The organism is Lysinibacillus sp. VIII_CA (assembly GCF_049943995.1).
GTDB classification, from domain to species: Bacteria; Bacillota; Bacilli; order Bacillales_A; family Planococcaceae; genus Lysinibacillus; species Lysinibacillus pinottii.
Window position 1 is genome coordinate 57,385 of record NZ_JBNFXM010000008.1, and the last position, 115,343, is coordinate 172,727.

Annotated in this window: 107 protein-coding genes and 1 pseudogene (2 of these 108 only partly in view); 37 read left to right on the top strand and 71 right to left on the bottom strand. The window is 36.9% G+C overall.

The window, feature by feature from the left end:
• From ACP3VS_RS12740 to ACP3VS_RS12770, 7 genes are all read right to left on the bottom strand, one after another.
• On the bottom strand, positions 1-883 hold the 5' portion of the coding sequence (locus tag ACP3VS_RS12740) for a PIN/TRAM domain-containing protein (RefSeq protein WP_012296092.1). It extends 203 nt beyond the left edge of the window; the window shows 883 of its 1,086 coding nt (coding positions 1-883); its start codon is at positions 881-883; its stop codon lies beyond the left edge, outside the window.
• A gap of 216 nt (positions 884-1,099) precedes the next feature.
• A complete protein-coding gene (gene radA, locus ACP3VS_RS12745) occupies positions 1,100-2,476 on the bottom strand; it encodes a DNA repair protein RadA (protein WP_012296093.1) in 1,377 nt (458 codons plus the stop codon).
• Between the two features lie 91 nt (positions 2,477-2,567).
• Positions 2,568-5,012, bottom strand: coding sequence for an ATP-dependent Clp protease ATP-binding subunit (locus tag ACP3VS_RS12750; protein WP_031416732.1), 2,445 nt, complete (start codon positions 5,010-5,012; stop codon positions 2,568-2,570).
• Entirely contained in the window at positions 5,002-6,111 is a 1,110-nt protein-coding gene (locus ACP3VS_RS12755; RefSeq protein WP_012296095.1) for a protein arginine kinase, read from the bottom strand. The genes ACP3VS_RS12750 and ACP3VS_RS12755 overlap by 11 nt, the downstream gene beginning before the upstream one ends.
• Positions 6,108-6,650: a UvrB/UvrC motif-containing protein gene (locus ACP3VS_RS12760; RefSeq protein WP_031416733.1), complete on the bottom strand. Its 543-nt coding sequence runs from the start codon at positions 6,648-6,650 to the stop codon at positions 6,108-6,110. The genes ACP3VS_RS12755 and ACP3VS_RS12760 overlap by 4 nt, the downstream gene beginning before the upstream one ends.
• 13 nt (positions 6,651-6,663) lie before the next feature.
• A complete protein-coding gene (locus tag ACP3VS_RS12765; protein WP_031416734.1) occupies positions 6,664-7,134 on the bottom strand; it encodes a CtsR family transcriptional regulator in 471 nt (156 codons plus the stop codon).
• A gap of 267 nt (positions 7,135-7,401) precedes the next feature.
• Complete coding sequence (locus ACP3VS_RS12770; RefSeq protein WP_031416735.1) at positions 7,402-7,707, bottom strand: DUF4870 domain-containing protein; 306 nt, start codon at positions 7,705-7,707, stop codon at positions 7,402-7,404.
• A 126-nt stretch (positions 7,708-7,833) separates the two neighbouring features.
• Here ACP3VS_RS12770 and ACP3VS_RS12775 point away from each other — a divergent pair, with 126 nt between their 5' ends.
• Both ACP3VS_RS12775 and corA read left to right on the top strand, forming a co-directional pair.
• Entirely contained in the window at positions 7,834-8,520 is a 687-nt protein-coding gene (locus ACP3VS_RS12775) for a class I SAM-dependent methyltransferase (RefSeq protein WP_036165066.1), read from the top strand.
• A 37-nt stretch (positions 8,521-8,557) separates the two neighbouring features.
• Entirely contained in the window at positions 8,558-9,520 is a 963-nt protein-coding gene (gene corA, locus ACP3VS_RS12780; RefSeq protein ID WP_036165068.1) for a magnesium/cobalt transporter CorA, read from the top strand.
• 53 nt (positions 9,521-9,573) lie between these two features.
• On the opposite strand, the gene ACP3VS_RS12785 is transcribed toward corA, so the two are convergent.
• On the bottom strand, positions 9,574-9,783 hold the full coding sequence (locus ACP3VS_RS12785) for a hypothetical protein (protein WP_031416738.1): 210 nt from the start codon (positions 9,781-9,783) through the stop codon (positions 9,574-9,576).
• A gap of 279 nt (positions 9,784-10,062) precedes the next feature.
• Between ACP3VS_RS12785 and ACP3VS_RS12790 the strand changes: the two are divergent.
• Both ACP3VS_RS12790 and ACP3VS_RS12795 read left to right on the top strand, forming a co-directional pair.
• A pseudogene (locus ACP3VS_RS12790) lies at positions 10,063-10,608 on the top strand (protoglobin domain-containing protein); the annotation flags it as partial.
• 276 nt (positions 10,609-10,884) lie between these two features.
• Positions 10,885-11,373 (top strand): methyl-accepting chemotaxis protein, encoded by a 489-nt coding sequence (locus tag ACP3VS_RS12795; RefSeq protein ID WP_373561627.1) that lies wholly within the window; start codon positions 10,885-10,887, stop codon positions 11,371-11,373.
• Between the two features lie 46 nt (positions 11,374-11,419).
• On the opposite strand, the gene ACP3VS_RS12800 is transcribed toward ACP3VS_RS12795, so the two are convergent.
• From ACP3VS_RS12800 to adh, 5 genes are all read right to left on the bottom strand, one after another.
• Positions 11,420-11,899: an acyl-CoA thioesterase gene (locus tag ACP3VS_RS12800; protein ID WP_025116473.1), complete on the bottom strand. Its 480-nt coding sequence runs from the start codon at positions 11,897-11,899 to the stop codon at positions 11,420-11,422.
• A gap of 68 nt (positions 11,900-11,967) precedes the next feature.
• On the bottom strand, positions 11,968-13,395 hold the full coding sequence (locus ACP3VS_RS12805; RefSeq protein ID WP_012296104.1) for an aldehyde dehydrogenase family protein: 1,428 nt from the start codon (positions 13,393-13,395) through the stop codon (positions 11,968-11,970).
• 41 nt (positions 13,396-13,436) lie between these two features.
• Positions 13,437-14,405 carry a DUF4003 family protein gene (locus ACP3VS_RS12810; protein ID WP_197148757.1) on the bottom strand — a complete coding sequence of 323 codons (969 nt, stop codon included), beginning with the start codon at positions 14,403-14,405 and terminating at the stop codon, positions 13,437-13,439.
• Between the two features lie 332 nt (positions 14,406-14,737).
• A complete protein-coding gene (locus tag ACP3VS_RS12815) occupies positions 14,738-15,097 on the bottom strand; it encodes a DUF779 domain-containing protein (protein ID WP_031416741.1) in 360 nt (119 codons plus the stop codon).
• A gap of 21 nt (positions 15,098-15,118) precedes the next feature.
• A complete protein-coding gene (gene adh / locus ACP3VS_RS12820) occupies positions 15,119-16,639 on the bottom strand; it encodes an aldehyde dehydrogenase (RefSeq protein WP_426388855.1) in 1,521 nt (506 codons plus the stop codon).
• Positions 16,640-16,878: 239 nt separating this feature from the next.
• Here adh and rluF point away from each other — a divergent pair, with 239 nt between their 5' ends.
• Together rluF and ACP3VS_RS12830 are read left to right on the top strand one after the other, a co-directional pair.
• Positions 16,879-17,580, top strand: coding sequence for a 23S rRNA pseudouridine(2604) synthase RluF (rluF, locus tag ACP3VS_RS12825; protein ID WP_012296108.1), 702 nt, complete (start codon positions 16,879-16,881; stop codon positions 17,578-17,580).
• A 22-nt stretch (positions 17,581-17,602) separates the two neighbouring features.
• Complete coding sequence (locus ACP3VS_RS12830; RefSeq protein WP_426388856.1) at positions 17,603-18,322, top strand: DUF6904 family protein; 720 nt, start codon at positions 17,603-17,605, stop codon at positions 18,320-18,322.
• Between the two features lie 43 nt (positions 18,323-18,365).
• Here the strand turns inward: ACP3VS_RS12830 and ACP3VS_RS12835 are convergent, their stop codons facing one another.
• From ACP3VS_RS12835 to ACP3VS_RS12870, 8 genes are all read right to left on the bottom strand, one after another.
• A complete protein-coding gene (locus tag ACP3VS_RS12835; RefSeq protein ID WP_031416742.1) occupies positions 18,366-18,863 on the bottom strand; it encodes a cupin domain-containing protein in 498 nt (165 codons plus the stop codon).
• A gap of 114 nt (positions 18,864-18,977) precedes the next feature.
• On the bottom strand, positions 18,978-19,685 hold the full coding sequence (locus ACP3VS_RS12840; RefSeq protein WP_012296111.1) for an ABC transporter ATP-binding protein: 708 nt from the start codon (positions 19,683-19,685) through the stop codon (positions 18,978-18,980).
• The gene (locus ACP3VS_RS12845) at positions 19,685-20,464 is read right to left on the bottom strand and encodes an ABC transporter ATP-binding protein (protein ID WP_426388859.1); all 780 of its coding nucleotides are present in this window, start codon (positions 20,462-20,464) and stop codon (positions 19,685-19,687) included. The genes ACP3VS_RS12840 and ACP3VS_RS12845 overlap by 1 nt, the downstream gene beginning before the upstream one ends.
• A complete protein-coding gene (locus tag ACP3VS_RS12850) occupies positions 20,464-21,399 on the bottom strand; it encodes a branched-chain amino acid ABC transporter permease (RefSeq protein WP_031416743.1) in 936 nt (311 codons plus the stop codon). Before ACP3VS_RS12850 ends, ACP3VS_RS12845 begins: the two co-directional genes overlap by 1 nt.
• Before the next feature lie 12 nt (positions 21,400-21,411).
• A complete protein-coding gene (locus ACP3VS_RS12855; protein WP_012296114.1) occupies positions 21,412-22,287 on the bottom strand; it encodes a branched-chain amino acid ABC transporter permease in 876 nt (291 codons plus the stop codon).
• 150 nt (positions 22,288-22,437) lie between these two features.
• Positions 22,438-23,658 (bottom strand): ABC transporter substrate-binding protein, encoded by a 1,221-nt coding sequence (locus ACP3VS_RS12860; RefSeq protein ID WP_012296115.1) that lies wholly within the window; start codon positions 23,656-23,658, stop codon positions 22,438-22,440.
• A 374-nt stretch (positions 23,659-24,032) separates the two neighbouring features.
• On the bottom strand, positions 24,033-24,635 hold the full coding sequence (locus tag ACP3VS_RS12865; protein WP_012296116.1) for an SAM-dependent methyltransferase: 603 nt from the start codon (positions 24,633-24,635) through the stop codon (positions 24,033-24,035).
• Between the two features lie 159 nt (positions 24,636-24,794).
• Positions 24,795-24,926, bottom strand: coding sequence for a hypothetical protein (locus ACP3VS_RS12870; RefSeq protein ID WP_279382348.1), 132 nt, complete (start codon positions 24,924-24,926; stop codon positions 24,795-24,797).
• A 215-nt stretch (positions 24,927-25,141) separates the two neighbouring features.
• Here ACP3VS_RS12870 and ACP3VS_RS12875 point away from each other — a divergent pair, with 215 nt between their 5' ends.
• Positions 25,142-25,477: a heme oxygenase gene (locus tag ACP3VS_RS12875; protein ID WP_012296118.1), complete on the top strand. Its 336-nt coding sequence runs from the start codon at positions 25,142-25,144 to the stop codon at positions 25,475-25,477.
• Between the two features lie 148 nt (positions 25,478-25,625).
• Here the strand turns inward: ACP3VS_RS12875 and ACP3VS_RS12880 are convergent, their stop codons facing one another.
• Positions 25,626-26,645, bottom strand: a complete 1,020-nt coding sequence (locus tag ACP3VS_RS12880; RefSeq protein WP_036217772.1) for a YeiH family protein — start codon at positions 26,643-26,645, stop codon at positions 25,626-25,628.
• Between the two features lie 113 nt (positions 26,646-26,758).
• Here ACP3VS_RS12880 and ACP3VS_RS12885 point away from each other — a divergent pair, with 113 nt between their 5' ends.
• Positions 26,759-27,640 (top strand): LysR family transcriptional regulator, encoded by an 882-nt coding sequence (locus ACP3VS_RS12885; RefSeq protein WP_031416752.1) that lies wholly within the window; start codon positions 26,759-26,761, stop codon positions 27,638-27,640.
• Between the two features lie 15 nt (positions 27,641-27,655).
• Here the strand turns inward: ACP3VS_RS12885 and ACP3VS_RS12890 are convergent, their stop codons facing one another.
• On the bottom strand, positions 27,656-28,573 hold the full coding sequence (locus ACP3VS_RS12890; protein WP_012296121.1) for a LysR family transcriptional regulator: 918 nt from the start codon (positions 28,571-28,573) through the stop codon (positions 27,656-27,658).
• 113 nt (positions 28,574-28,686) lie between these two features.
• Between ACP3VS_RS12890 and ACP3VS_RS12895 the strand changes: the two genes are divergently transcribed.
• Positions 28,687-29,877 carry a coenzyme F420-0:L-glutamate ligase gene (locus ACP3VS_RS12895; protein WP_012296122.1) on the top strand — a complete coding sequence of 397 codons (1,191 nt, stop codon included), beginning with the start codon at positions 28,687-28,689 and terminating at the stop codon, positions 29,875-29,877.
• Positions 29,878-30,064: 187 nt separating this feature from the next.
• On the opposite strand, the gene ACP3VS_RS12900 is transcribed toward ACP3VS_RS12895, so the two are convergent.
• The 4 genes from ACP3VS_RS12900 to ACP3VS_RS12915 all read right to left on the bottom strand — a co-directional run bounded on the left by ACP3VS_RS12900 (position 30,065) and on the right by ACP3VS_RS12915 (position 34,449).
• On the bottom strand, positions 30,065-30,700 hold the full coding sequence (locus ACP3VS_RS12900; protein ID WP_012296123.1) for an RNA ligase family protein: 636 nt from the start codon (positions 30,698-30,700) through the stop codon (positions 30,065-30,067).
• Between the two features lie 23 nt (positions 30,701-30,723).
• On the bottom strand, positions 30,724-31,680 hold the full coding sequence (locus ACP3VS_RS12905) for an AAA family ATPase (RefSeq protein WP_207889545.1): 957 nt from the start codon (positions 31,678-31,680) through the stop codon (positions 30,724-30,726).
• A gap of 155 nt (positions 31,681-31,835) precedes the next feature.
• Positions 31,836-33,005 carry a M20 metallopeptidase family protein gene (locus ACP3VS_RS12910; RefSeq protein ID WP_236249583.1) on the bottom strand — a complete coding sequence of 390 codons (1,170 nt, stop codon included), beginning with the start codon at positions 33,003-33,005 and terminating at the stop codon, positions 31,836-31,838.
• Between the two features lie 31 nt (positions 33,006-33,036).
• Positions 33,037-34,449: a YfcC family protein gene (locus ACP3VS_RS12915; protein ID WP_012296126.1), complete on the bottom strand. Its 1,413-nt coding sequence runs from the start codon at positions 34,447-34,449 to the stop codon at positions 33,037-33,039.
• A gap of 579 nt (positions 34,450-35,028) precedes the next feature.
• On the opposite strand from ACP3VS_RS12915, the gene helD reads away from it, so the two are divergent.
• On the top strand, positions 35,029-37,335 hold the full coding sequence (gene helD / locus ACP3VS_RS12920) for an RNA polymerase recycling motor HelD (protein WP_012296128.1): 2,307 nt from the start codon (positions 35,029-35,031) through the stop codon (positions 37,333-37,335).
• Positions 37,336-37,453: 118 nt separating this feature from the next.
• Here the strand turns inward: helD and ACP3VS_RS12925 are convergent, their stop codons facing one another.
• From ACP3VS_RS12925 to ACP3VS_RS12945, 5 genes are all read right to left on the bottom strand, one after another.
• A complete protein-coding gene (locus ACP3VS_RS12925) occupies positions 37,454-38,209 on the bottom strand; it encodes an amino acid ABC transporter ATP-binding protein (RefSeq protein WP_012296129.1) in 756 nt (251 codons plus the stop codon).
• A 13-nt stretch (positions 38,210-38,222) separates the two neighbouring features.
• Entirely contained in the window at positions 38,223-38,924 is a 702-nt protein-coding gene (locus ACP3VS_RS12930) for an amino acid ABC transporter permease (protein WP_012296130.1), read from the bottom strand.
• Positions 38,925-38,936: 12 nt separating this feature from the next.
• Positions 38,937-39,644, bottom strand: coding sequence for an amino acid ABC transporter permease (locus ACP3VS_RS12935; protein WP_426388865.1), 708 nt, complete (start codon positions 39,642-39,644; stop codon positions 38,937-38,939).
• A gap of 84 nt (positions 39,645-39,728) precedes the next feature.
• Positions 39,729-40,592 (bottom strand): transporter substrate-binding domain-containing protein, encoded by an 864-nt coding sequence (locus tag ACP3VS_RS12940; protein WP_012296132.1) that lies wholly within the window; start codon positions 40,590-40,592, stop codon positions 39,729-39,731.
• A 31-nt stretch (positions 40,593-40,623) separates the two neighbouring features.
• Positions 40,624-41,790, bottom strand: a complete 1,167-nt coding sequence (locus tag ACP3VS_RS12945) for an acyl-CoA dehydrogenase family protein (RefSeq protein WP_207889547.1) — start codon at positions 41,788-41,790, stop codon at positions 40,624-40,626.
• A 269-nt stretch (positions 41,791-42,059) separates the two neighbouring features.
• On the opposite strand from ACP3VS_RS12945, the gene ACP3VS_RS12950 reads away from it, so the two are divergent.
• Positions 42,060-42,806, top strand: a complete 747-nt coding sequence (locus ACP3VS_RS12950; RefSeq protein WP_099805444.1) for a hypothetical protein — start codon at positions 42,060-42,062, stop codon at positions 42,804-42,806.
• Between the two features lie 96 nt (positions 42,807-42,902).
• On the opposite strand, the gene ACP3VS_RS12955 is transcribed toward ACP3VS_RS12950, so the two are convergent.
• Positions 42,903-43,277 (bottom strand): VOC family protein, encoded by a 375-nt coding sequence (locus tag ACP3VS_RS12955; RefSeq protein ID WP_012296135.1) that lies wholly within the window; start codon positions 43,275-43,277, stop codon positions 42,903-42,905.
• 204 nt (positions 43,278-43,481) lie between these two features.
• Here ACP3VS_RS12955 and ACP3VS_RS12960 point away from each other — a divergent pair, with 204 nt between their 5' ends.
• Entirely contained in the window at positions 43,482-45,431 is a 1,950-nt protein-coding gene (locus ACP3VS_RS12960) for a methyl-accepting chemotaxis protein (protein ID WP_099805445.1), read from the top strand.
• Positions 45,432-45,686: 255 nt separating this feature from the next.
• Entirely contained in the window at positions 45,687-47,636 is a 1,950-nt protein-coding gene (locus ACP3VS_RS12965; protein ID WP_426388868.1) for a methyl-accepting chemotaxis protein, read from the top strand.
• Positions 47,637-47,680: 44 nt separating this feature from the next.
• Here ACP3VS_RS12965 and ACP3VS_RS12970 read toward each other — a convergent pair whose 3' ends face one another.
• The gene (locus ACP3VS_RS12970; RefSeq protein ID WP_031416763.1) at positions 47,681-48,100 is read right to left on the bottom strand and encodes a VOC family protein; all 420 of its coding nucleotides are present in this window, start codon (positions 48,098-48,100) and stop codon (positions 47,681-47,683) included.
• 236 nt (positions 48,101-48,336) lie between these two features.
• On the opposite strand from ACP3VS_RS12970, the gene guaC reads away from it, so the two are divergent.
• Positions 48,337-49,320: a GMP reductase gene (gene guaC, locus ACP3VS_RS12975; protein ID WP_012296139.1), complete on the top strand. Its 984-nt coding sequence runs from the start codon at positions 48,337-48,339 to the stop codon at positions 49,318-49,320.
• Between the two features lie 192 nt (positions 49,321-49,512).
• Positions 49,513-51,246, top strand: a complete 1,734-nt coding sequence (locus ACP3VS_RS12980; protein WP_012296140.1) for a methyl-accepting chemotaxis protein — start codon at positions 49,513-49,515, stop codon at positions 51,244-51,246.
• A 57-nt stretch (positions 51,247-51,303) separates the two neighbouring features.
• Here the strand turns inward: ACP3VS_RS12980 and ACP3VS_RS12985 are convergent, their stop codons facing one another.
• Positions 51,304-51,528 (bottom strand): hypothetical protein, encoded by a 225-nt coding sequence (locus ACP3VS_RS12985; protein ID WP_008177853.1) that lies wholly within the window; start codon positions 51,526-51,528, stop codon positions 51,304-51,306.
• Positions 51,529-51,745: 217 nt separating this feature from the next.
• Here ACP3VS_RS12985 and psiE point away from each other — a divergent pair, with 217 nt between their 5' ends.
• Entirely contained in the window at positions 51,746-52,201 is a 456-nt protein-coding gene (psiE, locus tag ACP3VS_RS12990) for a phosphate-starvation-inducible protein PsiE (protein WP_036162460.1), read from the top strand.
• Positions 52,202-52,216: 15 nt separating this feature from the next.
• On the opposite strand, the gene ACP3VS_RS12995 is transcribed toward psiE, so the two are convergent.
• Positions 52,217-53,512, bottom strand: a complete 1,296-nt coding sequence (locus tag ACP3VS_RS12995) for a GNAT family N-acetyltransferase (RefSeq protein ID WP_227256947.1) — start codon at positions 53,510-53,512, stop codon at positions 52,217-52,219.
• A 78-nt stretch (positions 53,513-53,590) separates the two neighbouring features.
• Here ACP3VS_RS12995 and ACP3VS_RS13000 point away from each other — a divergent pair, with 78 nt between their 5' ends.
• Together ACP3VS_RS13000 and ACP3VS_RS13005 are read left to right on the top strand one after the other, a co-directional pair.
• Positions 53,591-54,622: an HAAS signaling domain-containing protein gene (locus tag ACP3VS_RS13000; RefSeq protein ID WP_012296143.1), complete on the top strand. Its 1,032-nt coding sequence runs from the start codon at positions 53,591-53,593 to the stop codon at positions 54,620-54,622.
• A gap of 136 nt (positions 54,623-54,758) precedes the next feature.
• Entirely contained in the window at positions 54,759-55,904 is a 1,146-nt protein-coding gene (locus tag ACP3VS_RS13005) for a SpoIIE family protein phosphatase (protein WP_012296144.1), read from the top strand.
• Positions 55,905-55,949: 45 nt separating this feature from the next.
• Here the strand turns inward: ACP3VS_RS13005 and ACP3VS_RS13010 are convergent, their stop codons facing one another.
• A complete protein-coding gene (locus ACP3VS_RS13010) occupies positions 55,950-56,804 on the bottom strand; it encodes a CheR family methyltransferase (protein ID WP_012296145.1) in 855 nt (284 codons plus the stop codon).
• A gap of 2 nt (positions 56,805-56,806) precedes the next feature.
• Entirely contained in the window at positions 56,807-59,557 is a 2,751-nt protein-coding gene (locus ACP3VS_RS13015) for an ATP-binding protein (protein WP_012296146.1), read from the bottom strand.
• Between the two features lie 170 nt (positions 59,558-59,727).
• Between ACP3VS_RS13015 and ACP3VS_RS13020 the strand changes: the two genes are divergently transcribed.
• From ACP3VS_RS13020 to ACP3VS_RS13050, 7 genes are all read left to right on the top strand, one after another.
• The gene (locus ACP3VS_RS13020) at positions 59,728-60,918 is read left to right on the top strand and encodes a M14 family metallopeptidase (protein ID WP_031416771.1); all 1,191 of its coding nucleotides are present in this window, start codon (positions 59,728-59,730) and stop codon (positions 60,916-60,918) included.
• A 174-nt stretch (positions 60,919-61,092) separates the two neighbouring features.
• Positions 61,093-61,422: a PadR family transcriptional regulator gene (locus ACP3VS_RS13025; protein ID WP_012296148.1), complete on the top strand. Its 330-nt coding sequence runs from the start codon at positions 61,093-61,095 to the stop codon at positions 61,420-61,422.
• Positions 61,419-61,826: a permease prefix domain 1-containing protein gene (locus ACP3VS_RS13030; protein ID WP_012296149.1), complete on the top strand. Its 408-nt coding sequence runs from the start codon at positions 61,419-61,421 to the stop codon at positions 61,824-61,826. The genes ACP3VS_RS13025 and ACP3VS_RS13030 overlap by 4 nt, the downstream gene beginning before the upstream one ends.
• Before the next feature lie 2 nt (positions 61,827-61,828).
• Positions 61,829-62,485, top strand: a complete 657-nt coding sequence (locus ACP3VS_RS13035; protein WP_031416772.1) for a hypothetical protein — start codon at positions 61,829-61,831, stop codon at positions 62,483-62,485.
• Between the two features lie 12 nt (positions 62,486-62,497).
• Positions 62,498-63,529, top strand: coding sequence for an alpha/beta hydrolase (locus tag ACP3VS_RS13040; protein ID WP_036165128.1), 1,032 nt, complete (start codon positions 62,498-62,500; stop codon positions 63,527-63,529).
• A 92-nt stretch (positions 63,530-63,621) separates the two neighbouring features.
• Positions 63,622-64,029 (top strand): MarR family transcriptional regulator, encoded by a 408-nt coding sequence (locus tag ACP3VS_RS13045; RefSeq protein WP_012296152.1) that lies wholly within the window; start codon positions 63,622-63,624, stop codon positions 64,027-64,029.
• Between the two features lie 129 nt (positions 64,030-64,158).
• Positions 64,159-64,818: a hypothetical protein gene (locus ACP3VS_RS13050; RefSeq protein ID WP_031416775.1), complete on the top strand. Its 660-nt coding sequence runs from the start codon at positions 64,159-64,161 to the stop codon at positions 64,816-64,818.
• A gap of 387 nt (positions 64,819-65,205) precedes the next feature.
• On the opposite strand, the gene ACP3VS_RS13055 is transcribed toward ACP3VS_RS13050, so the two are convergent.
• The 4 genes from ACP3VS_RS13055 to ACP3VS_RS13070 all read right to left on the bottom strand — a co-directional run bounded on the left by ACP3VS_RS13055 (position 65,206) and on the right by ACP3VS_RS13070 (position 69,465).
• On the bottom strand, positions 65,206-66,282 hold the full coding sequence (locus ACP3VS_RS13055; protein WP_426388875.1) for an ankyrin repeat domain-containing protein: 1,077 nt from the start codon (positions 66,280-66,282) through the stop codon (positions 65,206-65,208).
• Between the two features lie 224 nt (positions 66,283-66,506).
• On the bottom strand, positions 66,507-67,988 hold the full coding sequence (locus ACP3VS_RS13060; RefSeq protein WP_426388877.1) for a malate:quinone oxidoreductase: 1,482 nt from the start codon (positions 67,986-67,988) through the stop codon (positions 66,507-66,509).
• A gap of 378 nt (positions 67,989-68,366) precedes the next feature.
• Positions 68,367-69,140 carry a nucleotidyltransferase domain-containing protein gene (locus ACP3VS_RS13065; protein ID WP_426388878.1) on the bottom strand — a complete coding sequence of 258 codons (774 nt, stop codon included), beginning with the start codon at positions 69,138-69,140 and terminating at the stop codon, positions 68,367-68,369.
• 175 nt (positions 69,141-69,315) lie between these two features.
• Positions 69,316-69,465 (bottom strand): hypothetical protein, encoded by a 150-nt coding sequence (locus ACP3VS_RS13070; RefSeq protein WP_227256946.1) that lies wholly within the window; start codon positions 69,463-69,465, stop codon positions 69,316-69,318.
• A gap of 152 nt (positions 69,466-69,617) precedes the next feature.
• Between ACP3VS_RS13070 and ACP3VS_RS13075 the strand changes: the two genes are divergently transcribed.
• Complete coding sequence (locus ACP3VS_RS13075) at positions 69,618-70,109, top strand: hypothetical protein (protein WP_031416779.1); 492 nt, start codon at positions 69,618-69,620, stop codon at positions 70,107-70,109.
• 54 nt (positions 70,110-70,163) lie between these two features.
• On the opposite strand, the gene ACP3VS_RS13080 is transcribed toward ACP3VS_RS13075, so the two are convergent.
• Together ACP3VS_RS13080 and ACP3VS_RS13085 are read right to left on the bottom strand one after the other, a co-directional pair.
• Positions 70,164-70,442, bottom strand: coding sequence for a hypothetical protein (locus ACP3VS_RS13080; protein ID WP_031416780.1), 279 nt, complete (start codon positions 70,440-70,442; stop codon positions 70,164-70,166).
• A 176-nt stretch (positions 70,443-70,618) separates the two neighbouring features.
• A complete protein-coding gene (locus ACP3VS_RS13085) occupies positions 70,619-70,828 on the bottom strand; it encodes a hypothetical protein (protein ID WP_036162467.1) in 210 nt (69 codons plus the stop codon).
• 235 nt (positions 70,829-71,063) lie between these two features.
• Between ACP3VS_RS13085 and ACP3VS_RS13090 the strand changes: the two genes are divergently transcribed.
• The 4 genes from ACP3VS_RS13090 to gnd are packed head-to-tail and all read left to right on the top strand — an operon-like array spanning position 71,064 to position 76,119.
• Complete coding sequence (locus tag ACP3VS_RS13090) at positions 71,064-71,795, top strand: GntR family transcriptional regulator (RefSeq protein ID WP_012296161.1); 732 nt, start codon at positions 71,064-71,066, stop codon at positions 71,793-71,795.
• Positions 71,788-73,329: a gluconokinase gene (gntK, locus tag ACP3VS_RS13095; RefSeq protein WP_031416781.1), complete on the top strand. Its 1,542-nt coding sequence runs from the start codon at positions 71,788-71,790 to the stop codon at positions 73,327-73,329. Before ACP3VS_RS13090 ends, gntK begins: the two co-directional genes overlap by 8 nt.
• A 15-nt stretch (positions 73,330-73,344) precedes the next feature.
• Positions 73,345-74,691, top strand: a complete 1,347-nt coding sequence (locus tag ACP3VS_RS13100) for a GntP family permease (protein ID WP_036217787.1) — start codon at positions 73,345-73,347, stop codon at positions 74,689-74,691.
• A 27-nt stretch (positions 74,692-74,718) separates the two neighbouring features.
• Positions 74,719-76,119 (top strand): decarboxylating NADP(+)-dependent phosphogluconate dehydrogenase, encoded by a 1,401-nt coding sequence (gene gnd, locus ACP3VS_RS13105; protein WP_012296164.1) that lies wholly within the window; start codon positions 74,719-74,721, stop codon positions 76,117-76,119.
• Here gnd and ACP3VS_RS13110 read toward each other — a convergent pair.
• Together ACP3VS_RS13110 and ACP3VS_RS13115 are read right to left on the bottom strand one after the other, a co-directional pair.
• Positions 76,090-76,422, bottom strand: a complete 333-nt coding sequence (locus ACP3VS_RS13110; protein WP_230584506.1) for a hypothetical protein — start codon at positions 76,420-76,422, stop codon at positions 76,090-76,092. The two genes, gnd and ACP3VS_RS13110, sit on opposite strands and share 30 nt — an antisense overlap.
• 101 nt (positions 76,423-76,523) lie before the next feature.
• On the bottom strand, positions 76,524-76,685 hold the full coding sequence (locus ACP3VS_RS13115) for a hypothetical protein (protein ID WP_012296166.1): 162 nt from the start codon (positions 76,683-76,685) through the stop codon (positions 76,524-76,526).
• A gap of 398 nt (positions 76,686-77,083) precedes the next feature.
• Here ACP3VS_RS13115 and ACP3VS_RS13120 point away from each other — a divergent pair, with 398 nt between their 5' ends.
• Positions 77,084-77,413: a BRCT domain-containing protein gene (locus ACP3VS_RS13120; RefSeq protein WP_375827867.1), complete on the top strand. Its 330-nt coding sequence runs from the start codon at positions 77,084-77,086 to the stop codon at positions 77,411-77,413.
• Between the two features lie 76 nt (positions 77,414-77,489).
• On the opposite strand, the gene ACP3VS_RS13125 is transcribed toward ACP3VS_RS13120, so the two are convergent.
• On the bottom strand, positions 77,490-78,137 hold the full coding sequence (locus ACP3VS_RS13125) for a peptidylprolyl isomerase (protein WP_012296168.1): 648 nt from the start codon (positions 78,135-78,137) through the stop codon (positions 77,490-77,492).
• A gap of 702 nt (positions 78,138-78,839) precedes the next feature.
• Between ACP3VS_RS13125 and ACP3VS_RS13130 the strand changes: the two genes are divergently transcribed.
• Both ACP3VS_RS13130 and ACP3VS_RS13135 read left to right on the top strand, forming a co-directional pair.
• Positions 78,840-81,617 (top strand): bifunctional diguanylate cyclase/phosphodiesterase, encoded by a 2,778-nt coding sequence (locus tag ACP3VS_RS13130; RefSeq protein WP_031416784.1) that lies wholly within the window; start codon positions 78,840-78,842, stop codon positions 81,615-81,617.
• Positions 81,618-81,650: 33 nt separating this feature from the next.
• Positions 81,651-83,291 carry a thiamine pyrophosphate-binding protein gene (locus ACP3VS_RS13135; RefSeq protein WP_180276580.1) on the top strand — a complete coding sequence of 547 codons (1,641 nt, stop codon included), beginning with the start codon at positions 81,651-81,653 and terminating at the stop codon, positions 83,289-83,291.
• Between the two features lie 66 nt (positions 83,292-83,357).
• Here ACP3VS_RS13135 and ACP3VS_RS13140 read toward each other — a convergent pair whose 3' ends face one another.
• Together ACP3VS_RS13140 and ACP3VS_RS13145 are read right to left on the bottom strand one after the other, a co-directional pair.
• The gene (locus ACP3VS_RS13140) at positions 83,358-83,948 is read right to left on the bottom strand and encodes a hypothetical protein (protein WP_012296171.1); all 591 of its coding nucleotides are present in this window, start codon (positions 83,946-83,948) and stop codon (positions 83,358-83,360) included.
• A 105-nt stretch (positions 83,949-84,053) separates the two neighbouring features.
• Positions 84,054-85,928, bottom strand: a complete 1,875-nt coding sequence (locus ACP3VS_RS13145) for a leucine-rich repeat domain-containing protein (RefSeq protein WP_426388883.1) — start codon at positions 85,926-85,928, stop codon at positions 84,054-84,056.
• Between the two features lie 263 nt (positions 85,929-86,191).
• Between ACP3VS_RS13145 and ACP3VS_RS13150 the strand changes: the two genes are divergently transcribed.
• Positions 86,192-87,169 (top strand): tRNA dihydrouridine synthase, encoded by a 978-nt coding sequence (locus ACP3VS_RS13150; RefSeq protein WP_197223654.1) that lies wholly within the window; start codon positions 86,192-86,194, stop codon positions 87,167-87,169.
• 68 nt (positions 87,170-87,237) lie between these two features.
• On the opposite strand, the gene ACP3VS_RS13155 is transcribed toward ACP3VS_RS13150, so the two are convergent.
• Positions 87,238-88,065, bottom strand: a complete 828-nt coding sequence (locus tag ACP3VS_RS13155; RefSeq protein ID WP_426388885.1) for an MBL fold metallo-hydrolase — start codon at positions 88,063-88,065, stop codon at positions 87,238-87,240.
• A gap of 294 nt (positions 88,066-88,359) precedes the next feature.
• Here ACP3VS_RS13155 and ACP3VS_RS13160 point away from each other — a divergent pair, with 294 nt between their 5' ends.
• Together ACP3VS_RS13160 and ACP3VS_RS13165 are read left to right on the top strand one after the other, a co-directional pair.
• Entirely contained in the window at positions 88,360-89,538 is a 1,179-nt protein-coding gene (locus tag ACP3VS_RS13160) for an MFS transporter (RefSeq protein ID WP_036162474.1), read from the top strand.
• Between the two features lie 378 nt (positions 89,539-89,916).
• Positions 89,917-94,005, top strand: coding sequence for a S8 family serine peptidase (locus ACP3VS_RS13165; RefSeq protein ID WP_426388887.1), 4,089 nt, complete (start codon positions 89,917-89,919; stop codon positions 94,003-94,005).
• Between the two features lie 239 nt (positions 94,006-94,244).
• On the opposite strand, the gene ACP3VS_RS13170 is transcribed toward ACP3VS_RS13165, so the two are convergent.
• The 8 genes from ACP3VS_RS13170 to ACP3VS_RS13205 all read right to left on the bottom strand — a co-directional run bounded on the left by ACP3VS_RS13170 (position 94,245) and on the right by ACP3VS_RS13205 (position 101,335).
• Complete coding sequence (locus tag ACP3VS_RS13170; protein ID WP_426388889.1) at positions 94,245-95,081, bottom strand: DUF6414 family protein; 837 nt, start codon at positions 95,079-95,081, stop codon at positions 94,245-94,247.
• 57 nt (positions 95,082-95,138) lie between these two features.
• Positions 95,139-95,462: a hypothetical protein gene (locus tag ACP3VS_RS13175; protein ID WP_426388891.1), complete on the bottom strand. Its 324-nt coding sequence runs from the start codon at positions 95,460-95,462 to the stop codon at positions 95,139-95,141.
• Between the two features lie 309 nt (positions 95,463-95,771).
• Entirely contained in the window at positions 95,772-96,032 is a 261-nt protein-coding gene (locus ACP3VS_RS13180; RefSeq protein WP_426388892.1) for a hypothetical protein, read from the bottom strand.
• 47 nt (positions 96,033-96,079) lie between these two features.
• Positions 96,080-97,768, bottom strand: a complete 1,689-nt coding sequence (locus ACP3VS_RS13185; protein ID WP_426388893.1) for a recombinase family protein — start codon at positions 97,766-97,768, stop codon at positions 96,080-96,082.
• Positions 97,731-98,282, bottom strand: a complete 552-nt coding sequence (locus tag ACP3VS_RS13190) for a recombinase family protein (protein ID WP_426388895.1) — start codon at positions 98,280-98,282, stop codon at positions 97,731-97,733. The genes ACP3VS_RS13185 and ACP3VS_RS13190 overlap by 38 nt, the downstream gene beginning before the upstream one ends.
• 256 nt (positions 98,283-98,538) lie before the next feature.
• Complete coding sequence (locus tag ACP3VS_RS13195) at positions 98,539-100,221, bottom strand: DNA primase family protein (RefSeq protein ID WP_426388896.1); 1,683 nt, start codon at positions 100,219-100,221, stop codon at positions 98,539-98,541.
• Between the two features lie 47 nt (positions 100,222-100,268).
• Positions 100,269-100,880 carry a hypothetical protein gene (locus tag ACP3VS_RS13200; protein WP_426388898.1) on the bottom strand — a complete coding sequence of 204 codons (612 nt, stop codon included), beginning with the start codon at positions 100,878-100,880 and terminating at the stop codon, positions 100,269-100,271.
• 23 nt (positions 100,881-100,903) lie between these two features.
• Entirely contained in the window at positions 100,904-101,335 is a 432-nt protein-coding gene (locus ACP3VS_RS13205) for a hypothetical protein (RefSeq protein ID WP_426388900.1), read from the bottom strand.
• Between the two features lie 314 nt (positions 101,336-101,649).
• Between ACP3VS_RS13205 and ACP3VS_RS13210 the strand changes: the two genes are divergently transcribed.
• Positions 101,650-102,132, top strand: a complete 483-nt coding sequence (locus ACP3VS_RS13210) for a hypothetical protein (RefSeq protein WP_426388902.1) — start codon at positions 101,650-101,652, stop codon at positions 102,130-102,132.
• Positions 102,133-102,182: 50 nt separating this feature from the next.
• Here ACP3VS_RS13210 and ACP3VS_RS13215 read toward each other — a convergent pair whose 3' ends face one another.
• The 13 genes from ACP3VS_RS13215 to ACP3VS_RS13275 form a co-directional block, all read right to left on the bottom strand.
• Positions 102,183-102,488, bottom strand: a complete 306-nt coding sequence (locus tag ACP3VS_RS13215) for a hypothetical protein (RefSeq protein ID WP_426388904.1) — start codon at positions 102,486-102,488, stop codon at positions 102,183-102,185.
• 14 nt (positions 102,489-102,502) lie between these two features.
• Entirely contained in the window at positions 102,503-102,955 is a 453-nt protein-coding gene (gene radC, locus ACP3VS_RS13220) for a RadC family protein (protein ID WP_426388906.1), read from the bottom strand.
• An 85-nt stretch (positions 102,956-103,040) separates the two neighbouring features.
• Positions 103,041-106,319, bottom strand: a complete 3,279-nt coding sequence (locus ACP3VS_RS13225; RefSeq protein WP_426388908.1) for an Eco57I restriction-modification methylase domain-containing protein — start codon at positions 106,317-106,319, stop codon at positions 103,041-103,043.
• A gap of 94 nt (positions 106,320-106,413) precedes the next feature.
• Positions 106,414-106,893 carry a hypothetical protein gene (locus ACP3VS_RS13230; protein WP_426388910.1) on the bottom strand — a complete coding sequence of 160 codons (480 nt, stop codon included), beginning with the start codon at positions 106,891-106,893 and terminating at the stop codon, positions 106,414-106,416.
• A 23-nt stretch (positions 106,894-106,916) separates the two neighbouring features.
• Positions 106,917-107,396: a 23S rRNA (pseudouridine(1915)-N(3))-methyltransferase RlmH gene (rlmH, locus tag ACP3VS_RS13235; RefSeq protein ID WP_012296196.1), complete on the bottom strand. Its 480-nt coding sequence runs from the start codon at positions 107,394-107,396 to the stop codon at positions 106,917-106,919.
• A 90-nt stretch (positions 107,397-107,486) separates the two neighbouring features.
• On the bottom strand, positions 107,487-107,651 hold the full coding sequence (locus ACP3VS_RS13240) for a CxxH/CxxC protein (protein ID WP_036162488.1): 165 nt from the start codon (positions 107,649-107,651) through the stop codon (positions 107,487-107,489).
• A 245-nt stretch (positions 107,652-107,896) separates the two neighbouring features.
• A complete protein-coding gene (locus ACP3VS_RS13245; protein ID WP_036163673.1) occupies positions 107,897-109,195 on the bottom strand; it encodes a S1C family serine protease in 1,299 nt (432 codons plus the stop codon).
• A 165-nt stretch (positions 109,196-109,360) separates the two neighbouring features.
• Positions 109,361-110,149, bottom strand: a complete 789-nt coding sequence (locus ACP3VS_RS13250) for an MBL fold metallo-hydrolase (RefSeq protein WP_031415812.1) — start codon at positions 110,147-110,149, stop codon at positions 109,361-109,363.
• Positions 110,149-110,970, bottom strand: a complete 822-nt coding sequence (locus ACP3VS_RS13255; RefSeq protein ID WP_012296200.1) for a two-component system regulatory protein YycI — start codon at positions 110,968-110,970, stop codon at positions 110,149-110,151. Before ACP3VS_RS13255 ends, ACP3VS_RS13250 begins: the two co-directional genes overlap by 1 nt.
• Positions 110,957-112,282 carry a YycH family regulatory protein gene (locus tag ACP3VS_RS13260; RefSeq protein ID WP_031415815.1) on the bottom strand — a complete coding sequence of 442 codons (1,326 nt, stop codon included), beginning with the start codon at positions 112,280-112,282 and terminating at the stop codon, positions 110,957-110,959. Before ACP3VS_RS13260 ends, ACP3VS_RS13255 begins: the two co-directional genes overlap by 14 nt.
• Entirely contained in the window at positions 112,279-114,144 is a 1,866-nt protein-coding gene (gene walK, locus ACP3VS_RS13265; protein ID WP_036162489.1) for a cell wall metabolism sensor histidine kinase WalK, read from the bottom strand. Before walK ends, ACP3VS_RS13260 begins: the two co-directional genes overlap by 4 nt.
• 5 nt (positions 114,145-114,149) lie before the next feature.
• On the bottom strand, positions 114,150-114,863 hold the full coding sequence (gene yycF / locus ACP3VS_RS13270; protein WP_031415820.1) for a response regulator YycF: 714 nt from the start codon (positions 114,861-114,863) through the stop codon (positions 114,150-114,152).
• A gap of 213 nt (positions 114,864-115,076) precedes the next feature.
• Positions 115,077-115,343, bottom strand: the 3' portion of a protein-coding gene (locus ACP3VS_RS13275) for a peptidoglycan DD-metalloendopeptidase family protein (protein ID WP_036162490.1). 1,197 nt of this gene lie beyond the right edge of the window; 267 of the gene's 1,464 nt are visible here — the last part of the coding sequence; its start codon lies off the right edge, out of view; it ends in the stop codon at positions 115,077-115,079.

Sequence of the window (115,343 nt, forward strand, 5' to 3'; positions counted from 1 at the left end):
CGACAGGCTTTACGGCATTCGCTAAATCATTTATATTTAATACTTTTACATGATGTAGCTCGCATACTTTATTAAGGTTAAAATCATTTGTGACAATTTGTGTATCAGTCCCCATTTTTTTTGCCAGTCGTACAAGTTTTAAATCTACCTCTTGCACATCCTCAAAATCCTCATCTGTAATCTCTACGTTCGTATTACGTTCATCCTGTAATTTCCTTAAAATATCTAAGCCTCGACGACCTCTTGTGCGCTTTAATGTATCTGAGGAATCAGCAATATGCTGAAGCTCTGTTAGGACAAATTGAGGCACAATTAAGATTCCTTCAATGAATCCTGTTTCAGAAATATCTGCGATGCGGCCATCAATAATGACACTTGTATCTAACAATTTGTAACTTCCTCGCACCTCTTGAATTTCATTACCCTCAGCAACTTTTTTCTTTGTCTGATTACTACGTAAGGTAAAAAGCTGGATTAATTCATCCCTTTTTCTAAAACCTAAACGGAAGCCTAGATATCCTAATACGAATGACAGGATAATAGGGACTACCTCTGTAATAACAGGGAACTTCACACTATTAATAGCAAAGCCTAAAAAATACGCTACAATTAGCCCTATTATTAGGCCAAGCGTACCAAATAACAAATCTCCGACCGGAACCTTAAACAGGACCTCTTCCATCCAGCTAATGAGCTTCACAAAATAATCGGAAAACGCGAATGACAATGTAAACAGTAAAAGCGCTCCTAATGCTACTGATACGTAAGGATTATCAAGCCAAGGATTAGATGATAAATGAAGCAATTCGTATAATGGCGGTAAGAAAACAAGGCCCAATGCTCCTCCAATCAGTAAAAAAGCTATCTGAACAAATTTTTTCACAAGCTGTCACCTCCTATTGTTAGTTAAGATTATACATAGTTTATTATAGAAAATCCTTCTTCAGCCCATCAGATTATCATTATTTAACTCTCTCTTTCCAACCACACTTTCACCCTGCATTAACTAGGACGCCTATTCCTTTACTTGAGTTTCCCACTTTTTACGTCAAAATGAAGGAAATGCATGTCAGAATAGTATCTAACATGCATGGTTTTCCTATAACTCTCTAAAACAGGCATTTAATGCATCCTTTATTGTTTCTACACCGACAATTTCAATCCCTTGCGGAAAATCCCAACCACCTATATTTGATGCAGGAATGAAGACTTTTTTAAAACCAAGCTTCGCCGCTTCAATGACACGCTGCTCGATACGGGATACTCGACGTACCTCTCCTGTCAGACCCACTTCACCAATAAAGCAATCGGTTGCCCTTACAGCCTGATCCTTAAAGCTAGACACGATGCTTGTCAGAACAGCTAAATCTATAGCAGGTTCGTCCAATTTCACACCACCAGCAACTTTAATATATGCATCCTGTGCTTGTAGCATGAGACCCATACGCTTTTCAAGCACAGCCATCAGCAATTGCACTCTATTTTGATCTACCCCGGTTGCCATCCGTTTAGGGTAATTAAAGCTTGTAGGCGTCACTAGCGACTGAATTTCAACGAGTATTGGCCTTGTTCCCTCCATCGAGGCAACAATCGTGGAACCCGCAGCCCCTTGTGAACGCTCCTGCAAAAATAGCTCAGATGGGTTCAGCACCTCTTTTAAACCACCCTGTAGCATTTCAAATATAGCAATTTCATTGGTAGAGCCAAAGCGGTTTTTTTGACTTCGTAAAATACGATGATTATGATGTCTTTCGCCTTCAAAATATAGGACTGTATCCACCATATGTTCTAAAATTCGAGGCCCTGCGATTTGCCCCTCTTTCGTAACATGCCCAACTAAGAATATAGCAATCCCTTTTGTTTTAGCTATTCGCATAAGCTCAGCTGTACACTCACGTACCTGAGATACACTACCTGGCGCACTTGTTACCTCTGGATGAAAGACCGTTTGTATGGAATCGACAATGACAAATTTCGGCTGTACTTCCTCAATCGTTTGATTCAAAAACTCAAGATTCGTTTCGGAATAAATGTACAGCTCTTGAGAGATTACCCCTAAACGCTCTGCTCGTAGCTTCGTTTGACGAATAGACTCCTCACCTGAAATATACAGCACGCGATGGCCTTTATTTGAGAGCAAAGCTGAAACTTGTAGTAATAATGTTGATTTCCCAATCCCAGGATCGCCACCTATTAATACTAGAGAGCCAGGCACAATACCACCGCCTAATACACGATTCAGCTCGCCCATTTCTGTCGCCACTCGAGACTCTTCACTAGCTTCGACCTGAATAATGGGGATTGCCTTTTGAGTAACTGTAGCAGAATGCTGGAATGCCCCTCTTGGTCCTTTCGCTATAACTTCTACTTCCTCCACCATTTTATTCCATTCTCCACAGCCTGGACATCTTCCCATCCATTTTGCCGATTCATAGCCACAGCCTGAACATACAAATTTCGTTTTTTTCTTTGCCAACTTTCTTTCACCTCGAATATTTGTTCTTATATTAATTGTACAAAAAAAAAGACAGCTTGGCACTTAATGCCTTACTGTCTTTAGTTTGAAATTATTTAGAGATAGAAACTCCCTCTTTTTTCTTCACAATAAACTCGTCATTTACATAATCAATGATAACATGATTACCCTTCTCCACATTACCCTTTAATAATTCTTCTGATAATCGGTCTTCCACTTGTTTTTGTAATGCTCGACGTAGTGGACGTGCACCGTATTGAGGGTCGTAGCCCTCCTGAGCAATTTTTTCAAGCGCTGCATCTGTTAATTCTAATGAAATATCCTGTTCTTTCAACCGCTTTGTTAGAGCGTTCCCCATCATCGCAATGATTTCTTTTAAATGCTCTTTTTCTAATGAATGGAACACAATCATTTCATCAATACGGTTTAAGAATTCTGGACGGAATGCTTTTTTCAATTCTTCGAGCATCGTACTCTTCATATCTTTATGTTTAGAATCTGCACCACCTACGTTAAAACCAAGGCTTTTTTGATATTTAAGAGCATCCGCGCCGACGTTAGAAGTCATTATCACTACTGTGTTGCGGAAGTCTACTACACGCCCCTTAGAGTCCGTTAATCGACCATCTTCAAGAACTTGCAGGAGAATATTGAAAACATCAGGGTGTGCTTTTTCAATTTCATCTAGTAATACAACAGAATATGGTTTACGACGAACCTTTTCAGTCAATTGACCACCATCATCAAAGCCTACGTAGCCTGGAGGTGAACCTACTAAACGAGAAGTTGAATGTTTCTCCATGTACTCAGACATATCGACACGAATCATAGCATCTTCGTCACCAAACATCACTTCAGCAAGTGCTCTTGCAAGCTCCGTTTTACCAACACCAGTAGGACCTAAGAAAATAAATGAACCGATTGGTCGTTTTGGATCTTTGAGGCCCGCTCTTGCACGACGGATCGCACGGGAAATGGCTTCTACTGCTTCCCCTTGCCCAACCACACGTTTGTGTAGCTCTTCTTCAAGTTGTAATAATTTTGAAGATTCTTCAGAAGCAATTTTAGCTACAGGAATTCCTGTCCACATTGATACAACTGCTGCAACATCATCTACTGTTACTTTGGACTCGGCTTTACCTTGCTCTTCTTTCCAATTTTTTCTTGTAGCTTCAATCTCATCTTTAAGCTTTTGCTCCGTATCTCTTAACGCAGCAGCCTTTTCAAACTCTTGACCTGATACAGCAGCATTCTTTTCAGAGCGAACATTTTCAAGCTTATCTTCAAGTGCCTTTAAGTTTGGTGGCACTGCGAATGAACGTAAGCGAACCTTTGATCCTGCTTCATCAATCAGGTCAATTGCTTTATCTGGTAAGAAGCGGTCAGAAATATATCGATCACCCATTTTTGCCGCTGCTTCAATTGCTTCATCTGTAATTTTCACTCGGTGATGTGCTTCATAGCGATCTCGTAAGCCTTGAATAATGAGAATTGCTTCTTCCACCGTTGGTTCATCCACTTGGATCGGTTGGAAACGACGCTCTAATGCTGCATCTTTTTCAATATATTTACGATATTCATCAAGCGTTGTCGCACCGATACATTGCAGCTCACCACGCGCTAAGGATGGTTTTAAAATATTTGATGCGTCAATTGCACCTTCTGCACCACCTGCACCGATTAAAGTGTGTAATTCATCAATAAATAAAATGATATTTCCGGCTTGGCGGATTTCATCCATTACTTTTTTCAAACGGTCCTCAAATTCCCCACGATATTTTGTGCCTGCAACGACAGTTCCCATATCTAGTGTCATCACACGTTTGTCTCGAAGAATTTCTGGTACTTCATTATTAATAATTTGCTGTGCTAACCCTTCAGCAATTGCTGTTTTACCAACACCTGGCTCACCAATTAAAACAGGGTTATTTTTTGTACGACGCGATAACACTTCGATAACACGTGTAATTTCCTTGCTTCGACCAATCACAGGATCTAACGTGCCTTCACGGGCAATTTGAGTTAAATCACGGGCTAAACTATCTAATGTAGGGGTATTCGCAGCTTGTGCCGCTTGTTGACCTGATTGCGCATTATCATTATTCCCTAATAACAATAATACTTGCTGACGTGCTTTATTTAAGCCCACACCTGCATTGTTTAAGACGCGAGCTGCTACACCTTCACCTTCACGTATAAGGGCTAACAGCAAATGCTCTGTACCGATATACGAATGGCCTAATTTACGAGATTCATCAACCGATAGTTCAATTACTTTTTTCGCTCGTGGCGTATAGTGAACGATTGGACCAACATCTTCTTTACCTTTACCAACTAATTCTTCAATACCAGCTTCAATCATTTGAGGACTAATATCAATAGCTTCTAACGCTTTTGCAGCAATACCGCCGCCTTCACGTATAAGCCCTAATAAAATGTGCTCTGTGCCAATGGATTCGTGCTTCCAACGAATAGCCTCTTCCTGAGCAAGCTGTAATACTTTTTGCGCGCGTTGTGTAAAACGATTAAACATCATATAAATCCTCTCCTTTTTCCCCATTATTAGGCTTATTCGTGTGTGTTTGAATTAATGCCTCACGAAGCATTTCTGCTCGTACACGATCACGTTCAGCAGGCGGTAATGCCTCACCTGCATAATGCTGTAAAAAACCTGGTTGCATACTGACGACGCACTCATTTAAAGTTGTTGCGAGTATACCGTCAATCAACTGTAGGTCGACTCCTAAACGAACATTCGAAAGACAGGTAGCCGCTTCCTCACTTGTTAAAATTCTTGCATAAGTAAGGGTACCTAAAGCTCGATAAACTCGATCTTCTAAAGCAAGCTCAGCTTTTTCCATCAGCCTACCTCTCGCATGCCGTTCCTTTTGTATAATTTTTTCAGCAACACTTTGTATATCTGCTAAAATATCTTCTTCTGTCTTTCCAAGTGTAATTTGGTTAGACACTTGATAAACGTTCCCTAAATTTTCGCTTCCTTCACCATATATACCTCTTACCGTCATGCCTAAGCGTGTCATCGCATTTATAATTTGATTCATCTGTCCGGTTAACGTAAGAGCAGGTAGATGCATCATCACAGATGCCCGAAGCCCAGTACCAATATTCGTAGGACAGCTTGTTAAATAGCCAAAGGTATCTCGAAATGCATAAGGTAAGACCTTCTCTAGAATACGGTCAATCTTATTCGCTTGTTCATAGGCATTTTGAAGCTGAAAACTCGCGGTCATACATTGAATGCGCAAGTGATCCTCTTCATTCACCATAATACTCACCGATTCATCTTGTGACAGAAGCACAGAGCCCACCTGCTCTTTTTTTGCAAGCTGCGGACTAATCAAATGCTTTTCTACAAGAATTTGACGTTGTAAAGGTGTTAAATCATTGATAGAAAAATAAGCATAATCATTTTGAAGCGTTGGACTATCGCTTACTGCATGTGTAACTGCCTGTTCCACCTGTAAAGCCTCGTTCTCTGAAAACGATAATGGAAAACGATATCCATCTAAATTTCGAGCAAGGCGAATACGTGTACTAATGACAATGTCAGAATAATCGTCTTCAATACGCATCCAAGTAGGTGTAGCACGCTCTAAAAACGATTCAATCATCATGACACATCACCACCTTCAAATTGTAGCTGCTTCTCAAGCTCTTTGACTTCATCACGAAGCTTTGCTGCCTCTTCGAATTGTTCTTCATCTACAGCGAACTTCATGCGTTTACGGATTTCCTCAATTTGCTTTTTAATGACATACACATTGCTATGGGCACCTGGCATTTTACCAATATGTTGGGGACCAGCCTGTATCCGATTAAAGAGCTTAGGTAAATGTTCGCTAAAAGTGTCATAACAGCTTGGGCAACCAAACTTACCTTCTTTCAAAAATTGCTTATACGTAAATTCACATTGTGGACACGTTTGCTGTTGTGGCTGTGTTTGTTGTTTTTCCCCCACCTTTTGCCATGTAGGTGAGCCAAACCAGTTAGATAATAACTGTTGTATAGAAACTGGCTCTTGTTTAAACTCTGCATGAAATGGATGGAACTGTGAGGCGCAGACGTCACAATAATGGTGCTCCACCTTTTGCCCATTTTGAACTTGTGTTACAGTAACTGTCGCATTACGTTGTTTACAATGTTCACATATCATTTCCATCACCTCACTATTTCTGCTGCTCGTATTTTATAGTTGTCAGCATCGCCCGCAATATTTTTGCTCGAATTATATCTCTTAAAGGAAGATGTAAGTCGATTGTTGAGCGATCAATTGCTGCTAACATTAACTTCGCTTCTCGCTTTGAAATTACCTGCTCGTCGATGAGTCGATACACTAAATCTTCTGCCATCGTTTGCGATGCTCCACCTTCAATATGCCGGAGAACATCGTCAATTAAATCAATCTGTGAATTCGCGCGGACACGTAAAATTCGAATGTATCCACCACCACCACGCTTGCTCTCTACAAGGTAACCTCGCTCGGCAGTAAATCTTGTATTAATGACATAATTTATTTGTGACGGAACACATTGAAATTTATCTGCAATTTCACTACGTTTTATTTCAATATGCCCTTCCCCACCTAATTCAAGTACTTGCTTTAAGTAACCTTCTATGATGTCTGATATATTACGCATTTTAGGAATACACCTCGCTTGCTTCACTGACTTTGACTATCTTTGACTTTCTTTGAGTATATTATACAAAACGCTTGAAAATAATTGCAATGATTTCGCCCAGAGAAAAATGAAATGCCTTAAAAAGTATATTCAAGCGTAGAAAATAGCACTTATTAATTAATGGCTATCGAGCACACTTATTTGCTTCCTACACCTAATGTACCCTTTTTATCCATAGAAAAAACGCAAGCATATGCAACTAGCATATACTTGCGTCTATAAAAATTATACCCAACGACCTACAATTGGATAACGCCAAGGCTCATCAGTTAATGCTTTGACGATACCGATAATTGGTACTACAAATAGCATAATACCGAAAACGATTAAAAATGGAATGCCAATGATGAAAAAGCTTAAGACTCCAGAGACAGCAAGTAAAACCGCCATGACAAGTTGGAAAAGTATTGCTTGGATAGAAATTGCCTTCACTTCCTCATCCGTACTAATTAAAAAGAAGATTATGGGAACTAACCATGGCGCAAAAAACGAACTTGCGTGTATGATTACTTTAGACCATTTACTCTCCATATATATCAACCCTTTCTTTATGCGTTGTCTATCGTTTTATGTACTACTATTTACGGAACTATACCCGTAATAGTTTCAATTTAAAGTGAGTTTTTTAAAATTTTTTTTGAAAGGTCGTGATGAGAAATGGAATTTAACCACACATTAGCAAATGAATATGAAAAGGGGATTCGCCGTACTCTACCAAGCTATGATGCAATGCTTCGTTTAATACAAACTTTTTATCGTTCTACATTACAGGAGCAAGCTGATATGTTGATTGTTGGTGCAGGCAGTGGCAATGAAATATTACAGCTAGCAGATGGAAGACCGCATTGGTCATTTACGGGTATTGATCCGTCAGAATCTATGCTCGATATAGCAAGGGAGCGTCTCCAATCGTTACCCAATGATCTGTCATTCTACCGTGGGACATTGCTGGATACACAGCTACCAGCCACCACATTCGATGCAGCTAGTTGTGTACTCGTCCTTCATTTTATTCAAGGTTATGAAGAAAAGCTGTCAACTTTGAAAGAAATTTACAACCATTTAAAGCCAGGGGCACCTTTTACTCTTGTTTCAAAATACGGTCAACCTGGTACGATTGAAACGGAACTACAATTCGATTTATGGCGTTCCTACTGGCTTCAACATACAAAACTTTCTACATCCGATGTTGCAGAAATGGAAAATTCCATCCGTGCTCTGTCATTTATGCCTGAGAAAGAAATATTAACATTATTACAAGAAGCAGGTTTTATAAAACCTTCTAGATTTTTTGCCACTACTTTGTTTGGTGGATGGGTATGCTTTAAAAAGGAAGAACATTAAATATATATATTGTAGTAAATACTTTGAGGTGAAAGCTGTGATAAGCACCATTGGCATTACAAAAAAACAAAAATTACTAAAGGATTTCCCTTTGGAATCCATACATCAACAAGAATTCGAGTGGTACTGGATTGATTTTAATTGTCCAACTGCTGAGGAAGAATCTTTGCTAGATTCATTTTTTCATTTCCACCCACTAGCTATTGAAGATTGCTTGATGCGATTACAACGTCCAAAACTCGATTTTTATGACGATTTTCATTTTTTCGTCATTCATCGATTAAACGAGCTGTCATTAGCTGCAGAGGAGGTAAATATTTTTACCTCTAATAAGTATATAGTGACATTTCATAAGAACCCAGTTCCTGAAATAGAAAAGGTACAAAAGTTGTTAGAAAGCCAGCCAAAAAACTGGGAGCGTGGCACGGTTTACTTAACCTACCAAACCATTGATAAAATTGTTGATAGCTATTTCCCACTTGTTTATAAAATTGAAGATCATTTAAATGCACTTGAAGGCGAACTTACATACCAAAGCAACGTAAATGCCATGAAGATTGTCTTCGAGTTTCGTAGTGATTTGCTCGATTTAAGGCGTGCCATTTTACCGATGAGAGACCTTTTATATCGAGTACTTAATTCTTACCGTTTTTCATTGAACAAATCTGAAAGAGCTTATTTTGGAGATATTTACGACCATCTTCTAAAACTAACTGAAATGGTTGAATCAAATCGAGAGCTGACGGCAGATATGCGAGATAGTTATATGGCTATGAGCTCAAGCCGAATGAATGGCATTATGATGACTTTAACAATCGTCTCAACCATCTTCATTCCACTGACCTTTATTGCTGGAGTTTATGGGATGAACTTTGACAATATGCCTGAGCTACATGGACAATACAGCTATTTTATTGTCCTCGGCATTATGATTATTGTTGTCATCGCTATGCTTACCATCTTTAAACATAAAGGCTGGTTTAAATTATTTAAGCCCTAATCCATAAAAGCTGCTCGTTTAACAATCAAAACGAGCAGCTTCAGTTATTACTATTAATAAGGACCGCGGTCGTCAATTTTATTTTCACCCTGCTGTGGGAATAAAAAGTATGCTAAAACCCCTGATCCTAAAGCAGCGCAAATTGTAATTAACAGCTGTTCAACAGCTGGTACTTCCGCATAATAGTTTCGTAGCATATAAACGGAACCTATTGCAACAATGACCATGACTGGAATAACGAATTTAAAGCGTTTTTTCTCCATATTAGTACCTCCTATTTATTTTCACGTTCAGTTTTATTCTCCTTAAACAGTTCGTATTTTACAGGTTTCCCACTTTAAATTCAAATTTACTCTGCTGCACTAACAGAACTGCCAAGAAAGTAAAAAAATAAAGAAATAACCAAATTTTTAACCAAATATTCAGCAAATAATAGTAAAATAGATTTAATACCAATTGTTTATCAAATTTACAGACCTAACAAATTCAGAAGTTCATTTTACTCACAATTATTATGGATATTAAGAATGGAGCAAACAATAATGAGTTGGTTTTCAAAAAACAGCAGTTCTAGCTACTCAATTACATTAACACCTGAAAATTTTAAGGGCCATGTACAATTAGATGTTTTAAATCATCCAAATCTTCAAAAGCAATTACAGCTTTTAAATTTAACAATTGAGGATTTAGCCATAATTAAGCAACTACAACCGTTAGCTAAGGATTTAATACCTGCAATGGTGGAGCAATTTTATGCAGCCATTAGTTTGAGCCAAGATTTAATAGATATTATTAATAGAACCTCGCATATAGATCGTTTAAAAATTACGTTACATAAGCATTTAAGCGATATTTTTGAAAGTCATATTAATGACGCCTATATCGCTGAAAGAAAAGCAATTGCTGAAGCCCATGTACGAATTGGCTTACAATCAAAATGGTATATAGCATCCTTTCAATCACTTACCTCAACGTTCACAAATTTTGTGAATGAAGTGGACATCTCAAAAAATGATGCCATTCGAGCCATTAATGCATTTTGCAAAATCATTAATTTTGAGCAACAGCTTGTGATCGAGGCTTACGAAAAAGAGGAAGACCGTATCCGAACAGCCGCTGACCAAACGAAAAACGCTCTTGTTACGACAATTCAAAGTACAGCAGAGGAACTTAACGCTATTAGTGAAGAGACAGCTGCATCATTGTTAGTAATTTCCTCACAAACGGATGATATCGCAGAGGCAACAAAGCAGGGATTAAGCTTCGTTGCAGATACGCAGGAAAAATCAAGACGTGGGCAACATCAACTGCAAGAGCAAAATGATTTAATCCAAGTTATTTTACAAAGTGTCAACAGCCTTGAGGTGACTATGAATCAATTACGTACCTCCTCTCAAAAAATTTCCGAGATTGTAGGACTTGTCACGGGCATAGCTGACCAAACAAATTTATTAGCTTTAAATGCGTCTATTGAGGCAGCTCGAGCTGGGGAACACGGGAAAGGCTTCGCGGTAGTGGCAGAGGAAGTGCGAAAGCTTGCTGAAGAAACAAAAAATGCTGTCCAAAATGTGTCGCATCTCATTAAAGAAACTGAAAGTAATATTTCAACGATGGCAAATTCAGTTATTAATGTTGACCAAAAAATTCAACATAGCGTCAATACGCAAGAAAACTTATCTAAATCATTTAATGATATTGCTGATGCCGTATCTGGCATTCAACAGCAGTATGTTCATACATCTAGAGATATTTCAGCCATTTCTAATTTAATTACTGAATTATCACAAGGGGCTACACTTGTTTCCTCTTCTTCTGACTCACTCATTAATGTAGTCAATGAACTAAATAGGTAATATAACAAAGGGAGCCGCACCGCTTTAGGTGAAGCTCCCTTTTTCCTCAATGTGGCAATGCACGTTTTTGTTTACGATGCTCACGTCTTGCGGGCCCTGTTTCAAATAAACGTTTTTCCTCATCTGTTTCAGGATAAATTGCAGGTACGGGTACTGGTTTTCCTTCTTCATTTACCGCCACCATTGTTACAAATGATTCTGTCGTTAATTTTTCCTCACCAGTTTCAATATTGCGAGAAACAACACGAACATAAACCTCCATTGAAGAACGTCCTGTAGAGGAAACTATACTTTCAATTTCAAGAATATCTCCTACATGGGCAGCCGATAAAAAATCAACTGAGTCTATTGAAGCTGTGACTACAAGTCCCTTCGCATGTTTCATTGCTGTAATAGCAGCAATTTCATCAATATAAGCTAACACTCTTCCACCGAAAATAGAATTGTGATTGTTTGTGTCTGGAGGTAATACGAGACGCGATTGAACCGTACGTGATTGGCTCATGGGTACAGCATTGTTTGTCATATTCCTTGTAACTTCCCTTCATGTATGTTCTTTCGTCATCGTATCGTAGAAAAAGAGCTTATGCAAATCTAGAACGATTTTTTCATCGTAATAAATTTCATATCTGTCATTTCCTCAATGGCCCATTTAATTCCTTCTCTTCCATACCCACTCATCTTCACACCGCCATATGGCATATTATCTACTCGGAATGTCGGAACATCATTAATAATGACAGCACCCGCCTGTAATTCGTCGGCTGCATATAAGGCATCTGGCAATACATTCGTGTAAATACCTGCATTTAAGCCAAGGTCCGACTCATTTACAAGTCGAATTGCGTCATCTAATGTTTCATATGAAACAATTGAGACGATTGGCGCGAATGTTTCCTGACAAACGATTTTCATATCAGCTGTCACATTGGTCATAACAGTGGGCGTTAACGTTCGTTCTGTAAATACTCCTCCAGTTGCAATGACTGCTCCTTGTGCCTGTGCTTCTTCAATCCACTCTTTAATTCGTCCAACCTCATTCGGATTGATCATAGCACCTACATCTGTATTTTTATCTAAAGGATCTCCTACTACTAGCTTCTCAGTTTCCGCAACAAATGCCTCTGTGAATTCATCAATAATAGAAGAATGTACATAAATGCGTTGTAACGAAATACATACTTGTCCAGCAAAGTTAAAAGCACCGCTCACACAGCGACTTATAATTTTATTAAAAGGTGTCGATGGTTCGACGATAACTGCTGCATTAGAACCAAGCTCTAACGTTACTTTACGTAAGCCAATCTTTTCTTTAATACCTAATCCAACTTTTCCACTACCCGTAAACGTCACCTTTTTGACGTGAGGATGTGTAACCAAAGTATCGCTAAGCTCACCACCACTTCCTGTCACAATTTGCAACGCACCATCTGGCAAACCCGCTTCACGGAAAATCTCTGCCATAACAAGGGAACTTAATGGTGTTTGGGTTGCTGGTTTTAAAACAACTGTATTACCTACTGCAAATGCTGGGCCTAATTTATGGGCCACTAAATTAAACGGGAAATTAAACGGCGTAATAGCGGAAATTACCCCCAACGGTTCCCTTTTTGTCCAACCTATACGATCTCCTGCTCCAGGTGCCGCATCCATCGGTACCGTTTCACCTTTAGGCTGTTTGGCACCCTCTGCTGCAAATTGATAGGTGGCAATTGTACGATCAATCTCCGCTAACCCTGCTGTCAAAGGCTTTCCTGCCTCTAATGCTAAAATCTCTGCAAACTCTTCTTTTCGTTGTCGCATTAAATCGACGACTTTATATAAAATTTCGGCACGCTCGTAGGCTGTCGTCTTTTTAAACGAATGGAATGCTTGCTGTGCACCATCGATTGCTCTCTCCACATCTTGTATAGATGCTTTTGCCACTCGGGCAATCGCCTCACCACTATATGGTGATTTTAGCTCATAGCTTTCCTTCGCATCTTGCCATTGGCCGTTAATCCACAGTTTTGTTTCCTTCATCCTTCAAATGCACCTCCAAATAATTGTTCTCCCCCATTCTATCACGAAGAGCTTGAACTAGATGCAATGGCGGCTGCACTAACTGCTGCTATCATTGCAGCATGCTGAGCTTGAATTAATAATTCAATAGATGACATAATCGTCATAGACAGTGATTTTTGTACTTTCGCCATATGATAAATAATGATTTGCACAGCCATAAAGAGAACAAATTCACGATGCCATTTTAATAATTTTAAATCCTTTAATTCATGATATAAATGTATAACTTCTTGCAATTGATGATGAGTAAGATCTAGCAAGGCTAAAAACCCAAGTAAAGGATAATGCATGGCCTGTACTTTGACATCTTGTTTTTTTAGTGCATCTCGAATGGTCACGACATTGGGCACTAGTTGACGATCAAATTGTGGAGATAGGAAGGTTAATACTTGCGACAGCCATTGAAGCTCATTTCCTGCATGAAAATTATATGTTCGTAATTCTTTATAATAGCGATTCATTGTTTCTGCACGTATTTCCACATCATCAGATGGATTACTTAGTAACACAGCGTATGGAATATCTTCATAGGATGTTAAAAATGGGTGATGTTTACGAATGGCTTCAAATAAAGCTCTAGCTGCATGTGCATGCGCGATTTTATCCTTTTCATTCTCTGTCAAAAACTGAGCCGCAATATAACTAAAGTTACCGCTTCTAAATTTCGCTTCCTTTAGTGCATTCACATTCGTTAATAGATTTTTTACTGCGTTTTCAGGATCCTCCTGCTTCATTAAATTAGCAGCTATGCTATAGCCTACCGTAGTTCTTAAAGGAGACATCCAGGAAGATTGCTTCTTCATTTCCTGTAAAATATTCTTGTATTGGACAGCATCAAAAGTTTTTCCCGAGGCCACGAATGTACTAGCTATTGCTAAAACAATCTTACGATCCACTGTCCACCCCGCAGCCTTCGATACATCCTCTACCGTATTTGTAAATTTATTTTCTATCATCACATAATCCATATTTAGCACGCTCCTTTACCCATTTTACGTTACATGATGCGAGAAAGATTCATCCCGCTTGTAACAATTAACATAAAAAGTAAACTTAATTTAATATATGTTACTCTATTTTTTTGTTTTAATAGGAAATATTAAACATATAAGAAAGGAGGAAAAACTGTTGATAGCAAAAACCACTCGGAAATTAATATTTACAGTAACCTTAAAAGAACGTTTACAGCTATTTTTATTTTTACGAAATTCATCTAATAATATAGCTTTACATACCCTTTTTTCTAAAAATTAATACGAAAAAACAGCGGCAAAATTTTTTGCCGCTGTACAATGACTCGTCAAATTAATCCAAGCATCTGTAATTCCTCTGGTGTGAAGGCTCTCGATCTTGTTAAGAAACGCTTTCCTTCAACACCCTCTAATGAGAACATCCCACCTCTACCTTCAACTACATCCAGGATGATTTGAGTATGCTTCCAATAATCATATTGATTTTTATGCATATAGAATGGAGCTCCACCTATCTCGCCCAGACATATATCCTGATCACCTAATAGCAAGTCCCCCTCTGGATAACACATAGGTGAAGAACCATCACAGCATCCGCCTGATTGATGAAACATAACAGGCCCATGTTTCTCTTTTAATAGCTCGATGAGTGCCAGCGCTTCCGCCGTGGCTAATACACGTTCGATCACGCCCATGCACCTCCCTATGGTTTAGAAGAAACCAAGTTTATTTTCGCTATAGCTCACTAATAAATTTTTCGTTTGTTGGTAATGAGATAGCATCATTTTATGATTTTCACGACCAACGCCTGACATTTTGTAGCCACCGAAGGCTGCATGTGCAGGATAAGCATGGTAGCAGTTTGTCCAAACACGACCTGCTTCTATTTCACGACCAAAGCGATATGCTGTATTAATATCTCTTGTCCAAACACCTGAACCTAGACCATATAGTGTGTCATTCGCAATTTCTAATGCCTCTTCTTTCGTTTTGAACGTAGTAACAGCTACAACAGGACCAAAAATTTCTTCTTGGAAAATACGCATTTTATTATGTCCTTTAAAGACAGTTGGTTTAACATAGTAGCCATTTTCAAAGCCTTCTCCTACATTATTTTTCTCCCCACCGATTAGACACTCTGCACCTTCTTGTTTACCGATATCTAAATAAGAAAGGATTTTTTCCATTTGCTCGCTTGAAGCCTGAGCACCCATCATTGTGTTTGGATCCAGTGGATTACCAACTTTAATAGCTTCTACTCGTTGTAGTACACGTTCCATAAATTCATCATAAATAGATTCCTGTATAATTGCACGTGAAGGACATGTACATACTTCCCCTTGGTTCAGAGCAAATAATACGAAGCCTTCGACTGCTTTATCTAAAAATGCATCGTCTTTATCCATAATATCCTCAAAGAAGATATTAGGTGACTTACCACCTAGCTCTAATGTAACTGGGATTAGGTTTTGAGACGCGTATTGCATAATCAAACGGCCCGTTGTCGTCTCACCAGTGAAGGCAATCTTACCGATACGTGGGTTAGATGCTAGCGGTTTCCCCGCCTCTAAACCAAAACCATTCACAATATTAATGACACCTGGTGGTAATAAATCTTCTATTAATTCCACAAGCACCATAATGGATGCTGGTGTTTGTTCTGCAGGTTTTAATACGACACAGTTTCCAGCAGCTAGTGCTGGTGCAAGCTTCCATACAGCCATTAATAACGGGAAGTTCCAAGGTATGATTTGACCCACTACCCCAATTGGCTCATGAAAATGATAAGCAACGGTATCGTTATCGATTTGGCTTACAGAGCCTTCTTGAGCACGTAAAGCTCCAGCAAAATAACGGAAATGATCAATGGCAAGAGGGATATCTGCATTTAAAGTTTCACGTACCGCCTTACCGTTATCCCATGTTTCGGCAACGGCTAGCTTTTCTAAATTTTGCTCGATACGGTCCGCAATTTTAAGTAAAATGTTTGCACGTTCTGTTGGTGAAGTTTTCCCCCACGCATCTTTAGCAGCATGTGCTGCATCAAGTGCCAGTTCAATATCCTCAGCTGTGGAACGCGCTATTTGTGTAAAAACTTGTCCAGTAACAGGAGTGACATTATCAAAGTATTGACCCTTCACTGGGGGTGTCCATTCGCCACCAATATAATTATCATATTTCTGCTTGAATTGAACTACCGATCCTTCAGTGTTTGGAAATGCATAAACCATTTTACTTCTCCCCTTTACACAATTTAATGAGACTACCTACAAAAAACATCATTTTATAGCGAAATAACAATATTTTCATAGAAATCCTCTCACTTAATATATTGTCAGAAACGAATAATAATTTCAACTTTTCCAAAAAAATTCAAGGTAATTTATTTTTACTAGAAAAGTATATAGAATTCACGATTTGTATAACGTTAAGGTATACTTAAAAATAATATTAGATTTAGGAGAACAATATGCGTATTAATAAATATTTAAGTGAAACAGGCATTATATCTCGTCGCGGCGCTGATAAGTGGATAGCCGAAGGAAAAGTAACAATTAATGGAGAACCTGCGACAGTTGGAAGTCAGGTGCAGGATGGTGACATTGTTTGCATTGACGGAAAAGAGGTAAAAAAAGAACAACAGCTAGTCTATATAGCTCTAAATAAGCCGGTCGGCATTACAAGTACAACCGAACGTCATATAAAAGGGAATGTCGTTGATTTTGTAAATCATCCTTTACGTATTTTTCATATTGGACGTCTTGATAAGGAATCAGAGGGACTATTGTTATTAACCAATGATGGCGACATCGTCAATAAAATTCTACGCGCTGAAAACCACCATGAAAAAGAATATATTGTTCAAGTTGATAAACCTATAACTGAGCAATTTATTAACAAGATGAGCGCGGGCGTAGATATTCTAGATACAACCACATTACCTTGTTATGTTGAAAAGATATCAGACAAAGTTTTTAAAATCATTTTGGAGCAAGGCTTAAATCGTCAAATACGCCGAATGTGTTCAGCTCTTGGCTACTCTGTAAAGCGTCTACAGCGTATTCGTATTATGAATATTAAGCTTGGAAATTTAAAAGTAGGCCAATGGCGTGATTTAACGGATAAAGAACAGACGGAGCTCTTCAAGCTACTGAATTACACACCAAAATAAATATTAGAGGAGGGCGAGGACTATGATTTCCATTCAAAGCACAGAGCAGTTAACAGGAGTACAAATTTGTGGAGACTTCTGGGATTTAGATGAGCTTACTAAAGCTATTTACAAAGTAACTGGTGATGCCAATAAATACTATGATTATCAAGGTCCTCGACTCCGTATTTTAAGCGTTTGCTATAAACTGAGACATGCCATACTTGGGGAACACCAGATAGAGTTAGTAAGTAACGGCCTTAACAAGAACACCCTTATACAACATGAACTGATTTTCCCGACTAAAAACATCTATTTTGCCACAGACATTCTTTGGCCCGAAATTATTTTTAGTGCCATCGCTTTAAACGATTTCATTCATCTACACTTGAAATTAAACAAAGCATCTATTTGGAATCATGAGATAGCGACAATTCGTAAATTTCAAGCAGCTATTGCAGATTGTTTAGAACAGGAAGTTAAAGAAGAGGACTATGTAGTATTTTTAACTATGCTGCAGGCAAAAGGCCCATTAACCTTCCTTTTCGCCACACAGTATGTAGATGTTCTGAATCTAAAATACATCCAATTAAATAAAGAGGAACGTAAAGCTCAGCTTGCTGCATTTGCATTACGCCTACTTGTAGAGGATCATGAATATGTAGCACTCAAATCACATCTAATGCAAGCAGCCATTGCCACTAAACAACCTTTACACGCCATACAAATGCAGCTCAGCTATCCGGAAGAAATCTTATGGTAAATATACACAAAGCCGTCTCACAATGAATGAGACGGCTTATTTTCTATTTAATGGTTGGATAAGCCATTTTTCGAATTACTGCCTCGTGCTGAGGGTAATCTGCTAATAGCTCTTCCTGTGTAAACAATTCGAAATCCTCAAAGTCAAAGCCTGGGGCAACCATACATCCTACTAAACTAAACGTATCTACTTCCTCCACAGATGATCCAAAAATTGTATTTTTAGGCACCGCAATTTGTGGGATCTCTCCTGCTTCTACGTTCAAGCCAAGCTTCTTCGCTTCATATGTTCCATCTGGAAAAATCATATGGACTGTGAGTGGACTACCGGCATGGTAATACCATAGCTCATCTGACTGCAAGCGATGTAGATGTGAAATGTCTTGTGAGCGAAGTAAGAAATAAATACTCGTATAAATAGGTCTCTGAACATCTCTTACTGCAATATTCTCCTCAGCCCGAAATGAAGAAATATAATAGCCCCCTTCAGGATGTTCGGCTAAATTTAATTGTTTAATAAAATATGGTGCTGAATAATTCAAAAAGCATCACTCCTTTTTTCCACCTTACCAAAAATGAATAGTAAAATGCTACCTTCGATTATTTAATAGGGAGAACATTGAAAAGGGCCCCTCATTGTTGAGACGCCCTCCCCATTATAAACCACCCAAATAAGCAGCCTTTACTTGTTCACTTTCTTGAAGCTCTTTGGCTGAACCAGATAAAACAATGCGTCCTGTTTCGAGCACATACGCACGGTTAGCGACAGACAGTGCCATATTGGCATTCTGCTCAACAAGCAATACTGTTGTCCCCTCTTTATTCACCTGTTCAATAATATTGAAAATATTCTTTACCATTAGCGGTGCGAGCCCCATTGAAGGCTCATCCATTAATAGCAATTTGGGCTTTGCCATTAAAGCACGACCCATTGCAAGCATCTGCTGCTCCCCACCAGATAATGTTCCTGATAGCTGTTTGCGACGCTCCATTAGTCTAGGGAATAATTCGAAAACATGGTCCATATCTTTTTTTATTCCTGCTTTGTCATTACGCAAATAGGCACCAAGCTCTAAGTTTTCTTCTACGGACATATTGGCAAAAACACGACGTCCTTCTGGAACGTGGGAAATCCCCGATTTAACAATGGTTTGGGCTGCTTTCCCTGCAATAGAGAAGCCTTCGTATTCAATGATGCCACCTTTTGGCTTTAATAAACCTGACAATGTTTTTAACAATGTACTTTTCCCAGCACCATTTGCACCGATTAGTGTTACAATTTCACCCTCGTTTACTTCTAAAGAGAGGCCCTTTAATGCTTGAATGTTGCCATAATAAACATCTATATTTTGTACTTTTAGCATTAGCCGATAACCTCCTCACCAAGGTACGCTTCTATTACCTTTGGATTGTTGCGAATTTCTTCTGGTGTCCCGTGAGCAATTAATTGTCCATGATCAAGTACATAAATGCGCTCACATATACCCATTACTAAGCTCATATCGTGCTCAATCAGTAATATGGTTAAGCCAAACTCCTTACGAATAAACGCAATTAATTCCATAAGATCATGCGTTTCCTGCGGATTCATCCCGGCAGCTGGTTCATCCAATAATAAGAGCTTTGGATTTGCCGCTAATGCTCGGGCAATCTCTAATCTCCTCTGCATTCCATATGGTAAATTTTTAGCCAACTCATTCATATAGACATCTAAACCAAAGATTTTTAAAAACTCTATGGATTGAAGCTCCATTTCTGCCTCGCCCTTAAAATGAGTTGGTAAGCGAAAAATTGATGACCACATCGAATGCTTAGCAAGCGAATGATTGGCTACTTTAACATTGTCTAGAACAGATAGTTCTTTAAAGAGACGAATATTTTGGAATGTACGGCTTATTCCCTTTTGCGTTACTTGGTAAGGTGCAAGCCCGTTTAATTTCTGTCCGCCAAATGTAATGGTCCCCTCTGTTGGTGTATATACCCCTGTCAACATATTAAAGCTAGTCGTTTTCCCAGCACCATTAGGTCCGATTAATCCCACTAGTTCACCTTGATTGAGGTACATATTAACACCTTGTACGGCCTTTAAACCACCGAATTGAATCCCCATATTTTCCACATTAATAAGAAGGTTTTCAGCCATTATTTTGTACCTCCTTTTTTCCCAAACTTAAATAAATCCGTAATTTCTTTTGTCCCCATTAATCCGGTTGGACGGTAAAGCATCACGATAATTAATACTAAACTGTAAATAATCATACGAGTTTCAGGGAAGTTTGCTAGATACGTCGATACGATTGTTAAGAATACCGCAGCAATTACAGAACCTGAAAGACTTCCTAAGCCCCCAAGTACAACGTAAATTAATATATCAAATGATTTTAAGAAACCGAAAGTCGTCGGTTGAATAATGTAAAAGTTATGGGCAAAAATTGCACCTGCTAGCCCTGCAAAGAAAGATCCAATTGCGAACGCAACAACCTTATAGTAAGTTGTATTGATTCCCATAGCATCTGCTGCAATCTCATCTTCGCGAATAGAAATACATGCACGACCATGACGTGAATTTGTAAAGTTTGAGATTACAAGAATGGTTAATACTACGCCAAAGAATGCATACGTCCAGTTAGATAAATATTTAACTTGCATCCCTGCTGCACCGCCAACATAATCCGTATTTAAGAAAATAATACGAATAATCTCCGCAAATCCTAATGTTGCAATTGCTAGATAATCCCCTTTTAAACGAAGTGTTGGAATACCTACAATAAGACCTGCAACAGCTGCTGCAACTGCCCCTAATAAGATCGCCAATGGGAATGGCAACATGAGCTTTGTCGTAATAATGGCTGATACATACGCACCAACGGCTAGGAACCCAGCATGCCCAATCGAGAATTGACCAGTAACACCAATAACAATATGCAAACTGACAGCCAGCATAATATTAATACACATCGTAATCAGCATATTTTTATAGTACATATCAATGACTTCGGTCATAATCAATAATTGCACAACTGCATAGATGACTAGCGCTAATACGGCATAGCCCCAGAAAACTTTAGACTTTTTCATATAACCGCTCACCTACACTTTCTCACGGGCATTTTTACCAAAGATACCCGATGGTCTGAATATTAAGATCAAAATTAAAATAACGAATGCTGCTGCATCTCTCCATAAAGAGAAGCCAAGAGCACTTACCAAGGATTCCACAACGCCTAATAACATACCACCAACCATAGCGCCAGGAATGATACCAATCCCGCCAAGAACAGCCGCAATAAATGCTTTAACCCCTGGTATAACACCCATTAACGGGTCAATCTTCGTATAATAAACACCGAAGATAACACCGGCTGCGCCAGCTAAAGCGGAACCGATGGCAAATGTTGCCGAGATTGTATTATCAACGTTAATCCCCATTAAGCGTGCTGCATCCGCATCATGAGAAACGGCACGCATTGCTTTCCCGATTTTTGTTTTATGTACGATGAATTGTAAAAGAATCATCAGTACAACAGCAACTGATAAAATTAAAATGGATGTACTACTAATTTGCACGCCCAAAATGTCAAAAGATTTATTTTTGAAAACTTCAGGATATGCTGCTGGTTGAGCGCCTCTGAAGAAAATTGTTGTATATTCAATTAATAAAGATACGCCAATCGCTGTAATTAATGCCGCGATACGTGTTGCATTTCGTAAACGTTTATAGGCAATCCGTTCAATTAAAACACCAAAGATTGCACAAATGAGCATCGCCAATAATAATGCTGGGAAAAAGCCAAGCTCCCATTTAGCAATTGCGTAAAAGCCAATAAATGAACCAATCATGAAAACGTCACCATGAGCAAAGTTAATCAGCTTGATAATACCGTATACCATCGTATACCCTAGCGCTATTAACGCGTAGATACTTCCTAGTGAAATACCATTCACAAGTTGCTGTATCCATTCCATACGCTTTCACTCCTTTGAATTTTCTGAAAAATGAGAAATCTGTACATGCATCGATACTAAAAAGTTATGTTTTATACGGCTATTGTAGTTATATAAAAAAGAAAAAAGGAAGGCGTGTTTACCCGCCTCCCCCTTGCTGCTTACAAAACATTAAGGATTAACTTTAGAGTTGAACACTTGTTTACCGTCTTTAAATTCAAGAACTGTTGCTGTTTTAATTGGGTTATGGTTTTCGTCAACTGAGAAAGTACCTGTTACTAAAGAAAGATCCTTTGTTGCAGCTAATTCATTTTTAATAGCTTCCCCATCCGTAGAGCCTGCACGCTTAATTGCATCAGCAATATAGTAAATAGAGTCATACCCAAGTGCGTTGAACGCATCAGGTGCCTTATCACCATTTGCCGCTTTAAATGCCTTTACAAAGTCTTGAATTTTTTTATCTGGATCTTCCGCAGAATAGTGGTTAGTAATGTACGTATTATTTAATGCATCTTTCCCAGCTAGATCCACTAAAGTTGGTGAATCCCAACCATCAGCACCCATTAAAGGTACATCAATACCCATTTCACGGGCTTGTTTAACAATCAAACCAACCTCTTCATAGTATCCAGGGATAAAGATAAAGTCTGGATTCGCTGCTTTAATATTTGTTAATTGTGTACGGAAGTCTGTATCCTTCGCTACATAAGCTTCTTCCTTCACAATTTTTCCACCACTCTTAGTCATCGTTTCTTTAAAGGACTTTGCTAAACCCTTTGCATAATCAGATGCGTTGTCTGCAAAAATAGCTACATTTTTCGCACTTAGCTCACCTGAAGCAAAGTTAGCTGCCACAATCCCTTGGAAGGGGTCAATAAAGCATGTACGGAATGCATATTCGTTAACGCTGCCATCCTCGTTTACTGTAATATTTGGGGCAGTTCCAGAGCCCGTAACAATCGGGATTTTATTTTGATTAGCAATTTGAACCGTTGCTACTGTATTCCCAGAAGTTGCAGGTGCTAGCATTGCTACTACTTTATCTTGCGTTGCTAGTTTAATAGCTGCGGCTGTGGCCTCAGAGTTTTCTGATTTATTATCTACTTTAATCAGTTCTATCTTCTTACCATCAATACCACCCGCATCATTAATTTCTTTTACAGCCAATTCTGCGCCCAGACCGATTGAAGAACCGTAAGATGCTACATTTCCTGAAAGCTCTAAGTTTGCACCAATTTTAATTGTATCGCCATCAGATGAGCCACCGCCTGATGATGAGCCACCACCTGAACTTGAGTCGTCTCCGTTACCACAACCAGCAAGTACACCAGCAAGTAATGAAGATGCTACTAAAAGTGAACCGAACTTCTTAAGCTTTTTACTCTCTTTCATAATTAAATTCCCCCTGAAAATTTCTAAAATATTAGATATTTCTGATAATTATAAACAAATACATTCATTTCCTCAATAGCAAAAATAATTATTTATAACTAGCTAAAATGACAGAACAATATTATTCATTTATGACTTTTACATTGTAAAACATTCTTTATATTTAGTCTAGAGTGATTTTTCAGTATAATTAGTTATTTGCGAATTATCTTTTAATTCAAGCCATCGTGTAGTACAAAACTATCATATGCTATCATTTTTTTAAGATAAGAATTAATCCGAACATATTTGTTATTTTTAGTTTTTGATAAATTATTTCCCTGAAAATAAGTCTGTAAAAACAGGAAAAAGCATAGAGACGGTTGCCCATCACTCTATGCTTTCTTTAATTCGAACACACAAAGACGTTCATTAATATTTGTTTCATTTTCTAAATGCACTTCATGAAGCAATTCAAATGGTGTTCCCTGATGTAAAAACTGTAAATAATCATAGGGTGGATAGTATAAAATGATATGAATATCTCGCATTCGTTGCTCATAGGATTGCCAAATGTTCTGAATAACTGTGCGGAAAATGTGAATAGAAAAGGGATTAAAAAAGAAAAATACATTATCACGCGGCTTTATTTCATACGCCTCTGCTATCGTATGAAGAAATGTAACGGGTGCATGTGAACGATTTTTTTGAAGATAGCTTCGTTTATTATCTTCTGCCTCTGCATAAAATCCAGCATCCATCTCTATTCCGATCGTTGGAATATGGAATTGATGATGAACATAAATGGGTACCCTTCCTTTTCCACAGCCCATATCAATAAACACTGGGTTGTCAGGCATTTCGTATATAGCAAATAATTGTTCAAGCCCATTGTAAGGTGTTGGTTCATAACGATGATAGTGGGCAAGCTTTGGGAAACCATATTGTTCTCCCACGGTCTTAATATGCAAATATTTATCAAACTGTTGTTCATTCATATGAAAGGACTCCTAAGAACAGAATGCTTTATTTTAGCACGAGAAAAAGCAAAACCCATACCCAAAAGTTTGGATATGGTCATTTTTTTAACGGCCTCTCCATTTAAATCTATACCCATAGGCACTCAATCTTATCGGGGCGTTGCATAGGCCCGCCACTTAGACCTCCCATTGATCCATTGGCTTCTTTGTTAAACGGTCTTGTGTTACACCATAGCCGACCTTTTTTAAATAAACGTTTAACACCTGGCTAATTGCATATTCGTCTTCTATTACTAATATATGCACCATTTTTGTTCACCTCGATACTACTAGCTCTTATAATTAGTATAGCACCGGATTATGTCAGTTAAATGTCAGCATCTATGAAGAAGTTTACTTACGATGAAAATATAAAGAGGACTTCTATTGACAATGTCTTCCTAAGCCACTTATCATTGATTGCGAATGATAATCAGTGATAATTCATTCAAAAACCTAGTAAATGAAAATAAGGGGGGAAAAGCATGATTATTGTTACAAATCGCATTCAAGTGAAACCAGGTTTTGCAGCAAGAATGGCTCCAAACTTTACAAAACCAGGTCCTTTACAACAATTTGAAGGCTTCCATAAAGTAGAGGTATTAATTTCAACGGATGATCCTACTTATGACGAAATGAGTGTTAATATGTATTGGGAATCCAAGGAGCATTTCCAGGCATGGCGCAATAGCGATGCCTTTGCTGCAGCCCATCACCGTCCAAGTTCAGGCTCTGAAGGGGAAAAAACGGATAGCCCGATTATCGGCAGCAAAATAGTAGTTGCTGAATTAGCATCTTCCATTGAAGCTTTACGTTCATAATCACACTAAATATTTATACATGATCTTCTGATTCTATCTAAAAAGCCCTGCATGCTGACATACGATGCAGGGTCTTTTTCATGAAGATAGTTTGTACAACATCCTTTAAAAATGGATTAGTTATATGGCAGTGCAATATTTTTCAACATCATAATAAGAAAATAACAAGTATATAGCCTAATATAGATAGACAAACTGAGCCAATTAAACCAGCAACAAATGCCTTTACTCCAAGCTCCTTAAAGGTTTTAATCTCAACATTTAATCCAAGACCAGCCATCGCCATAGCAATTAAGATATAAGCAATATTTACAAGGGCTTGCGCCACATTAGCTGGTATAATACCTAATGAATTAATTGCACTCATTGCTAAGAATCCTAATATAAACCAAGGTATGATTGACAATGAAAATGTTTTTGTCTCTTCTCCTTTAGCCGTTCTTCGATAGAAAATGCCGATTATAATGGCAACTGGAACTAGCAGTGCGACACGAGTTAACTTTACAATGACCGCTATATCAATAGCTTCATTTCCACCAGCAGATGCCGCAGCAATAACATGAGCTATTTCATGTAAGGTACCTCCCGCGAAAATGCCATACTCTGTTGGCGTTAAGTTCATAACAGAATAAAGTACTGTATAAACAAGTGTAAATACGGTTCCCAATAGCGCAACAATGGCTGCCCCCACAGCAGTTTCTTTTTCATTTGCTTTAATTTGAGGTGCGATTGCCACGACAGCTGCAGCTCCACAAATGGCAGTGCCGCAAGCCGTTAGTATCCCTAGCTTTTGATCTACGTGAAATATTTTTGTTAGACCATACACTACGATTAATGCAAATAATAAATTAATGACTGCAATGAAAAAAACATTTGCTCCAGCGTGATAAATATCAGCTAAATTTAAACGCATCCCCAATAAAATAATGCCGAATCGTAATAGCTTCTTACTGGAAAATGCAATTCCCACTTGCCAGGAATCCTGTACTTTAAATGCTGCTCGCCAAGCCATCCCTAATATAATAGCAATGACCAATTGTCCTAATATTGAAAAGAAAGGAAAAGTAGCAATATATTTAGCAACTAAGGCAAGAAGGAGTGTTAGTAATATTCCCTTCAGAAAGTTTGATTGAAGTGCGTATTTCCCTTTGTTCTGTCCATTAACCATGATGTTCACTTCTTTCTCCTTTGTTGAGTACTACTTTATTAAAAAGTCCACTATTAGTAAAATACATATATATAATTGTTACTATTAAAATTTCTAATTTTAGAGGTGTAGATATGCAATATGAGGCTTTAAAAACGTTCATCACACTAGTAGAGGTCAATAATTTTACAAAAGCATCAGAAATACTTCATATTTCACAGCCAAGTGTCAGCTTACACATTAAAAACCTTGAGCAGGAATTACAAACTACTTTATTTATTCGATCGCCAAAATCTGTACAAATTACACCAACTGGTGAAATTCTCTATAAACGGGCTAAGCAGATTATGGCGATAACTGAGGCTGCTAAGGAAGACATTGCAGCCTATCATCAAGAAGTACAAGGGACACTTGTCATAGGTGCCAGTTTTACTATAGGAGAATACATACTGCCTCCTATTATCGCTAGCTTGCAACAACGCTTCCCACAACTTGAGCTTCAAATTATTATTGGTAATACGAAAGAAATCATTCAATATACAAAATTATTGCAAGTTGATATTGGCCTGATAGAAGGACAGGCTCATGACAATGAACTTTTAATAAAGCCATTTATGCAGGATGAGTTATTTATTGTCAGTGCTAGCAATCATCCTCTAACAAAGCAACAGCCCATTACTGCAGACAATCTTCAACAGCAAAGCTGGGTTGCGCGTGAGGAAGGCTCTGGCACGCGTTATTATTTAGATCATTTATTTAGAGCCAATGGTTTACAGATTCAATCATTGTTAACTATTAGTAGTAATCAGGGAGTTAAAGAAAGCGTTATGCAAGGACTTGGGCTTTCCTTACTGTCTGCGTGTGTCATTGAGCGTGAGTTAAAAAATGGCGATATGGCGATTCTGACCCTTGAAGAACAGCATTTTATGCGGACATTTTCTTATCTTTGTTCGCCAACTATGAAAAATAAGCGGAATGTTGATATATTAATTGAGGTATTATCAAAAAAAGCTTAGTGACGCTTCCCGTCGCTAAGCTTTTTTGATGCTTCTTCTAGTATTAAAACGTTTATGTTCAATGATTTCGACAAATTTGGTCGCCGCTCTAGAAAGGGGTACTGTCTTTAAAAAGCACATCCCTATACTCCTGGGTGGAATATTTCCATTTAAAGATAATTCGTATAGAAGTCCTCTGTGTAGATAATCCTTCGAAAACTCCTTTGTAACACATGCGATTCCTAAATTACTACGGGCAAATTCTAATACAAGATCATGTGAACCTAACTCAAACTCAGGTTCAATATGGACCCCTCGTGATAATAAAAAATCCTCTACATATTTTCGTGAATTCGATTTTTTCTCTAGGAAAATAAGCGGGAATTTTAACAGATCCTCATAGCTTAAACTTTTAGAAGCCAGTGTCTTATATTTCTCGCCACAGACAAAAATATCTTGAATATCCGTACATACCGTTAACTGTAATGTCGAGTCCTCTATGGGAAAATTACAAAAACCAATGTCCACCTCACCCGATTTAATAAAATTGCAAATTTCAGTGGTAGTACCATTTAACATTTCCAACTTAATATTCGGGTACATCGTATGGAATGCTTCTAAATAAGGCATAAGGAAAAAACGTGAAATCGTATCTCCTACGCCAATCTTTAGTTGCCCGGTTGTTAAATTTTTAAATTCTAATAACTTTTCTTCACCCGCATCTAAAAGTCCTAAAGCCGAATTCGTATATTCAAATAGCAGACTGCCCTCTGTTGTCAAAGTTACACCCTTAGGCGTTCGATTAAAAAGACGTGTACCCAGCTCTTTTTCCAGTTGCATCATAGCTTGGCTAACAGCAGGCTGAGTCATATATAAAACCTTGGCTGCTCTTGAAAAGCTATTATTTTTAGCTACAACACTAAAAACACGGTATAAATCTAATTTCCCTATCATATAAGCACCCCTTATAGCTAGTATATGAACTATTAATTTTACTTATATCATGAGTGAGGCGTATAGTAAAATCATATGGATTTTACATCAAAGTTAAATGAGGAGAGATTAAGTTGGAACGTGTAATCGGTACAGTTGTAAGAGGTCTTCGTGGTCCTATTATTAACGAAGGCGATCATATTGAACAAATTGTTGTAGATACGGTGTTAAATGCTGCGAAAATAGAGGGTTACACTATTGAAGATCGAGATATTGTGACCGTAACTGAGTCAGTAGTAGCACGTGCACAAGGGAACTACGCAACAATTGATGATATCGCTGTGGACGTAGCAGCGAAATTCGGCAATGATACTGTAGGAGTTATTTTCCCTATTTTAAGTCGAAATCGTTTTGCTAACTGCTTACGAGGTATTGCTAAAGGCGTTAAAAAGGTTGTCTTAATGCTAAGCTACCCATCTGATGAAGTTGGCAATCATCTTGTCGATATCGATGAGTTAGATGTAAAAGGCATTAATCCTTGGACAGATACATTAAATGAAGTGGAATTCCGTGAGCATTTCGGCTTTAAAAAGCACACATTTACTGGTGTAGATTATATTGAATACTATAAAGAGTTAATTGAAGCAGAAGGGGCTACATGTGAGGTCATCTTCTCCAATAATCCAAAAACCATTTTAGACTATACAAAGAGTGTCCTAACATGTGATATTCACTCACGTTTCCGCACAAAGCGCATTTTAACAGCAAACGGTGCTGAAAAAGTTTATAGCCTTGATAATATTTTAGCTGAATCCATCAATGGTTCTGGTTTCAATGCTGAATATGGTCTACTTGGCTCTAACAAGGCTACAGAAGATAGTATTAAGTTGTTCCCACATACTTGCCAGCCGATTGTTGACGGTATCCAAGCTAAAATCAAAGAAGCTACAGGAAAAACTGTAGAAGTTATGATTTACGGAGATGGTGCATTCAAAGATCCTGTGGGTAAGATTTGGGAGTTAGCAGATCCTGTTGTTTCTCCAGCCTTCACAGCCGGATTAAACGGAACTCCTAACGAGGTTAAATTAAAATATTTAGCAGACAATGACTTTGCTGATCTTCGAGGAGAAGAGTTAAAAGCTGCTATTTCTGAATATATTCAAAATAAAGATGAAGATTTAACAGGTCAAATGGCTGCACAAGGAACAACACCTCGCCGCTTAACTGACCTTATCGGCTCCCTATCTGATTTAACATCAGGTTCAGGAGACAAAGGAACGCCTATGATTTACATTCAAGGTTATTTCGATAATTACACTAAATAATACAAAAGAACTCTCGTACTAGTGACGAGAGTTCTTTTTTGGATGGAGGATGACAGGGATCGAACCTGTAATCCCTAGATGAAAGGGATATGCAGCCTAGCAACTTCCTCATAATATACTATGGTTGATTGATTCTATGAAGTATTACATTTTTCTCATTCCTTTTCATAAATGAATGAAATTACTTTTATTTTAAACGGTTAGGTATTACTTTTTCTTGTAGCCAGTGTTCACTTGTTTGAACATGGTGAGGTCTCACAAATTTGCCCAAATTATACTGAAAATCATCATAATGAAAGGATTCGGCATTTCGAATGACATAACCCTCTTGTTCACCATCAAACATTGATTTCCCAGTAAACATTCGTTTTATTTTATTCTCGTCGAAAATCCCTCTGTATAAAACAGGCACCGTTTCAACACCTAATTTTTCCGCAAAGGCAACCGTCTCATCCCAACTTAAACAAATATTATCTTCATTCCAAATACTAAATAAATAAAAATAACTTGTTAGTGCCTGATAATATATAGAATGCTTAGCATACATATTTTCTCCACATAGTCGCCAACTATCTGGGATCTGATAAGAAAAACTAGCATGGAATGTTTTAACCCAATGTCTAGAAGGATGGTTAGCTGAATGGATGCTTCTAGCATGCATATAGTCCTTGTACAGCGTTGTTCCTTCTCCATCTAGCTTTTCAGTGACAACAACCTCTTTCCCAATAAAATGATTCACATTTTTAGCAACCTTGTCATCATGGGTATAGCCTCTGCTCCATGGTAAATGAAAGCTTCTTGGGTATTTCATTAATTTCGTCATATTTACACTCCTTTCTCTATTGTTTATTTCGCAAACTGGTCAGCCTCACGGAAAAAGTAAAGCCTTGTTAATAAATCCCCATCTAATAAATGATATATTTCACTTCCCCCTCTATCGCCACCATACTGGATTAGCATATGAAATTGAACTAAATAGACGACCTTTAATACAAAATCCACTTCAAAGCCCAATTCTAATAAAAAATGACAAACGATTTGTGCTGATACGTTTTCATGACCATAATAGCCATATAGTTGTTGCAGCGGCTTATATTTTTTACAAAATGGTTTACCAACATCATGGAATAATGCTGCTATTTGTAATGCCAGCTTATCACTTTCCGAATAGTATTCATTGATATAGGAAAAGACAAAATAAGTATGCTGACATAATAGAAATTGGTGATGTGGATTTTCTTGATTGAATTGATAAATCTCTTTAAAAAGTGGAATTACTCGAAGTGTTTGAAAAAGCTCCTCATAATTGGGCTCACGTTGAATAAGCGAAATAAATTGTTGTCGGGAAATTGCATAGGGGCTTGATTCATGTACGATATGCACTTCATCAAATCCTTCTCCCACCGTCGGAAATTCTAAATGCTTGCTCATTTTCTCCATCACCACTAACGGTACATTTCTCTTTCGTTGTTGGTTTCTAGCTACACATATGGAGTAGGGGGTGTCAAAATAATAGCATTCCTTCCTAACCGAGGTTGGCAATTTACCTAGTGCAAATATCCTCCGTTCCCGTTCAATATTGGTAGCATCTACAATGACCGTATAACCCTTTGCCACAAGGTCATTAAGACGCTCATATAGTGTACGAAAAACCTGACGTGATTTCTGTTTTGTTGCGTCACCAAATAGCTCCTGACGTATAGCATCACTCGAAAGGACAACGGCATTTTCTTTTTTTGCTAGCTGCTTCACAAATGTGCTTTTTCCACTTCCAGGTAATCCAACTGTGAAAATTACCTTCATCTCTTTTTCACCTCCCTTCAAGTTTCTATATCGTATAAGATAAACAATCCTTTAGTGCTTTTCAATACATCCTTATAAGCATTTTAAAAGGCATGAGTCATGTACTATACCGCACTCATGCCTTTTAAACAAATTATTTTTAGCTACTTTTCCCTTTATGGACATAGTGTTCGTGCAATATTTTCAAAGTAACGAACACCATACATAAGAGCTTCTTCATCAATTTTAAAACGAGGATGGTGTAATGGGTACGCATCTCCAAACTCTACGTTATGTACCCCTATAAATTGCATCGATGAAGGAACAACTTCTGAAAAATCGGCGAAATCCTCTGTTCCAAACATTGGTCCAGGTAATTCCTTCACACCTGTATCTCCAACTATTTCTCCAGCTATACGGCGGGATAATGCTGTTAATTCTTTATCATTTGTTACAGAGGGACACCCTAGCTCCCATGTAATTTCAACCTTTGCACCATGCATAGAAGCGATACTTGTAGCGATCTTTTCTAAATGTTTTCGCGCATCTACACGAATCGTAGGATCTAGTGAACGAATCGTTCCACCTAGCTCTGCTGTGTCTGCAATAATATTTAATGCCGTTCCACAATGAAATTTTGCCACCGTTAAAACAGGCGCATGTGTACTCGGTACTTTACGTGACACAATGGTTTGCAGAGCTACAACTATTTCAGAACCAATAAGTAAAGGATCTATAGCGACCTCAGGTGTAGAAGCATGGCCACCCCTACCGTAGATTTTAATTTCAAAATCATCTGCTGCTGCTGTAAATTTACCGTCTTTCATAGCAAATTGTCCTACCTCATAATCAGGGCTCACATGTAGTGCAAAGGCATAATCGACATGTTCTACAATTCCTAGGGCTACTAGTTGAGCAGCTCCTCCAGGCGTCACCTCTTCAGCATGCTGAAAAACAAAACGAATTTCTCCACAAAAATCAGTCCCACGCTCAGCCAATGCTTTTGCTGCACCAAGGAGCATCGCTGGATGGGCATCATGGCCACACGCATGCATGACTCCCGGATTGGTTGATTTAAAAAATAAATCCGTTTCTTCTTCAATCGGCAATGCATCAATATCAGCTCGTAGTAAAATGGTATGCCCCTTATTATCCTTTTTCGTACCCTTTAAAAATGCACAGACACTCGTCTCTGTTAAACGCTTCACCTCTAAATGTGGAAACGTTACTAGTTGATTATAAATATATTGGGCTGTCCCATGCTCCTGATGTGATAATTCTGGATACATATGCAAATGACGACGCCATTTAATTACTTGTTGTTTTAAATCCACTGCTTCTATCAATCTAATCACTCCTACTATATAATTTATATGATTAAAATGGTCCATAGTTTATGAGATGTGCAATAACTAATAAGATAATTGCTAAGCTTGTCTGTATAAGGAAATAAGGAAATACCCATCTGACCCATTTTGAAAATGGGATACCCGCTATTGCTAATCCTGCTAATAAAACCCCACTCGTTGGAATAACCATATTGGAAATACCATCACCAAATTGGAAAGCCAGTACAGCTGTCTGCCTAGTTACACCAATTAAGTCTGCTAAAGGTGTCATGATTGGCATTGTTAACGCCGCTTGTCCACTTCCAGAAGGCACTAAGAAATTCAAGCAGAGCTGAAGTAAAAACATCCCTACTGCATTTATAGAAGCTGGTAGAACACTTACTGCATTAGAAACAAAATGTAGAATAGTATCAATTAACCCTCCATTCGTCGTAATCACTAAAATGGTTTGGGCAAATCCGATGATTAAAGCCCCTTCTACCATATCTCGGGCGCCAGTAATAAATCCTTCAGCCATTTTATTCGGTCCAATCTTACATATAATAGACATAATAATACTGCTTAGTAGAAAAATTCCGCCAATTTCACTTATATACCATTGGAATTTTATTACCCCTACAATTAGTGCAACAAAATTACCTAGTAGTACGAATAATGCTAGTAAATGTCGTGTACTTATCTTAAAGTCCAAATCTATTTTTATACTTTCCTCCGGATTAAACTTGCCATAAATCCCTTGGGATGGATCAACTTTTACTTTTTTTGCATGTTTATATATAAAAAGGACTGTCAACATATAAAATACAACAAACACGACTATTCGATAGGACATCCCTGAATACATCGGAAGCTCGGCAATCGTTTGAGCAACACCAATGTTAAAAGGGTTTGTAATGCCCGATGTAAAGCCTGTTGCTAGTGTACCGAGCATGACAATCGCAAAACCTGTCATCGCATCCATCCCTAGCGCCATCGTTAAAGGGATAATAATGGCTATATATACAAGCGTATCCTCCGCAGAGCCAATTAATGTTCCTAAACTTGCAAATATTAATACGAGAATAGGGATTAATACGTACTCTTTCTTCCCAAACTTAGAAGCCATTACTTTAATAAACGAATCAATAGCACCAGTTTTTTGCATGATCCCTAAAGCTCCACCAAATAAAAAGACGAACAAAATAATAGGAGCCCCTTCAAGCATCCCCAAATGCACACTATTAAATATTTCTAGAAAACCAACGGGATTTGAGCTTATATATTGAAAGGACTCAGGATCAACAACCATTCTCCCATTACTCTCAACTCTTTCATACTGTCCTGCCGGTAAAATATAGGTCAATAACGACATAACCAAAATAATAATAAACATTAATACAAATGCATTAATTCCCTTTATACGTGGTTCATCTTCTTTTTTTTCTTGATGCAGGTTTACCATAACTGTCTCCCCCTACTATTTATTATTCTTTGAACCGAGACATAGACAACGTAGCAATTAAGCAAGGGTTTATACACCCATCATTTTCCGTTTAACGGAAACACGTTCCGAATAACGGAAACTTTATACACAAGAATAAAAAATAGAATACAAAATGTCAATATATTTTGATAATTCAAATAAATATATTTTGATGAATAGGAAACATAATTAATAATCATTTCTTTAAAAGGAGGAATAATTGGGGACTTATCTACATATAAAAAAGACTGCTCCACCTTTTCGTAGAGCAGTCTATGCATATCAATATTTTATCAACTTATACCATTATTGTATCACAAATTTACAAAAATTACTAGACTATACTTCTTACTGAAGTAGATGTATGATAAATTTCCTGATTCAATCACCATACCAAATCTCCTTGAGATAATTACATTGGAAGACTTTTCTATTTATTCAAAGAATCAGTGTTCAACCATTGAAAAGGAATCACAATTACCTACATCCCACCATCTATATAGGTAAGGGTTCATGCCGAACGAAAATAAAAACTATGGAAAGGAATGTGAGTAAACGTTGGAAAATCAAAATGAATGGATTGAAGAAAAGCAGCACCTTGAGCATTGTTTAACTATCATTGATGACAAAATGAAGGAATTACTGCTTAAAGAAAAAGGGTTTAAAGAAAATGCTGTCTCCATCAAAAAAACTTTCTGGAACGATGTCAGAGTCAATTTAGATACTGCTGAGGATGTTGATGAAACCTTTTTTGCCATTAAGCAACAAGTAGAGCTTCTTTCAGATTCAGAACTTGCACAGCAAAGGGCGATTCGAAATGCGAAGGTTTATGAACGTTTACAGCAGTCACCCTATTTTGCACGAATTGATTTTTTACAAAGCGAGCATTCTGAACCTCTAAAAATTTATATAGGTGTTGCCACACTTTTGGATGAGCTAGATGAAAACATCATCATTTATGACTGGCGTGCACCCATTTCTAGTATGTATTATGATTGCACACCTGGTGAGGCTTCCTACGAAACTACGACGGAAAACATTCACGGAGAGATGCTACTTAAACGGCAATTTATTATTAAAAACGGACAGCTACAATCGATGTTTAATACAGGTCTTACCATTGGTGATGACTTATTGCTTGATATCCTTGCACAAAATGCAAACGAGCATATTCGCAGTATCGTTGCAACTATTCAAGCCGAACAAAATAAAATTATTCGCCATATCCACTCACGTTACCTCATAGTAGAGGGTGTTGCAGGAAGTGGTAAAACGGCCGTTGCTCTCCAACGGGTTGCTTATTTATTATACCGATATCGTAATGAAATGACGGCAGATCAAATTCTACTGATTACACCTAATCAGCTTTTTAATCAATATGTTCACACTGTGTTACCTGATTTAGGTGAAGATAATATGCAGCAACTAACATTTATTGAGTATGCTGAAAAGCGTTTAGGTCGTCAATTCCAATTAGAATATCCTTATGAGCAACTGGAAGATCTTTTAACAGAAAAAGATGAGGCACAATATTTAACAAAATTAAATAGCATATCTTTTAAAGCCAGCCTGACTTACAAACAATTGATCGACCAATATGTAAGCTATTTATCAAACAAAGGCTTATTATTTAAAAATATTGTTTTTCGTGGGGAACGAATTATTACTGCACAGGAAATTACGGAATACTTTTATTCTTTCCCATCCTCCATGTCGATACCAAATCGCCTACAATTAGTGAAGGAATGGTTATTACAGCAATTAACCAAAATTGAAAGAACTGAACGTATGAAGGATTGGGTAGAAGAAGCTACTGAGCTATTAGACAAGGAAGACTACTCCAAGTCTTACAGTGAGCTCTTATATGAGGGACGCTATACAGAAAACTCATTTGATGATTTTGATCATGAACGCAAAAAATTAGCGAGACAAATTGTAAAAAAGCATTTTAAACCATTACGAAACTCTGTCAATCAATTAAGATTCGTCCATATATTAGGTACCTATCGTCAACTCTTTGATATGTCTAATACTCTCTATCAAGAATTTCAGCGGCTTGTGCCAGACAATTGGGAGGACATCTGCCAAAACACTCTTCCTAATTTAGCAAAACGATGGATTTCTTATGAAGATGCAGCTCCATTTTTATATTTACAGGATAAAATTGAAGGACAGCAGACAAATACGACCATTCGCCATGTATTAATTGATGAAGCACAAGATTATTCACCATTCCAACTAACTGTCTTACAGCAGTTATTCCCTAAAGCTCGTATGACCATTTTAGGCGATGGACATCAAACCATTCATCCGCATACCTTTGATAATCCTTCTCTGCTCGACCCTCAATTATATGGTGAGCATGCAGAAAAGATGATTTTAACAAAAAGCTATCGTTCGACAAAGCAAATCATTCAGCTCACGGCTAAAATTTTAAATGATGGTAGTGAAGTAGAGGCCTTTAACCGAAATGGGCTAGAACCTACGATTACAATTTTGCCAAATGAATTGGAGTTAAACCAACAGATTATCCAGAGCATTAACACGCTAGCTCATAAATTTGAAACAATTGCTGTTATTTGTAAAACCGCAGCGGAATGTTCTGCGGTTTTTGAACAATTAAGCAATCACGTTGATATTCAACTCATTACTCACAATACTAAGCAATTTAAAAAAGGGATATTATTACTCCCTGCCTATATGGCAAAGGGGATTGAATTTGATGCAGTTCTTATCTATAATGCATCCGCCGCCAACTATTCACGTGAAACAGAGCGTAATTATTTCTATACAGCCTGCACAAGAGCTATGCATGAGCTGCACATTTATTCTATTAACAAATTAACGTACTTCCTTCAATCATAGAAAGGTGTTTCATTATTGCTGAATAAACGAAGGGATTTCCATTCAGGTCTATATCTCCCGCTCTCAACCATCTCTTTGAGCATACATTGGAGCTGAGTCTGAATGGAAATTATCCTCGTTATATATAGAACGTATAGTCTTCTGGAATGACACGTTTTAAAAATCTCTTCGTCCGTTCCTCTTTCGGGCTAACAAAAATATCATGAGGGCTACCTTCCTCTACGACAACGCCTCCGTCCATGAAAATCACACGATTTGCTACATCTTTTGCAAAGCCCATTTCATGTGTCACCACAAGCATTGTTGTCCCCTCAGCTGCAATATTTTTCATGACCTGTAGGACCTCACCGACTAATTCAGGGTCAAGTGCAGACGTTGGTTCATCGAATAAAATAATATCCGGATTCAACGCTACCGCCCGTGCAATCCCTACCCGTTGTTGCTGACCTCCGGATAACTGACTTGGATATGCGTCATATTTTTCAGATAAGCCTACTTTATCAAGAGCCTTTTTGCCAATTTCTACTGCCTCTGCCTTAGGAACTTTCCGTCCAATAATTAGTCCCTCTGTGACATTTTCTAATGCTGTTTTATTCGTGAAAAGATTATAATTTTGGAAAACAAATGCTACACGCTGGCGAATTGCATGTACGTCTTTTTTCTTTACATGTTGAAAATCCACTTCAATGTCTCCAAATGTCGCATGTCCTTGATCTGCTTTCTCTAAAAAATTGATACAACGTAATAATGTTGTTTTTCCTGAGCCACTAGGACCTAGAATAACGACTACATCACCTTGATCAATAGCTAAATCTACACCCTTTAGAATTTCATTTTCACCAAATGATTTATGAATATTTTTAATTTCTAACATCCTCATTCACCCCTTAGGCATTTGCCGCTTTATATTTGCTTAAATATTTTTCATATCGCTTGAACAAGTATTCGACGGTGCTACATAAAATTAAATACACAATAAAGATATCAAGATAGGCTTCCACGTAATTGTAGCCGACATTTGCAGCAACCTTTGCCTTCAGTGTGATTTCAGGTAAAGACATTGCGTACCCTAAGGAAGTTGCTTTAATCAAATTGACTGTCGCTGTACATATATTCGGTAGCGCAACAACTAATGCTTGAGGAATAATGATTCGGGTATACGCTTGGAATGTTGTCAAACCTATTGAATATGCTGCCTCCAGTTGTCCCTTTTCAATGGTACTTAACGCAGAACGAAATACTTCTATTAATATGGCTGTTGAACTAAATGCGAACACGATAAATGCATACCAGATTGGATTGATTTTATATATATCATACGTAATATGATATTTTTCAAAAATAACTTTTAGCATAAGCGGAATACTACTATAAATAATAAAAATTTGTATAATAATAGGAGTTCCTCTCACAAAAGATACATAAATTTTTGCTATATGATGTATAACTGGAATTTTATTTATCCTTGTTAACGCCAGCAAAAATCCTAGTGGCAGAGCAATGAGCAAAGCTACAACTGTGACAAGGAGTGCGATGGGAACACCTGATAATGCAACAAAAAATGTTTCAAATAAAAATTGATAATTCATGATTACGCCTCCTTACGTTGTTTCTAAGGTCTTTTTACCCCTACCAAATACCTTTTCTAATATAGAAAATATTTTTTCAATAATAATAGATAGTACCCAATAAATAATAGCCAAGGCAATATAAATCTCTAAGGCATGAGCATTAATATTACTAGCTATAATTAAATTGGCCTTCCCCACAATATCAATTAATCCGATTGTATAGGCCAAGGCACCTTCCTGTAATAAAGCAATCATGCCATTTCCAAAGTTCGGTAATGCAACGACAAGCGCCTGTGGGAAAATGATTCTTCGGTAAGCTTGTATAGGTGTTAACCCTACACTAACAGCTGCTTCAAACTGCCCTTTTGGAATGGCTAAATAAGCCGATCTCATCACCTCTGACATAATTGCTGCAAATTGTAATGTGAATGTTACTACCACGAAAATAGCCGTTTCAATGGAATGGAGATTGAGACCAAAGTTTTCAGCTAATGCTGGTACACCATAATAAACAAGGAATAATAAAACAATGGATGGTGTACATCGCATAATTGTTGTATACAGGTTCGCTAATTTTCGTAATAGCAAAACAGAAGAGAGCTTAGCGGCTGCTAGTAATAAGCCAAATATTGTGCCTAAGACAATAGAGGACCCTGCAACTAAAAACGTGATTTTTAAAAACGGTAATAAGACGGGGATCGCGCTCCAAATATAGGTCGCGTCAAAGTATTTATCCATTTCCTCACCAACTTTTGTTTTATGAATAAAGACTGCTGAGCGTGCCAGCCTCAACAGCCTTAATAATGGTCAATATGCATTAAATTAACGATTAACAGATTCCAACACTTCAAATAAATCACGGCCATAGAATTTCGTGCTCAATTCGTTTGTTTTCTTCTGTTCTTTAATTTGAGCGATGGCTTTATCGTAGGCATCAGCAAATTCTTGTTCTTTTTTATTGAAAAGAGGCCACGTTTTAATAACAGAAAACTCATTATAGACTACTTCATCTTTCAAGTTATTATATGGTCCATCTTCTGCAAGTACTTGCTGTTTAAAAGGCCCCTCAATCATCACGCCACCATCGACGCGCCCTTCATTTACCCACTGCACAACGTCAACCGTAAATGCGTCACCAGCTTGAAGTTTTACTTTATTGTCAGGGTTGGCAGTATTATACTCATCAATAATTGTGTATTGCGCGTTATTAGCTGCAATAGGTGCCAACGAATAGCCCTTTTTCGCAAAATCAGCTAACGTCTTTATCCCTTCATCTTCTTTACGTAATACTAGTCCTGCACTACTTAATCCCAAAAATTCCTTTGGGAAAATAAATTTCTCTGTGCGTTCCTGTGTAAAGAATGCGTTTTTCACCCCAACTTGATATTTTCCTTGCTCTACACCAATTAATAAATCATCACTTGTCGTTCCTACATATTCAAATTTATAGTCAGGTAATAATTCATCTACTAATTTCATTACCTCTACGTCATAACCTGTTGGATTTCCATTATCATCTATATAACTAATAGGCTTTGAGGCCTGATCGTAGGCAACTTTGACTGTACGAACTTTGCCACCATCATCTGCATTCTTATCAGCTGATTCTCCAGAATTACAGCCCGCTAAAAGTGCGATAGAAGCTAATCCAATCATGGCAAATTGTAATATCTTATTCTTCTTCATATAACATTTCTCCTTATTATCCACATTATTATTAATGGTCATTTAATTTCTGCTGTTCAATAGCAGCCGTTGCTAATTTAATTATGGTCATATCATCCATTGGCGGATTATGAAGCCCTGCACGTACATTTCGATAATAGCGCTGTAGCGGGTTTGACAATTGTAAGCTTTTCGCCCCGACTACACGCATCGCCTTATCAACAATGTCAATTGCGGTATTCGTTACGGTATGTTTAGCAACAGCCATTTCATTTGTTAAAATGACGCGTCTTGCTGGATCATCGTATGCCTCAGCTACCCCATATAAAACAAAGCGTGCTTGATGAAGCTTCAACTCTATGTCCCCTAAAAGCTGTTGTACATTCGGTAATGTACTAATTGGAGCATTCAAGCTATTAGGTTGATGATGATTGGCAAAATGTACAGCATAGTCACGGGCAGCTTGTGCAATGCCTAGGTATGTGGCTGGTATATGTAATATCCAGCCATTTATCTTACCGCCACTAGGATGACTTGGTAATTCGACTAAATGCTCTTTAGCCACAACGACATCTTTTAATACAAGATCATGGCTGCTAGTGCCTCGCATTGCAGACATTTCCCAATTCTCTTCAATCGTTAATCCTATTGAATCTTTATGGATGAGGAAGAAACCAATTTGTTGCTTTTCTTCAATCCAAGCAGAAGTGAGGAAATAATCTAACACTGGAGAAGCTGTTGTAAAAATTTTGCGTCCATTTATGCGCCATCCGTCTTTTATAGAAACAGCATTTGTTCCTGGTTTTCCCCCACGTGTTGGGCTCCCAGTTGCTGCTTCACTTACAGCCCTATTAATCATGGCGCCTTTCTTTATTTCCTCCGAGAATGCCGTTAATACATCCTTTTTCCATAATTTAGTATCATATATCTCGCCAACAACACCTAATGTCCATCCGAGGGAGAGCGAGGCATTCTCGTCATAGCTTGCTAATGTTTCTTGTACAAGTACCATGTCATAGACTGATAGGCCCTCTCCTCCATATTGTTTCGGTAAAGTAAGCTGCGGATAACCAATTTCCTTGAGTAGTCGATGCGCTTCGAACGGGAAACGAGATTGTTCATCTACCTCAGCTGCCTCAGCCTTAATAGGATTTGAGATGGCTTCTAACTTATCTAACCAAAATCGTTGTTGCTCCGTTTTAACAAATAAATTCTTCAAAAAATCTCCTTCTTCCCAATATATATAAATCTTATATATTTACTAAGAATTAATAATAAAAAAAATCCCGCGCTACAAATTTGTAGTGAGATAGCATCTGGTACTGAATTTTCTGATACGTTGACATTTATATTACTTTTCACCTTTAAAAATGTCAATGGGTTAAATTTAAGTTTTTTTGTCTGTTTAATATGATTTAGACCTCTTCGAATTTTTATGCACCAAGCTTTTTTTACAACATATGCTAAGACTATGAAAGAGGTGTATATATGACTAATAACATAAATTCTGCGCAAGGGGCAGGCTACGCATCCCATTTAGCACCACAGGTTATTCAAACTAAATTTGGAGATATTAATGGGGATGGCTTCTTTGAAACGATTTTTTTAATGGGGACTCAAAAGACTGGTAGCCCTTTATGGGAAAACCTAACCTTAACCATTTTTTATGGGCAAACAGGGCGAATTGAACAAATCCCGCTAAAAGAAAATGTGGGTTATAACCCAACCATTTTTCTAGGAGATTTTACTGGTAATCATATAGAAGATATTTTGGTTATTTCTGATACAGGAGGTAGCGGAGGAATTATTAACGGGGAAATATTCTCCTCTACCAATAATCAAGTACACTCCATTTTTGACACAGAATCATTTAATAATAAGCTCCACTATACTGTCAATTATGCCAACAACTATAAGGCAATTGTTCAAAGTAAGACACCTGCAAAAAAATATATAATTGATCTACACTATAAAGGGCCTGAATATTTAGCAGAAATCTATCATCCGGATGGAACATTAAAGCAACCGATTGAGGGTTGGGTTGACCCCATTAGCGGATTATATCCTGTTGATTATGATCGGGATGGGACATATGAAATTTTAGCTTATCAAGAGATTGCAGGTAGGTACCATGCAGATGGCTTAGGGTATGTGGAAAATATTTTAAAATGGGATGGCCATGAATTTGTAGTAGATCGACAAACAGTTAGTATTTTCGGAGAAGATTTAGCATAGAGGACTAACTAACATTTATATAAGAAGAAACCAAACAAGAATCTGCTTATTTTTAATTAATTCACAACAAAAATAAGCAGATTTCCTCATTTATTATTATTTTTCAACTAATGCAAAGTAATTGTTTTCTGGATCCGCAAAATTAAAGACTCTACCCATCGGCATCATGACTAAATCGCCCACCTTAATGCCCTTTGCCTGAAAATCCTGGTACATCTCTTCAATTTGGTCAGCGTAAAACATAATAGAGGGTGTTCCCAAATTTAATTCTGGCTGCATTTTAGCAATAATTTCTTTATTGTGTAGCACAAAGGATGTTTGAGCTTCCCTCGCTGGTGCAATTTCAATCCAACGCATTCCAGCCTCCTCCTGCTCATTTATAATAATAAATCCTACTTTTTCTGTCCAAAATTTAACTGCAGCATCTTGGTCGTTAACATATAACATGACTTGTCCAATTTGATGAATCATGACTTTACTCCCTCCTCATTTATGCATTAGTATACAACAAAACAAGGCATTATATAGCTTCTAACGAATTGTTTAGCGAAATTTCTAAAAATTGATAATAATATCTATTAGGGCTTACCTTTTACTTTATTTCTGTTAGAATGAGAATTATTTACCTTATAGGGAAAAGTATAGAATAAAAAATATTATGTGAGGATAATACAAGTGAAACAACTAAGTGTAAGAAAAAAGCTTATATTTTCGTTTTTAGCAATGCTTCTCATTCCAACACTCTTAATTGGAATAGTGTCGTACCAAAGCGCTGAAAAGCAAATTTCTGAAGAACAGCAGGCTAGTGCAACTGAAAGCGTACGCATACTTAATACTAATATTACGAACACGATTGAACCAAAATTAAAAGATGTACAATATTTCTCAAAAAAGTTCAATGAATCTTATTTGCAGGAAAATAAAATTCCTGAGCTTAAATCACTGCTACAGGAATACGTTAATATGCATCCTGAAGTAGAGCTTATTTATTTGGGAACTGCAGATGGCAGACTACTGGATGAGCCTGCTCAAGTGTATGCTGAAGACTTTGACCCTCGTACAAGACCCTGGTATAAGCAGGCTTTAGAAAATAATGGCCAAGTCTCAATAACGGCACCTTATGTTACAAAATCTACAGATGACATTGTCATTACCATCACTCAAGCTTTACCGGATGGTTCAGGGGTAATAGGAATAGATTTAAATATTTCTACAATAAGTGACATTACCAATGAAATACGCATCGGTGAAACGGGTTACGCCTCTCTTTTAGATAACAATAAAATCTATATTGCTCAGCCTGAGAAGGAAAGTGGGACTGAGGCAACAGAAAACTATATCGCAAAAGTTTATGAACAACCAAGCGGGACGATTATTGAAAGAGATCGTCATTTACAGTTTGTCACTAATGAACTTACAGGTTGGAAGGTTATTGGTACAATGTTTACCGCAGAAGCCGCAAAGGCGGCTGCCTCCACATTAAATATCAACCTAATGATCATTGTTGTCTCAATTGTAGTTGGTGTAATCTTCATGCTCTTGATGATTAAATCTGTTGTCAATCCAATAAATAAGCTGAAACATAGCGCGTTAAAAATTAGCGAAGGTGATTTAACTGAGTTTATAGACATTCATTCCAAGGATGAAATTGGACAACTTGGAGAAGCCTTTATCTCTATGAAGGTGAGCTTAAAAAAACTGATTCGCAACGTTGACCAAAGCTCGCAGCATGTCCAAACATCAGCTCAAGATTTATCTGCTAATGCTGAGCAAAATATTGCTGCCTCTGAGCAGGTTGCTGACGCTGTACAGCAGATGGCTATCAGTACAGAGAAGCAGACTACTGCTATTGACCAAAATGCTATGTCAGTGGAGGAAATTGCTAAAGGAGTTGTGGAAGTTGCAGATAGCTCTATGCAGGTATCTGATCTTTCTAGCCACGCTATCCAATTGGCAGAGGAAGGCGGTCAGGCGGTAGAACAAACTGTTAAGCAGATGAACTCGATTCATGAGTCTGTTACACAATCCGATACAATGATTAAAACTCTTTATGATCGCACAAAAGAAATTGGCTCCATTTTGGAAATGATTAGTGCGATTTCAGACCAAACAAATTTACTTGCCCTGAACGCCGCTATAGAGGCAGCAAGAGCAGGAGAACATGGAAAAGGTTTTGCCGTAGTGGCTGATGAAGTTCGAAAATTAGCAGAGCAATCACATCACTCAGCAGAACAAATTTCTGCACTCATTACAACTATTCAGCAAGATACAGCTAAATCTGTACAAACAATGGTAAAAGCTTCTGCAGATGTCCAAGATGGCTTACAACTAACGGAGGAAACGAATAAAAAGTTTGCGAGTATTATTGCAAGTCTTCGAAACATTGCACCCAAGATGGAGGATATCTCAGCCTCCTCTCAAGAAATGTCAGCAGTCGTGGAAGAAGTTTCTGCAACAGCCATTGAACTATCAGACCATGCTAAATTAAATGCAGCTTCTACAGAGGAAGTTGCGGCTTCAACTGAACAAACCCTATCCTCCATGCAGGACATAGCTTCCGCTGCTAAAACGTTACTTGATATGGCGGATGAACTACAGGGTCATGTAAATCGTTTTCACTATTAAGGTGCTTCATTTTAAAATCTGAGTTCAGAACTTCATGGAACTCAGATTTTTCTTTTGTAAAGAACTACAAAATAGGACATTTTTCTTTAAATATCACCAAAACATAACTTTATTTTCCAGATTTTTCAGAAAATTATGTTGATTATTCTCCCTTTTCCTCTTAGAATCATATTACAACAGGAAAGACTAATTAATGATTATTAGACTTCGTCCATTATCTACAAACTTATCATGATATTTAAGGGGGAATAACCTATGAAACAACTTAGTTTAAGAAAGAAACTCATCTTTGCCTTTTTAGTCATCCTTCTCATTCCTGCACTTTTAATCGGCTATACCTCCTTTAAAAGTACTAAAAGTCAAATTTTAAAGGAGCAAGAAGCAAGTGCTACGGAAAGTGTCAGAATGCTTAATACCAATATTACAAATTTGATTGCACCTAAAATACACGATATTGAATATTTTGCAAAAAAGTTAAATCTATCTTATTTACAGCCAGAGAATCGTGATGAATTGAATAATCTTTTTCAAGAATACATCCATACACATCCAGAGGTAGAATTGCTTTATATAGGTACTGCAGATGGAAGTATGTTTGATGCACCTGTCCATGAGTATGCTAGTGATTATGATCCGCGTGTTCGACCTTGGTATACGAAGGCTATGGAAAACAAGGGACATGCATCGATCACTTCTCCTTATCTATCAAAATCTACAAATAACATTGTAGTGACGGTTATGCAAGCTCTTCCCGATGATTCAGGTGTCATTGCCTTAGATTTAAATATCTCTGTTTTAAGTGCACTAACAGATGAAACACGTATTGGGGAAACTGGCTTTGCGGCCATACTGAATAGTAGTCAACTATATGTAGCACAAAGGGATAAGGAAAGCGGAACCGAAGCTACAGAAAAATATATATCAAAGGTTTATGAACAACAGGAAGGAATCATTATTGAAAAAAACCGTCATTTACGCTTTGAGACAAATGAACTGACAGGATGGAAGGTTATCGGAACAATGTTTACCGTAGAGGCTACAGATGCTGCCTCTGCAACATTTACTATCACCTTACTAATCATTGCAGCTTCCATTATTGTTGGCATTATCTTTATGCTTGCTATGATTAAATCCATTGTTAACCCTATTAAACGATTACAGCAGAGCGCATTAAAAATTAGTGAGGGAGATTTGACGGAATATATTGATATTCATACGAAAGATGAAATTGGACAGCTTGGTGAGGCATTTGTCTCCATGAAAGTAAACTTAAAAAAGCTAATTCGCAATGTTGATCAAAGCTCTCAGCATGTTCAAACTGCTGCACAAGGTCTTTCAGCAAATGCTGAGCAGAATATCGCTACCTCTGAACAAGTGACAGAGGCTATGCAGCAAGTAGCTATGAGTACGGAAAAACAAACAACGGGCATCGATCAAAATGCAATCTCCATTGAGGAAATTGCGAAAGGGGTTGTAGAGGTAGCAGATAGTGCACTACAAGTATCTGATTTATCCAGCCAGGCTATCCATTTAGCAGTGGAGGGTGGGCAATCTGTCGAGCAAGCGGTGAATCAAATGGTATCCATCCATGAATCTGTAGCACAGTCTGATAGCACGATTAAATCACTATTCGATCGTACAAAAGAAATAGGCTCCATCATCGAAATTATTAGTAACATTTCAGATCAGACAAATCTTCTTGCTTTGAATGCAGCTATTGAAGCAGCACGAGCTGGCGAAAATGGCAAAGGCTTTGCAGTTGTGGCAGATGAAGTACGTAAATTGGCAGAACAATCTCATCAATCAGCGGAGCAAATTGCCTCACTAATTACAGGCATTCAACAAGATACAGCTAAATCTGTTCAAACAATGATGCAGGCTTCTGCAGATGTCCAACAAGGCTTGCAGCTGTCTGAGGACACAAAAAAGAAGTTTATAAGTATTATTGAGAGTTTACGTAACATCGCTCCTAAAATGGAGGATATATCGGCTTCTGCTCAGGAAATGTCTGCTGTCGTAGAAGAAGTTTCGGCAACAGCCATTGAACTGTCAGATCATGCTAAACTCAATGCAGCAGCATCTGAAGAAGTAGCTGCTTCAACCGAACAAACATTATCATCCATGCAGGAAATCGCATCATCATCAAAAGCATTACTCGATATGGCGGATGAATTACAGGGCTATGTCAATCGTTTCCATTACTAAATATAAAGCACGGTGATCTATCACCGTGCTTTTAATTGTATTAATTATTCAATTACCTCATGGCTAAACTGCCACTCTACACCAAATTTATCTGTAAGGGAGCCGTAACATTTACTCCAAAAAGTTTCTTGAAGCTCCATAACAACTTTCCCACCATCTTTAAGCTTATCAAATGCTTTTCGCATCTGCTCTTCATCATCAGAAACAACAGCTAATGTAACATTGTTTCCAACCGTAAATGGTGAGCCTGGAAATGTATCTGAGAACATAATTCTACTACCGAATACGGAAAGTCGTGTATGCATAACAAGATCTTTTGCTTCCTCTGGTAATGGATAATCAGGGTTCTGTGGTGAATCCCCAAATGTCATAATTTCAGCCTTGTCCGTACTAAAAGCATCTTCGTAAAACGCTACTGCTTCTCGACAATTTCCGTTAAAAATTAAATATACCTCTACCGCCATTTCCAACACTCCCTTAACATTTTTTGAAACAATTATATTGTACATGGATTATAAATCATAACACAAACTAAATGATAAAGATTTCATCTATCACATAAGAATTGTAGCCTTGTTTTCCATTTTTTCATTTATTTTAGCAAAAGCTTTGACTTTTTCTTAAAAATCATGTAAATTACCAAATGGCGAACAATTTAAAATAAATCTTTAAAAATATTCGTATTTTAGGAGTGTATATAATGGATAACGTATTTGACTATGAAGATATTCAACTAATTCCCGCAAAATGTATCGTAGAAAGCCGTTCAGAATGTGATACTTCCGTTACTTTAGGAGGGCATACTTTTAAACTTCCTGTAGTACCTGCTAATATGCAAACAATTATTGATGAAACTCTTGCTAAGAAACTTGCTGAAAACGGTTACTTTTATATCATGCACCGCTTCCAACCAGAAGCACGCGTAAATTTCATCCAAGATATGCATGGCAGTGGTTTAATTGCTTCAATTAGCGTTGGTGTAAAAGAAGAAGAATACGCGTTTATTGAAGAATTAGCAGCGACAAATTTAGTACCTGAATTCATTACAATTGATATTGCACATGGCCATTCTAATGCTGTTATTCGTATGATTCAGCATATTAAAAAACACTTACCAAATAGCTTTGTTATTGCTGGTAATGTAGGAACACCAGAGGCTGTTCGTGAGCTTGAAAACGCTGGGGCTGATGCGACAAAGGTTGGAATTGGTCCAGGTAAAGTATGTATTACTAAAATTAAAACAGGATTTGGTACAGGTGGCTGGCAGTTAGCTGCACTTCGCTGGTGTGCAAAAGCTGCTACAAAGCCAATCATTGCTGATGGTGGTATTCGTACACACGGCGATATCGCTAAGTCTGTACGTTTTGGCGCTTCAATGGTGATGATCGGTTCTTTATTCGCGGGTCATGAAGAGTCACCTGGTCAAACAATCGAAGTCGAGGGTAAAAAGGTAAAAGAATACTTCGGCTCTGCTTCAGAATTCCAAAAAGGCGAACGTAAAAACGTCGAAGGAAAGAAAATGTTTGTTGAGCATAAAGGAAGTATAAAAGATACATTAATTGAAATGCAACAAGACTTACAATCATCTATTTCTTATGCTGGTGGCACAAAGCTGGATGCTATTCGAAATGTTGATTATGTTATCGTGAAAAACTCTATCTTCAATGGAGATAAAGTGTACTAATAAGTTACAACTCCCACTTCTGAACATTCTGGAGTGGGAGTTTTCTATTTTTCCATCACCCAATTCCTCTACAGACACCCAGCCTGCAATATAAAATACCTCCATTATTATCAGAATTTTCTATTTTATTAGAAAATTTTGTATTATACTATCATTATACTGCATTACTTTGAGGGAACGGAGGTCTTTTCTATGATTAAATCAGTACGTAATAAGTTAGTCGCTCTAGCCATTATTGTTATTCTCATATCTACAGCACTCGTTGGAACAGTTAATTATTTTGTAGCAAAAAGCGAGATGGATCAGGTAGGTAGACAAAGTCTTAAGAATGGTACACTTGGCATACTTGAATTAATTGCACAATTGGATGAACAAGTCCGAAATGGGAAATTAACGATAGAAGAAGCACAAGAAAGTGCTAGAACACAGATTGTTGGTAATAAAATTGAAGATCATAAGCGATCTATCGATAACCCTGTAAAATACGGTGATAATTTTTATTTCTATGCCTTTAAGGACAATGGGTTGGTTGAAACTCATCCCTCTCTCGAAGGTCAAGATATCTCCGACTTACAAACAAGTGATGGTCGTTATTTTGTGAGGGAAATGATTGAAACTGCACAAGCAGGTGGCGGATATGTGCGGTATGACTGGGCACTACCCTCCAATCCTGATATAGTTGCTCCTAAAATTACTTATGTGGAAATGGACAAGCATTGGGGGTGGATTATTGCGGCTGGTACATATGAAATGGATTTTAATGCTGGTACTAAAAATGTTTTATATTACACACTTGGTACAACCATCCTAGCTACTATCATCGGTGTCATGCTTTTTTGGTTCTTCACTGGACAGATGACTGCCTACATACGAAAAATTATGGTGATTACATCAGATATTGCTAAAGGTAAGCTAACAGGGGAGGACATCCCCGTTACGACAAAGGATGAGCTTGGCACACTAGCGAATAATGTCAATAATATGAAAAGAAGCTTACATGAGATGGTCAACAATACAAAGAATAGTGCATCCCAAATGAGAGTTTCTTCAGAAATGCTAAGTGCGATTACGGAGGAAACTACCGCCTCTGCTGATGAAATCCACCAAGCTATCAATGACATTTCTAAAGGAGCTGTTGTGCAGGCAGAGGAGGCTGAATTGTCCATTAGTAAAGTGGAAACATTATCAACACTGATTTCTAATGCTACAAGTCAATACAGTGAAATTACCGAAAATATGAATACTATTAATCAATCACAAGAAAATGGTAGACAAAAAGTTGAATTATTACTGCAAAATTCTCATGAATTCACGCAAGTAATCGAAGAGTTAAGAACTAATTTTTCAAGTTTAACAAGCCAGATGAAAGAAATTCATCAAGTAGTACAAACGATTACTTCCATTTCAGAGCAAACTAATTTATTAGCGCTAAATGCAAGTATTGAAGCAGCTCGTGCAGGTGATCAAGGTAAAGGGTTTGCTGTAGTTGCCGAAGAAGTACGAAATTTATCAGAGGATACAAATGAAGCGACTAATCGTGTCAGAAATCTATTACAGCGCATCGAGATCGATACGGTCAATTCAGATACAAAAATGATAAACACCCTTCAGCTTTCACAAAGTCAGGCACAGTCGATTACAGAAGTAAAAGGAGCTTTTACTTTCCTAGCCGACTCCATTCAGGACATAACAGAGCACCTTGTTTCTCTTAATGAGGGTATGAACGAAATGGCACAAAACCGGGTAGTCGTTATTCATGCTATCAACGAAATAGCAAGCGTAGCCACAGAATCTGCTGCAGCAACCGAACAAATTAATGCATCCATTGATGAGCAAAAGTCAGCCGTTACGTCTATCATGCACTCCTCACAGGAGCTCCATACAGAGGCAGAGCGCATGTATGAATTAGTAGAACGCTTTACGTGACATGTAACAGCCTATAAAAAAGAATGCTACGAATAGGTCATAGCATTCTTCTTTTCCTTATAGTTTGTTAATAACTGCGTGGATTGTTTCCTTTAGTTCTGCATCATAGCTAGAAAGATCAACAAGGTTTCCTACACGCTCACGTAATACTGGGCGCTCAATTACTAGCTTCTCATCAAGAACTTGTACAAGTAGTTCGATAATAAGACGATCACGAACAACTAACGCTTCTTCTAAACGCTCTGGTGTAATTTTAGCATCCGTTTTTGCAGATTTTGCCATCTTTAAAACCCCTTTTTAATTTTATATTCATGCACATCTATTTTAGCATACCACTAAATTATTTTGAAAACTTTCTTTCGCAAAAATATACCAAAACTTTACAAATACTAAAAGAAAGATTTACGACATATTGTTATATTCATATCATAATACTTTCGTATTTTCCATATGATAAATGTGTTTATGCTTACCATTCAAAACTGATTGGAGGAGTTATATGAATCAAAAAAATTCACCCTACATACAGCTCATTAAAGCTGTACCTAAGTCATTGCAACTCTTTTTAAATGTTTGCCTTGTACTATTAGCACTCATTCTAGCGTTTTTACTCTTTAAGGAGCTAATAGAATTTCTTAAAATATTACTCTTCACTAAGGAAGGTGGCGATTATAAGCTATTCCTTGCTAACATCCTTATATTCTTTCTGTACTTTGAGTTCATCACGATGATTATTAAATATTTTAAAGAAGATTATCATTTTCCGCTACGATACTTTATATATATAGGTATCACAGCAATGATTCGATTAATTATCGTTGAACACGATCATCCACTGAATACATTAATTTATTCAGTCATTATTCTCATACTCATCATTAGTTACTTTATTATTAATATCACACCGCTTGAAAGACCGACACGATCATCTCTTTTTATGAATAAAGAGCATTAACCTAGCACCAACATTCTAAAATGCCGTCATACATTTTGGTTTTTCAAACACAAAGAAAAATTTCTGTAATGCCTGTAAATATTGCTCATGACTGATCTTTATTCGTTGAAGCATATACAGTTCTTGGACCGTTATGACTCCCATTACCAGTGAAGAAAGCTCAGCCACATCTACAATTATTTCTACATCATAGGGACCACTTTCATTCATGTTAATTGTACCTTCAACAGCCTGGATAATGAGTTGCTGATTATTTTCAGCAAGTAATGAGTCCGTAACTGTTAATTTAAATGTCAGTGTTACACCATTAAAATGGTGTGTCGTTAATTCTTCAAAAAAACCTTTCACATTAATAATGCGGTACATCAGTCCAACTCCTGACACAGCATTTTCATGGTAAACACTTGGAATTAAATGATTTGAACCATTTCTGACATCACCTAAAAAGAAATGTACATTGTCTTCTTGTGTATTCCACTCAATGCGGTTTACTTGATCTGCCTGACTGTTTAAAAACGTACTAAGCTCTAACAAAGCCTGTGGTGTCTCATATACCCATTCCTTAATAACTAAATTATTTAACATAAAATTACTCTCACTTTGCTTTTTAAATGAAAAAACGATATAGCCTTGCACGCTATCGTCCTTTTCCATCGCAATCACATAGTTTTCGTCGTTTTTAAAAATAGAAGAAAGCTCTGACTTTGTTTTGAGAAGCATCCCATGCTGTTGAGACGCTACCCTGTTATAACAATCTGTTAGCTGTTGCTGATTTTCCACTGACAAATATTTAAGGTGCTCCTTCGTTTGACCTTTAGGAAAGCTTAAGGGCTCTACTAAATATTGGTACATTTTCGGTCCATAGCCAAACCCCATTTTCTTATAAAAATCTGGCCTAAACGGATATAAAGCGACAAAGTGAATACCCTTTGCTAAAAAAAAGTTAAAGAATTGATGGATTAGCTCCTTCGCAACCTTTTCCTTTTTATGTAACAAGTCAACTGCCACAAGCCCTACTCCACCAATTGGTATCATTTTAGAGAAAAGGTTCATTTGAAAATCATGCAATCGCATGCCGCCAATTAGGTTGCCTTCTTCCCAAAGCCCAAAATAATTTAGGGATTCATCATGATTCTGATTTTCCATAAAAAGATTTTTCAACTGCTCTTTTGTTGTCTGAGCTCCGTTCACTATTCCAGGGTAGGCTCCTACAACGATACTCGCAAAAGTTAAAAAGTCTTGCTCTTTTACTAACCTCTCTACCACTCTCATTAATTCCCCTCCATTTTCAAAGTATGACATGTCGTTCATATTCATTTTCCACCCATAATAACATATATTACCACTGCACATGTGAACAATGTAAATGATTAAAGGAGGAATAAGGAAATGACTTTAATTGATGCGTATATTGAAGAAGTATCTAAAAGACTACATAAAAATAGACGTGAAAACATAAAGCTTGAGCTTAAAGCTACTATTGAAGATATGTTGCCAGAACCCTATTCAGAAGCAGATATCATGAAAGTGCTAAAAGAGCTTGGAAGCCCTGCAAAAGTTGCAGCTAGCTACCAGGATACGCCTCGTTTTTTAATTGGTCCAAACGTGTTTGATCCATACACTAGAACCATTAAACTCGTTTTCCCTTGGGCTATTTTTATAACGGTCATTGTTCAAGTGATTGAGAGAATTTTTCTCTATTCTGGAGAAGAGGCCATGCTCTCCACTATCATTTCAACATTTGCTATGACGATTGTTACCATTATTTCTGTATCATTTCATGTATTGTTCTGGATCACCGTTTTTTTCATCGTCCTAGAACGCTCTGATCCGAGCAAAATTCAATTGTTGCCTTTCTTGAATGACACCAAGGAATGGACACCCGAAAGTTTAAAAATTAAAACCGTTCCTAAGGAAAAAATCATCACTTTAAGTGATACAATTTTTAGCTTTGTAGGGGCTATTATTTTTACCTTTGTTTATTGGAACGCCAATCGTCTTTTAGGTATTTATACAACAAATGGAAATGGTAGTTTAAAATTTGTTATGCCTATTTTGAATCAAAATCTTTTACAATCCTATGCCCTCATCGTCATGCTCTGTATAATTCTTAGTCTTGCCTTAACCTTTTTAAAATGGCGTACTGGGCAATGGACCATGACGATTGCTATCATCAATGCATTACTTCAAAGTGTGGGAACTATTGTATTTATTCTCATTGCTGTTCATCAGGATTTTATCCATAGTGCCTCCATTCCGTACATTGCAGCAATCGTAGAAACTAACAAAGAAAATGTCTCATCTGTCATAGATAAGATCCTGCTTGCCAGTATGATTATTGCTGTTTTAGCCAATGCATTTGATATATATCAAGGATTTAGAAAAGCTAAAATACCAATCTCTAAAAGTGATAAATTGTAAATATATGATTGAAAGCTAATCTCAAATCGCTAAAATACCTTTCTCCTCTAATGTTTTGTATAATAATAAAGTTGGAAATAATTTATATACACGAATAATAATCTGCACAATTCAATTAGAGTAAGGGGAAATAACTATGACCATTCTTCTAGTAGATGACAATCAAGTCAATTTATTTGTCATTGAAAAAATACTGAAAAATGCAGGTTATGAACACTGTGTTTCTCTTTCATCTGCTAATGAGCTATTTGATTATTTACAATTAAATGAACCAAATCCAACCGGAAGCTCAGTTGATTTAATTTTATTGGACATTATGATGCCTGAAGTAGATGGTATAGAGGCCTGCAAACGTATTAAGCAAATTGAAAGATTAAGAGATATTCAAATTATCTTTGTTACAGCCCTTGAGGATAAAAACAAACTCGCAGAAGCATTAGATATCGGGGGCGTAGATTATATTACAAAACCGATTAATAAAACGGAATTGCTTGCTAGAATCCGAGTTGCCCTACGTTTAAAAGCTGAATTAGATTGGCACACACAACATGAGAAGAAAATCCAATATGAATTGGATTTAGCCACTCATGTACAAAGAAGCCTGCTTAGTCCACCTTTAAATGAAAAAGATATTCGTCTAGAAGTCTCTTACTTACCATCCTCTAACTTGGCTGGTGATATGTATTATTGGCATAAAATAGACGATCATCGTTATGCTATTATTTTATTGGACATGATGGGCCATGGTATATCTGCAGCGCTAGTTTGTATGTTTATCTCCTCGGTTTTGAGGGAGGCCGTTAAACAATTAAACGACCCTGAACTTGTTATTAAAGAACTGAATCGTTATATGGCCCTCTTACAGGATGGCAAGGATGAAAATCTTTATTATTTCACAGCGATTTATTTAGTAATTGATACGAAACAAAAAACAGTCGAATATATAAACGCTGGTCATCCTGCAGGATACGCCTTAGTTGATGAAAAAACATGTATCCCATTAAATCAAGGTAGTTGCGCAGTCGGCTTTTTCGATGAAATTAAAGTTAAAAAACAATATATTCAATATGAAAAAGATCTACAAATTGTTATGTTTACAGATGGAGTATTAGAGGCAATGGGACCTTGTGAAATAGAATCAGAAAAGCATTTGCAAACGCTAACATCTTCTAAATGGAAGTATACCCAACCTCTGATCGACAACCTATTGCCTAAAGACAAACAAGACAATCAACCTGATGATATGTGTGTATTAATGATTCAAGCAAGTGCTACAGTATAAATAAAAGAAAAGAGGCTACCGAGTGATGGCGGTAGCCTCTTTCTTTTAATCTATTTTCTGGTAAATTCTTTCGTTACCAATAAATTCCCTATAATTCGAAATAACCTCTTCAAAGCGCAATGTTTCCTTATCGCCTAAACATAAAAACCCTTTGTCACTTAGGCTTTCATAAAACAAACGATGGACCTGACTTTGCAGCTGCGGCGAAAAATAAATAAGGACATTTCTACATAAGATAACATGGAATTCGTTAAATGATTGATCTGTCACTAGGTTATGCTGAGCAAAAATAATATTTTTCAATAATGTTGAATGGAAATAAGCATATTGATAATCCGTCTTATAGTATTCCGAAAAAGCATGGGCTCCCCCTGCAAGCATATAATTCTTCGTATATGCCTGCATTTTATGAATAGGAAAAATCCCCTTTTTAGCCTTTTCTAATACCTGCTCATTCATATCTGTTGCATAAATGACAGCCTTGTCTATGAGCCCTTCCTCCTGAAGCAAAATGGCCATAGAGTATACTTCCTCACCAGTTGCACAGCCAGCATGCCAAATACGGATTTCCTGGTATTCACGTAAGGTTGGAATCACTTTTTCACGGAATGCCTTAAAAAAGCTTGGGTTGCGGAACATTTCTGTGACATTGATTGAAAAATCGTTTAATAGCTGCTCTAAAAACGCCTGATCATGAATGACCTTTTCCTGAACGCGAGAAATAGTTGGAATGCTATTTATTCTCATCCTATTAAAAATTCGACGTGAAATGGAAGAACGGTTATATTGCCGAAAATCATAGCCTGATAATCGATAAATAGCCTCTAATAACAAATCAATTTCTAAATTTGTTTGTTTATTCAATTGTATATTTTGCTCCAAAGGCTCAAAATGTTCCATCTTTATATACTCCCTTTAGAAACTAACCATACTCTTAAAACGGATATTAATTGATCTAAATTTAATGGTTTACTAATATAATCAGATGCACCAGCTTGCAATGATTTATCCCGGTCATTCTTCATAGCCTTCGCCGTCAGGGCGATAATCGGTAGTTCAGTCCGCTTCATTTGTTGACGAATAATAGTCATTGCTTCATAACCATCCATATTCGGCATCATAATATCCATAAGCACTAAATCAATCTCATGATGAGCTTGCAAAACCTCTAAACATTCAAGTCCATCTTTAGCCACTAAAATGTTCATGCCTCTTGTTTCAAGTGCTGTTTTTAAGGCATAAATATTACGGTTATCATCGTCGACGATTAATATATTTTTCCCTTGAAAAACCTCTACCTCATCATGCTTTAAAACTTCCCTATTATCCTGCGATGGCTCTTCTCTCGGTACATCTTCCTCAATTGTCACAGCTACCTCATTCAAAGCAGCAAGCTTATCGCAATGATCCTCTTCGACTCCATTTGGTAAGCTTGGAATCGTTAACGTAAAGCTACTACCTTGTCCCTCTTCACTTTGCAATGTAATCCAACCACCAAGTAGTTTCGCAAACTCCTTACAAATTGAAAGACCAAGTCCTGTTCCACCATATTTTCGAACGGTAGCACCGTCTGCTTGCTGGAATGACTCAAAGATCAATTGATGCTTGTCTTTTGGAATTCCTATACCGGTATCTGAAACAGTAATTTCTAGCCAATCATCGCTAATATCTTGCATATTACTTGTAAGCTGGCTCTGTGCAAGCTGATTAATCGCTAAAGTTACAGATCCATGCTCCGTAAACTTAAAGGCATTTGATAATAAGTTCTTTATGATTTGCTGAAATCTCTTTTCATCTGTATAGAATACGTCGACAACATGATCTGCCTTTGAAATATGGAAATCTATATTTTTCTTCATCGCGACAGGTGCAAAAGTATGCTCAATTTGAACAGGTACTTCACTCATATTCACTTCATTAAAGATGATATCTAGCTTCCCTGCCTCCACTTTAGATAAATCTAAAATATCATTAATCAATGCAAGTAAATCCTCACCTGAGGAATGGATAACCTTCGCAAATTCCGTTTCCTCATCTGTTAAGTGGTCTTGGCTATTCTCTGCTAACATCTCTGACAAAATTAAAATGCTATTTAAAGGCGTTCTAAGCTCATGTGACATATTTGCTAAAAACTCAGATTTGTAATTAGAATTAAGTATAAGCTGTTCTGCACTTTCCTCTAATTCTTGCTTAGCCTTTTCTAGCTCACGTGATTTGGACTCTGCCTCTTTCGTTCGCTCTTCAAGCTGCTCGTTAATCATCGTCAGCTCTTCTGTCTGCATTTGTAATTCTTCAGATTGTGTTTGAAGTTCCTCTGATTGAACTTGTAACTCCTCCGTCATTGCTCTTGACTCATTTAATAATCGAACGATCTCCATACGCCCCAATACACCATTTACAGTTAAGCCAAAGGTTTCAGTAACCTGCTTCACTAACTCCTGTTGCAATGCATTAAATTTAGTCATTGTAGCTAACTCGACAACCGCTATAACTTCATTTTCGAAAATAACAGGAATCAATAAAATATGCTTGGGTCTTATTTCACCTAGCCCTGTTCTAATTAAACGATAGTCTTGCGGAATATTATCATAGAATAAAACTCTTTTTTCTAATGCACATTGACCGATTAAACCTTGTCCTACTTTAAAGCTCTCCATACCGACACGATCATCTCCGTCAGCAAAAGCCGCCTTTTTTATAAATAGTACTTGTTCCTCTGCCTCTTCCCGAACATAGAATGCTCCAAGAGACGCCTGTGTTTTCTGTGCCATTTCTGACAGGAAGGTTTCAGCCAATTTCGTAATAGCTGAAATACCTTGATATTTTGTTACAATATCAGCAATATTGGTTTGTAACCACTCTCTCTTCTCTACCGATTCCAATAATATATTGGTTGCATCAGCAAGCTCATTAATTTCATCATTTGTATTCACATGTATTCTTCTCTTGAAATCACCCTTCGTGGCAGCCATTTCCTGAATCGTTTGTGTTACTTCTGTTATAGTTTTGACAATGGAACGGGAAATGCCACTTGCTATAACAATAGCAATTACAGAAACCAAAATTAAAATCCCAAATAGACCACTTGTTAATTGACTATTTTGTTTGTCTAACTGAGCGGCCTTTGCTTGTGTATAAGTATTTTCAGTTGCACGGAATGCATCGAATAATTTGCGCATTTTTTCCATGTCTTGGCGTCCATTATCAACTTTGAAAAATTCCGTTAACGCTTTTGTATTACCGTCCTTTTTATATTGAATAGTTGGCCCACCCGTTGTTTCAACCCAATGATCGATCGTTTCCTCTATCTCTTTCAATTTTTCCTGCTGGGTTGGTTTATCTTTCATTTGCTGATAAAGATCATTAAAATCTATTTTCCAGTTTTCCGCTCCATTATCATAGGGCTCCAGATAACTAGGTTCACCCGTAATAATAAAAGCTCGCTGACTTGATTCCATATCCAATATATATTTTTCAATATCATTGGTTAATGTTTTCACATTAGAGTCGTACTTAATAATAAAATTTCTTTCCTTTTGCAAAGAAGTAATTTGATTATTTAGGATGATCACTGATGCAAGTAAGCAAAGAATGATGATAATATAACCCAATGTAATCTTGGAGCGTATACCCAATTTTAATTTATTTAACATTTGGTTTTCCTACCTTTACCTTTCCTAAACTCTATTTTTGTTATAAATGTGACTAGAATACCATCTTAAATATTCATTTAAAGAAATTTTACGGCTTTAGCATTAATAAGTATTAATTTCTCACATATACATTTTATATTGAACTATTTCTAACTAAGGAGAGAATGCATGTGGATATATTCGTAAGGCCAGGAGATTCACTTTGGCATTTCAGTGAAGTATTTAAAATACCTCTTCCACTCATTTTAGATTCCAATACCAATATAAATCCTCAATTTTTAAGAGTTGGGCAACGCATTCGTATTCCTGGATTTGTGACCATTAACTATCAGGTGAAACAAGGGGATTCCCTTTGGCAAATTGCACAGCGGTATAATCTACCACTTATTGCTATATTACTTGTAAACCCGGGTCTTCATCCAAATCAATTACAGATTGGCCAGATGATTCATATACCACAACGCTTAACATGGCGCTTAATTGACGGTAAACAAAATTATACGTACAACATCATGATGAATGATATTCAAAGGCTAGTTGACGCCTATCCATTTCTTCGCAGTACTACCATTGGTAGCTCCGTTTTAAGTAAAGAAATACCAGAGCTATTAATTGGCAATGGAACTAAACGTGTTCATTATAACGGCTCCTTCCATGCAAATGAATGGATTACTACTCCTATTATTCTAACATTTTTAAATGACTATTTGCTCGCTCTCACTAACCAAAATAATATGAGTGGACTTTCTTTATTTCCTCTTTATCAGCAAACGACCCTATCCGTAGTACCAATGGTAAATCCCGATGGGGTCAATTTAGTCATACAAGGTCCCCCAAATGATGAATCATTAAAAAATCAGCTCATTTCATGGAATAATGGTAGCTCTGATTTTTCTGGCTGGAAGGCAAACATCCATGGCGTTGATTTAAATGATCAGTTTCCTGCCAAATGGGAATTAGAAAGCGCCCGTAACCCGAAAACTCCTGGTCCTAGAGATTATGGCGGGGAAAGGCCTTTGTCTGAGCCTGAAGCCATAGCTATGGCTGATTTGACCAAGCAGCGTGATTTTGCAAGAGTACTAGCCTTTCATACACAAGGTCGCGTTATCTATTGGGGCTTTGAAAATCTTGAACCACCTGAATCAGAGGTGCTTGTTAATGAGTTTAGTCGAGTGAGTGGCTATGAACCGATTCAATCTGCTGGGAGCTATGCTGGCTATAAAGATTGGTTTATCCAAGATTGGCGTAGGCCAGGCTTTACCGTTGAATTAGGAAGTGGCACAAACCCTCTCCCGATAAGTCAATTTGATGATATTTATGAGGAAGCTAGGGGAATTTTTCTTGCAGGGTTATATATGTAGAGAGGTATGATCGTTAACTCCATTTGCTATGAAATTGTCCTTTTGGGCACTTTCTAGTGAATGGAGTTCTTTTATCGTGCTCTAAAAAAAAGAAAATAAATTACTTTGACAGGCAGAGTAATGTTTGCTAATATTACTCTGACAGATAGAGCAATAAAATGAAGTAGGTGACTTATGGTTCGCAGTGATATTATCCGAGGACACTTGGATTCGATTATTTTACGGCTCATTTCAGAAAAAGACCGCTATGGCTATGAAATTTCTCAGGAAATAAGTCTCCGTACAAATAATCGATTTCAGATTAAAGAAGCAACTTTGTATGCTGTTTTTCAACGTCTTGAGAAAAAAGAAATTATTGAAGCCTATTATGGAGATGTTTCACATGGTGGCAAAAGAAAGTATTACCGTATTACCTCATTGGGTAAGGCCTATTTAAATGAGTTAGCGAAAGAATGGTCGGAAGTAAAAGAAATTATTGATTTATTTATGGAGGGCGTCGAATGAAGAGAATAAAAAACCATATTGATGAGCTGTTTAAGGGTATTCCTCGCAACAACGAAACGGAAATGGTTAAACAAGAAATTATTGAAAATCTTGAAGAGAAAGTCTTTTATTTGATGGATCAGGGAAAAGAACAAGAGGATGCCATCAATAAAGCAATTGTAGAGTTTGGAGACATAGAAGATTTAAAAAAGGAACTAGGCGTTAAGGTACCTGCTAAGAAAAACATGGCTAAATTAAATTTAGAGTTCTCTCTTTGGGGTAGTGGCTTAATTATTGCATTTTTTATTTTTATTAATCTTTATTACACACCACAAACAATTTGGGCAATCTATCCAATATTCGCTATCCTTTGGTGGCCATTGTCCATGTACTTTGTATGGTCACGTAAGAGATGGGGTGAATAAATATGAAGAATTTTATTAACTTTTCATTAGCTGGGAGCATCATGACAATGATTTTTTTAGGTATCGTCAATTTCACGACATCGCCCCAAACAATGTGGTTTATCTATCCTTGCTTACTGCTGTTACTTTGGCCGATTACGATCATCTGTATGTATAAAAAAATGTATAAACAATATTCAATTATTTGTAGTACGATGATTATCGTGTTTCTTATTATAGAAAACTATATTTACACACCAGATCATCCATGGTTCATTTACGCCATTTACCCTATTGTCTGGTGGCCCATTCTGATGTACTTAGATGAAAAAGGAAAAACGCTAAAAATCGCACTAATAGGCTGTGCTTCTACTATTATTTATTATGCTTTAGTAAACATCATTTTATCACCTCAATACCCTTGGGCAATTTATCCTGCATTTTTAGTTATGTGGTGGCCCTTAGCCTTATACCATGCTCAACGAAAAACATTTGTGGCTTTCTCCGTCACTGCTACATTTTTAATAAGTATCTTTTTTATCATCGTCAATATTGTTTCTTCACCAGGAGTTATATGGGCAATCTACCCTATTTTTGTTACGCTTTGGTGGCCTCTGAGTATGTATTTTTATGTGTATAAAAGAAGAATGTATCAAGCGACATTCGCGAAACGCATGTAAAGGAGAAATCCGATGAAGACATCTATTAATTTTATTAAATATATGGTGATAGTCATTGTACTTTTACTACTATTGATGCTGCTCTTCCCAACATGGACCTCCTCCATAAAAGGCTCAACCAGCATTAGCGCTTTAGAGCAAGTTGAAATTAATGGCACTGGTCATGAAATAATGATCCGAGGTCAGGATAAAGCTAACCCTGTTATTATTTTTGTTCATGGCGGACCTGGCTGCTCTGAAATACCCTACGCAAAAAAATATCAGGATTTACTAGAAACGGAGTTTACGGTGGTCCATTATGATCAGCGTGCTAGTGGGAAATCCTATCATTTTTTCGAGGACTATTCTAATCTTTCTTCTGATTTGCTTGTGGAGGATTTATTAGGACTGACTGATTATATAGCTAAACGACTAGACAAAGAAAAAGTCATCTTAATTGGCCATTCCTATGGTACATATATTGCTACACAAGCAGCCGCTAACGCCCCTGAAAAATATGAAGCTTATATTGGGATAGGACAAATGAGCAATACAATCGAAAGTGAGAACGATAGTTTAAATTTCACAATCAATCAGGCTCAACTGCAAGGCAACAAAGAAGATGTTTTATATTTACAACAGATAGCTGATGCCATTAAAAATGGTACAATGTTTACGCCTAGAAATTACGTAAACAAATATGGTGGTGCTACCAGATTAATAGATAATCCTGATGGAAATATGCTAGGAATGCTGTTCAGTAAAGAGTATAATTTGTTAGATATTATCCGCTATAACTATGGCTTATCCTTGTCTCAAGAGGCTTTATTAAAAGAGGTCATGCAGCACCCCCTTCCAACAAAAGTCCAAAAGCTTGATTTACCCTTCTATTTTTTAATGGGCAACTATGATTATCAAACATCCTCACACGCAGCAAAAAATTACTTCGACCAAATCAGGGCAGAGAAAAAAGAATTTATAGCTTACGAGCAATCTGCACACTATCCACAATTCGAAGAAAAGAAAAGATTCTTTGAATGGATGCACGCAACTTTTAAACAATAAAAGCTTATTTCTTTAGAGATATTGTATTCTTGGAAAGATATATTCACTTGCTATATAATTCAATTATTAAATATTTTAACGGACGTGATTATATGGCTGACAGTCTACATAATGTTGAAATCATTATGAAAGAAATGCTAGAAATACAGCAAAAATCGAAAATGTTTGTAGACCTTTTATCTGAAGGAGAAGCGCTATCACAAAACCAGCTAATCCTACTTCTACAACTTAAAATCAATAGCGGTATGAAAGCGACAGAAATTGCAGATTTCTTTAGTGTGACACCTGGAGCTGTAACCTCTATGTGCGATAAACTGGAAAAACTAGCGCTCATTCAACGAATTAGAGAAAATAATGATCGTCGCGTGGTCAAAATGGTTTTAACAAGTACTGGTGATGAAAAGGTCCAAGAAATCTTTTTAAAATTTTCCCAAGATAAACTCATGGACATGGCCACGATCTTAAGCGAAGTAAACAAGCTAATGAATAAAATCTTTTAGGATTTCAATAAACTTGAAATCCTTTTTTTATTGGTTGGTTCTTGACAAATGGAAGTTGCATATAATTTAATTAATATATATTTTATTTATTAAAATATATATTAATTAAATTATAATGAGGTGACTTTTATGTTTCAAAATCTCCGCACCCTTACACTAACAAACGGTCGTATTAAAAATTTGGATGCTGATTACGAGCAATTAAATATTCGAGGTGCTGTAGCAATTCAACAAGAGGTACGTCTAAAAAAAGTGTCTACTCATGGCCATAGCTCCTTTTATTTTCCTGTTATCGTCCAATCATTTACTAGTACAGGATCTTGTACTTTAAAGGATTATTGCGAAATGGAAGCGCTCATGAATGCCGGAAACATAAAATTATGTAGTGGTCATATTCAAAAGATTAGTAGCTCTGGAAAGCTGTCGGCTGAAGGGAAATTACAGTGCGGGAAGCTCGATGCTATTGGAATTGTAAAGGCTGCAGAAATAACGGCTGAGCATTTTCACTTAAAATTGTCAGGGGAGAGTGAAATTAACCTGTTAACGGCTAAAAATATTTCGGTAGAAAAGGATAGGGTAACACTACTTTCATTTTTGAAGAAAAAATTAAGTTGCCATACTATTAGCGGCAAACACTTGAAACTAGCTTATACAAAGGCAAAAATTGTGGAAGGTGAAGTTGTTATTGTAGGGGAACATTGCCATATTGAAACTCTATACTATTCAGATGACTACTCTGTTGCTTCTAACGCAAAGGTGCAACACATTATACGGAGGGAAAAAGAGTGATATTTCTAAAATGGCTACAAGCTTTTTTTTGTTCATTAGCACTGGTTGTATTATCGGTATTATACGCTGGCCTATTGTTAAGTGGCATTCTTTCCATACTAGCTGGCTTTTTAAGAACATTTGGATTTCATCAAATTAAGATGAGCATCTGGTATGGCGTAGAATTACCTGTTATAATCAGCATTCCTCTATCCTTGCTAGTAGCTATACTGCTGTTCTTTTGTGCAAAATATGTAAAACTTCCTATAACTTTTTGCTTCTCAAAGATTAAAAGTTAATACGAAAGAGCGTTAAAGGAACAGAACTTCAACGCTCTTCTACTAGCTTATTTTGCATGTCTTTACTACCTATCTGGAAGAGCGAACGCATGAAGTAAATTTTGCTATATTATGAGAGTTCTCCTTCAAGAAATTGAATCAGGTACATTTCTGGTCTAGCAAGGAATTCTGTAAAGCTACTTAAATCTGCATATACCTCATGCTCCAAATCGTAACACCCTACCTTTCCCTTTGGGTTCCATACCAATTGCAAATCAGAGTACTGATCGATAGTGGCTGAAAGACGTAGCATTTTTTGACGGCCAATCTTCATCTCAATTGTATCCGTTAGTTTGAAAAAATCGATGTACTGAATATCATAATTATTGACTGCAAGCTTAAGATGTAATTGATTGCCTGTCAGAAAATGAAGTAGCTCCTTCGGTAATTTATCTTTTTTTAATGCATCTTTTTTATTTTCTACCTGATGAAACTCAGCAGGCTCTAGCTCTTTCAAATATTGAGCTAATTCTAAATTTTTTACACTTACTGCAATGGTGTACGCTCTTTCTCCATCTTTCTCCTTCAATGATATATCTGCCCCCCGCTCGACCAAATACTTCACCATTGCTAGATGACCCATACGTGTTGCAACCGTTAATGGTGTCGGCTCATACGGATAAACCATATCGGGCTTTTGATCATTAATATCGACTCCCTGATCAAGTAAATAGGTAACCATATTTTTGTCATAATTTGATACTGCCTGACGTAATACTGCCCCACCATGCTGCTTTATATCAAGCCCGAGTTCATGAATAAGTGGGATATTTTTCTTATTGCCATAATAGGCTTGCGAGTAGGCACCAGAACCCACACGATTATGTCCATTCAATTTTGCCCCATGTGCAACAATATAGCGAATTATATTTTCTTTACAATATCGAACAGCTCTTAAGAAAGAAGGATTTTGATCAACATTCAAATTAACATGATAGTCGATTAATAGCTTTACAACATCCAACTTTTCAGCAATCAGTGCTAGATCTAAAGGACTTAACGATATGTGTTTACTTAAAATAATCTCTTCTTCAATATCCCAGCCATTGACTTTTGCAGCCTGTAATGCAGCTATATTACTAGAATAGATATGCATCGCAATTTCCGGCATTGCCGGAAATGTTCCGATATCTTTTAATTTAATCATCCCACTTAGCTCCCTTCCTACGTTTATAAAAAAGTATAGAAAATAACACCCTATTAAACAACGGGGCATAATGCTTACAGTTTAATGCCATTCAATGAGCGTGGAAAAAGATTTATATTAAAAAGGGAAACTATTTATCAAAAATTTCCCAGGAAAAGATGACCACAAAAAAGCTCCTAATCGCTAAGGATTAAGAGCTCTTTAAACATCTATATAATTGATCTTTACTTCAAACGAAGTGCTTCATCTGTTGTTGCATTAATTTCTTTTAGAAGCTCTGGGTTTTCTGCTAATGATAATCCGTAAGAAGGAATCATTTCTTTAATCTTTGCTTCCCACTCTTTCATATGTTGAGGGAAACATTTATTAATAACTTCTAGCATTACATGTACAGCTGTAGAAGCACCTGGTGAAGCTCCTAGTAAAGCAGCAATTGATCCATCGGCTGCACTTACAACCTCTGTACCAAATTGAAGCGTTCCTTTACCGCCTGCTTCTGTATCTTTAATAACTTGTACACGTTGACCAGCTACGATAATATCCCAATCATCACTCTTCGCATTTGGAATGAATTCACGTAATTCTTCCATACGTTGCTCTTTTGAAAGCATAAGCTGTTGGATTAGATATTTTGTTAATCCCATTTCTTTAACGCCTGCCGCTAATAAAGTTGTGATATTATGCGGTTTTACAGAGGCAAATAAATCCATATTTGAACCTGTTTTTAAGAATTTCGGTGAGAAACCTGCAAAAGGTCCAAATAGTAACGACTTCTTATTATCAATATAACGTGTATCAAGATGCGGAACTGACATTGGTGGGGCACCCACTTTTGCTTTTCCGTACACTTTTGCATGGTGCTGTTCAGCCACTTCTGGGTTATTACATGCTAAGAATAATCCACTAATCGGGAATCCACCAATATGTTTCCCTTCAGGAATACCTGATTTTTGTAGTAATTCTAGGCTACCTCCACCAGCTCCAAGGAAGACAAATTTTGCTGAATGATATTCCATTTTACAGCCGTCTAAATCATGCACTCGTACTTCCCATGAACCATCACTAGCTTGTTTTAAACTTTCAACACTATGATTGTAGTTAACATCCACGTCTTTTGCTTTTAAGTGGTCAATTAACATGCGTGTTAAAGCACCAAAGTTAACATCTGTACCAGTGTCAATTTTTGTTGCAGCAATGTCTTCACCAGCTGGACGATTTTCCATAATAAGTGGAATCCATTTTTTTAGTGTTTCAGGGTCATTTGAAAATTCCATTCCTTCAAATAAAGGATTTTGAATCATTGTCTCATGACGTTTTTTTAGAAACTCAACATTTTCTTTCCCTTGCACTAAGCTCATATGTGGTAAAGGCATAATGAAGTCTTGTGGATTATTGATCAGCTTATTGTTTACAAGATACGACCAAAATTGTCTTGAAACCTGGAACTGTTCATTAACATTAATCGCTTTTTTGATATCGATTGATCCGTCTTTTTTCTCTGAAGTGTAGTTCAGCTCACATAGTGCAGCATGTCCAGTTCCCGCATTGTTCAATTCGTGAGAACTTTCTTCGCCTGCTTTCTCAAGCTTCTCAAACACTGTAATTTTCCAATCTGGTGCTAATTCTTTGAGGATTGTTCCCAAAGTTGCACTCATGATTCCGGCACCAATTAAGATAACATCTGATTTTATTTGTCTGTTACTCATTTTTACCTTCCTTATATGTTAAGATTTGCAGAAAGGATGTAAGCACTCCTGCTTTAGAAGTACTGTAAGCCATGGAGCAACCCTCGGAGCACACCATTTCTGTATCAATTATTACCTTATTGCAGTTTATCACAATTAGTTCAAGAATAAAATATCAACTATTTATATGAGAGTTATCAGCTTTTTTCGAGCCTTTATCATCATAATTCAAGCAAAAAACTCACTTTTTATTAGACACAAAACTAGGATATTTTAAGTTTTATGGAATAACGGGCCTAAAAATGGTTGACATTTTCATAAAAAATATATTCTATTTTATTATTATATTTATATAGTAACATAAAAACTGACACGCGTCTCATATCAGAATGAGGCAGATTAACCTTCTATTGGGCTTTTTACATGCCAGCCATCTATACAAAAACCACCCATTTGTTGTAACACATAACTAACCAATGCCTCCAATGATTTCAACATCTGTTCAGCATTGTTCTCTTTCAGGGCATGCAGAAACATTTGTTTAAAGCGCTCATCAGGAAAGGCTGACTTCATATACTTTTGCAGATAGATAGTATCTACAAGATAGGAATGAATTTGATGAATAGGAATTGTATCGATTTGTAAAAACTGACTATACTCCATAAACAAAAAAGCTAATGCATTATGATAAACAAAGATAAAGTCTCCTTTCTCTTGCTCGTAACAATCTTTTACATTATCCAAAGCATCCCATAATCCATATTTTTGTATTTCTTGAACTGTTTTATCAATTGCTTCATAATTTTTCTCTAGCCATGCATCTGCCTCTAATTTCAATTCATTTATTATTCCAGTATAATCAAATAAAATTTGCCCTGTTTGAAATTGTACCATCGACATTGTCCTATGTTTTTTAAAATCATCTTGGAAATAGCGCCGAATTTGACCTGGTGGATTAGCAAAGTATTCGATCAGAAAGCCATCAATTATTTGATTACCCCTTTCTCGCCATGTCACATCATTCGATAAAATAATATGCACATCTATATCAGACCGTTCGGAAGGATTTCCTGTAACATAACTCCCACAAACTAACGCACCTACAACTTCATCTCTGCTCTGCCAATCGTTTAAAAAAAGTTCTAGTGCTTTTCTCCAATTTTTCAAGAACATCCACTTCCCATCTTTATTATGCATTTGTTTGTCGTATTCCATTAACAAAAACAGATAACCTAGGATTTTTAATAATTGCTTAGACCTCCTTCAAATAGTGGGTAGAATAAAGAAGGAAAACGAAAAATCCTTCGAGAGTGAACTTCTGGAAGGATTTTGATATGGTCTTTAGCTATTAAAATAAATCAGATAAAAAACTTTGCATAGATGGTGGCAATAGTTGATAGAATAATCCCTCATATTTGATATCGAATATACCCGCAATGATAATGACAACCACTACTACTAATAAAAAGGCCTTCTTATTTTTAGAAATCCACTTCAATAGATTCCACTCCTCTAACTTTATAGTAAACATGTTAAGTATAGATGAGGATCATGCAAAATAGTAATACCTATTTATGAGTCTGTCACCTCAACCTACAATGCTACATAAATTAAATAAAGGAACAAGAATGATTTTAGAAGGGAATGGCTATGGTAAATTTTAAATCGTTTCGTGGTATCATCACACAAATTAGTGATTTTCCAGTGGGGCAAAATGGGGACAGAGATGGTTGTTATAAAATGATGAGTGTCGAAGATGGTGTAGGCGGAGTCGTCAACTTTGTCATTTCTCCTTCTACTTATTTTGTGAATCAAGAAGTTGTTACAGCAGGTGAATGGATCACTGGATATTATGATGGGGATGCACCTGTACCTATGATTTATCCACCGCAATATCGTGCATTAATTGTAGTAAAAGAAAGTAACCTTCAACATGTAAAGGTAGATTTTTTTAATCAACAATTGGTGAGCAGCGATGGGCAATTACAATTAAACCTTACTCCTTCAAGCGTTATATCACTTAAAAATGGGCAACCGTTTACAAAAAGTCCTGCTAATCGAAACCTAATTGTTATTTATGGTCCTACTACTAGAAGTATACCTGCCCAAACTACTCCATACGAGATTGTCGTTTGGTGTTAAGAAAAAGTTTGACGGCCTAAGTCCATTCACTTGGACTTAAGCCGTTTTTGGTTGTTACTGACCCGACATATTTTCTTTCATTTCATGTAGCTGCTGCTTGATCTGCTCTAGATAATCTTTATTTTGCTGCACTGTATCCAAATGTTCACCATATTGCTCTGCATTAAGACGCGCATTTTCTGCATGTTTGATTTGGTCAAATGCATGCTCGATAGCCATTTCCTCAGGATGTGATTTTGCATGCTTTAACATACGATCTGCCTTTTGCACCGAGTTACTAAATAATGTACTTGGATGATCCTGTTTCCAACTTGTGTCTGAGTGTTTTGCCAATCTATTCTCTTCCCTTCCTAAAAAAGTTTTCATTGCTCAACTGTAGTATTATGAAATGTTTAGAAAATATGTATGGAAAGTATATTAAAAAACACAATATTTCCCAGGCTATAAGTGAAGAACTAAGGAACCTACCCTAGTTCTTCTCATTGTGTTGAATAGTTGTCAAATATAAACTAGTGCCATGCAGTACGCTCACTGACTGGTTGTTTGATACCTGTTTTCCCTTTAGTTTCAGCAAAATTATTAACCTGAGCTGAAGATGTATCAAGTTCAAATTCCGAACCAAACTCTTCCTGGAGCATTTGTCGAGGTTGGTTTGTTATGCTTGCACTTCTCGTTTCTTTTACTTTTGCATTTTTACGATTTGTATTCATATTTGACATAACCATCCTCCACTAATTATTTGAAAAGCTTTAAAACATATATGTGTTTTAAGAACTTCTCACTGTAAAGTTTGTCCATGTTAAAAGAAAGCATGTGCCATAAATACAAAGTATTATTGTAGAAGCTCTTTCCTCGATGTCTCATTGTTATTCCTTTTATGTTGCTTGCAATCTTATTTTCTTTCTGATTATAATACTTGTATACAAGTATACTTATGATAAAAAAGGTGATAGTATGAGCGAATCTAAGGATTATTTATATCCTCAAAAATGGCTTTCTAAGGCATCAACTGGCGATCGTGTAGCTTATGAGCTTAGAATGCGTATTATTTCAGGATTAATTGAAAGCGGTACCATTCTTTCAGAAAACAAATTAGCAGCCGATTTTGAAGTAAGTCGTTCACCCATTCGTGAAGCCTTAAGGACATTGGCATCTGAAAACATCATCAGACTTGAGAAAATGGGCGCTGTTGTCATTGGTTTGTCGGAGAAGGAAATAGAAGAAATATATGATGTTCGTTTGCTGATTGAGACATTTGTGTTTGAACGTCTTATCAAGATGGATACAACTAACCTAACACTGGAACTTAGCAAAACATTAGAAATGATGAAGGTTGCCATCAAATATAATGATGCAGATGAATTTTCTTATCAAGATGTTATGTTCCATGAAGCTATTATTCGCTCCATTGGACATTCCTATATCGCGATGATCTGGAATAATTTGAAACCAGTAATGGAAGGGTTAATACTATTATCCATGCGCATGCGCTTTATTGAAAAATACGATGATTTCACTCGTATTGTGAAAAATCATGAGCTATATATAGATGCTATCCGAGCTAAAGATCGAAAGCTCATGATTAAGTCTTTACATGACAATTTTGACGATGTTCAAGGGACTGTGGAAGACCTATGGAGGTCACAGCAAATGCTATCAAAAGGGGTTGAGTCACACGATGACTAACTATATGTTAGGTGTGGATATAGGGACTACTAGCACAAAAGCTGTATTATTCAGCGAGCACGGTGAAGTAATTCAACAAGAAAATATCGGGTATCCACTATATACACCTGATATTTCTACAGCGGAGCAAAATCCAGAAGAGATTTATCAGGCTGTACTACAAGCAATGTCAAATATTATGAAGGTCCATTCGGGCAAACCATTATTATTTGTATCCTTTAGTAGTGCCATGCATAGTGTAATCGCTATAGACGAAAATGACCAACCGTTAACTCCTGTCATTACTTGGGCGGATAATCGTAGTGAGGCGTGGGCACATAAAATTAAGAATGAATGGAATGGACATGAAATTTATAAAAGAACGGGGACCCCTATCCATCCAATGTCCCCACTAAGTAAAATTACATGGCTTGTAAAGGAACACCCTGAACTAGCTAGTAAAACAAAAAAATATATTGGCATTAAAGAATATATTTTTAAAAAGTTCTTCAACGAATATGTCGTAGATTATTCATTAGCCTCCTCTATGGGAATGATGAATCTTCACACTTTAGATTGGGATGAAGAAGCTTTATCAGTAGCTGGAATTACAAGTGCACAATTATCAACGCTCGTACCAACAACTAAATATTTCACTAACTGTAATCCAATTTTAGCTGAGCACATTGGCATTGAGCCACAAACACCTTTTGTAATTGGTGCAAGTGATGGTGTACTTTCAAATTTAGGAGTTAACGCCATTAGAGAAGGCGAAATTGCCGTTACAATTGGGACAAGTGGTGCCATTCGTACGATTATTAGTAAACCCAAAACGGATGTCAAAGGAAGAATTTTTTGTTATGCCTTAACAGAAAACCATTGGGTTATTGGGGGCCCCGTAAACAACGGTGGCATGGTTCTTCGTTGGATTCGTGATGAGTTTGCCTCTTCTGAGATTGAAACGGCTAAAAGATTAGGCATTGATCCGTACGACGTGTTAACGAAAATTGCTGAACGTGTAAGACCCGGTGCTGATGGACTACTGTTCCATCCCTACTTATCAGGTGAGCGCGCTCCTCTATGGAATCCAGATGTACGTGGTTCATTTTTTGGTTTAACCATGTCACATAAAAAGGAGCATATGATACGTGCTGCTCTTGAAGGGGTTATCTACAATTTATATACCGTGTACTTAGCATTACTTGAATGTATGGAAAGCCCCGTTACACGCATTCAAGCAACAGGTGGTTTTTCACGATCAGAGATTTGGCGACAAATGATGGCTGATATTTTTGAATCAGAGGTAGTAGTACCTGAAAGCTATGAAAGTTCCTGCCTTGGTGCATGTATTTTAGGCTTATATGCAATTGGCAAAATTGATTCCTTTGAAGTGGTAGCTGATATGATTGGTGACACTTATAAACATACACCTTTAGAAGAGGCAGCAAAAGAATATAGACAGCTACTTCCTATTTTCATACGTTTATCAAGGGTATTAGCAGACGATTATGCGTCTATTTCTCAATACCAAAGGAGCTTAATAAAGCCTGACTAAAAAGGAGGAAAATATATGCCTTTAGTTATTGTAGGAATTGGTATTATTGCACTGTTAATTTTAATAATGGTCTTTAAATTAAATACGTTTATCTCTTTAATCATTGTTTCATTTGGTGTCGCCTTAGTTCTTGGAATACCTGTAGATAGTATTGTGAAAACGATTGAAACCGGATTAGGCGGTACACTAGGTCACTTGGCATTAATATTTGGACTTGGCGCAATGCTAGGTAAGTTAATAGCTGATTCAGGGGGCGCACAGCGCATTGCTATGACCCTTGTGAACAAATTTGGAGAAAAAAATATTCAGTGGGCGGTTGTTGCGGCATCCTTTATTATCGGAGTTGCTCTTTTCTTTGAGGTAGGGCTAGTCCTATTAATACCTATTGTTTTCGCGATTTCGAGACAATTGAAGGTTTCTATCTTGTATCTAGGTATTCCGATGACAGCTGCTTTATCGGTCACACATGGATTTTTGCCCCCACATCCAGGTCCTACGGTGATTGCAGGTGAATATGGGGCAAACATCGGGGAAGTATTACTTTATGGTTTTATTATCGCCGTTCCAACTGTTATTTTAGCTGGGCCATTATTTACAAAGGTAGCTAAAAAATTAGTGCCTGAATCATTCAATAAAACTGGGAATATTGCCTCTTTAGGAGAGCAAAAGACTTTTGAGCTGGAGGATACTCCTAGCTTTGGTATAAGTGTCTTCACTGCATTGTTACCCGTTATTTTAATGTCCATCGCTACTATAATTACGCTGCTACAAAAAACAATAGGCTTCGAAGATAACAGCTTATTAGCAGGAATCCGCTTCATTGGAGAGGCTGGTACTGCCATGTTAATTTCCTTATTAGTAGCTGTTTATACGATGGGTATAGCAAGAAAAATTCCAATTAAGCAAGTAATGGAATCATGTACAACAGCAATCTCGCATATTGGCATGATGCTGCTGATTATTGGCGGTGGTGGTGCCTTCAAACAAGTATTAATCGATGGTGGCGTTGGTGATTATGTAGCTGAACTATTCCATGGAACTACCTTATCACCCATACTATTAGCATGGATTATTGCTGCTATTTTACGCATTTCATTGGGGTCAGCTACGGTTGCCGCTTTAACAACAGCTGGGCTAGTAATCCCTATGTTAGGCCAACATGATGTGAACCTTGCATTGGTGGTTCTTGCGACAGGTGCGGGAAGCTTAATTGCTTCCCATGTTAATGATGCTGGATTTTGGATGTTTAAGGAATACTTCGGGTTAAGTATGAAAGAAACGTTTGCCACATGGACGTTGCTAGAAACAATTGTATCTGTAGCTGGTCTAGGATTTATTTTATTACTAAGTTTATTTGTTTAAAAAATGGAAAAGAAGGAGCGAGCATAAATGTTAAATACAATAGGCGTTATTGGTTTAGGTGTTATGGGCAGTAATATCGCCTTAAACATGGCTAATAAGGGCGAGCAAGTAGCAGTTTATAACTATACACGTGATCTAACAGACAAACTTTTACAAAAGGTCGAAGGACAAGCGCTTACTCCTTACTATGAAATAGAAGATTTTGTGCTTTCTTTAGAAAAACCAAGAAAGATCTTTTTAATGGTGACTGCTGGTAAAGCCATTGATTCAGTCATTGCTTCCTTAGTGCCTTTCCTTGAAACAGGCGATATCATTATGGACGGTGGTAACTCTCACTATCAAGATACAGAGCGTAGACATGATGAACTGATGGCTCGAGGTATTGGCTATTTAGGCATTGGCATTTCAGGTGGTGAGGTTGGAGCATTGACAGGTCCTTCTATCATGCCTGGTGGCAATCGAGAGGTCTACGAAAAGGTGGCTCCTATTCTTACGAAGATTGCAGCGCAATTTAAAGGCAATTCATGCTGTACGTATATGGGGCCTAAAGGTGCAGGTCATTTTGTCAAAATGGTCCACAATGGAATCGAGTACGCTGATATGCAGCTTATTGCAGAGGCCTATACTTTTTTAAGAAAAAATGTAGGATTATCTGTTGAGGAAATTGCTGAAATCTTTGAAACATGGAATCAAGGGGAATTAAAAAGCTATTTAATTGAAATTACAGCTGAAATTTTACGAAAAAAAGATGATGTCACAGGCTTACCTCTAATCGATATGATTCTTGATAAAGCTGGTCAAAAAGGAACTGGCAAATGGACGAGTATGCAATCCATCGATAATGGTATTCCAACATCGATAATTACAGAGGCTTTATTCGCTCGCTATATTTCATCATTAAAAGAAGAACGAGTTCATGCAGAAGCAGTATTAGCAGGTCCAAGCAGTACACAGCCAAATCTAGATAAAGATGTGTGGGTAGAATATGTCAGACAAGCCCTCTATATGGGGAAAATCTGTGCCTATGCACAAGGGTTTACACAATATAAAATGACCTCCGAGCTCTATAATTGGAACTTACCATTAAAGGATATTGCGCTCATTTTCCGTAGTGGGTGCATTATACGTGCAGAGTTTTTAAATGTGATAAGCGATGCTTATCACAAACAACCTACACTCGCCAACCTATTAATAGCTCCTTACTTTGCAGAAAAAACAAAGGACTATCAAAGTGGATTGAGAAAAATTGTATGTGAGGGTATACAGGCAGGGAATGCATTCCCATGCTTAAGTGCCTCGCTCACATATTATGATAGTTATCGGACTCGTTCATCTAATGCTAACCTGTTACAGGCACAGCGCGATTATTTTGGTGCTCATACATATGAGCGAACTGATTTAGCAGGTGTGTTCCACACAGATTGGTAAATAAAAAGCTAAAATATACATCATCGTATCATGATTGTATATTTTAGCTTTTTCATTATCTCTATACACATGTACTCGATTACGTTCTGCTTGTTTTGCTGAGTACTGTGCTTTATTTGCTTTGTTTAAGAGTTGATATAATGTCTCTTCCCCATTTGTACCTTCAGCAACCCCAAAGCTAATCGTAGTCTTAAGCGGTTGTAGCTCCATACTTTGATGATTCATATCCACTAGCACCACTGTAAATGGGGATGACGTCCCTTTCGCCTCACCATACGCTTGATTACATTGTTGAAAAAACACACAGCGAACCTGTTTTTCTAACATTTTTTAGTAAGAACCAGCACAAACTCCTACCTCTTCACCACGCTCTCCCATGTAACGGGAATCGCTGCCCTGTTACCTCAAGTTTTTACCTTCGCAAAGCGCATACCGAACATAAATCTTGTTAATGGTGGGATTATCTTATTACAGGCTGGATCAAATTGTATTAATCTATAGCTTTCATCTAATACGATAACGCCATCATTGATACTATGAAATATAGCATCCTTAGCAACCGGCATTCCTCTAAATAAGCATGAGGAATAAATAGACCAAAAGGGGGAAGTCCAGAAAATAAACAAATGCTGTTATAATGGGAATCAACTGCCCACACATTAACGCAATTAATGGTGGTCGATAGGACCTAGCTGTTTCCTTCCAATGGGTCAGTACTAATAAAAGTACTAACCAACATGCTGGAAAAAGTAAATATGCCATGAATGATATCCATTTCCGGGTGAATATAAGGAGATCCTAAAACAGGGTCAATTTCAAAAAACTCGATAATGAAGATGATGGATATCATTTGTAGCAACGATTACTAAACTAATAGAAGGTATAACAAAAATTCCCATGAGCTCTTTTGTGGATGTATTTATCACAGCTACCACCCAAAAATTTAAGAAGTCAGGAGGGCAATATGACTAATAAGGACAGCCTAGATATCATCTTTTCAGATCCAATCGAAAGCCCTTCCCACCCCTTTTATCATAAGCAAATTGTGTTTACAGGTGCTCTTTCCAAGATGACTCGTTCAGAAGCAGCTAAACACGTAAAGGCTTGTGGTGGATTTTTACAAGGCACCGTTACACAGCAAACCGATTTTATTATCCTTGGAGACAAACGTCGTGGCATCAGTACTAAACAACGTAAAGCCGAGCAACTCATTAACCTTGGTCAGGATATTCAAATACTTATAGAAAGCGATTTTTTATGGATTATTTCAATGCCAAAGGTAGTTGAAAAATAAAAAAGAGTATGTGCGAGTTAATCGACATACTCTTTAATCCTAATTGATTTAGCCTTGTTAACTTTTATGAAAGGAATTACTTATTTACTTTAGGTGCTGGGTAATTAAAGCCCTTCGTATCTACTTCTACTTTTTTCATTTGCTGATCTTCTAATGGTTTATCTGTAGCATCTCGCTCAGCAGCAACAATGGCATCCACAGTTTCCATTCCTTCAATTACTTTCCCAAAAGCAGCATATTTACCATCTAGATCTGTTGTCTCTTTTACCATAATAAAAAATTGTGATCCTGCAGAGTTTGGATCTTGCGAGCGAGCCATTGAAATAACACCACGTTCGTGTTTCAGGCTATTGTCCCAACCGTTTGAGGAAAACTCGCCATCAATTGAATAGTCAGGTCCACCTGTACCATTACCTGAAGGGTCTCCACCTTGAATCATAAAATCAGGAATAACGCGATGGAATATAAGACCATCATAAAATCCTTCTTCCACTAATGAAATAAAGTTAGCTACAGTATTTGGTGCTACTGTAGGCTCTAATTCAATAACAATTTTTTCATCATTGCTCATCGTAATAGTGACAATCGGATTTTCTTTCACCTTTGATGCGTAATCCACCGTTTCTGTTTTCTTACTGTCCTTTGCTGTACCACAGCCCGTCAATACAAACATAATTGCTAGTAATGATAACACTACATAAATACCTTTATTACGTGTATACATCTTTTCAACTCCTCTTATTTACCATCTATTCATTATAAAACTATCCCATGGTTAACCACAATCAATCACACATCATGTCAGGACGATCTCTTGTTACAAACTCACACCCGTTAATTAAAATACGTTTTGAATAATATAGCATTCTAATAATCAGAATATTAAATCAACAAAGAGATGAATGCTCATTTGTATAGAGGAATTTTTAATGGTCTGTAGAATAAAATTAGGAAGCACTCTAATGTTGTATTAATTCCCATGTTTGGAAAAATACTCTGAGGAGGATTCATTCTGATAGATGAAAGCAAATAGTAATAATAATATGTTACTATTCTTCATTAAGTTATGACGACCGTTTTAGAAACTGGCCCTTTATTTTCCCCTGACAATTCACAATTTACATGTACAAGCTGTTTGCATTTTTTTGGATGGAACATTTACTTTTCATTCCTAGTAAAAACCTAATAGATCATTATCGTCACTGTAGAATGTGTTTAATTTTAATCAAAGGATTCTAGTCCTACATAAAAAGAGTAATGGCTAAAATCGCAACATACTCTTAAGGAATTTTAACTAATTTATACATTTTTTACCTACCTGTTTATTACTACTGTAAAATACAATAATAAGACATTCGATACGAATAAAGCAAAAATTTAACATTTTTTCTACAGGACAATGACAAAAAATTGGGGGTTCATTTACATGTCTATAGAACAAACGAGATATTCTCGACTGGCCAATATAACGAAAATGATAAACATGAAGTTGGATTTACGTGAAGTATTGGAGCAGGTAACAATCGCAATATCTGAAGAAATCGTCAACTGTGATTCAGTGGGAATTTATTTGCCACAAGAAGATGGAACATTCAGAGGATATGTAGGAAAACCAGAGGTGATTAACGGCTGGACATTAAATATGCATGTCATTGAAACCGAAATAGATTTGCTGGCAAAGGAAGTGATTGAAACAAAGAAAACAATCTATATTCCTGATACTTCAAGAGATAATCGCCCTGACCCTAGAGCCGTTGAAGGATTTCATATTAAATCTTTATTAGCACTTCCTATTTCCTTTGAACAAGAGTTATTTGGCCTTGTTTTTTTATTTGATTATGGAATTCCAATGAATTTAACTGAGGAAGAAATTCAAACGGTTGAAGCCTATGTAAATATGGCTGCGGTTGCCATTCAAAACGCAAACAACTTAACTTATAAAGAGCATCTTATAAATGAAAAGCAGTTACTGCTCGATGTTACACGTGATTTATCCATGTGCTCTTCACTACAGGAGAGCCTTGATAAATGCTTTTTCTACTTAGAAAAGGTTTTAGATAATAAAAATATAGGTGTTCACTTATTAGATCCTTTAGCAGAAAAAAGTATTAAACCGGCTAAGTTGAGTAAGGATAGCGATTGGACCGAAGAGAATTGGCTTAAAACACATAACAAAATACAAATTGATGAGAGCAATGATTCTGTCATGCAGGAGGTTTTTGAAACGAAAAAAGCCATTCTTATTCCAAATGTATTTGAAGATGACAGGCCAAATCATGAAGTTTGTCGTAATTTCGGCATAAATGGTTTAGTGATGTTTCCTTTGATTTCAATGGGTGAAATTTTAGGACAAATTTCCATTGTTAATCTTGAAAATAAACCATTTTTCTATTCAGAGACTCAATTACAATTAGCTCAGTCCATTGTTGATACTACTGCGTCTGCATTATCTAATCAGTTATATATGGAAAAACAAGAGATTATAATCGAGGAGAGAACATCGGAAGTAAGAGACAAAAATAAAGAGCTTGAACGTGTTGTCGCTGAGTTACAGCAACTTAGCCGTGAAAAAGAGTTAATTCTCAACTCGGCAGGTGAGGGCATTTTCGGATTAGATCTTGACCGAAACATTACGTTTTGCAATCCAGCCGGTGCGCTCATGCTGGGGTATGAAACAGATAGAGATTTGATTGGAAAATCAGTTGAAATTATTATGAGTGGTTGTGAGGCAGAGGTCAACATTCCTGTTTCACCCTTTTTAAATACAAATTTTAACAGCTACGAAGTGTTTTTTAGAAAAGATCATACCTACTTCCCCGTCGAATACGTCACTTCTTTTATAAAAGAAGGCGATAAGGTCGTAGGCGAAGTGATTACATTTAAAGATATAACGCAAAGAAAGCAATTAGAAGAAAAAATTAAATACCATGCCTATTTCGATAGTTTAACGGATTTGCCCAATAGGGTTCTTTTATTAGACAGACTAACGCAGGGACTGAAGTATGCAAAAGTAAATGGGGAAAAATTAGCTGTGCTCTACTTGGATTTAGATCGTTTCAAGTTAGTAAATGATTCGTTAGGTCATAGTTATGGGGATTTATTGCTTCAAAGTGTTGCCAAACGTTTAAGTGCCTGCGTCCCAGAAGATGCAACTGTATCAAGGCAAGGTGGGGATGAGTTTACAATCTATTTACCTAATATTAAGTGTGAGAATGACATTTTAAAAGTTATAAATTGTATCAATGCTTCTTTCTCTCAACCATTTAATTTGATTGACAATGAAATATATATTAAAACAAGTATTGGTATAAGTTTATTTCCTGAAAACGGCGATACTACAGACACGTTAATCAAAAATGCAGACACAGCTATGTACAAATCAAAAGAAACGCCAGGTACTAGCTACCATTTCTTTAGTGAAGGAATGGATACAAGGACTTTTGAGAGTATCAAACTTGAGAATGATTTATATAAGGCTTTAGAGCGTGATGAATTGATGATCTTCTATCAGCCTCAAATAAATTATAAAACAAATAAAATTAAGGGTGTAGAAGCTTTATTAAGGTGGAATCATCGAGAACATGGCATGATTACCCCCGATAAGTTTATTCCACTTGCTGAAGAAACAGGATTAATCGTCCCGATAGGTGAATGGGTTCTTAAGGAAGCATGCAAGCAATTAAAAGAATGGCATAATCAAGGATTTCCTTTAATCAGTATGTCTGTGAATTTATCTGTCCATCAGTTCGAACAGAATAATTTATTTTCTATTATTGAAAATGTTTTACATGAAGCCGATCTGTCTCCTGAATATTTACAGCTAGAGCTCACAGAAAATCTAATTGTAAAAAATACAGAGGTAACCTTAAAAACGATGAAACAATTGAAGGGACTTGGGGTTAATTTAGCTATTGATGATTTCGGTACAGGTTATTCATCTTTAGGATATTTAAAAAATTTACCAATTTCCACATTAAAAATTGATAAATCCTTTGTACAAGAAATGTTAACGGATGATGCAGCAGCTATTACAAATACAATCATTACCCTAGCTCAAAATTTGAAACTGGAGGTTATTGCTGAAGGAGTCGAAACAAAAGAACAAGCGGACTATTTATTGGTACAAAATTGTCATTTAATGCAAGGATATTTTTTCAGTAAGCCTATGAAAGCTGGAGAAATTATGAAAAAATATTTCTGTTAGCCTATTACATTATTATGCAAAGGGGAAATGATGATGAAAGCAGCTCGCACAGTCTTAGAGTATTTAAAAAATAGTGGTGTGCAGTATATTTTTGGTATTCCAGCAGGCTCAGTCAATGCATTTTTTGATGAACTCAATGATATGAGTGAATTAACACCTATTGTCACAAAACATGAAGGAGCAGCATCCTATATGGCTGCAGCTTATGCAAAATACTCCAATCATTTGAGTGTTTGTATTGGTTGTAGTGGCCCTGGAGGAACAAATCTAGTAACAGGTGCCGCAAATGCTATGCGGGAGCATTTACCGGTTTTATTTTTAACCGGTGCTGTTCCTGTTAACACGATCGGTTTAAATGCCTCTCAAGAGTTAGATGCTGAACCAATCTTTCGTCCAGTTACTAAATATAGCGTAACGGTTAAAGAATCGAAGGATTTACTCAAAGAAATAGTAAAAGCCACAGAAATTGCCCTATCTGGCGTGCCAGGTCCTGTACATATTGCTATACCAATAGATATTCAACATGAAACAATTTCACATGTAGAAATACCAGCTCCACCAAAAAGAACAGCCATTGTTCCTGAAATAGATACCATTAAAAATGTAGCTGAAGAGCTATTAGCAAGAAGAAGTGGCTATATTTTGGTAGGGCAAGGCGTAAAAAACTCTGTTGAACAATTACTAGAGTTAGCCGAAATTCTAAATTGGCCAATTATAACAACACCACAGGCAAAAGGGTATATTCCAGAGGATCATCCTCTCCTAGTTGGTGTTTTCGGCTTTGCGGGTCACGAGGCTGCCTCAGAATTAATAGCTGATGGCGATGGGCAAGTATTATTAATTGTCGGTTCAAGTTTAGGTGAAACAGCCACGAATAACTACAACTTAAATCTTACTAAAAATCGTTTTTCGATACAGATGGACTTTGATCAATCCGTGTTCAACCGAAAATATGAGATTGACTTACCTGTGCTAGGTGATATCAATGTGAGTTTACTATTGCTTATTGAAGAACTACGAGCTAACGGTCTAGCAAAAACTCCATTTAAGGTTAAAGAAAATAAAGAGATTTATAAAGAAGTCACAGGGGAATATAACACGAAAAATGTATTGTTAACTATTCAAAAATATTTACCTTCCTCCACAAGGTACGCTATTGATATTGGTGAATTTATGTCCTATGTCATTCATCATATGAAAGTAGTAGATTATGATACGTTTAATATTAATGTCCATTTTGGAGCAATGGGAAGTGGGATTGGATCTGCCATTGGTTCAAAGTTAGCCGAACCTGAACGTCCTGTTGCATGTATTACAGGAGATGGTTGCTTTTTCATGCATGGGATGGAGATTTTAACAGCAAAAGAATATAATCTACCCATATTATTTATTGTCATGAATAATGCTCGTTTAGGGATGGTATACCATGGACATGCTTTACAGTTTAAGCGCACTCACCCATCCTTTGAGCAGCATCCCATTAATATTAGTGCTATGGCTTCAGCGATGGATATACCAAGCTTCCAAGTAACTGAGCTACAAGACCTTCATCATGATATGCTTCATCACCTAATGAATTTAAATGGTCCAGCTGTATTGGAAGTAGTTTTAACTGACAATAATACACCTCCCATGGGCGATCGAGTTAAATTTTTATCCTCTTTTGGAAAATAAACGTTATCACTAATGAAGAAAAGTCATATAGTTGGATGAATACATCCTCTATATGACCTTTTTGATTTATAAATGCGAGAATGACTGTTGAATGACTCCGAGTATTGCTCCCATTGTTTTTCCTTTAAAAGCATCTGAAACTGCTTCACCCGTGGGATTGGAGAAATAGTAGCTATCCATTGTATCATCGAAATAATATCCGATACTTGCTAGTTCATGTGTTAAGTTAGTTGGTAACTCCTTAAGTCCAGTTTGTTCAAAAAAATAATTTGTAGAATAGACTTTCACATCTATATCTCCAGCTCCCGTATGTACGACAAATAAATCTTTTTCATGCTGAACAATCCATTGACCCTTTGAATATAAAGATATTCTTGCTCCTTCTAATGAGGATATGGCATCTAAATTAACACCAAACATTTCATTTAGAATACTCCGAACCCTTGCCCCTGTTATATCTCCCGCATATTGTTGTAGAAAGGAGTCTATTACCTCTCTTCCTGAGAATGCAGAGGTTCCTACCATCTCTTTATTTACAATAGGAGTTTCATCTAAATTAATCTTATAAATTAAATCTACAACATGCCAAATATCGGTACTACTAGCCTTTCCTTTATAAGTATCTAAATACTGATCCATCATTTCTGACTTCTTCATCTTCCGGTCCTCCCATAAAAACTATTCTATTGCTTCTCACATGTGTACCACTACGAGCTTTCATGAAATAAACTATAAAATATTTTAAATTGCACGCACATGTCTTTAATAAATCACAATTCCTTTATCTAGAGCGGATTGATTTTGTACCGGGTTTCCTAAAATATAAAGCTTTTTCAAATTGGGTAGATTCACTAAAGGCTCTATGTTTGAAATAGCGTTGTTTTCTAAATGAAGAACCTCAATTTGTTGCCAACTCTCCATAAAATTCAACGATTGTAATGAACTATCCTGTAAAGTAAATGAACGTAGAGCTGAAAAACCAGCAAAGAAAGGCATCACCTTATCATCCTCATGCACCCAATTACCATTACCTACTCGCATCGATACATCATTTAAAGTTAAATGCAACAGCACGCTGTTCGTTAATGGATGTTCACTATTAAATTGAAAATTACATTTTGAACAATTTAATGTTTTTACATGTTTTAGATTGAATAGTTCACTCGTTTCTTCATCAAAAAATGTCTCGTCTAAATGTAGTGTTTGCAAATTGGGTAAGCCATTTAAAGAGCTAATCTCTGTAAAAACCCCATACTCTTTCGCCGTCAGTTGTTCTAGCATTGGGTATTTAAGTAATTCTGTACCATTTAATGTCGAATCCTTTCCACTTATATAGACAGTCAAATCTTTTAAACTAGGTGCCTCTAGCTTTGGTATAAAAGAACCTGTAATTTCAGCCTTCTTTAAATGGGGGGCTACAATCGGTGATGTATCGCCATAATAATCAGTTACCGTTAACTCCGTTAGTGATGTTAGACTGTTCACAATATCAAGTAATTCCAATTGACCCGGAGAAGATAAACGTAGCTTTGTTAAAGATGATTTATTTCTTAATTTTTCTAAATTGGCGATGTTCATATATTCAAGATCAAGTGATTGTAGATTAGGCATGTTTTGTATAAAATCAAGTGTTTTTAAATTTCTTACCGATGTAAGCTTCAATTTCTGTAATTGATTCAGTGAATAAAAAGAGCTAAAATCTGTCGCCTCACTAATATCGATTGTTAATGATTCTAAATTCGTTAAAGTAGACAGCCAATTTAAATCATTGGTGAATTTTAATGACAGAGATTTTAGCGGCAATTTATTTAGAAGCGGGAAATCTGTGACCTCCTCCGTCATATACGATATTTCTAGGGATTGAAGATTAGGAAACTCTAACAATAAGGCAAGTTCATTATTATTTCGAATTTGGATAGAGAGTTCTGAAACCATTGATTTATCGCTAAAGTATTCCGCAATTTTACTAAAAGATTCATTAAAGCTTCCTGTATAGCTTTTCAAGTTTTTCAAATGTCGAAAGCTTACTTTTTCACTTTGTAATATTTCATAATCATTCATCAGCTTCAATACAGTCAATCCAGTAAATGCTTCGAAATCCTTTTGTTCAATTTTTTGCGTATTTAATAACTTATCCTGCATAGTATAGGTCACAATTTCTGCTCCCTTATTTGTAAACGGATCGTCCAGACTGTAATCAAAATGCCATTGTTCCTCCGAAAAATAGGCAGCCAAATAACGAATACTTGCGATTTCCTCTTTACTTGGCATTACTGCCCCCTTTTCAAAAACATCCTTTAAAAAGTGTAGTAGAACCTCACTTTCAGGTATTGTTCGTACAGATGTTACTCCATAATTTCCTTCTTCTTTTTGATTATTGGTTAAAAGTAAATAAGCAAAAAATATACATAGAAAGACAATCGGTATAAGAAGAAGTGCTTTTAAATTCGTTTTTGGTCGTATCGTAGTATGAGGAGCAGTTGTCCCATAATAGTTATTAATCGTTTGATCTACATAGTAGACTTTATTTTCTTTTAACATTATTTCAGTATCACAATACGGACATTTGAATGATTGCCCCTCTTTAAATTCAATTTTCCCATTACAATTAGGACAATGTAATGTCACAAATTCCACTGACAATCCTCCTCCCTGCTCTATTTCCAATTAAGCTTAGTGGTCTGAAAAATAAATGTCAATATTTCTTATAAATACTAATTACATCCCCCTTTAGATTAACAATAAAAATGCTGTGAAGACCTACATTTAATCCTCACTAATTTAAAGAAGAGCATCTCTGAAGTTTCTCGTATTAGGCTAGGCCATTTAATTGTGAAGAAATAAAGGAAATATGTTATCTTTTTGCAAGGTAGTATTTTGGAAAGAGAGGATATTCATCAATGAACGAAAATAATTTCTGGCTTGATTTACCACGGCCATTTTTCATTTTAGCACCTATGGAGGATGTGACAGATGTTGTATTTCGTCATGTCATTAGTGAGGCAGGTCGTCCCGACGTATTTTTCACGGAATTCACCAATACGACAAGCTATTGTCATCCAGACGGTATGGATAGCGTTCGTAACCGCTTAGCTTTCACAGAAGATGAACAGCCGATGGTTGCCCATATTTGGGGAGACACCCCTGAACATTTCCGTCAAATGAGTATCGGCATGAAAGAGCTGGGCTTTAAAGGTATCGATATTAATATGGGTTGCCCCGTCGATAATGTGGCTGAGCGAGGTAAAGGAGCCGGCTTAATACTTCATCCTGCATTAGCATCAGAGATTATCCAAGCCGCTAAAGCTGGTGGTTTACCTGTTAGCGTAAAAACAAGACTTGGTTTTACAGATGTAGCAGAGTGGCGTGAGTGGCTCACTCATATTTTAAAACAAAACATCGCTAATCTTTCTATTCATCTACGTACCCGAGAAGAAATGAGCAAGGTCCCCGCACATTGGGAATTGATTGCGGATATTAAAAAACTACGGGATGACATTGCTCCTGAAACTTTGCTAACGATCAACGGAGATATTCCTGACCGAGTAACAGGTTTAAAATTAGCTGAGCAATATGGTATCGATGGGATAATGATTGGGAGAGGCGTGTTTTCAAATCCATATGCCTTTGAACAAGATCCAAAAGAGCATAGTGCTGAAGAATACCTGAACTTGCTATACCTTCACCTTGATCTTCATGATCAATATTCCAAGGAATTTGAAACTCGTTCATTTAAAGCATTACAACGTTTCTTTAAAATATATGTGCGTGGCTTCAAGGGAGCTAATCAATTACGCATTCAATTAATCAATGCCCATTCAACTGATGAAGTACGTGAACTACTTGCAGCCTTCACTAGAAAAGAATTAACAAAGTAACCCTCATAATAAAGGAGACTGGCTATTGCAAGCCAATCTCCTTTTTGGTTGCTTTTTCATACACTTCATTACATTTTAGAAGACTTCAATTGCTCTGCTAAATTTTCTTTTTGGATCATCTCCTTATTGTCACTATGAATCCTTTTCATCCCCTCAAAAAATGAATACTCACTCCTTAAATATTGTTCTAACTCTCCATTATCGTGCGGAAGCTTTGTTAAGTAATACTTTGAGCTATCGATCCTTTTTTGAATTTCTTGTAGATTTTGTGTTGTTAATCCGTGACCAGGTATATGGGTTGTGATGGCATGAGTGAGTAAAATCTTTTCAGCCTTATTAATTGTATTTACATAATCCTTATAGTTGCTGAAGATGAATGGAAATTCAACATCCGACAAGTAATCGCCGGAAACAAAAAACCCATATGGCTCTATCACTGTAAATAAACCATCCTCCGTATGACCAGGGGCTTGATAAAAGGTCATCGTAATTGAATCCAACTCTAATGTATAACCATCCTCAGAAATGACAATATCAACTGAAGGGTATACTGGGGAATAACCCCTATGTAAATAATACTTTTGATCAAATTGATGAATTTTTTGAATGCTTTCTGCTTTATTCAAATTGTCAGCAAATCGTTTAGAGGCAATTACCTTGGCCTCTGGAAACGCTCCTGAACCAATTATATGGTCAAAGTCGCTATGTGTATAAATAATATATAGTTGCTTGTTACCTTGAATATTGTTTATATAATCTTGAATTTCTTGAATTTCGTTAGGCAACCAATTAGGATCTGTCATAATGATTGCTTCATTCGTTTGAATGATTGCTGAAGTAGTCATATATAACGCACTTTGAAAAACTGTCATAATATTGTTTTGGAATTGAATCATCTTGAACCTTCCTTTTCCCTTTTAAAGGTAGTATTTTTGAGTGAATATGGCATATTGAACAAGATTGCTTTATGTAAAGGTTCGTGCAAATTTAGTATATTCCTCCTTCATTGAAAATGGAGGTAGCAGGCATAATGTTTAACAATACTTGATGTAGCTTTTAAAATCAGTAGCTTTATCGAAAGTGTAAATCCAATAATCTCGTGATTTTTCTTGTAAAAATATTATGATATGATGTTTAGGTTGTTTATCTACTCTGTGACACATATATATTCATCTAAGAAAGAGGTATCTATGCACCACACACAATTATCCAAGCGACATTGGTTACTTATTTTAACACTTACTTCATTAACATTTGTGCTGGGGACAAGCGAATTTGTAATTGTCGGAATCTTGACTGATATTTCTTCAAGTCTAGAAATGACGAATGCAAAAGCAGGCACACTCGTTTCTGCATTTGCCATTACATTTGCCGTTGCTACACCACTGGTGATGTCCGCAACAAGTCACTTTCCAAAGCGTAAATGGATGCTGTTTTTGATAGCATCTTTCATTGTCTTTAATGCTTTGTGCATTATTTCTACGAACTACATTATGCTACTGATACTTCGTATTATGACAGCAATTGTAACGGGCGTATTAATTTCTCTAGCCATGATTGTTGCAAGCGAAACCATGCCAATTAACAAACGGGGACTTGCTATATCATTCGTTTTCGGCGGTTTCACACTGGCAAATGTCGTGGGGGTACCGATTGGTATTGTCATTTCCAACTCGTATGGATGGAATGCCGCCTTCATGTTAACCACTCTACTGGGAGGGGTTGCGTTTATGGCATCCTTTTTTGCCTTACCAAATGGACTCAGTCAAGTACGGAGCTCCATACGGGATCAGTTTTCTCTCATACTCAAGCCGCGTATTTTAATGGCCTTTTTCATTCCTGCCCTAGGATTTGGTGCAACATATACAGTCTTTACGTACCTTGTTCCTATTTTGAAGGGGATGGGGGCCCCACATAATTCCATTAGTTTTATTCTTTTTGGCTATGGGTTTATTTCGATATTCAGCAATATACTCGCTGGTAAAATTGCCAATCACAATCCTATCGGTCGCCTTCGGTTTGTTTTTCTCCTGCAGGCAATTGTTCTAATATGCTTATTTTGGACCACCAATCAATTTATTTTAGGACTAGCTAACATAGGCTTAATGTCGCTAATGGCTATCCTGTTAACAACATCTACTCAGCTTTATTTAATTGATCTCGCTGAAATTTACCAGCCAAGTGCTAAAGGATTAGCCGCTTCACTAATGCCTGTAGCAAGTAACGTAGGAATTGCCTTTGGTTCTGCATTAGGCGGCATCGTCTATCATCAAGGGAATTTAATGAATGTAACATGGGTCGGTGGACTCGTTGCAGTCTGTGCAAGCCTGCTAACATTTTTTAGTCATCACTTAGATCAAAAACAATGATACACTTCATCCTGCACTAATAACTAGCGATTAAATAATCGCTAGTTTTTTTATTTCAAGATTACACTCTATAAAGATTCCCCTTCCAGCGCTCCTTCAAATGGTCTCCCTCCTTTTCTCTAAATTACTACACAATCGACAGTACTTTGGTAGGATTACCCAGGCAAAATGTATTAGCATTTCTCATTTGAAAGTTATAACCTTTTATTCCATTACTAGGAAAAAAGATTCAATCTATCATTCATAAAATGATACTAATTATCAATATTTCAGAATATTTAAATATTCCGATATTCGAATTAGTTAGATTGTGATAAATTGGAAATATCACACTAAACTGAAAAGTGTGACAATTAAGGGTAGGGGAGGAAATGCGATTTGAAAAATTTTAAGTTTATGAAGTTTTTAAGTAGTATTCTAGTTTTCGTTATGGTGCTCTCTTTATTGGTTCCATTGTCGAGTGCTAGTGCTGAAGATTCGAAACCATTCAAACCGGATAGTCAAAATGAAAGTATTATCCAACTAAAAGCGGCTATTGCGGAACAGCTAAGCCTGTCTAAAGATGGTCCAACTCTTCACGAAAGCTTAGAAAATGTATCAGGCAATCAACAGGTTCCAGTCATTGTCCATTTATCTGAAAAGCCTGTTGCATTAGAGCAGGGAATAAGCGAAATCAATGGGGAAAAATTCTCTAAGGCTCAAGCAAAAGAAGTTCGCTCCAATGTAAAAGTACAACAAGCACAAGTAAAAAAAGAGTTAGCTACTAAAAAGGTACAGCTGACTCAAGGATACACATTTGATACTGTTTTAAACGGTTTTGCGGCAACTGTAAAAGCAAACGATCTTCCGAAACTGCTTACAGTAGAAGGCATTACATTAATCGAACCTGATGTTATTGTTCACGCATCCGAAGAGGATACGGCGAAATCATCAGAACTTATTAAAGAAGACCTATTAGAAGCTCAAATGAATACAAGTAATTCTTTTCTTGGCATCGAAGAGCTTTGGAAGGAAGGACTTGAAGGACAAGGAATAAAAGTAGCCGTGTTAGATACTGGTATTGATGTAGATCACCCTGAGTTTGCTGGAATTTATAAAGGTGGAAAAAACTTTATTCCAAATTCATCCACTTATACGAAGCCTCGGGCAGATAATGATGCATCAGAAACATCGCCTTCAGAGCGTCCAGCTGGGACACCTGAATTTAATGAAAAAGGAAGCGCGTTCTATACTTCTCACGGTACACATGTTGCTGGAACAATTGCAGCAATCGGTGCTAACGAATACGGCATTAAAGGGATTGCTCCAAAAGTAGACCTTTATGCTTACCGTGTTCTTGGAGCATATGGAAGTGGTGCTACATCTGGTATTGTTAAAGCAATTGAAACGGCTGTCATTGAAAAAATGGACATTATCAACCTTTCACTTGGCGGTGGAGCTAACACTGAAACGGATGCTGGTTCATTTGCTATAAATAATGCAATGATAGCTGGAACAATCGGAGTAGTTGCAACAGGGAACTCTGGTCCAAATCGAGGAACAATGGGCACTCCTGCAACCGCTCGCCTAGGAATCGCTGTTGGTAACACAACAAATCCAGAAACAATGTACAACGGGGAAGTGAAAGTTACAGTTGGCAACTACAACTTAACTAAACAGCTTCCATTAATGGGGACTACTTTCGGGAAAAATGTAGCTACACAGCTTCAAGGAGAATTTGATCTAGTTGCTGTTCCTGGAAATGGAGAAGTAAAAGACTTTCAAGGAATTGATGTAAACGGTAAAGTGGCATTAATTTCGCGTGGCAGTATCGCCTTCGTTGATAAAATTGCAAATGCAAAGGCAAATGGAGCTGTCGCAACTATTATTCATAACTTTGCAGGTGGATCAAATGCACCGGACATTTCGGGCACATTCCTTGGTGATGCATTCGAATATCTGCCAACATTTGATATGTCCCAAACGGATGGCAATGCAATTCGCGCTGCATTAGCGGGCGGAAAAGGCAAAGTAAGCTTTAGTAAATTTGCTTCTACAAAGACACTAGGAGATGATGTAAACTCTTCTAGTTCACGTGGACCATCTACTCCAAACTTTGATATTAAACCAGATGTAAGTGCACCTGGTACAAATATTATGTCAACGATTCCAATGTATAAAAAGGATTTCCCAGATGCAGATTATGCGGAAGCTTATGGTCGCAAAACAGGAACTTCTATGGCAACTCCTCATATCGCAGGTATTGTGGCATTAGTTAAACAAGCCAATCCTAATTGGAATGCGTTTGATGTAAAAGTGGCATTGTCTAATACAGCACAGGTATTAGATAAAACAAAATACGATGTGTTTTCTCAAGGTGCTGGGCGTGTCAATGCGTATGCTGCAGCTCATCCAGAAATTCTTGCTTATGCACTTGATAGCGCAATTCTAGATGGAACGGGTGCAGTTACAGAAAACTTGAAAGGTACAGTTACTTTCGGTCCACAAACTATTAAGGATCAGGATATTTCTGTAACGAAACAAGTTTTAGTAAAAGACATTAAAGGAAACGGTGGCAATTATAATGTATCGGTTGATGTGACCAAAACATTTGGTGATGCAACTGTTACAGTAGATCAGCCAACATTTAACCTAAACGGTGAGCAAATTTTAAATATTACATTAACTGCTTCACAAGCTACGGCGCCAAACGGCTCTGAAATACTAGGATATATTTACATTAATGGAGGAGATACAGAAATCTCATTACCATTCGCTGCTGACCTTGGCGGTGAGGCAGTAACGGAAATTAAAGATTATAAGATTACAGAAACAGACCTATCCTTTAACGGAGATGGCGTGAAAGACTCAGCGGTCCTTTCATTCACATTAACTGGAGATGTAACAACTAACTATATCGAGCTTTGGGATATTATGAATCCTGAAGGTGGAGAATACGGAGACGGCTATATTGGTTATCTCCATGCAGGTACAGCGCTAGGAAAAGGCTCTTATACACTGAATGTTGGTGGGCAGTACAAACCATGGGGATCAGAACCTGCCACAAAGATTCCAGATGGTCTATATACAATTGACTTCACTGGTCTTGCAGCATCAGGTCAAGTTTCCGGTTATGTTGGACCTATTGTCGTGAAAACGACTAAACCAGAAATTACGGGTTCAGTGGCTGAAGGTGTCGCTACAGGACAAGTAACAGATAAATATATCGACTACAATGAAGAGTTAGCTTTATATGATTTAAATTACAATTTAAATGATAAATTAAAAGCTTCCTATATTGCGACGGTAAATGGCCAAGTAAAAGCGCCAGTTGCTTTTGAGTTAAATCAAGATGGTAGCTTTACATTCCCAGTAACAGCGGAAACTAATGCTGTCTCAGTAGTAATTACGGATGCTGCCGGGAATGTTGGTGAAGCAAAAATATATGAAAAAGAGATAGTAGAACCTGTAGTTACCCTGTCTGTAAATCCAACTGAGCTAGACCTAACAGTTGGGGAAACTTCACAGCTTAAGGTAACGGAAACCTCTACACCTGCAGAAGGTGATGCAACGGAGGAAGACGTAACGTCAAAAGCAACGTATGCTGTTGAGGATAAAAATGTTGCAACAGTAGCAAATGGATTAGTAACTGCCGTAGGTAAAGGCACAACTACAATTACTATTTCATACGGTGAAAATACTGTTACGTTAAATGTTACAGTTGAAGAACCTGTTGTAGTAGAACCAAACGTAACACTAGAAATTGACCAAGCACAGGTTGAAACTAGTATCGGTAAAGAAGTTACCGTTAAGATTACTGAAGTAACTACTGTCAATGGTCAAACAACAGTAAAAGATGTTACCAAGCTTGCAACCTACGAAGTAGCGAATGATCAAATAGCTACTGTCAGAGCAGGCATTGTAAAAGGAAAAGGTCAAGGGACTACGACAATTACGGTAACGTATGGTGACCACACACTAACATTTGATGTGTTAGTTGAAAAGCCAGACAATGGCAATGGCAATGGTAACGGCAACGGTAATGGCAATGGCAATGGCAATGGCAATGGCAATGGCAATGGTAATGGCAACGGTAACGGTAACGGTAACGGTAACGGTAATGGTAATGGTAATGGTAATGGCAACGGTAACGGCAATGGTAATGGTAATGGTAATGGCAACGGTAATGGTAACGGTAACGGTAATGGTAATGGTAATGGTAATGGTAATGGCAACGGTAACGGCAATGGTAACGGCAATGGTAACGGTAATGGTAATGGTAACGGCAATGGTAACGGTAATGGTAACGGTAATGGTAACGGTAACGGTAACGGCAATGGTAACGGTAACGGTAACGGCAATGGTAACGGCAATGGTAACGGCAACGGCAACGGCAACGGCAACGGCAACGGCAACGGCAACGGCAACGGCAATGGTAATGGTAACGGCAATAAAAATAATCTTGAAGTTACAAAACTTGAGCCATAATTCACCTCCATTCAAACAAAAAGGGAAATTGCTCTATGCAATTTCTCTTTTTAATTTCTTATAAGGACATGCTTACTATGACTTATTCTTATAGATGCTCTCACTAAATACTTTAAATCAATCCAAAATAGCATCATTTATTGTAGATGCTTTTTCGTTTTCAACATAATGCATATATACATACCGTACTTACTTATGATATGGTTCTCCGTAGTGCATCTAAATGAGGTTTTTAATTATTATTCTTTAAAAATTGCAATAGGTCGAATAACAACCGCTGGTTTTGTCGCTACTTCAAACAAATCTCCTTTTTGCTTTCTTCTTTCTTCTCTATTCATTAACCTATCAATACCTTTCAGTGTTGAATCAAATACAGTATATCTGTCACTTGCACCCAAAATGTGTTCAACTCTAGCTAATGTATATGCATTTCCAAATGTTAAATCTTCCAAAGAACAATCTACTAAGTTATCATGAATAACTTTCGCTACAAAATAATATTTCCTTTTATTTGGTGAACCAGTTGGAATTGAATAAATATTAGTATATTTTTTTGAAGCAGCTTCCTCTCTATAACCTTTACTTTCCTCAATGACCTTCTCAAACTCTTCATCTTTTTCAATCCAGCCTTTTGCTAATTCATAAAAATCAGCACCAATACTTAGCATCTGTGCATTTTCATATCCCTTTGGTAGGGAAATTTCAGAAGAGTAATAAACAAATTGTCCATTCTCTAGTTGAGACCAGATAGCTGGGTCAAAACCCTCTAAATATTGAAGTGCAGGCTCAATATACCTGAATAATTTATCAAACTGTGAATCAATTGTAGGTTCCTTTGTAATTTGAACTGAAACTGTGTCTGTTTTTCCTGTTCTTTTTACTCCAACGTTTGGAATTGGGATACCTGCTGCGACAAGTAATTTTTGTATTTCTCCTAGAGAAACTTCGAAATCCCAGTTAGGCTTAGCAGCAATATCTGTTTCTAGAACTTCTTTAACTAAACCTTCCTCTATTGATGACAAATACCTCTTAACTGTTCTTTCATCCAAATACAAAAAGTCTCTGAGCTTAAACACGAAAAAACCCCCTAATTTACACTTTTACATATTATAACATTGCATAGCATTATGGGTTTACTTTGATACAGGTTCACTGTTTAAATAATAATGAAGTTGTACATCTTCTGAATTGTAAATACCAATTCTCAAACAACGGGTAACCTCTAGTGGGATTTCCTCTATGTATTCTGGATTGCTCGCTAATATCTTTTCAAATTCTATTGATTTTTCAATAATTACGATTGATTGGTGAAGAGGAAGGATAAAATCCTCTTCACCTTCTCCATTACTCAAATATTCGTAAAGACTGAAAAACTCATTTCTTAAATATAGGACAAAATCACTTGGAAACACCATTTCAATCTGATTAAAGTCATTTAAACACTGAATAGTTCTCATTAACGATAACTCCTTGAAGGACCTTGTTTAAGCTCTGATACTAAACAGGCTACGATTCCAACGACTGTTCCCATTAAAAAGTATTGCATTACTATTCCTCCTTTATTTTTCAAAATTAGTGCTCTTCTTCACATATACGTAAATAGATACGCCAAACGCCACGCCTGCTTTGAATAGGTCAATTGGTGTCATACTCTCACCTCCTTTACCGGGAAATCAAACACGAAAAAAGAGACGAAAACTCTTATAGAGCAACCCTCTCTGACTTGTAAACGTATTGATTGTTCTCCCTTTCAGACTGCCAGTACTTCATACGAAGGTAATAGGCTTAACAAGTTCACCCCCTTTCAACAAACCAATTCCAATATCCTTCAAACCATGCTTATCCTGTAATAAATACACAACGTTTGATGCACCGCCATCGTAGAAGAATACCCAACATGTTAATTCTGGTTTGTTTTCGTCTGGAATAGTAGCCTTAACCTCTTCGTTGCTTATGTCATCCACTGAAAGAGTTCTAACATCCGCTTTCCAGTCCTTCCAAGCTAAATGTGGGTGATGCTCCTCCATGTAACTCCTGAATACATTGATAATGCTCATAGGTAATTTGCTCCTTTTCATAGGTCGATTAAAATAGAAAAAGGGGGAGAGAACTCATCCGTAATAGATGAATCCTCTCCCCCTTTAAAGGTGAAGTGTTTTGCAACTTCTTTATTAAGTTGTATTTGTATCGTGTCAATCTTCCGGTCCTCATTGATGGTGATTTGACGGATGAGCAGGTGCATCAGTCTTTTCCTCTGCTCCCTGGTCAATGATTCTTGATAGGCACTTTTGAAGTTTTGCATGACCTGTTTGACCATTGAAAAGTTTATGAGTTGTGTACCACCTTGCCCTATCTGCAGTTCAATAGGAGATAGTCTCTCTTCAAGTCGTTCCTTTTCTTCATTCAAAGTGGATAACCGCTGCACAAGGTCTGCTTTTTGAATCAAATCATCTTCGTACAAACCAAGGACTTTCTCTTTCTTTTGTTGATTGGATTCTATTGCCTTTTTCAAAGTCTCATATTCGTGTTGAAGCGGAGAAGAATCTTGTTCTTTCTTGTTATTAATACGTTCAACAATTTGCTCTATAAGCACATCACTTGTGGCTATGTTTGATAGCTTTTCAAGCACATGAGGGTCTGCATAATCCGTCCTTACTCCATTCGACCGACAAACTGCTGAACCTTTATTCTTCCAAGCCCCACATACATAATACTCCAGAACCTTTTTTGTTCCGTCTTTGAGTGTATTCGTTGTCCTTCCAATCACCATTCCTGCCCCACATGCAGGACACTTCATGATACCAGTGAGAGGGAACTCCCCGTCATGTATTCGATTAGGCTTGCCGCTTCTACTCGACATGATATTTTTTGCTTTTTCCCATGTTTCTTCTGAAATGATAGCTTCGTGCTGCCCCTTTTCAATCACAGGGTGAGGATTAATATTGTTTCTTCTCTTCTCGTTCCAATCTCTCCGGACATTATAGCGAATAAATCCTGCATAAAGTGGATTGCTTAGAATCGTTTTTACCCCGTTGATGGAGAAGTCTTTGTTCTTTTTAGTCCGGTGTCCTTCATTGTTGAGTTTATTTGCGATGGATTTGTAACCATTCCCCTCCACGTAAAGGTCAAATACCTTTCGGACCGTTTGCGCTTCTGTTGGATTAACAACAAGTGTTGAGAGTTTTCTCTTACGGTTTTCTCCTGGAACACTCACAACATCATAACCAAGAACCTGCCCGCCATTCCACGACCCTTCTTTAGCTCTTGCTAACATCCCCATTTTTACGTTTTGAGCGATATTATCTCTTTCAAATTCAGCAATGACTGCCAACATCCGAAATTGCATTTTCCCCGCTGGAGTTTCCGTTTCGTAGCGTTCCGTAAATGAACGAAAAACAATGTTTCTCATTTCTAGTTCTTCAACAATATTTAGTAAATCCTTTGTCTTACGAGAAAAGCGGTTCACCTTCCACACGAGTACCAAGTCAAAGTCTTTACCCTTGGCATCATGCAGTAATTGTTGTAAGGCTGGTCTCCCTTTGATGTTCTTTCCGCTTTTCCCTCGGTCCACGTATTCTTTATGAACAACATATCCTTCTCGTTCGCACATTTCTTTTAGCACACGGACCTGTTCATCAATACTGTAGCCTTCTTCAGCCTGTTCCAATGTGGAGACTCGAGCATAGATAGCGGCTCTTTTCTGTGTTCCAGTTCGGCTGAATTGGTCAAGCTGGTCTTCGAGCTGTCTCGCATAGTTCGGCATCACGTTCACCCCCTTTCTTGTTTTCATCTTCAATTAACCAACGTGCTACTAGTGACAGCGGAATTCCTTGCATGGCTGCTAACCTTAAATGTCTCGTATTGAGTAATTTGCACATGTACTCAAACACTCTCAATCCTTCTTCTGTGGAAGTGTCGAAAGGTTCCGTTACTGAACAAATCTCCACACCATATCTTGCAAGCTCTCTTTCTATTTGTTTAAGCTCTTTTCCATCAGGAGTAAGCGTAAATACATCCCAAACAAGGACTACTCCGAACAAACCTTCAGCAGCATCCTTCAACATTTGCTTCAATACTTTTCTTCTTTTTCCTTGAGATTCCGAGCTTGGTTCCCAGTAGACTCTACTGACTCGATATCCAGCACGCTCACACTTTTCTTTTAAGACCTGGACGTCTCGATGAATTCTGTACCCCTCTGGTTGGGTCCACGATATATTTCTTGTGTAAATTACTATCTTATCTTGGTTCTGCTGTGCTGTTTCATCTCTACTTATCATTGGAATCTCCTCCTTTGGGGTGTTTTGTAAGGTACTCTGTGACCATTTCCGCCAAGATGTCTAACATATTTTGATATTCGTAGATTGAACTTTCTTTTTCGTTCATGGCAAGTTCTCCTCATCGATGTAATAATATATATTTCATTTCCTTGTTAGAAGGGGGGAGGGGTGGTTAGCTAAAACAAAACTTTTCATTGGGTTTTTAGCTTTTGGTATTGAGCAATTTTTTGCTTTTCATACACCCCCTACACCCCCCTTAGAACTGAATAATATCGCCAGCTAGAGTAGGGAACTGAAAATCTTCCAATTCTATCAGTTTTATGCCGTCAAAGTAGACAGTTCCTTTAACTTTCTTCTTCACAATCGAGATATTTTCTCTGTCTAAAATCACTTTGAAATAGCGCCAAAATACTTGACGTGATTTCGTTCCTTTGTCGTCAATTCCCTGGACATTTAACCATTGACTATACAAATTGTAGAAATCTGACTGCTTAGTGCGGGAACCAACCTCTTGGACCACATGAGAACGAAAAAATTCTCTCACTGGATTTTGCTCATCGTAGTAAGCACGTTCGGTTTCTTCAATTGCTTTACAGGCACTGAACTGATAGTTATTGCTTCTCAGCCGCTTCAATCCTAATATCGCCCAATTAAGAATTCCAGGCAGTTCCTTGAGCAGTTCGTCTTTCAAATCTACGTTTCGTTCTTCTTTCTTAAAGGTTCTTGAAAAAGGCACGATAATAAGTTTTCGAAAATAGCCTTCTGTAACGTCTGATGAGTCGGGAAGGTTGTTGACTAGAAACACCAAACGGCAGTATGGGCGGTAACTAATCGCAGGACGATACTTAATGTTAATAGTGATGTTATCTCCACTAACAATCGCCTTAAAGTTTTCGGTTTTAAGTGCCTTTCCACCCATTTCGTTCTCGGCAGATATATTAAGCGACTTACCAATCATACTTTCCATACCGAATTGGTCATTAAACTTGGATAAAGGTACGCTGCTGACGTTTTGGGGTCCAACTAATTCAGTGATAATTGAAGCCAAAACACTTTTACCATTGGCTCCACTCCCGTAATAATAAACCGCTTTTTCAGCCTTGGTGTCTCCCGTCAACCAATAACCAATCAGTTCCTGATGAACACCAATTAAGTCTTCATCGTTAACTGTTATGTCATTTATGAAATCAAGAAACTTCGGAGCCTGAGCGTTTGAGTCATAATCAATGGGAATTTGAACTGTCGAAAGAAAGTCAGGAGAGTGTGCTTCCAACCTAAAGGTCGATAAATTCAACATCCCGTTTCTTACGTTGATAAAGTCTCGCTTTGTATTCATTTCATCAACTGTTGGTGCTTCACGTTGAAGAGCCTTGGAAACCTCAGCTTCATAGTTACTCTTCCAACTGTCCCACCTGCCTTCATGCATAACGGTCCGGATAACTTTCCCCAAATTCACTTCGGAAAGTTCTTCATAGAACCCATTCCTGTTGTAGAGGAATAACCTTCCATCCTTTGTCGAACGCACATGGCATCGTTTAAGGAAATGCCTTGCAAATGCATTGGGATTAAAGGCAAATTGGTTCTTTTTCTCATCGTAGAGGAAGCCTCTTTCTTCTGCTTTTCCAACCTTCAAGACATGAACCATCTCGATAATTAAAGCTTTTGGTACTAGTGATTCAGTAATCGTGTCAGCAGTTCTGTAAAGTTCAAGAGACTTTCCTTTCGGCATATCATGAACGTATTCCATTAATGCAGAAAAGAACTCACTTTCTTCACCAATTGCTGTCATGTAAACAGCTGTTTTTAATACTGAGAGCCTTTCTGGTATTTCTATTTCTTGAACCAACACTCTAAGTGTTTCAGAAGAAGTTAATAACCTTACTTTGCTTATTGGATATAATGTAAGAAATTTTTGCATTTCATATATTTTTTTTGTCATGTTTTTTCTCCTTTTGGTTTAGAGAGAAAAGGTTATTCTTCTCTCGACTAATTGGTGTGATTTTCTATGCTCTTAACAACTAATCTTTCATATTCATCCCCAGCTTCGGTAATGTAATGGTCAATTTCACATGTTCCTCTCAAGCCAACTAACTGTTGAACGGTAATCCTTTGCCCCTCGAATATCGACCTGAAGCTCATTAAGAACTTCATTAGAGGCGATTCAGGATTCGAAGAGATAGTGAAGGGAACTGTTATTTGTACCGGAACTTCTCCGCTTGATTGGGTTAGTGAAAAGGTAAATAAGTATTGGTCATAGTACCCAAACTTCCCTTGAATACCTTCTTTTGTTGCAACACTATTAATTTGGAAAAGGCATTCCCCCTTTCCCACCTTCGCTTTTCTCGGCAATCTCACTTTACCGTCCAAAAAAGTGATTAGCCGTTCAAGAGGCGATTCATCTTCTATTAGATTAAAATGATTGGTATCCAAATTGTTAGTGTCATAAGGCAGTTCTTCTTGAGACTCTTCTATATTTTCCAGCTGCAATTCTTGGGCTTCACTTTCCTGCTCCAATGCACTCACTCTTTCTTTTTCCTTCATTTCATTAAACTTCTTTTCTCCTTGAAGTACTGGTCTCCTAACCTTTTTCAATGCCATTTAGTAAATCCTCCATTCAATTTTTAAATCAAACTATCAAGTTGGAATGTAAAAGTATTAGTATCTATGACAGAATCTAAGTACCATGCAACAATAATTTTATTTTCTCTAATCTCGTAACCTACTGGTTCCATACCCAATCCATGCAAATTATTAATGATAAGTTGAACCGTTTCTTTTCGCTCTTGCTCTTTCATGTCCATTAACAATCTTTTCTTGTAGCGATTAATTTCAGCAAACACCATTACATTTTTTAATGAGATTATATTTTGTATTACATCGTATTCCTTCTCGAGATTGAAGTCTTTCTGCAAACCAATTCCAAAATCGTACAATTCTATTAAATCCTCTTCTTTTTCAGATGCTTTCAAAAAAACTTCATCCTGCTTTTTGAACTCATCTAACAGCTTTAGATTTCCTTTATAGTTTTTTTGGATATGCTCTAATAATGACACGCCGTTTCCCCCTTAACTATTTTTACTTTTCTCTTCGGCTAACACATTGAATACTACACAGAAAAATTCAAGATGTGAATAAAAAAATATAGTATACAACTTGTTTTACCTACCTGTAATTTTCATATATAATAATTTTATTCATAATATTATTCATTAATGGATATGGTTGCTTATATATACAGTTCCAACCCATTGGTCGTTAATCGTATAGAACTTTATTCATCCATTTACAATTAGTCCTTAAACAATTGGATTTTGAGTAAGCACATTTGAACATATTGTGAACAATTTTGAACATAGAGGTGTTAAAGATGAAGAAAAGCTTTTCAGAGAAAAATGTTGAGAGAAATCATGAAAAAAAGAAACGACATAGGGAAATTCATATAATTCTTGAACAGCAGAACATAACTACTCATGACGAAATTGTAAAAGAACTAAGTAAGAGAAACATAGTAACCAGTCAATCAACTGTATATAGAGATTTAGAAGAGTTAGGTATTAGAAGAAATGCTAATCGGGTTTATAAGCCCTCGGAAGAAATCCAAAAAAAATTCCACATAGATGCTCTTTATGATTTATTGATGGCTAACGATTCTTTAGTTTGTGACAATGTCGTAACTTACTTCATTAATACTAAAAAGGGAAAAGCTCAAGAAATTGCTTTCCACCTTGAAGAGGCGTTCAATAATATTGTCCTAAAAACAATAATTGGGCTAGATAATGTGGTCATATTTGCAGATGGAAATGAAATTACAGATGAATTTCACAGTATCTTTGTAGGACAAGAGGAATAATAGATAGCAAAAACACTACCTATTATTCCTTATAGACTCAGTTTCCTTATTTATTCAGATATTAACTTTTCTTCGTACACCCTTACCCCATCCTTAAGACAAACTAAAAAGAGTGGTTGGTTCGTATTAGCATTAGATGCTACACAAACCAACCACTCATGTTCCTCTTTATTGAAAACAAACGAATGAACCAATACCAATTCAGGAGAAATACTAATCAGTTCTTCTGAAACAAGATTTTCATCAAGTTCCTCTTTATATAAAAGAACTGCCTCCTCTCCAACTTCTTCGTCAATATTGATGCCAAATTGCAACGACATGAAGATAGCGAAATGTTCTGCGTTATAGTAACACATTGACCTTCCCTCCCTTAAATATAGCCTTTTTCCTTTAGAGATAAGTACTTTCCATCACCAATGATTAGGTGGTCTAGCAATTCAATCCCTATCAGTCTACCTGCTTCTTTAAGGCGAGAAGTAACCGATATATCTTCTTGAGATGGGGAGGTATCTCCGGAGGGGTGATTATGGAATACCATTATACTTGCTGCTGATGATAAAATAGCTGATTTCATTACCTCACGAGGGCTAACCAGACTGGCATTCAAACTTCCAATATGACAAATATTAATAGATACAGGTTGGTTTTTCGTATTTAATGAAACGACGATAAAGTGCTCTCGGTCTCTATCTTCCAAGAAATCTTTTATCAGTTCGTAGGCATCTTCTGGAGACCGAATACTTCTTTTGGTGTAAAGCAGACTAGACTCTCTTACTAGTTTTACTGAAACAATGTTGACCCTTTTAGCTGCAATTTTTTTCATATTTTCACTCCTAAAATAATTAAATAGACCTCCCTACATTAAGTAGGAAGGTCTATTTAATAATATATATTTATAAAATTTATAGTTACAGGTTACCTAAGGATTGCAAGTACAGTTCATCTAGAAGTGCATCAATTTCAAGCATTCTCTTTTTATCATCATAAGACATATGGGCTTCTTTTGATAAATTCGATAGCTTTAAATGAATCTCATTTTGTTCATCGAATTCAACCATTTTAACTGGTGGCCTAATCTTAAAAGACCTAGAGTCTGATGAATTTAAGATATATTGTTGAACAATAGGCGCATTTAGAATTGCACAAATATAGTGTGCTTCATCCTCGGTAATAAAATCTCCATTAGGCTTTTCACAAATTGAAACCGCATGGTTCTGAAAAAGAGGTCTTCTATTTTCTCCCCATTCTGTATCTATTGGAGAAGACACTGCTGCAACCCATTTAGTATTATCACGAAAAACTACATGATGCTTAGCAAATGAATACTTCCCTACCCTTGCTAAAGCGTAATAAGGTGCATTTTCGTCACCAATTAATTTATTGCTGTAATCAGTTTGATTTTCTAACACCGTTCTATTTCTTCTAAAGTAGGTAGCTAACAGCTTTGATTCTTTCCTTAGCTCCGAAAAATCCATAGGAACTTTAGGACTTTCTTCTTTATATGGAAACGGCACTATATAGCTTGGTTTATTAATATGGAACCTTGTAATGTTTGTACCTTTGACAAGTGGGTGTAACAGCTTTTTCTCCAATGGAATAGTTTGCTTCGGCACTTTGTGCTTTGACCTCTTGTTTTGGTAGTTAGTCAAATACATAATTTCCGGTGTTTTTGGTCCCTCTATATCGGTATCAATCTCCAATAAGAAAAGCTCTTGAGGATAAAATTCTATCCCTTCCCTACCTTTATATGGACACTCACCAGCTATTTTTGCAAAAGCAACTAGATTTTCATTATCTTCTGCATAACTGAATTTTGTACTATCTGTACTAGTTTGCCCCATAAAGAAATCATATTTATCGAAGATTTGAACTACATCACTAAATTCTTCATGATTTCTATATTTTGCAAGGGATTTCCCCTTTTTTAATTTATACATTGAAGCTGGGACACCTTTTGAATAGTCAACTTCAGTACCGTTTATGAAATAGGTTAGAAACTTTTCAGTGACGGGTTTAAATGGATGACCGGATTTTGTCCAGTCTGTAAATTTTTGAAAATACATATTTGAACCATTATCTAACTGAAACTTCCTAAACCCTTCATATGATTGCTGAAATACTAGTGTCTGTGGCATTAAAAAGGCAAGCATACCATCCGATTTTAACCACCTTTGAGAAACAACATTTGAAATCAATGCACAAATGTTTAAATTTATTCCACCAGTTCTTCCGTCACCTGAAAATAGGTGCCTTGAGATACATAAAGATTTTATTCTTTCGCGATAACCTTCAGGGAGATTCTTCCAATCAATCCATGGGGGATTTCCCACTATTATGTCAAACTTGCCTAAAAGTGCAGTAGTTAAGAAATTCTTAACAATTCTAGTCCAAATACCATTCCAGCCTTCGTTTTCTAATGCAACAAGCTTAGTACATAAATTTAAGATTGATTGGTTTATTACCTCTGGTAAATTTTCATTACTAATTTCAGCAAGGATTAACTGATGAGCACCTTCAATATCCAAATCGGTAATAAATTCCTCAAGGTCTGACATTACTTCTGAAAATGGCTTTGCACCATGGATTAACTCTAAAGGCAAAAGTATATCTATGTTGCCACTAACCGTACTAATAACATATTTAAGGCAGCTTACTCCTTCAACTTCCACTTCTTCCGGTACATAGGAAGCATCACCAAGATAAATCGGTATTTCAAACTCCGAAACATCTTCAATTAAATGTGAGATATTAATAAAGTAATTTATTCTAGCTGTTAAAACAGCAAGTGGATTTAAATCAATACCTTTCACCCTGGATAACACTTCATGTAACTGCTGTTCTTTTGTTAGATGAGCTGTTTCCTCTATTATTTTCCTAATCATTGTGATAATAAATGTACCTGAACCAGCACACGGGTCAAGTCCTTTCCATCCCTCTCGATGATTAATCATATCAAGAGATTCATCAACAACATTGTCCGAAAGCCAACTTGGAGTGTAAAATTCACCCAAGCTGTGTCTAACTTTTTCTGGGATTAATTTCATGTATAGGTCTTTAAAAAGGTCTTGAACACTATTTCCAGTTGTAAATAGAGACTTATCTTCATATTTACTGAGTAAAGCAAAAATTACTCTAATATTTTCTGCGATTTCTTCATTCCATTGTTCATCAGAGCAATACCATGAGAAGAAATCTCCTTCAAAAACGTTTAACATTCCCAAATCCTTGAATATGCCACCATCTTCAATTTCGCTTATTTTACTTCGAAGAGCTTCAGATTGTGCAGTTGCTAAGCTGTTTAAATCTAACATATTCGTATTAAAGCGGATTTTACTTAGAACATTAAACGCTAATAATTTTATTATTATTGCATAGCTTGTTTGAAGGGAATAGATAATCTTATACTCATCACTATTTTCTGTTACCTTATGCCCGATTAAATCAGATAGAGCTTTTCTTCTATCTTCTATGGCTTGTTGTTTTGACTTGTCATCGTGAGCTAATCTAAACAGTTCCTTCCATTCCTCAAATAATTGAGTAGTCATCTTAGAAGGACTATTTAAAGATTTGTACAAATTGTGCACCAAGTCTAACGCAATGCTATCCTGCTCTGAAGAATAAAAATCTTCAACCAGGTTCTCTGGAGTAAGTGCCTTTTGCTTCATTAGCACGACGCTTTTTATTATCCTATCCATGTGTCTATGACTAATTTGCTGAAATGGCTCCTCTGTTACTTGTCCATTCTCTAGCCTGATGAATTTTATCTTAACCCCATCAGTGATTATTCCATAATAATTGGATTTGCTCTCTTCTTCTAAACCTCTTAAATAACCGATAAGCTGTTCCGAAGCATCGTCTTGCTGTTTTTGTGTTTCAAGTTTTGAAGTATGTTTGAACTCTTTTACTATGGCCCCTACTTTACTATCTATCCTACCTTTAGTAATATGTCGTTCTGTATCAACCTTCTTTTCTTTTTCCGGGAAAAGCCTTAACCCTAAGGTACTATTTACAAAGCCATATAACTGTATTTCAAAGCCACTAACAATAGTTGCTTCATTCTCTGCTTCTTTTGACACTTCAATTATATTTGAAGTTAGTTCCTTTAATAAATCAATATACTCACTTGATTGAAAAATAGAAGATAGTGTCTTCTCTTTTAGTTTATCTAGAAGTGTTTGACCAGTCATTTGTAGTCCCCCTTCTCCAATTGCTCTATACAAAGCATTGCTTAACCTATTTATTTTATCACAATTTACATTAGGAGGAAACATGCGTTCTAAGTCAATATGAGTAGAATACCACATGAGTATAAGAATCCTTTTTCATGAGTAATACATTAGAATAAAACTCTCCATACACCTGTCCAAGTTGTATCAACTTTAGCTTTTCGATTTGGTTGTAAAGATTTATCTCTATTCTATTGAGATTTCTTCCTATTATTTCAGAATATAATAGATTTTCCGATTTAAAATCATCTGTCTCTGATTTTATTAATTTTAAAGAATTATCCACCAATGAGCTTTTAAGGTACTTTTCAATTAGCATTCTCTCTTTGTATGTAGGAGGGCTAACTTTGTAAAATAAAAAAGCGGTATCGATTTTAGTCTTCGATTCCGCTTTATCCATTCTTAGCTTTTCTGGATATTCAATTACGCCATTCCATTTGTTATTTAACATACCTAATACAATTAAGGTTTCATTTGAAACTTCCCTTAAAATCTTAATCTTTTTAAACTTCTCATAAATATCCAATTCCACCATACCACTCCCTTAAAAAACCTCATTTACTTATGGTACGGTTCTCCCTTCATAATTCTAAAACTTCGATAAACCTGCTCTACGAGTACGAGCTTCATGAGCTGGTGGGGTAAGGTCATTTTGCCGAAGGATTGTTGCTCGTCGGCTCTTTTTAGGACGTCTTCGTGTAGGCCCAGAGAGCCGCCGATAACGAAGGCAATTTTGCTTTTGCCGTAGGTCATGAGAGATTCAAGATCAGCCGCCATTTGTTCAGAGGTTTTCATTTTGCCATTGATAGCGAGAGCAATTACATATGTGTCTGTACTTATTTTGGCTAGTATGCGTTCTCCCTCTTTTTTCTTCACGATTTCCATTTCTGCATCACTAAGTTGCTCGGGTGCTTTTTCGTCAGCTACCTCAATCAAATCTATTTTTGCATAGCCACCAAGTCGTTTTACGTACTCATCAATCCCCATTTTTAAGTACTTTTCTTTTAACTTACCGACTGATACAATCGTTATATTCACACGTTATCCACCTTTACAATTCATTTACAAACAAATTATCCACAAAAGTTATCAACATATCCACAAGTCGTTGCTATATATTGTGTAAAGTTATTTACTTGATACAATATATTCTGCTGGCTTTTCACAGTAGCTACACTTTGTGGATAACTTTTTATCCTCTTCGATTTTATCCATAATTGGGAACACTTTTTGCTCTGCTACAAACATGTCTAAAGCGTGTTCTATATGGCTTTCACAGCTGTAATTTTCCATTTTTTGATGTCTCCTTATTTTCCGAAATTTCCACAAACTTATTCACATTTCGGTCTATGTTATCCACAATCTATTGTATCAAAGGAATAGCATCTATGGAAGAAGCCCCTTTTTCTCACTGTTTATTGTATAAAATCAGTATTCGCAATTTTCTAGTTATCCACAATATTTTATTAAAATACTTCTTTATCTCCACAAAAAAGCAGTGGAGATTATTTTTCAATCCCCACTGCTATTCATCTTTTTTACAATGAATTACCGTTTGTTAATGTAAGTGATAGTTCTACTAATTTACCTTGTCGGTAAACTTTTAATGTTAATTGATCACCAATTTTTTTCTCATTATATAGGTGTTTACGCAAATCAATAGCTGTTTCAATTTTTTGACCATCCATTTCCACAATCACATCATATTGTTGGACACCTGCTTTTGAAGCTGCAGAGTTATTCATTACATCTGTGATTACAACACCTGTTGTTACCTCAGCAGGTAATTTTAATGTTTGTTGTTGATAGAAGGCTGGGACATCTGTTAAGTCAGCTAATGAAATTCCCATAGTTGGACGTTTCATTTCACCATTTTTCTCTAGCTCCTCAATAATTGGAATGGCTGAATTAATTGGAATAGAGAAACCTAGACCTTCTACAGAGGATTGTGCAATCTTCATGGAGTTAATTCCTATTAACTCCCCAGCTAAATTGACAAGTGCTCCTCCACTATTCCCTGGATTAATGGCTGCATCTGTTTGTAATACTTCTTGTTGCCAGTCTTCTGTGCCATCACCGTTTAAGTCTACTGGTACAGAACGATCCTTACCTGAAACAACGCCTGTTGTCACAGAGCCATAGAAGTCTAAGCCAAGTGGATTACCAATTGCTATAACAGTTTCCCCTTGCTTTAACACATCGGAGTTACCAAATGTCGCTACTGTTTTTACATTCTTTGAGCTAATTGAAATGACAGCAAGATCTGTCCAAACATCGTGGCCCACTAATTCTGCCTGCTCTTTTGTTCCATCAGGCATTGTGACCTCTAATTGTTTAGCTCCTTCAATTACGTGATTATTTGTTACAATAAAGGCTTTATTACCTTCAATTTTATAAACTACACCGGAACCGCTTCCCGCTTCTTTTGTTGTTGTCGATTGAGGGCTCCAAAATCCTCCACTTGTTACTTCTTGGATATTAGTAATACCCACTACGGCCGGAGAGGCTTTATCAACGGCTTTTGTAACATCTGTCGTCACCTCTGTGGCAACTTGGTTTATGGTTGTATCATTTTTCCCTGTATTACTCGATGTTGTACCAGGCATTTGGTTGACCAGACCCGGCATCATCAGCCATACAAGTAAGGCACCAATAATGACACCGACCAAGCCACTAAAGAAATAACCACCTTTTCCTCCGCCTCCACCTTTCTTTTTATGACGCTTGGCTTGCATTTCTTGCTCCTCGCGCTCTAATCTTTCTTGAAGAGGTGATTTCGGGATTTCTTCATTTTTTAGGAAATCACTGTTTTTATCATCATCTTGAAAGTAACTCATGTTCCTCATCCTTTCCTATACTGCTTTTGTTAATTGTTACCCTAATCTTACGATTCAAACATTAAAATCAGATGAAAAACAAATAAAATGGACATAAAAATAGCTGCTCGACACATTACTTCAAATGTGTCGAACAGCTTTAAGTCTTACCTAAATAAATAGTCGTTAAACCGTAACCAATTTTGTTGGCTCCTCTGCATCGGTATCAAAGAGATGAACATGCTCGCCAACCATAATGCCACAGGACTGTAAGGTTTGTGAGACACTCATGCGTGCTAGTTCTTTCATATTATTATCCTTACTTAAATGCGAAAGATAGATATTCGTAGTCTTATCAAATACAACCTCACTCATTGCAATCGCTGCATCTTCATTGGATACATGTCCTACATCGCTTAAAATACGACGTTTAATGGACCAAGGATAACGTCCCATTTGAAGCATATTAACATCATGATTACTTTCAAAAACAAACGAGTCAGCTCCGCGTATAATACCTTTCATACGATCACTAACATACCCTGTATCCGTGATAATAACAAGCTTGCGATTATCCTCATGGAACGTGTAGAACATTGGATCTGCTGCATCATGTGAAACAGCAAAGGATTCAACCGCTAAAGAGCCAAAATGCTTCACTGTATCCATATCAAATTCAAAGCGTTGCTCTACAGGAACTTCACCAATTAGTCCGTCCATTGCCTGCCATGTTTTGGCGTTTGCATAAATCGGTACACTATATTTTCGTGCCAGTACGCCTATCCCTTTAATATGATCACTATGCTCGTGTGTAACGAAAATACCACTAAGCTGCTTCACATTACGATCGATCTTTGTAAATAGCTGCTCCATCTTTTTGCCACTAAGGCCCGCATCGACGATAAAAGCGTAATCATCATTCTCTACATAAATCGAATTCCCTGTACTGCCACTTGCTAAAACACTAAATCGCATTATTCAACTCCCCAGTCTTCTTCTTCGCCCTCTTGCTTGTCCTCCTGGATTTCAATGACTTTGCCTTCGACTGCATTGACAAAATACTCTTCTGTTTCTCCATCCGATAATTTCACTCGTATCTCCCATGTTGGCACTAATACCTGTGTACGAGTTAATTTAACAAGTGTTGAGTAACCTAACTTCATTTGCGTAATACGTGAATCTGGCTTGAGCGGTCCTTTTGCATATAAAGTTTGAATAATTTGAAGTGGAGGAATGACAGTTTCCTGTTGTTCCATTTCTTCAATATTATCAATCATTGTTTGTTCATACATTGTTACTTCATTGTTGGTATTCCATTTAATTTTCAATGAACCATTATAATAGAACATTCGATTATTCGTCTTTTGGAAAAAAACAGCGACTCGTTCTTCACGGTCTACTTTCCACAAAGCATAGGATGCTCCTTCATTTACGTTTGCAAGAGCAAAATCCGTAAAGCTTGCATCATCACTCACATTACGTAATTTAACAGGCTTGATGAAAATAGCACGTGCCTTTGTATTATTGTCCCTAAATTTTATTTGTTGATTGCTATTACTAAATTCATCTGTTGTGAATTTATGCACTTGAGCTGTCATATACGAAGCAGATTCAATATTATTTGGTAATGTGCCGTACGTAATATTATCATCCTTTAAACGAGCTTCTATTGTTTTTTCACCTGGAACCTCAATATCTTTCGCCTCATTATAGCGATTTACATAAAGTGAATATAAGAAGATGTTTAGAATTAAAAAAACGAATATAAAAATAGATTTTGTTCTATTCCAATCCATTTTTAACACCTCCTAAAACTTCAGGGGTTAGTTTAATCCAAGATCCATTACGAATGACAAACCAACATGGTTCAAATGTAAATATATTTAGTTCTTGATTTTGTGTTAAATAATAGCCCAAAACAATTTCATCAATATCTGCTAAGGCAATATTATTCGCATTTTTTAATCTTTCAGCAATATCTGCACCCGAAGGTAATTCCTTGATTTCCTTTTCAGCCTCAATATCCATATCTAATGAGAAATATGGACGTTTATAATGGAAAATCCGGCTATCTCCCCAAATTGTCGTCATTCGGGTAATGACATGATTACTATAGACCGGTAATCCCTGCAAATATAATTGATAATCCATTTGATTTTTATTGGTGCTAGTTGAAGCATAGCGGAAATCTGCAGTAAATCCTCCATGCTCGTTAATAAATTCAAAGCTATCTTTTAGAAGTTTTGAAGGCTCAATTCTAATACTGCTTTCTGCAGCTGGATAAACATAGTTTAATGACTTTAGATTTGTATCTAATGTCATTAATGACATACCATCTGTATATTTTTCAGAAGATGCACTTTCAACATTACGTCGCACTATATTTGGATCTGTAAATAACACATTTTTAAATAATTCTGGTGTGATTTCTTCAATATAGTACGTAAATTTTACAGATTCCATTTTATTGCTATCTACATAAAGGGCTGTTTGATTTTCTCGCTCAATTTCTTTAAAAGCGCCATATTTTTTTGCAGGCTCTATGACTTCTTGTATAAATTGGCTCATGTTTGGCACGCTGACATGTGAGCGGAATAATGATTGGTTATTCCCACTAATGTAATAAACCATTAACTCTTTGGTGTTCGAATTACTCCAGTCAATAATCATACGATTGAAGGTTGTTTCTGGTAACTCTTTTTCAGCAAACTGAAAAATTGTGTTAAATGCTGAAAATGGAACCTCACCAGTGAAGAAGATGGTCATTCGATGATCTGCTCCAATAATTTGATTCACATAGTTTGGTGAAAGATTGTTGTTAACAGGCTCTAAATCTAGGACGTTCCAGCCTTTAAATGTTTTCATCAAATTCTTCATCGCATTGTTAGATACTGTGCCTGTAAATTCTTCATCAAAACGGAAAATAGCCTTGTATGGACGAATAATATCCTCCATTTCCTTTTGCGGCTTAATTAAAATTTCCTTTCGCTCTGTATTTTCAATATATTTATAATCCGGTGTGTACGTCCAAATTAAAAAGGTTAGAATCACACTTAGCATGACAAGTAGAAATAAAACAGCAGATTTAACTGGCTCTATATATTTCATTCCCACTCACCCGCCTCACCAAATTCATCTGCATCGTATGGTAATGTGAAGAAAATTGTCGTGCCTTGCCCTTCCTCACTCTCAGCCCAAATCTTCCCGCCATGTGCTTCAATCATTTCCCGCGCAATAGCAAGTCCCAAGCCTGTTCCTCCCATGGAACGAGCACGGGCACGATCAACACGGTAGAAGCGATCAAAAATGCGGCCTACATTTTCTTTAGGAATCCCCATGCCATCATCTGAAATCATGACTTTCAACATATCGCCTTGTCCAGTGAACCCAAAGCGTATATTCCCACCGTCTGGTGAATATTTGATGGCATTTGAAATGATATTATCAATGACCTGTGTCACCTTATCCGTATCAATTTCTACATAAAAGGAGGTTTCAGGGAATAATCGTGCAAACTGTACTTTATCAGACTTGGACATTTCAAAACGATCGATAATTCGGTTAAAGAATGAATTGAATAAGACAATATCTTTATTTAACTCATAATCTGAACTATCCATTCGTGATAATTGCAATAAATCATTGACTAGTCGAATCATACGTTCTGTTTCAGTTTGCGTTACATTTAAAAAGGTAGGCGCAATATTTTCATCCTTCCATGCACCATCTGCTAGTGCCTCGAGATAGCTACGCATTGTTGTTAATGGTGTTCTTAATTCATGTGATACATTCGATACAAACTCTCGACGATCCATTTCTATCTTTTCCTGCTCTGTTATATCGTGTAGTACAGTTATAAGACCATTAATAAAGCCTGTCTCTTTTTGAATAACCGAGAAATTGGCACGTAATATATAAGGAGCATCTGACGTACTAAAATTTAAATTGATAGCATCGCTCATATGAATTAAATCTTCAAAGCTATATTCCTGATCAATCCCCAATACCGAGGCAATGGGACGACCTAATGTAATATCTCTTGAAATATGCAGTAACTGCAGCGCCGGGTCATTAATTAAAATAATACGTCCCTTGCGATCTGTCGCAATAACGCCATCCGTCATATTACTAAGGACTGAGTCTAACTTTCGCCGCTCTGCATCAGTAGTGGATTGTGCCTCTTGCAAACGATTCGTTAAATGATTAAAGGTAACGGCAAGCTGACCTATTTCATCCGTACCATATACTCTTACCTTGCGAGAATAGTTGCCCTTTGCCATCGCTTGAGCCTGCTTTCGCATATCAGCAATTGGTTGTGTAATTGTTCGCGCAACGAGAATACCTAAAAAGATGGTAAAGACTAACGACATAGCTGTACCGCCAAGGAAAATACGGTTAATTTCATTCATTTGTTCAAAAACGGACTCAATATTCGCTTCAATATATAGAACACCAATAATTTCATCATCTGGCCCTGCACCAGCTCGAATTGGGTTTGCTAATACCCATACTCGATTCCTCGTTTTGTTATCAAGTTTAATGATATCAAAGAGCGTTTCAGCAGATATAGCACGACGCACAAGGTCTGTGTTAGAGCGTTGTCCTATTAAATTTTGATTCTCAAGCTCAGATGTTGCCAGTATCCTTTGTCTATCATCAATGACACGAATTTCTAAAATATCACCATTAGAAACATCTCTTAAACCAGTTGAAAACTCCATAACGATTGATTTCAAGCTTTCCTCTAGTTTAGGCATGCTTTCATCGCGTTCCTTTAAAATTTCCTCACGAAGACTATATTGCATCAAGTCAACTCGCTGAAAAATAGAATCTTGGAAGTTGCTCTTCAAATTTTGTTCTAACTGACGGGCGAAATAAATACCGATAATTTGTAAAGCAAGCAATATTAATAAAATATAAATTAGCACGAGTTTGACATGAATGGATTTAAAGAAGCTCACTTTCTGCATTCCTATTACTCCTGTTCAGGATTTCGTAAGTAATAACCTACACCACGTCTTGTGACAATCCAAGCAGGGTGACTAGGATTATCCTCAATTTTTTCACGTAAACGACGAATTGTTACGTCAACAGTACGAACATCACCAAAATAGTCATAGCCCCATACCGTTTGTAATAAATGCTCACGGGTCATTACTTGGCCAATATGTTTGCCTAAATAATGTAGCAGCTCAAATTCCCGATGTGTAAGCTCAATGGCCTCATCACGCTTCATTACTAAATAAGCATCTGGTTGAATAACAAGGGATCCTACAACAATTTCGTTTGATTCCTCTTCTGCCTCTTCTGCTACAGGTGCAGCAACCTGTAAACGTCGCATATTGGCCTTTACACGAGCAATAAGCTCTCGTGTACTAAATGGCTTAGTAACATAATCATCTGCACCCATTTCTAAGCCTAAAACTTTATCAATCTCAGAGCCTTTAGCCGTCAGCATAATAATAGGGAAGTCATATTTTTTTCGTACCTCTCTACACACTTCCATACCATCACGCTTTGGCAGCATTATATCTAGGAGCATTAAATCTGGTTGTTCCTCCTCAACCCTCTTTAGTGCCTCATCCCCATCATAAGCACAAATCACTTTATATCCTTCTTTTATTAAATTAAATTGCAGAATATCTGCGATTGGTTTTTCATCATCAACAACTAAAATTGTTTTGTTCATTCATTTTCTCCCTTTCGTTTTTTATCTATTCTTAAACATTTTGTAATTGTAAGTTCACTACTCTTAACTCTATCATGCTTTCAGTTTCCTTGCATTAATCGTTCATCAATCACTTTAAATACTTTGACATAATGGGCTATATTTCAACAAATATTTCTCGGGAAATAATAGAAAAGACAGCCCACTATTTGGACTGTCTACTATTCAAAATGTTTATCGACCTACATATGATAACGGGTTAACTAATGAACCGTTCTTTTCAACTTCAAAGTGTAAATGTGTGCCTGTCGAATTTCCAGTAGAACCCATAATACCAATAACAGAGCCCTTTTCCACTACTTGTCCCACTTCAACATTAATAGAAGATAGATGTCCATATAGTGTTGTATAGCCATTATTGTGATTAATAACAATGCGATTACCATAGGTACCAGACGTACCAGCTGCACTAACTACACCATTATCAGCAGCCAAAATATT

Excerpts from the sequence above, each read along its gene's own strand:
- ACP3VS_RS12750 (WP_031416732.1), bottom strand. The coding sequence starts at position 5,012 with ATGATGTTTAATCGTTTTACACAACGCGCGCAAAAAGTATTACAGCTT.
- ACP3VS_RS12755 (WP_012296095.1), bottom strand. The coding sequence starts at position 6,111 with ATGATGATTGAATCGTTTTTAGAGCGTGCTACACCTACTTGGATGCGT.
- ACP3VS_RS12760 (WP_031416733.1), bottom strand. The coding sequence starts at position 6,650 with ATGATATGTGAACATTGTAAACAACGTAATGCGACAGTTACTGTAACA.
- ACP3VS_RS12765 (WP_031416734.1), bottom strand. The coding sequence starts at position 7,134 with ATGCGTAATATATCAGACATCATAGAAGGTTACTTAAAGCAAGTACTT.
- ACP3VS_RS12770 (WP_031416735.1), bottom strand. The coding sequence starts at position 7,707 with ATGGAGAGTAAATGGTCTAAAGTAATCATACACGCAAGTTCGTTTTTT.
- ACP3VS_RS12775 (WP_036165066.1), top strand. The coding sequence starts at position 7,834 with ATGGAATTTAACCACACATTAGCAAATGAATATGAAAAGGGGATTCGC.
- ACP3VS_RS12785 (WP_031416738.1), bottom strand. The coding sequence starts at position 9,783 with ATGGAGAAAAAACGCTTTAAATTCGTTATTCCAGTCATGGTCATTGTT.
- ACP3VS_RS12800 (WP_025116473.1), bottom strand. The coding sequence starts at position 11,899 with ATGACAAACAATGCTGTACCCATGAGCCAATCACGTACGGTTCAATCG.
- ACP3VS_RS12805 (WP_012296104.1), bottom strand. The coding sequence starts at position 13,395 with ATGAAGGAAACAAAACTGTGGATTAACGGCCAATGGCAAGATGCGAAG.
- ACP3VS_RS12810 (WP_197148757.1), bottom strand. The coding sequence starts at position 14,405 with ATGGATTATGTGATGATAGAAAATAAATTTACAAATACGGTAGAGGAT.
- adh (WP_426388855.1), bottom strand. The coding sequence starts at position 16,639 with ATGGTTTATGCATTTCCAAACACTGAAGGATCGGTAGTTCAATTCAAG.
- rluF (WP_012296108.1), top strand. The coding sequence starts at position 16,879 with ATGCGTATTAATAAATATTTAAGTGAAACAGGCATTATATCTCGTCGC.
- ACP3VS_RS12830 (WP_426388856.1), top strand. The coding sequence starts at position 17,603 with ATGATTTCCATTCAAAGCACAGAGCAGTTAACAGGAGTACAAATTTGT.
- ACP3VS_RS12840 (WP_012296111.1), bottom strand. The coding sequence starts at position 19,685 with ATGCTAAAAGTACAAAATATAGATGTTTATTATGGCAACATTCAAGCA.
- ACP3VS_RS12845 (WP_426388859.1), bottom strand. The coding sequence starts at position 20,464 with ATGGCTGAAAACCTTCTTATTAATGTGGAAAATATGGGGATTCAATTC.
- ACP3VS_RS12850 (WP_031416743.1), bottom strand. The coding sequence starts at position 21,399 with ATGAAAAAGTCTAAAGTTTTCTGGGGCTATGCCGTATTAGCGCTAGTC.
- ACP3VS_RS12855 (WP_012296114.1), bottom strand. The coding sequence starts at position 22,287 with ATGGAATGGATACAGCAACTTGTGAATGGTATTTCACTAGGAAGTATC.
- ACP3VS_RS12860 (WP_012296115.1), bottom strand. The coding sequence starts at position 23,658 with ATGAAAGAGAGTAAAAAGCTTAAGAAGTTCGGTTCACTTTTAGTAGCA.
- ACP3VS_RS12865 (WP_012296116.1), bottom strand. The coding sequence starts at position 24,635 with ATGAATGAACAACAGTTTGATAAATATTTGCATATTAAGACCGTGGGA.
- ACP3VS_RS12870 (WP_279382348.1), bottom strand. The coding sequence starts at position 24,926 with ATGGTGCATATATTAGTAATAGAAGACGAATATGCAATTAGCCAGGTG.
- ACP3VS_RS12875 (WP_012296118.1), top strand. The coding sequence starts at position 25,142 with ATGATTATTGTTACAAATCGCATTCAAGTGAAACCAGGTTTTGCAGCA.
- ACP3VS_RS12880 (WP_036217772.1), bottom strand. The coding sequence starts at position 26,645 with ATGGTTAATGGACAGAACAAAGGGAAATACGCACTTCAATCAAACTTT.
- ACP3VS_RS12885 (WP_031416752.1), top strand. The coding sequence starts at position 26,759 with ATGCAATATGAGGCTTTAAAAACGTTCATCACACTAGTAGAGGTCAAT.
- ACP3VS_RS12890 (WP_012296121.1), bottom strand. The coding sequence starts at position 28,573 with ATGATAGGGAAATTAGATTTATACCGTGTTTTTAGTGTTGTAGCTAAA.
- ACP3VS_RS12900 (WP_012296123.1), bottom strand. The coding sequence starts at position 30,700 with ATGACGAAATTAATGAAATACCCAAGAAGCTTTCATTTACCATGGAGC.
- ACP3VS_RS12905 (WP_207889545.1), bottom strand. The coding sequence starts at position 31,680 with ATGAAGGTAATTTTCACAGTTGGATTACCTGGAAGTGGAAAAAGCACA.
- ACP3VS_RS12915 (WP_012296126.1), bottom strand. The coding sequence starts at position 34,449 with ATGGTAAACCTGCATCAAGAAAAAAAAGAAGATGAACCACGTATAAAG.
- ACP3VS_RS12925 (WP_012296129.1), bottom strand. The coding sequence starts at position 38,209 with ATGTTAGAAATTAAAAATATTCATAAATCATTTGGTGAAAATGAAATT.
- ACP3VS_RS12930 (WP_012296130.1), bottom strand. The coding sequence starts at position 38,924 with ATGAATTATCAATTTTTATTTGAAACATTTTTTGTTGCATTATCAGGT.
- ACP3VS_RS12935 (WP_426388865.1), bottom strand. The coding sequence starts at position 39,644 with ATGGATAAATACTTTGACGCGACCTATATTTGGAGCGCGATCCCCGTC.
- ACP3VS_RS12940 (WP_012296132.1), bottom strand. The coding sequence starts at position 40,592 with ATGAAGAAGAATAAGATATTACAATTTGCCATGATTGGATTAGCTTCT.
- ACP3VS_RS12950 (WP_099805444.1), top strand. The coding sequence starts at position 42,060 with ATGACTAATAACATAAATTCTGCGCAAGGGGCAGGCTACGCATCCCAT.
- ACP3VS_RS12955 (WP_012296135.1), bottom strand. The coding sequence starts at position 43,277 with ATGATTCATCAAATTGGACAAGTCATGTTATATGTTAACGACCAAGAT.
- ACP3VS_RS12965 (WP_426388868.1), top strand. The coding sequence starts at position 45,687 with ATGAAACAACTTAGTTTAAGAAAGAAACTCATCTTTGCCTTTTTAGTC.
- ACP3VS_RS12970 (WP_031416763.1), bottom strand. The coding sequence starts at position 48,100 with ATGGCGGTAGAGGTATATTTAATTTTTAACGGAAATTGTCGAGAAGCA.
- guaC (WP_012296139.1), top strand. The coding sequence starts at position 48,337 with ATGGATAACGTATTTGACTATGAAGATATTCAACTAATTCCCGCAAAA.
- ACP3VS_RS12980 (WP_012296140.1), top strand. The coding sequence starts at position 49,513 with ATGATTAAATCAGTACGTAATAAGTTAGTCGCTCTAGCCATTATTGTT.
- ACP3VS_RS12985 (WP_008177853.1), bottom strand. The coding sequence starts at position 51,528 with ATGGCAAAATCTGCAAAAACGGATGCTAAAATTACACCAGAGCGTTTA.
- psiE (WP_036162460.1), top strand. The coding sequence starts at position 51,746 with ATGAATCAAAAAAATTCACCCTACATACAGCTCATTAAAGCTGTACCT.
- ACP3VS_RS12995 (WP_227256947.1), bottom strand. The coding sequence starts at position 53,512 with ATGAACGACATGTCATACTTTGAAAATGGAGGGGAATTAATGAGAGTG.
- ACP3VS_RS13000 (WP_012296143.1), top strand. The coding sequence starts at position 53,591 with ATGACTTTAATTGATGCGTATATTGAAGAAGTATCTAAAAGACTACAT.
- ACP3VS_RS13005 (WP_012296144.1), top strand. The coding sequence starts at position 54,759 with ATGACCATTCTTCTAGTAGATGACAATCAAGTCAATTTATTTGTCATT.
- ACP3VS_RS13010 (WP_012296145.1), bottom strand. The coding sequence starts at position 56,804 with ATGGAACATTTTGAGCCTTTGGAGCAAAATATACAATTGAATAAACAA.
- ACP3VS_RS13015 (WP_012296146.1), bottom strand. The coding sequence starts at position 59,557 with ATGTTAAATAAATTAAAATTGGGTATACGCTCCAAGATTACATTGGGT.
- ACP3VS_RS13025 (WP_012296148.1), top strand. The coding sequence starts at position 61,093 with ATGGTTCGCAGTGATATTATCCGAGGACACTTGGATTCGATTATTTTA.
- ACP3VS_RS13030 (WP_012296149.1), top strand. The coding sequence starts at position 61,419 with ATGAAGAGAATAAAAAACCATATTGATGAGCTGTTTAAGGGTATTCCT.
- ACP3VS_RS13035 (WP_031416772.1), top strand. The coding sequence starts at position 61,829 with ATGAAGAATTTTATTAACTTTTCATTAGCTGGGAGCATCATGACAATG.
- ACP3VS_RS13040 (WP_036165128.1), top strand. The coding sequence starts at position 62,498 with ATGAAGACATCTATTAATTTTATTAAATATATGGTGATAGTCATTGTA.
- ACP3VS_RS13045 (WP_012296152.1), top strand. The coding sequence starts at position 63,622 with ATGGCTGACAGTCTACATAATGTTGAAATCATTATGAAAGAAATGCTA.
- ACP3VS_RS13050 (WP_031416775.1), top strand. The coding sequence starts at position 64,159 with ATGTTTCAAAATCTCCGCACCCTTACACTAACAAACGGTCGTATTAAA.
- ACP3VS_RS13055 (WP_426388875.1), bottom strand. The coding sequence starts at position 66,282 with ATGATTAAATTAAAAGATATCGGAACATTTCCGGCAATGCCGGAAATT.
- ACP3VS_RS13060 (WP_426388877.1), bottom strand. The coding sequence starts at position 67,988 with ATGAGTAACAGACAAATAAAATCAGATGTTATCTTAATTGGTGCCGGA.
- ACP3VS_RS13065 (WP_426388878.1), bottom strand. The coding sequence starts at position 69,140 with ATGTTCTTGAAAAATTGGAGAAAAGCACTAGAACTTTTTTTAAACGAT.
- ACP3VS_RS13075 (WP_031416779.1), top strand. The coding sequence starts at position 69,618 with ATGGTAAATTTTAAATCGTTTCGTGGTATCATCACACAAATTAGTGAT.
- ACP3VS_RS13085 (WP_036162467.1), bottom strand. The coding sequence starts at position 70,828 with ATGTCAAATATGAATACAAATCGTAAAAATGCAAAAGTAAAAGAAACG.
- ACP3VS_RS13090 (WP_012296161.1), top strand. The coding sequence starts at position 71,064 with ATGAGCGAATCTAAGGATTATTTATATCCTCAAAAATGGCTTTCTAAG.
- gntK (WP_031416781.1), top strand. The coding sequence starts at position 71,788 with ATGACTAACTATATGTTAGGTGTGGATATAGGGACTACTAGCACAAAA.
- ACP3VS_RS13100 (WP_036217787.1), top strand. The coding sequence starts at position 73,345 with ATGCCTTTAGTTATTGTAGGAATTGGTATTATTGCACTGTTAATTTTA.
- gnd (WP_012296164.1), top strand. The coding sequence starts at position 74,719 with ATGTTAAATACAATAGGCGTTATTGGTTTAGGTGTTATGGGCAGTAAT.
- ACP3VS_RS13115 (WP_012296166.1), bottom strand. The coding sequence starts at position 76,685 with ATGCCGGTTGCTAAGGATGCTATATTTCATAGTATCAATGATGGCGTT.
- ACP3VS_RS13120 (WP_375827867.1), top strand. The coding sequence starts at position 77,084 with ATGACTAATAAGGACAGCCTAGATATCATCTTTTCAGATCCAATCGAA.
- ACP3VS_RS13125 (WP_012296168.1), bottom strand. The coding sequence starts at position 78,137 with ATGTATACACGTAATAAAGGTATTTATGTAGTGTTATCATTACTAGCA.
- ACP3VS_RS13130 (WP_031416784.1), top strand. The coding sequence starts at position 78,840 with ATGTCTATAGAACAAACGAGATATTCTCGACTGGCCAATATAACGAAA.
- ACP3VS_RS13135 (WP_180276580.1), top strand. The coding sequence starts at position 81,651 with ATGAAAGCAGCTCGCACAGTCTTAGAGTATTTAAAAAATAGTGGTGTG.
- ACP3VS_RS13140 (WP_012296171.1), bottom strand. The coding sequence starts at position 83,948 with ATGAAGAAGTCAGAAATGATGGATCAGTATTTAGATACTTATAAAGGA.
- ACP3VS_RS13150 (WP_197223654.1), top strand. The coding sequence starts at position 86,192 with ATGAACGAAAATAATTTCTGGCTTGATTTACCACGGCCATTTTTCATT.
- ACP3VS_RS13155 (WP_426388885.1), bottom strand. The coding sequence starts at position 88,065 with ATGATTCAATTCCAAAACAATATTATGACAGTTTTTCAAAGTGCGTTA.
- ACP3VS_RS13160 (WP_036162474.1), top strand. The coding sequence starts at position 88,360 with ATGCACCACACACAATTATCCAAGCGACATTGGTTACTTATTTTAACA.
- ACP3VS_RS13175 (WP_426388891.1), bottom strand. The coding sequence starts at position 95,462 with ATGAGAACTATTCAGTGTTTAAATGACTTTAATCAGATTGAAATGGTG.
- ACP3VS_RS13180 (WP_426388892.1), bottom strand. The coding sequence starts at position 96,032 with ATGGAGGAGCATCACCCACATTTAGCTTGGAAGGACTGGAAAGCGGAT.
- ACP3VS_RS13185 (WP_426388893.1), bottom strand. The coding sequence starts at position 97,768 with ATGCCGAACTATGCGAGACAGCTCGAAGACCAGCTTGACCAATTCAGC.
- ACP3VS_RS13190 (WP_426388895.1), bottom strand. The coding sequence starts at position 98,282 with ATGATAAGTAGAGATGAAACAGCACAGCAGAACCAAGATAAGATAGTA.
- ACP3VS_RS13195 (WP_426388896.1), bottom strand. The coding sequence starts at position 100,221 with ATGACAAAAAAAATATATGAAATGCAAAAATTTCTTACATTATATCCA.
- ACP3VS_RS13200 (WP_426388898.1), bottom strand. The coding sequence starts at position 100,880 with ATGGCATTGAAAAAGGTTAGGAGACCAGTACTTCAAGGAGAAAAGAAG.
- ACP3VS_RS13210 (WP_426388902.1), top strand. The coding sequence starts at position 101,650 with ATGAAGAAAAGCTTTTCAGAGAAAAATGTTGAGAGAAATCATGAAAAA.
- ACP3VS_RS13215 (WP_426388904.1), bottom strand. The coding sequence starts at position 102,488 with ATGTGTTACTATAACGCAGAACATTTCGCTATCTTCATGTCGTTGCAA.
- radC (WP_426388906.1), bottom strand. The coding sequence starts at position 102,955 with ATGAAAAAAATTGCAGCTAAAAGGGTCAACATTGTTTCAGTAAAACTA.
- ACP3VS_RS13225 (WP_426388908.1), bottom strand. The coding sequence starts at position 106,319 with ATGACTGGTCAAACACTTCTAGATAAACTAAAAGAGAAGACACTATCT.
- ACP3VS_RS13230 (WP_426388910.1), bottom strand. The coding sequence starts at position 106,893 with ATGGTGGAATTGGATATTTATGAGAAGTTTAAAAAGATTAAGATTTTA.
- ACP3VS_RS13240 (WP_036162488.1), bottom strand. The coding sequence starts at position 107,651 with ATGGAAAATTACAGCTGTGAAAGCCATATAGAACACGCTTTAGACATG.
- ACP3VS_RS13245 (WP_036163673.1), bottom strand. The coding sequence starts at position 109,195 with ATGAGTTACTTTCAAGATGATGATAAAAACAGTGATTTCCTAAAAAAT.
- ACP3VS_RS13250 (WP_031415812.1), bottom strand. The coding sequence starts at position 110,149 with ATGCGATTTAGTGTTTTAGCAAGTGGCAGTACAGGGAATTCGATTTAT.
- ACP3VS_RS13255 (WP_012296200.1), bottom strand. The coding sequence starts at position 110,970 with ATGGATTGGAATAGAACAAAATCTATTTTTATATTCGTTTTTTTAATT.
- ACP3VS_RS13260 (WP_031415815.1), bottom strand. The coding sequence starts at position 112,282 with ATGAAATATATAGAGCCAGTTAAATCTGCTGTTTTATTTCTACTTGTC.
- walK (WP_036162489.1), bottom strand. The coding sequence starts at position 114,144 with ATGCAGAAAGTGAGCTTCTTTAAATCCATTCATGTCAAACTCGTGCTA.
- yycF (WP_031415820.1), bottom strand. The coding sequence starts at position 114,863 with ATGAACAAAACAATTTTAGTTGTTGATGATGAAAAACCAATCGCAGAT.